The sequence below is a fragment of the Microbacterium sp. NPDC056569 genome (genome assembly GCF_042793475.1).
In the GTDB taxonomy this organism is placed as follows: domain Bacteria; phylum Actinomycetota; class Actinomycetes; order Actinomycetales; family Microbacteriaceae; genus Microbacterium.
In genome coordinates, this window is the sequence record NZ_JBHTUV010000003.1 from 226,585 (window position 1) to 341,214 (window position 114,630).

Annotated in this window: 100 protein-coding genes (2 of these 100 cut by a window edge); 62 read left to right on the top strand and 38 right to left on the bottom strand. The window is 71.1% G+C overall.

Annotated elements, in window-relative coordinates; translation table 11 throughout:
- A protein-coding gene (locus ACFQ7C_RS05350; protein WP_378898480.1) for an EamA family transporter crosses the window boundary here: on the top strand, positions 1-125 show its end. The gene continues 793 nt to the left of window position 1, outside the view; only the last 125 of its 918 coding nucleotides appear in the window; the start codon falls outside the window, past its left edge; the stop codon is at positions 123-125.
- Here ACFQ7C_RS05350 and ACFQ7C_RS05355 read toward each other — a convergent pair.
- Positions 122-1,519, bottom strand: a complete 1,398-nt coding sequence (locus ACFQ7C_RS05355; protein ID WP_378898481.1) for a DUF222 domain-containing protein — start codon at positions 1,517-1,519, stop codon at positions 122-124. The genes ACFQ7C_RS05350 and ACFQ7C_RS05355 overlap by 4 nt on opposite strands.
- A 202-nt stretch (positions 1,520-1,721) precedes the next feature.
- Positions 1,722-2,084 (bottom strand): TetR-like C-terminal domain-containing protein, encoded by a 363-nt coding sequence (locus ACFQ7C_RS05360; RefSeq protein ID WP_378898482.1) that lies wholly within the window; start codon positions 2,082-2,084, stop codon positions 1,722-1,724.
- Between the two features lie 146 nt (positions 2,085-2,230).
- Here ACFQ7C_RS05360 and ACFQ7C_RS05365 point away from each other — a divergent pair, with 146 nt between their 5' ends.
- From ACFQ7C_RS05365 to ACFQ7C_RS05380, 4 genes are all read left to right on the top strand, one after another.
- Entirely contained in the window at positions 2,231-3,751 is a 1,521-nt protein-coding gene (locus tag ACFQ7C_RS05365; RefSeq protein ID WP_378898483.1) for an MATE family efflux transporter, read from the top strand.
- 265 nt (positions 3,752-4,016) lie between these two features.
- Positions 4,017-4,382: an ArsR/SmtB family transcription factor gene (locus ACFQ7C_RS05370; RefSeq protein WP_378898484.1), complete on the top strand. Its 366-nt coding sequence runs from the start codon at positions 4,017-4,019 to the stop codon at positions 4,380-4,382.
- A 260-nt stretch (positions 4,383-4,642) separates the two neighbouring features.
- Positions 4,643-5,572: a cation diffusion facilitator family transporter gene (locus ACFQ7C_RS05375; protein ID WP_378898596.1), complete on the top strand. Its 930-nt coding sequence runs from the start codon at positions 4,643-4,645 to the stop codon at positions 5,570-5,572.
- A gap of 10 nt (positions 5,573-5,582) precedes the next feature.
- Entirely contained in the window at positions 5,583-6,833 is a 1,251-nt protein-coding gene (locus ACFQ7C_RS05380) for an alpha/beta fold hydrolase (protein WP_378898485.1), read from the top strand.
- A gap of 69 nt (positions 6,834-6,902) precedes the next feature.
- Here the strand turns inward: ACFQ7C_RS05380 and ACFQ7C_RS05385 are convergent, their stop codons facing one another.
- From ACFQ7C_RS05385 to ACFQ7C_RS05405, 5 genes are all read right to left on the bottom strand, one after another.
- A complete protein-coding gene (locus tag ACFQ7C_RS05385) occupies positions 6,903-8,228 on the bottom strand; it encodes a DUF1254 domain-containing protein (protein ID WP_378898486.1) in 1,326 nt (441 codons plus the stop codon).
- Positions 8,229-8,233: 5 nt separating this feature from the next.
- Positions 8,234-9,676 (bottom strand): DUF1254 domain-containing protein, encoded by a 1,443-nt coding sequence (locus tag ACFQ7C_RS05390; RefSeq protein WP_378898487.1) that lies wholly within the window; start codon positions 9,674-9,676, stop codon positions 8,234-8,236.
- Between the two features lie 136 nt (positions 9,677-9,812).
- Complete coding sequence (locus tag ACFQ7C_RS05395) at positions 9,813-12,095, bottom strand: esterase-like activity of phytase family protein (protein ID WP_378898488.1); 2,283 nt, start codon at positions 12,093-12,095, stop codon at positions 9,813-9,815.
- 165 nt (positions 12,096-12,260) lie between these two features.
- Positions 12,261-12,737 (bottom strand): ATP-dependent endonuclease, encoded by a 477-nt coding sequence (locus tag ACFQ7C_RS05400; RefSeq protein WP_378898489.1) that lies wholly within the window; start codon positions 12,735-12,737, stop codon positions 12,261-12,263.
- A complete protein-coding gene (locus ACFQ7C_RS05405) occupies positions 12,734-13,663 on the bottom strand; it encodes a LysR family transcriptional regulator (RefSeq protein ID WP_378898490.1) in 930 nt (309 codons plus the stop codon). The genes ACFQ7C_RS05400 and ACFQ7C_RS05405 overlap by 4 nt, the downstream gene beginning before the upstream one ends.
- A gap of 98 nt (positions 13,664-13,761) precedes the next feature.
- Here ACFQ7C_RS05405 and ACFQ7C_RS05410 point away from each other — a divergent pair, with 98 nt between their 5' ends.
- Positions 13,762-14,697, top strand: a complete 936-nt coding sequence (locus ACFQ7C_RS05410) for an aldo/keto reductase family oxidoreductase (protein WP_378898491.1) — start codon at positions 13,762-13,764, stop codon at positions 14,695-14,697.
- Between the two features lie 103 nt (positions 14,698-14,800).
- On the opposite strand, the gene ACFQ7C_RS05415 is transcribed toward ACFQ7C_RS05410, so the two are convergent.
- The gene (locus ACFQ7C_RS05415) at positions 14,801-15,613 is read right to left on the bottom strand and encodes a shikimate 5-dehydrogenase (protein ID WP_378898492.1); all 813 of its coding nucleotides are present in this window, start codon (positions 15,611-15,613) and stop codon (positions 14,801-14,803) included.
- Positions 15,614-15,704: 91 nt separating this feature from the next.
- On the opposite strand from ACFQ7C_RS05415, the gene ACFQ7C_RS05420 reads away from it, so the two are divergent.
- The 4 genes from ACFQ7C_RS05420 to ACFQ7C_RS05435 all read left to right on the top strand — a co-directional run bounded on the left by ACFQ7C_RS05420 (position 15,705) and on the right by ACFQ7C_RS05435 (position 22,197).
- Positions 15,705-16,160: a GyrI-like domain-containing protein gene (locus ACFQ7C_RS05420; RefSeq protein ID WP_378898493.1), complete on the top strand. Its 456-nt coding sequence runs from the start codon at positions 15,705-15,707 to the stop codon at positions 16,158-16,160.
- A gap of 223 nt (positions 16,161-16,383) precedes the next feature.
- Positions 16,384-20,754: an Ig-like domain-containing protein gene (locus tag ACFQ7C_RS05425; protein WP_378898494.1), complete on the top strand. Its 4,371-nt coding sequence runs from the start codon at positions 16,384-16,386 to the stop codon at positions 20,752-20,754.
- Positions 20,755-20,841: 87 nt separating this feature from the next.
- Positions 20,842-21,465: an SGNH/GDSL hydrolase family protein gene (locus ACFQ7C_RS05430; RefSeq protein ID WP_378898495.1), complete on the top strand. Its 624-nt coding sequence runs from the start codon at positions 20,842-20,844 to the stop codon at positions 21,463-21,465.
- 30 nt (positions 21,466-21,495) lie between these two features.
- Complete coding sequence (locus tag ACFQ7C_RS05435; protein WP_378898496.1) at positions 21,496-22,197, top strand: GntR family transcriptional regulator; 702 nt, start codon at positions 21,496-21,498, stop codon at positions 22,195-22,197.
- Here ACFQ7C_RS05435 and ACFQ7C_RS05440 read toward each other — a convergent pair.
- The 8 genes from ACFQ7C_RS05440 to ACFQ7C_RS05475 all read right to left on the bottom strand — a co-directional run bounded on the left by ACFQ7C_RS05440 (position 22,173) and on the right by ACFQ7C_RS05475 (position 31,273).
- Positions 22,173-23,033, bottom strand: coding sequence for an amidohydrolase family protein (locus ACFQ7C_RS05440; RefSeq protein WP_378898497.1), 861 nt, complete (start codon positions 23,031-23,033; stop codon positions 22,173-22,175). The genes ACFQ7C_RS05435 and ACFQ7C_RS05440 overlap by 25 nt on opposite strands.
- On the bottom strand, positions 23,030-23,971 hold the full coding sequence (locus ACFQ7C_RS05445; RefSeq protein WP_378898498.1) for an aldo/keto reductase: 942 nt from the start codon (positions 23,969-23,971) through the stop codon (positions 23,030-23,032). Before ACFQ7C_RS05445 ends, ACFQ7C_RS05440 begins: the two co-directional genes overlap by 4 nt.
- Positions 23,941-24,732 (bottom strand): ribonuclease activity regulator RraA, encoded by a 792-nt coding sequence (locus ACFQ7C_RS05450; RefSeq protein WP_378898499.1) that lies wholly within the window; start codon positions 24,730-24,732, stop codon positions 23,941-23,943. The genes ACFQ7C_RS05445 and ACFQ7C_RS05450 overlap by 31 nt, the downstream gene beginning before the upstream one ends.
- 46 nt (positions 24,733-24,778) lie before the next feature.
- Complete coding sequence (locus tag ACFQ7C_RS05455) at positions 24,779-26,719, bottom strand: hypothetical protein (protein ID WP_378898500.1); 1,941 nt, start codon at positions 26,717-26,719, stop codon at positions 24,779-24,781.
- A 3-nt stretch (positions 26,720-26,722) separates the two neighbouring features.
- Positions 26,723-27,682, bottom strand: a complete 960-nt coding sequence (locus tag ACFQ7C_RS05460; RefSeq protein ID WP_378898501.1) for a carbohydrate ABC transporter permease — start codon at positions 27,680-27,682, stop codon at positions 26,723-26,725.
- A complete protein-coding gene (locus tag ACFQ7C_RS05465; protein WP_378898502.1) occupies positions 27,682-28,620 on the bottom strand; it encodes a carbohydrate ABC transporter permease in 939 nt (312 codons plus the stop codon). The genes ACFQ7C_RS05460 and ACFQ7C_RS05465 overlap by 1 nt, the downstream gene beginning before the upstream one ends.
- A 67-nt stretch (positions 28,621-28,687) precedes the next feature.
- Positions 28,688-29,947 carry an ABC transporter substrate-binding protein gene (locus tag ACFQ7C_RS05470; RefSeq protein WP_378898503.1) on the bottom strand — a complete coding sequence of 420 codons (1,260 nt, stop codon included), beginning with the start codon at positions 29,945-29,947 and terminating at the stop codon, positions 28,688-28,690.
- A gap of 75 nt (positions 29,948-30,022) precedes the next feature.
- Positions 30,023-31,273: an alpha-L-fucosidase gene (locus ACFQ7C_RS05475; protein WP_378898504.1), complete on the bottom strand. Its 1,251-nt coding sequence runs from the start codon at positions 31,271-31,273 to the stop codon at positions 30,023-30,025.
- 111 nt (positions 31,274-31,384) lie between these two features.
- Between ACFQ7C_RS05475 and ACFQ7C_RS05480 the strand changes: the two genes are divergently transcribed.
- Entirely contained in the window at positions 31,385-31,804 is a 420-nt protein-coding gene (locus tag ACFQ7C_RS05480) for an RbsD/FucU family protein (protein ID WP_378898505.1), read from the top strand.
- 110 nt (positions 31,805-31,914) lie between these two features.
- Here ACFQ7C_RS05480 and ACFQ7C_RS05485 read toward each other — a convergent pair whose 3' ends face one another.
- Both ACFQ7C_RS05485 and ACFQ7C_RS05490 read right to left on the bottom strand, forming a co-directional pair.
- Positions 31,915-32,094 carry a CsbD family protein gene (locus ACFQ7C_RS05485; RefSeq protein ID WP_378898506.1) on the bottom strand — a complete coding sequence of 60 codons (180 nt, stop codon included), beginning with the start codon at positions 32,092-32,094 and terminating at the stop codon, positions 31,915-31,917.
- A 39-nt stretch (positions 32,095-32,133) separates the two neighbouring features.
- On the bottom strand, positions 32,134-33,003 hold the full coding sequence (locus ACFQ7C_RS05490) for a YrzE family protein (RefSeq protein ID WP_378898507.1): 870 nt from the start codon (positions 33,001-33,003) through the stop codon (positions 32,134-32,136).
- Positions 33,004-33,163: 160 nt separating this feature from the next.
- On the opposite strand from ACFQ7C_RS05490, the gene ACFQ7C_RS05495 reads away from it, so the two are divergent.
- Together ACFQ7C_RS05495 and ACFQ7C_RS05500 are read left to right on the top strand one after the other, a co-directional pair.
- Positions 33,164-33,976 carry an alpha/beta fold hydrolase gene (locus ACFQ7C_RS05495; protein WP_378898508.1) on the top strand — a complete coding sequence of 271 codons (813 nt, stop codon included), beginning with the start codon at positions 33,164-33,166 and terminating at the stop codon, positions 33,974-33,976.
- Complete coding sequence (locus tag ACFQ7C_RS05500; protein WP_378898509.1) at positions 33,973-34,281, top strand: SelT/SelW/SelH family protein; 309 nt, start codon at positions 33,973-33,975, stop codon at positions 34,279-34,281. Before ACFQ7C_RS05495 ends, ACFQ7C_RS05500 begins: the two co-directional genes overlap by 4 nt.
- A 78-nt stretch (positions 34,282-34,359) precedes the next feature.
- Here ACFQ7C_RS05500 and ACFQ7C_RS05505 read toward each other — a convergent pair whose 3' ends face one another.
- Positions 34,360-34,797 carry a hypothetical protein gene (locus tag ACFQ7C_RS05505; RefSeq protein WP_378898510.1) on the bottom strand — a complete coding sequence of 146 codons (438 nt, stop codon included), beginning with the start codon at positions 34,795-34,797 and terminating at the stop codon, positions 34,360-34,362.
- A 163-nt stretch (positions 34,798-34,960) separates the two neighbouring features.
- Positions 34,961-36,031, bottom strand: coding sequence for an alcohol dehydrogenase AdhP (adhP, locus tag ACFQ7C_RS05510; protein WP_378898511.1), 1,071 nt, complete (start codon positions 36,029-36,031; stop codon positions 34,961-34,963).
- A 338-nt stretch (positions 36,032-36,369) separates the two neighbouring features.
- On the opposite strand from adhP, the gene ACFQ7C_RS05515 reads away from it, so the two are divergent.
- Together ACFQ7C_RS05515 and ACFQ7C_RS05520 are read left to right on the top strand one after the other, a co-directional pair.
- Positions 36,370-39,504 carry a M36 family metallopeptidase gene (locus ACFQ7C_RS05515; RefSeq protein WP_378898512.1) on the top strand — a complete coding sequence of 1,045 codons (3,135 nt, stop codon included), beginning with the start codon at positions 36,370-36,372 and terminating at the stop codon, positions 39,502-39,504.
- A 20-nt stretch (positions 39,505-39,524) separates the two neighbouring features.
- The gene (locus tag ACFQ7C_RS05520; protein ID WP_378898513.1) at positions 39,525-39,932 is read left to right on the top strand and encodes a hypothetical protein; all 408 of its coding nucleotides are present in this window, start codon (positions 39,525-39,527) and stop codon (positions 39,930-39,932) included.
- Between the two features lie 69 nt (positions 39,933-40,001).
- Here the strand turns inward: ACFQ7C_RS05520 and ACFQ7C_RS05525 are convergent, their stop codons facing one another.
- Complete coding sequence (locus ACFQ7C_RS05525) at positions 40,002-41,246, bottom strand: M20 family metallopeptidase (RefSeq protein WP_378898514.1); 1,245 nt, start codon at positions 41,244-41,246, stop codon at positions 40,002-40,004.
- Positions 41,243-42,709: an MFS transporter gene (locus tag ACFQ7C_RS05530; protein WP_378898515.1), complete on the bottom strand. Its 1,467-nt coding sequence runs from the start codon at positions 42,707-42,709 to the stop codon at positions 41,243-41,245. The genes ACFQ7C_RS05525 and ACFQ7C_RS05530 overlap by 4 nt, the downstream gene beginning before the upstream one ends.
- Positions 42,710-42,812: 103 nt before the next feature.
- Here ACFQ7C_RS05530 and ACFQ7C_RS05535 point away from each other — a divergent pair, with 103 nt between their 5' ends.
- Positions 42,813-43,814, top strand: a complete 1,002-nt coding sequence (locus tag ACFQ7C_RS05535; RefSeq protein ID WP_378898516.1) for an Lrp/AsnC family transcriptional regulator — start codon at positions 42,813-42,815, stop codon at positions 43,812-43,814.
- A gap of 2 nt (positions 43,815-43,816) precedes the next feature.
- Here the strand turns inward: ACFQ7C_RS05535 and ACFQ7C_RS05540 are convergent, their stop codons facing one another.
- Positions 43,817-44,251 carry an Lrp/AsnC family transcriptional regulator gene (locus ACFQ7C_RS05540; RefSeq protein ID WP_378898517.1) on the bottom strand — a complete coding sequence of 145 codons (435 nt, stop codon included), beginning with the start codon at positions 44,249-44,251 and terminating at the stop codon, positions 43,817-43,819.
- 125 nt (positions 44,252-44,376) lie between these two features.
- On the opposite strand from ACFQ7C_RS05540, the gene ACFQ7C_RS05545 reads away from it, so the two are divergent.
- From ACFQ7C_RS05545 to ACFQ7C_RS05555, 3 genes are all read left to right on the top strand, one after another.
- Entirely contained in the window at positions 44,377-45,753 is a 1,377-nt protein-coding gene (locus tag ACFQ7C_RS05545) for a pyridoxal phosphate-dependent decarboxylase family protein (RefSeq protein WP_378898518.1), read from the top strand.
- A gap of 234 nt (positions 45,754-45,987) precedes the next feature.
- Entirely contained in the window at positions 45,988-46,716 is a 729-nt protein-coding gene (locus ACFQ7C_RS05550) for an acyl-CoA synthetase (RefSeq protein WP_378898519.1), read from the top strand.
- Positions 46,713-47,057: an amino acid transporter gene (locus ACFQ7C_RS05555; protein WP_378898520.1), complete on the top strand. Its 345-nt coding sequence runs from the start codon at positions 46,713-46,715 to the stop codon at positions 47,055-47,057. Before ACFQ7C_RS05550 ends, ACFQ7C_RS05555 begins: the two co-directional genes overlap by 4 nt.
- Before the next feature lie 266 nt (positions 47,058-47,323).
- Here the strand turns inward: ACFQ7C_RS05555 and purB are convergent, their stop codons facing one another.
- Both purB and ACFQ7C_RS05565 read right to left on the bottom strand, forming a co-directional pair.
- Positions 47,324-48,706 (bottom strand): adenylosuccinate lyase, encoded by a 1,383-nt coding sequence (purB, locus tag ACFQ7C_RS05560; protein WP_378898521.1) that lies wholly within the window; start codon positions 48,704-48,706, stop codon positions 47,324-47,326.
- Positions 48,707-48,753: 47 nt separating this feature from the next.
- Positions 48,754-49,257, bottom strand: coding sequence for a low molecular weight protein-tyrosine-phosphatase (locus tag ACFQ7C_RS05565; protein WP_378898522.1), 504 nt, complete (start codon positions 49,255-49,257; stop codon positions 48,754-48,756).
- A gap of 187 nt (positions 49,258-49,444) precedes the next feature.
- On the opposite strand from ACFQ7C_RS05565, the gene ACFQ7C_RS05570 reads away from it, so the two are divergent.
- The 3 genes from ACFQ7C_RS05570 to ACFQ7C_RS05580 all read left to right on the top strand — a co-directional run bounded on the left by ACFQ7C_RS05570 (position 49,445) and on the right by ACFQ7C_RS05580 (position 53,994).
- Entirely contained in the window at positions 49,445-52,048 is a 2,604-nt protein-coding gene (locus ACFQ7C_RS05570; protein WP_378898523.1) for an ExeM/NucH family extracellular endonuclease, read from the top strand.
- Positions 52,049-52,186: 138 nt separating this feature from the next.
- Entirely contained in the window at positions 52,187-52,489 is a 303-nt protein-coding gene (locus tag ACFQ7C_RS05575; protein WP_378898524.1) for a hypothetical protein, read from the top strand.
- Positions 52,486-53,994, top strand: coding sequence for a hypothetical protein (locus ACFQ7C_RS05580; RefSeq protein WP_378898525.1), 1,509 nt, complete (start codon positions 52,486-52,488; stop codon positions 53,992-53,994). Before ACFQ7C_RS05575 ends, ACFQ7C_RS05580 begins: the two co-directional genes overlap by 4 nt.
- Before the next feature lie 19 nt (positions 53,995-54,013).
- Here ACFQ7C_RS05580 and ACFQ7C_RS05585 read toward each other — a convergent pair whose 3' ends face one another.
- Positions 54,014-54,403: a phage holin family protein gene (locus ACFQ7C_RS05585; RefSeq protein ID WP_378898526.1), complete on the bottom strand. Its 390-nt coding sequence runs from the start codon at positions 54,401-54,403 to the stop codon at positions 54,014-54,016.
- Between the two features lie 47 nt (positions 54,404-54,450).
- Positions 54,451-54,618 (bottom strand): hypothetical protein, encoded by a 168-nt coding sequence (locus tag ACFQ7C_RS05590; RefSeq protein WP_378898527.1) that lies wholly within the window; start codon positions 54,616-54,618, stop codon positions 54,451-54,453.
- 110 nt (positions 54,619-54,728) lie between these two features.
- On the opposite strand from ACFQ7C_RS05590, the gene ACFQ7C_RS05595 reads away from it, so the two are divergent.
- The 11 genes from ACFQ7C_RS05595 to ACFQ7C_RS05645 all read left to right on the top strand — a co-directional run bounded on the left by ACFQ7C_RS05595 (position 54,729) and on the right by ACFQ7C_RS05645 (position 66,383).
- The gene (locus tag ACFQ7C_RS05595) at positions 54,729-55,817 is read left to right on the top strand and encodes a histidinol-phosphate transaminase (RefSeq protein WP_378898528.1); all 1,089 of its coding nucleotides are present in this window, start codon (positions 54,729-54,731) and stop codon (positions 55,815-55,817) included.
- A gap of 96 nt (positions 55,818-55,913) precedes the next feature.
- Entirely contained in the window at positions 55,914-57,044 is a 1,131-nt protein-coding gene (locus ACFQ7C_RS05600) for a thiamine pyrophosphate-dependent enzyme (RefSeq protein WP_378898529.1), read from the top strand.
- A 56-nt stretch (positions 57,045-57,100) separates the two neighbouring features.
- Positions 57,101-58,075 (top strand): alpha-ketoacid dehydrogenase subunit beta, encoded by a 975-nt coding sequence (locus tag ACFQ7C_RS05605; RefSeq protein WP_378898597.1) that lies wholly within the window; start codon positions 57,101-57,103, stop codon positions 58,073-58,075.
- Positions 58,076-58,191: 116 nt separating this feature from the next.
- Positions 58,192-59,556, top strand: coding sequence for a dihydrolipoamide acetyltransferase family protein (locus ACFQ7C_RS05610; RefSeq protein ID WP_378898530.1), 1,365 nt, complete (start codon positions 58,192-58,194; stop codon positions 59,554-59,556).
- Positions 59,557-59,926: 370 nt separating this feature from the next.
- A complete protein-coding gene (locus tag ACFQ7C_RS05615; RefSeq protein ID WP_378898531.1) occupies positions 59,927-60,913 on the top strand; it encodes a metal ABC transporter solute-binding protein, Zn/Mn family in 987 nt (328 codons plus the stop codon).
- Positions 60,910-61,746, top strand: coding sequence for a metal ABC transporter ATP-binding protein (locus ACFQ7C_RS05620; protein ID WP_378898532.1), 837 nt, complete (start codon positions 60,910-60,912; stop codon positions 61,744-61,746). Before ACFQ7C_RS05615 ends, ACFQ7C_RS05620 begins: the two co-directional genes overlap by 4 nt.
- Entirely contained in the window at positions 61,743-62,621 is an 879-nt protein-coding gene (locus tag ACFQ7C_RS05625) for a metal ABC transporter permease (protein ID WP_378898533.1), read from the top strand. Before ACFQ7C_RS05620 ends, ACFQ7C_RS05625 begins: the two co-directional genes overlap by 4 nt.
- 45 nt (positions 62,622-62,666) lie before the next feature.
- Positions 62,667-63,080: a Fur family transcriptional regulator gene (locus ACFQ7C_RS05630; protein ID WP_378898534.1), complete on the top strand. Its 414-nt coding sequence runs from the start codon at positions 62,667-62,669 to the stop codon at positions 63,078-63,080.
- The gene (locus tag ACFQ7C_RS05635; protein ID WP_378898535.1) at positions 63,058-64,131 is read left to right on the top strand and encodes a permease; all 1,074 of its coding nucleotides are present in this window, start codon (positions 63,058-63,060) and stop codon (positions 64,129-64,131) included. Before ACFQ7C_RS05630 ends, ACFQ7C_RS05635 begins: the two co-directional genes overlap by 23 nt.
- Positions 64,124-64,972 (top strand): TIGR03943 family putative permease subunit, encoded by an 849-nt coding sequence (locus ACFQ7C_RS05640; RefSeq protein WP_378898536.1) that lies wholly within the window; start codon positions 64,124-64,126, stop codon positions 64,970-64,972. Before ACFQ7C_RS05635 ends, ACFQ7C_RS05640 begins: the two co-directional genes overlap by 8 nt.
- On the top strand, positions 64,962-66,383 hold the full coding sequence (locus ACFQ7C_RS05645) for a hypothetical protein (protein WP_378898537.1): 1,422 nt from the start codon (positions 64,962-64,964) through the stop codon (positions 66,381-66,383). The genes ACFQ7C_RS05640 and ACFQ7C_RS05645 overlap by 11 nt, the downstream gene beginning before the upstream one ends.
- A gap of 131 nt (positions 66,384-66,514) precedes the next feature.
- Here ACFQ7C_RS05645 and ACFQ7C_RS05650 read toward each other — a convergent pair whose 3' ends face one another.
- The gene (locus ACFQ7C_RS05650; protein ID WP_378898538.1) at positions 66,515-68,161 is read right to left on the bottom strand and encodes an MFS transporter; all 1,647 of its coding nucleotides are present in this window, start codon (positions 68,159-68,161) and stop codon (positions 66,515-66,517) included.
- Positions 68,162-68,234: 73 nt separating this feature from the next.
- On the opposite strand from ACFQ7C_RS05650, the gene ACFQ7C_RS05655 reads away from it, so the two are divergent.
- Positions 68,235-68,912 (top strand): DNA-3-methyladenine glycosylase, encoded by a 678-nt coding sequence (locus ACFQ7C_RS05655; protein WP_378898539.1) that lies wholly within the window; start codon positions 68,235-68,237, stop codon positions 68,910-68,912.
- Here the strand turns inward: ACFQ7C_RS05655 and ACFQ7C_RS05660 are convergent.
- The gene (locus ACFQ7C_RS05660) at positions 68,896-74,106 is read right to left on the bottom strand and encodes an SCO7613 C-terminal domain-containing membrane protein (protein WP_378898540.1); all 5,211 of its coding nucleotides are present in this window, start codon (positions 74,104-74,106) and stop codon (positions 68,896-68,898) included. The two genes, ACFQ7C_RS05655 and ACFQ7C_RS05660, sit on opposite strands and share 17 nt — an antisense overlap.
- 376 nt (positions 74,107-74,482) lie before the next feature.
- Between ACFQ7C_RS05660 and rpmB the strand changes: the two genes are divergently transcribed.
- The 9 genes from rpmB to ACFQ7C_RS05705 all read left to right on the top strand — a co-directional run bounded on the left by rpmB (position 74,483) and on the right by ACFQ7C_RS05705 (position 82,414).
- Positions 74,483-74,719, top strand: coding sequence for a 50S ribosomal protein L28 (gene rpmB / locus ACFQ7C_RS05665; RefSeq protein WP_013584774.1), 237 nt, complete (start codon positions 74,483-74,485; stop codon positions 74,717-74,719).
- Positions 74,719-74,889 (top strand): 50S ribosomal protein L33, encoded by a 171-nt coding sequence (gene rpmG, locus ACFQ7C_RS05670; protein WP_018173550.1) that lies wholly within the window; start codon positions 74,719-74,721, stop codon positions 74,887-74,889. Before rpmB ends, rpmG begins: the two co-directional genes overlap by 1 nt.
- A gap of 3 nt (positions 74,890-74,892) precedes the next feature.
- A complete protein-coding gene (gene rpsN, locus ACFQ7C_RS05675) occupies positions 74,893-75,198 on the top strand; it encodes a 30S ribosomal protein S14 (protein WP_018173549.1) in 306 nt (101 codons plus the stop codon).
- A 152-nt stretch (positions 75,199-75,350) separates the two neighbouring features.
- Positions 75,351-76,877: an alpha-N-arabinofuranosidase gene (locus ACFQ7C_RS05680; protein WP_378898541.1), complete on the top strand. Its 1,527-nt coding sequence runs from the start codon at positions 75,351-75,353 to the stop codon at positions 76,875-76,877.
- Positions 76,878-76,913: 36 nt separating this feature from the next.
- On the top strand, positions 76,914-77,915 hold the full coding sequence (locus ACFQ7C_RS05685) for a LacI family DNA-binding transcriptional regulator (RefSeq protein WP_378898542.1): 1,002 nt from the start codon (positions 76,914-76,916) through the stop codon (positions 77,913-77,915).
- 89 nt (positions 77,916-78,004) lie between these two features.
- Entirely contained in the window at positions 78,005-78,991 is a 987-nt protein-coding gene (locus ACFQ7C_RS05690) for a carbohydrate ABC transporter permease (RefSeq protein ID WP_378898543.1), read from the top strand.
- Positions 78,988-79,869, top strand: a complete 882-nt coding sequence (locus ACFQ7C_RS05695) for a carbohydrate ABC transporter permease (protein ID WP_378898544.1) — start codon at positions 78,988-78,990, stop codon at positions 79,867-79,869. The genes ACFQ7C_RS05690 and ACFQ7C_RS05695 overlap by 4 nt, the downstream gene beginning before the upstream one ends.
- Before the next feature lie 76 nt (positions 79,870-79,945).
- Positions 79,946-81,208, top strand: coding sequence for an ABC transporter substrate-binding protein (locus ACFQ7C_RS05700; RefSeq protein WP_378898545.1), 1,263 nt, complete (start codon positions 79,946-79,948; stop codon positions 81,206-81,208).
- A gap of 96 nt (positions 81,209-81,304) precedes the next feature.
- Entirely contained in the window at positions 81,305-82,414 is a 1,110-nt protein-coding gene (locus tag ACFQ7C_RS05705) for an alpha/beta hydrolase (RefSeq protein WP_378898546.1), read from the top strand.
- Positions 82,415-82,578: 164 nt separating this feature from the next.
- On the opposite strand, the gene ACFQ7C_RS05710 is transcribed toward ACFQ7C_RS05705, so the two are convergent.
- Complete coding sequence (locus tag ACFQ7C_RS05710; RefSeq protein ID WP_378898547.1) at positions 82,579-83,433, bottom strand: alpha/beta hydrolase; 855 nt, start codon at positions 83,431-83,433, stop codon at positions 82,579-82,581.
- A 223-nt stretch (positions 83,434-83,656) separates the two neighbouring features.
- Here ACFQ7C_RS05710 and ACFQ7C_RS05715 point away from each other — a divergent pair, with 223 nt between their 5' ends.
- The 3 genes from ACFQ7C_RS05715 (at position 83,657) to ACFQ7C_RS05725 (ending at position 86,868) form a co-directional block, all read left to right on the top strand.
- The gene (locus ACFQ7C_RS05715; protein WP_378898548.1) at positions 83,657-84,250 is read left to right on the top strand and encodes a TetR/AcrR family transcriptional regulator; all 594 of its coding nucleotides are present in this window, start codon (positions 83,657-83,659) and stop codon (positions 84,248-84,250) included.
- 211 nt (positions 84,251-84,461) lie between these two features.
- Positions 84,462-84,749, top strand: a complete 288-nt coding sequence (locus ACFQ7C_RS05720) for an HU family DNA-binding protein (protein ID WP_045301792.1) — start codon at positions 84,462-84,464, stop codon at positions 84,747-84,749.
- A 139-nt stretch (positions 84,750-84,888) separates the two neighbouring features.
- Positions 84,889-86,868 carry a cytochrome c oxidase assembly protein gene (locus ACFQ7C_RS05725; RefSeq protein WP_378898549.1) on the top strand — a complete coding sequence of 660 codons (1,980 nt, stop codon included), beginning with the start codon at positions 84,889-84,891 and terminating at the stop codon, positions 86,866-86,868.
- Between the two features lie 3 nt (positions 86,869-86,871).
- Here ACFQ7C_RS05725 and ACFQ7C_RS05730 read toward each other — a convergent pair whose 3' ends face one another.
- From ACFQ7C_RS05730 to ACFQ7C_RS05740, 3 genes are all read right to left on the bottom strand, one after another.
- The gene (locus ACFQ7C_RS05730; protein ID WP_378898550.1) at positions 86,872-88,656 is read right to left on the bottom strand and encodes a SulP family inorganic anion transporter; all 1,785 of its coding nucleotides are present in this window, start codon (positions 88,654-88,656) and stop codon (positions 86,872-86,874) included.
- A gap of 97 nt (positions 88,657-88,753) precedes the next feature.
- Positions 88,754-89,920, bottom strand: a complete 1,167-nt coding sequence (locus ACFQ7C_RS05735) for a hypothetical protein (RefSeq protein WP_378898598.1) — start codon at positions 89,918-89,920, stop codon at positions 88,754-88,756.
- A 116-nt stretch (positions 89,921-90,036) separates the two neighbouring features.
- Entirely contained in the window at positions 90,037-90,870 is an 834-nt protein-coding gene (locus ACFQ7C_RS05740) for an NAD(P)/FAD-dependent oxidoreductase (RefSeq protein ID WP_378898551.1), read from the bottom strand.
- A 53-nt stretch (positions 90,871-90,923) separates the two neighbouring features.
- On the opposite strand from ACFQ7C_RS05740, the gene ACFQ7C_RS05745 reads away from it, so the two are divergent.
- Entirely contained in the window at positions 90,924-91,409 is a 486-nt protein-coding gene (locus ACFQ7C_RS05745) for a MerR family transcriptional regulator (RefSeq protein WP_378898552.1), read from the top strand.
- 9 nt (positions 91,410-91,418) lie between these two features.
- Positions 91,419-92,783 carry an ATP-dependent RecD-like DNA helicase gene (locus ACFQ7C_RS05750; protein ID WP_378898553.1) on the top strand — a complete coding sequence of 455 codons (1,365 nt, stop codon included), beginning with the start codon at positions 91,419-91,421 and terminating at the stop codon, positions 92,781-92,783.
- Between the two features lie 24 nt (positions 92,784-92,807).
- Here ACFQ7C_RS05750 and ACFQ7C_RS05755 read toward each other — a convergent pair whose 3' ends face one another.
- Both ACFQ7C_RS05755 and ACFQ7C_RS05760 read right to left on the bottom strand, forming a co-directional pair.
- Positions 92,808-93,470 carry a heme oxygenase (biliverdin-producing) gene (locus ACFQ7C_RS05755; protein ID WP_378898554.1) on the bottom strand — a complete coding sequence of 221 codons (663 nt, stop codon included), beginning with the start codon at positions 93,468-93,470 and terminating at the stop codon, positions 92,808-92,810.
- 44 nt (positions 93,471-93,514) lie between these two features.
- Positions 93,515-93,841, bottom strand: coding sequence for a DUF2470 domain-containing protein (locus ACFQ7C_RS05760; protein ID WP_378898555.1), 327 nt, complete (start codon positions 93,839-93,841; stop codon positions 93,515-93,517).
- A gap of 80 nt (positions 93,842-93,921) precedes the next feature.
- Between ACFQ7C_RS05760 and ACFQ7C_RS05765 the strand changes: the two genes are divergently transcribed.
- Positions 93,922-95,190, top strand: a complete 1,269-nt coding sequence (locus tag ACFQ7C_RS05765; RefSeq protein WP_378898599.1) for a serine hydrolase domain-containing protein — start codon at positions 93,922-93,924, stop codon at positions 95,188-95,190.
- A gap of 41 nt (positions 95,191-95,231) precedes the next feature.
- A complete protein-coding gene (locus ACFQ7C_RS05770) occupies positions 95,232-96,227 on the top strand; it encodes a Gfo/Idh/MocA family protein (protein WP_378898556.1) in 996 nt (331 codons plus the stop codon).
- An 18-nt stretch (positions 96,228-96,245) separates the two neighbouring features.
- Here ACFQ7C_RS05770 and ACFQ7C_RS05775 read toward each other — a convergent pair whose 3' ends face one another.
- The 3 genes from ACFQ7C_RS05775 to ACFQ7C_RS05785 are packed head-to-tail and all read right to left on the bottom strand — an operon-like array spanning position 96,246 to position 101,028.
- On the bottom strand, positions 96,246-97,709 hold the full coding sequence (locus ACFQ7C_RS05775; RefSeq protein ID WP_378898557.1) for a glutamate--cysteine ligase: 1,464 nt from the start codon (positions 97,707-97,709) through the stop codon (positions 96,246-96,248).
- Between the two features lie 35 nt (positions 97,710-97,744).
- Positions 97,745-98,851: a substrate-binding domain-containing protein gene (locus tag ACFQ7C_RS05780; RefSeq protein WP_378898558.1), complete on the bottom strand. Its 1,107-nt coding sequence runs from the start codon at positions 98,849-98,851 to the stop codon at positions 97,745-97,747.
- Positions 98,848-101,028 carry a heparinase II/III family protein gene (locus ACFQ7C_RS05785; protein ID WP_378898559.1) on the bottom strand — a complete coding sequence of 727 codons (2,181 nt, stop codon included), beginning with the start codon at positions 101,026-101,028 and terminating at the stop codon, positions 98,848-98,850. The genes ACFQ7C_RS05780 and ACFQ7C_RS05785 overlap by 4 nt, the downstream gene beginning before the upstream one ends.
- A 195-nt stretch (positions 101,029-101,223) precedes the next feature.
- Between ACFQ7C_RS05785 and ACFQ7C_RS05790 the strand changes: the two genes are divergently transcribed.
- The 12 genes from ACFQ7C_RS05790 to ACFQ7C_RS05845 form a co-directional block, all read left to right on the top strand.
- Complete coding sequence (locus ACFQ7C_RS05790; protein WP_378898560.1) at positions 101,224-103,221, top strand: DUF2264 domain-containing protein; 1,998 nt, start codon at positions 101,224-101,226, stop codon at positions 103,219-103,221.
- Positions 103,222-103,270: 49 nt separating this feature from the next.
- Positions 103,271-104,578 carry an ABC transporter substrate-binding protein gene (locus tag ACFQ7C_RS05795; RefSeq protein WP_378898561.1) on the top strand — a complete coding sequence of 436 codons (1,308 nt, stop codon included), beginning with the start codon at positions 103,271-103,273 and terminating at the stop codon, positions 104,576-104,578.
- A gap of 112 nt (positions 104,579-104,690) precedes the next feature.
- Positions 104,691-105,623, top strand: coding sequence for a carbohydrate ABC transporter permease (locus ACFQ7C_RS05800; protein ID WP_378898562.1), 933 nt, complete (start codon positions 104,691-104,693; stop codon positions 105,621-105,623).
- Entirely contained in the window at positions 105,623-106,588 is a 966-nt protein-coding gene (locus ACFQ7C_RS05805) for a carbohydrate ABC transporter permease (RefSeq protein ID WP_378898563.1), read from the top strand. Before ACFQ7C_RS05800 ends, ACFQ7C_RS05805 begins: the two co-directional genes overlap by 1 nt.
- A 4-nt stretch (positions 106,589-106,592) precedes the next feature.
- Complete coding sequence (locus tag ACFQ7C_RS05810) at positions 106,593-107,282, top strand: ferredoxin-NADPH reductase (RefSeq protein ID WP_378898564.1); 690 nt, start codon at positions 106,593-106,595, stop codon at positions 107,280-107,282.
- A 47-nt stretch (positions 107,283-107,329) separates the two neighbouring features.
- The gene (locus ACFQ7C_RS05815; protein ID WP_378898565.1) at positions 107,330-108,514 is read left to right on the top strand and encodes a glycoside hydrolase family 88 protein; all 1,185 of its coding nucleotides are present in this window, start codon (positions 107,330-107,332) and stop codon (positions 108,512-108,514) included.
- On the top strand, positions 108,511-109,467 hold the full coding sequence (locus tag ACFQ7C_RS05820; protein ID WP_378898566.1) for a fumarylacetoacetate hydrolase family protein: 957 nt from the start codon (positions 108,511-108,513) through the stop codon (positions 109,465-109,467). Before ACFQ7C_RS05815 ends, ACFQ7C_RS05820 begins: the two co-directional genes overlap by 4 nt.
- On the top strand, positions 109,464-110,228 hold the full coding sequence (kduD, locus tag ACFQ7C_RS05825) for a 2-dehydro-3-deoxy-D-gluconate 5-dehydrogenase KduD (protein ID WP_378898567.1): 765 nt from the start codon (positions 109,464-109,466) through the stop codon (positions 110,226-110,228). The genes ACFQ7C_RS05820 and kduD overlap by 4 nt, the downstream gene beginning before the upstream one ends.
- A gap of 41 nt (positions 110,229-110,269) precedes the next feature.
- Positions 110,270-111,115 carry a 5-dehydro-4-deoxy-D-glucuronate isomerase gene (gene kduI / locus ACFQ7C_RS05830; protein WP_378898568.1) on the top strand — a complete coding sequence of 282 codons (846 nt, stop codon included), beginning with the start codon at positions 110,270-110,272 and terminating at the stop codon, positions 111,113-111,115.
- 103 nt (positions 111,116-111,218) lie between these two features.
- Entirely contained in the window at positions 111,219-112,115 is an 897-nt protein-coding gene (locus ACFQ7C_RS05835) for a sugar kinase (protein ID WP_378898569.1), read from the top strand.
- An 87-nt stretch (positions 112,116-112,202) separates the two neighbouring features.
- Positions 112,203-112,865 (top strand): bifunctional 4-hydroxy-2-oxoglutarate aldolase/2-dehydro-3-deoxy-phosphogluconate aldolase, encoded by a 663-nt coding sequence (locus ACFQ7C_RS05840; RefSeq protein WP_378898570.1) that lies wholly within the window; start codon positions 112,203-112,205, stop codon positions 112,863-112,865.
- A gap of 53 nt (positions 112,866-112,918) precedes the next feature.
- A protein-coding gene (locus ACFQ7C_RS05845) for a beta-galactosidase family protein (RefSeq protein ID WP_378898571.1) crosses the window boundary here: on the top strand, positions 112,919-114,630 show its 5' portion. Its footprint extends 34 nt past the window's final position; 1,712 of the gene's 1,746 nt are visible here — the first part of the coding sequence; it begins with the start codon at positions 112,919-112,921; its stop codon lies beyond the right edge, outside the window.

A 114,630-nucleotide genomic window follows, 5' to 3' on the forward strand; every position in this document is an offset into this window, starting at 1 on the left:
TCCCCACGCCCGCCGAGATCCTCGGCGGCACCCTCCTGGTCGGGGGCGTGCTCGTCACGGGCCTGCGCCGTGCATCGATTCACCGGCGTGCGATGACGGATGCTGCCACTCGGCGATTCGGCTAGAAGGGTGGTGCGCCGGGGGATCCCGGTGGGTCGTCGGCGGGGAACAGCCAGGGCTCGCGCATCATGCGGCGGAGCCGGTCGGCGGTGTCGTCGGGGATGAATCTGACGACGGGTTCGGGGTGGTCGGTGTGCTTGCGGCCGGTGGGGCTGGTCCAGACCAGCACTCCGGCCGAGACCTGCTCGACCGTCCACGCGGTGACGCCTTTGACGGTGTGGTGACGACGGCAGAGGTGGGCGAGGTTGGCGTGGTGGGTGGGTCCGCCTTCGGCGGCGGGGATGGTGTGGTCGATGTCGCAGCGCCATACCGGGCGGCGGCAGCCGGGGAACCGGCAGCGTTCGTCGCGGGCGGCGAGGAACCGGTGCAGCGCGGGGCCGGGCCGGTATCGGTCGACGGCGAGCACGCTGCCGGTGGCCGGGGAGGTCATCACGCGTTCCCAGCCGGTGGCGCCTGCGGCGAGGATGCGGGCGGTGTCGGGGTCGATGGGGCCGTGCCCGGCGAGCAGGACGGGTTCGGTGGACGCGCCGGTCATGGTGAGCACCGGGATGGTGACCTGCACGGTGGCGCGGATCGCGTCGAGTCCGGTGCCGGCGACGCAGTCTCGGGGGCCGGCGCCGAGCAGGGTGTCGGTGAGGATGTCGGTGCGCAGTTGGTCCATGGTGCGCTCGTCGACCTCGACCTCCTCGTCGCGGTCTTCGTCGTCACCCTCGCCCTCGCCGGTGGCGCGGGCGGCGATGACGGAGCGGGCCTGCTGGGTGAGTCGGTCCACGATGCCGTGGGCCAGTATCGCGGGCATGATCGCCGTCAGCGCGGCCATGTCGTCGGCGAGGTCGACGACTTCGATGCGACGCCCGGCGACGGCGTCCTGGTGGCGTTCCTCGAGGGTTCGCTCGAGGAACCGTTCGGCGATCACACGCAGTACGGAGGCAAGCCGGGCGGGCGTGAGGGTGGCCGCGCGCTCCAGCGCCAGTCCCAAGAACTCGGCGCGGGCGTCGTCGTCGGAGATCGGGGCGCCGGCGTCGTGGATCACCGCCAGGTGCTGCCGGGTGATCTCTCCGCGCTCCAGCGCGTCCACGCCGGCCGCAAATCGGTCGCATAAGTCGCCGGCTTCGCTGAGCAGCCGGTTCACGGTCCATTCCGAGACCCGGGTCGACGTCGCCAGGTCGGACACCAGGGCCCTGCGGTCCAGCTCCACCCGCCGCGCCCGCTCCGGCGACGCGTGCCCGGGTCGCGCTACGGCGGCGGCCGCAGCCGCCAGCACCCGGATCTCCGCCGCCTCTGCGATCGCACGAGACTTGCGCCCGGCCTCGAACGCGTCGACCAGCCGCCCCAGCCGCAGGAACGCAGCCACGCCCTCATCGCCGGCACCGGCATCGGAGGCGGGGATCGCAGACATCGAGGCTCGCAGTCAGGTGGGAGCGGAGCGAGATTCCGCGCGTTTCACGCTATCCACCTCGACACCTGCCCGCGGCCCAAACCACACTGCCCGACGCCCTCAGAGGGCCACTCGTTCATAGAATCTCTGAGCGATAGTCTATCAATCTGAGCCGCATCGAACAAGTGTGAATAGAACAAAGCTTCGTATCCTTCGACAGCGATCAACCTGGTGAACCGCCCGCATCCACGCGCGCGGCAAGGCTGTCGATGAGCACCTCCCACGCCGCATCGAGGTCGGCGCCGGGCGGAAAGCGCTCGGCGATCTCGAGGGAGACGAGCCCGTGCGCCCACGCCCAGGAGGCTCGCGCGACATCGTGACGCGCGCCGTCCTCGCCGAACAGCTCGAGCACGGGTTCCATCGCCGCGCCCTCAGCCCCTTCCTGCATCGCATCGCGATCCAGCGGGCGGGCCGTCATGAGGCGATAGAGCTGAGGTCGCGCGAGCGCGTGTCGCCGGGACGCGGTGGCGAACGCCGCCAGCCGAGACCGCGGAGTGTCGGGTGCGGAGGTGGCAGCATCCTGCATCTCCCGAGCCTCGCCAGATCCCGAAATCGGGCATCGCTTTCCCGAATCGATTCGATACACTGGGCGTCTGCCACTCGGCACCTCTCCGTCGCCTGCGGGCGCGGCATCCTTCCCCTCCCTCGCCATCTCGTTCGAGAGCCGCCCTCATGACCACCGCCCTGACGACGGGCCGCCCGTGGCGCGTCATCGTCCTGTTCTCCGTCCCGCTGCTGATCGGCAACGTGGTGCAGCAGCTGTACCACTTCGTCGATGCCGTCGTCGTGGGGCGCCAGCTCGGCGTCGACGCGCTCGCCGCGGTGGGTGCGACCGGCAGCATGCTGTTCCTGCTGCTCGGATTCGCGTGGGGTCTCACGTCGGGCTTCGCGATCCCGACGGCGCAGGCGTTCGGGGCGCGCGACTACGCGGCGGTGCGGCGCTCGGTCGCGGCGGGCACGATCCTCACCGGGGTCTGCACGCTGCTGCTGACCGTCGGCGCACCGCCGCTCACGGCGCCCCTGCTCGAGCTGCTGCAGACGCCCGCCGAACTCATGGACGACGCCATCGTCTTCGCGCAGATCAGCTTCCTCGGCGCCGGCGCGATGATGTTCTTCAACTACCTGTCGGCGATCATCCGCGCCATCGGCGACTCGCGCACGCCGCTCGTCTTCCTGACGCTCGCCTGCGCGCTCAACGTGGTGCTCGTCATCGTCATGGTCGGCCCGCTCGGCTGGGGCGTGGGCGGCGCGGCACTCGCGACGGTGGTGTCGCAGGCGATCTCGGTGCTGCTCTGCCTCGAGTTCGTGCGGCGACGGATGCCGGTGCTCCACGTCCGCCGCAGCGACTGGCGTGTGAGCCGGGCCGAGCTCGCGGAGCATCTCCGCCTGGGTCTGCCGATGGGCTTCCAGGCCTCGATCATCGCGATCGGAACGCTGTCGGTGCAGGTCGCGCTGAACGAGCTCGGTGCCGACGCGGTCGCCGCGTACACCGCGGCATCCCGGGTCGACGGTCTGGCGGTCGCCCTGCTGCAGTCGCTCGGCCTCGCCGTGTCGATGTTCGTCGCGCAGAACCACGGTGGCGGCCGGCCCGACCGCATCCGCCGCGGTGTGATCCAGGCGACGTGGATGTCGGTGGGCGCGGCCATCGTGCTCGGTGCCCTGCTCATCGCCTTCGGTGCGATGACGGTGCAGCTGTTCATCGACGAGGGCTCGGCCGAGGTGGTCGACCTCGCCGCGCAGATGCTCGCCATCAACGGCGCGACCTACTGGATCCTCGGGATCCTCTTCGTCCTCCGCGGCGCGCTGCAGGGGCTCGGACACACCCTCATCCCCACGGTCACCGGAGTGATCGAGCTCGTCATGCGCGTCGGCGCGGCGGTCGTGCTCGGCAGCGTCTTCGGCTTCATCGGCGTCGCGGCGAGCAACCCGCTCGCGTGGCTGGGCGCCGTGGTCGTGCTCGTGCCCGCGTACATCGTGGCCCACCGCCGGCTGGCGTCGACCCCCGTCACGCCGATGGTCGCGACCCCGACGACGCCGATCGCGGTCATCGGACCCACCGACGGCTCGATGGTCGTCGATGCGATCGTCACGCAGCCGATCGTGCTGCCGGCCATCGCCCAGGGTGGCGCGACCCGTCGCCCGCGCCGGTTCCGGTTCGCGCCCTCCCGCGACAAGCGCCGCACACGCGGCTGAGCGCCGCGCGCGGCGGCTGAGCGAGCGCGTGTCACGGCGGCGTCCGTCCTTCCCGCGGGCTAGTCGGCCCTTGTGGTCGCTGCGCCCGCGCGGAGCGGCCGTTCGGGCCGACTGGGCACTTTGGTGGCGCGCCCGGAGAGGTGCTTCCGCGGTCAGTCGGCCCTTGTGGTCGCTACGCCCGCGCGGAGCGGCCGTTCGGGCCGACTCGGCACTCGGGTGGCGATGCTCGCGAGCGGGGCGCGGGGGCGTGTCGTAGTATCTGCGTATGAGTGCAGATACGCAGGAACCTGGCTATGCGGTCGACAGTTCGTTCGTCGAGCTCGCGGTCGAGGTGTTCGCGATGCTCGCCGACGCGACCCGCGTGCGGATCGTCCTCGCGCTGCAGGACTCGGGCGAACTGTCGGTGAACCACCTGGCCGACATCGTCGACAAATCCCCGGCCGCCGTGTCGCAGCACCTCGCCAAGCTCCGGCTCGCCCGCATCGTCTCGACGCGCCAGGAGGGTCAGCGGGTGTTCTACCGGCTCGAGAACGAGCACGCCTCGCGCCTGGTCGCCGACGCGATCCACCAGGCCGAGCACTCGCTCGGCGGCACGCCGCGCCACCACCGCATCGAGCAGGCCCCCGAATGAGCGCGCAGACCGCGGGGCGCCACCCGCACGACGAAGACCGGCACCACGCCGAACACGAGCACGAGCACGGCGACCACACCCACGGCGACCACGCCCACGCCCACGGCGACCACCCCCACACCCACAGCCACCCCCACGACGACGCCCATACCCACGGCGACCACGCCCACGCCCACAGCGGCCACACCCGCACCCACCGCGACCACAGCCACCCGCACGACCACACCCACGCCCACTCGCACCCCGGCGGCCTGCGCGGCGTGCTCCACGAGCTGTTCGTGCCGCACTCCCACGACGCGGCCGACTCGATCGACGACGCGATGGAGGCGCACTCCGCCGGCATCCGCGCCCTCAAGATCAGCCTCGTCATCCTGCTCGCGACGACTGTGCTGCAAGCGGTCGTCGTCGCGTTCAGCGGCTCGGTCGCGCTCCTCGCCGACACGGTCCACAACCTCTCCGACGCGCTCACCGCCGTCCCGCTGTGGATCGCGTTCGTGCTCGGCCGGCGCGCGGCCTCCCGTCGCTACACCTACGGACTCGGCCGCGCCGAAGACCTCGCGGGGCTGTTCATCGTGTTCGTCGTGGCGCTGTCGGCGGTCGTCGCGGCGTGGCAGGCCATCGACCGTATCCTGCACCCGCAGCCCCTCGACAACCTGGGATGGGTCATCGCCGCCGGCGTCATCGGGTTCGCGGGCAACGAGGCGGTGGCGATCTACCGCATCCGCGTCGGCAAGCGCATCGGCTCGGCGGCGCTCGTCGCCGACGGCGTGCACGCCCGCACCGACGGCTTCACGTCGCTCGCGGTCGTGCTCGGCGGCATCGGCGTGCTCCTCGGCTTCCCGCTCGCCGACCCCATCGTCGGCCTGGTCATCGCCGCGGCGATCTTCGTGCTCCTCATCGGCACGGTGCGCAGCGTCGGCCGCCGACTCCTCGACGGCGTCGAGCCCGAGCTGGTCGACCGCGCCGAGCACGCGCTCGAGCACGTCGACGGACTCGAGCGGATCGACCGCGTCCGCCTCCGCTGGGTCGGCCACCGCCTTCAGGGCGACGCGCTCGTCATCGCCGCTCCGGAAGCGGATGCTGCGGCCCTGGCGACGGCGGCGGAATCCAGCATCCGTGCCCACTTGAGAAACGTCGACGACTTCACGGTCACCGTCCGCGCCGCCTCCGACGTCGGAGCGGAGACATAGGCTCGGGGTCATGTCCGTGACGACGCGCCGCATGCAGGATCTGACCATCGACGACCACTTCCTGACCGTCCCGCTGGTGTGGGGCGATCCGGCCGACGCGCGCACGATCGACATCCACGCCGCGGTGGTCACGCGCGAGGGCGGCGAGAGCCTGCCGTACCTCGTGTTCCTGCAGGGCGGTCCGGGCCACGAGGCGCCGCGCGCGTTCCACTCGCCGCCGGGCCCGTCGTGGCTCGACGCGGCGCTCGAGCACTACCGCGTCGTCCTGCTGGACCAGCGCGGAACGGGGCTCTCGACGCCGGTCGGCGACGACGATCTTGAACGCGACCCGTCCGAGCTCGCCGAGTACATCACCCACCTGCGCGCCGACGCGATCGTGCGCGACGGCGAGGCCGTGCGCGAGCACCTCGGCGCCGAGCGGTGGAGCGTGCTGGGGCAGTCCTTCGGCGGGTTCACCACCCTGGCGTATCTCTCGACGGATGCTGCGTCCCTCGAGCACGTCTACATCACCGGCGGTCTGAGCGCCGTGGGCCGCCATCCCGACGACGTCTACGCCCTCACCTACGACAAGATGCGCGTGGAATCCGAGCGGTACTACCGCCGATTCCCCGCTCACCGCGACGCGATGCGACGGGTCATCGATCTCGCGGTCGACGGTGAGCTCGTCCTGCCCGGCGGCGAGGTGGCCTCGGTCTCGCGCGTGCGCTCGATGGGCTCGGCGCTCGGGACGAATGACGGCTGGCAGACCGTGTGGGGTCTGCTCGAGCGCGACCCGCGGTCGAACGCGTTCCGCCACGACCTCGCCGCCGCGATGCCCTTCGGCGCGCGCAACCCGCTGTACTACGTGTTCCACGAGTCCAGCTACGCCGACGGCCACGCCACGCGGTGGTCGGCCGAGCGCACCGAGCCCGCCGACTTCCGCGACGACCCGACGCTGTTCACCGGCGAGCATGTGCGCCGGGAGTGGCTCGACACCGTGCCAGGCTTCCAGCAGTGGCGCGACGTGACCCTGGCGCTCGCCGAGTTCGAGTGGCCGTCGCTCTACGACGCGGACGCGATCGCCGCCTCTGACGCGCGGGGCGCCGCCGCCGTCTACGTCAATGACGTCTATGTGCCGTTCGAGTTCTCGATGGAGACCGCCCGCCTTCTCCCCGGCGTCACGCCGTGGATCACGAGCGAGCACGAGCACAACGGCCTGCGCGCCGGCGGCGACGTGCTCTCGCGGCTCATCGACCTCGCCCACGGCCGCCGCGTGCGCTGACCCGCTGACACGGACCTCGACGGAGACGGATGCTGCGGCGCGAGGCCGTGCCGCAGCATCCGTGTCTTCTCAGGAGTCGAGGCGGGTGATCGGGGGTGGTGCGTAGGTGCCGTCGAGCACCGCCTCGCCCGGCATGTACATACGCAGGATCGGGCGGAACGCGCCCTCGGGCGTCGGCAGCCAGTTGGCCGCGGCATCCGTGTCCGAAGGCCGCGTGCGGCTCATGCGGATCGTGAGGCCGCCGTCGGCGTCGGTGATGATCCCGGGGGTGCGGTCGCCGACCGAGTAGCGGTCGATCTCGTTCGCGACGAGGTAGAACTCGGGCAGCGCGTACATCGTGACCGACCAGAAGGCCCCGACCGGCGGGGGTGGCGAGATCCGCAGTTCGTACTCGTGCTCGCCCGTGAGCGGCTGCCCGTCGCCGTCGGAGAACGTCATGACGTATGCGGCCTCGTAACCGTGGTTGCCCCACAGCCCGGCCTTGGCGGCCACCGCGCGCTCGACGATCCGGACCTTCGGGTCGGCGATCTTCCACGTGGGATCGTCTTTCGTGCCGACCTCGAAGAAGTCGAGGTTGTAGTCGAACACGTGCAGGGTGTTCGACCACGCCCCTGGCGCAGCGCCCGTGGCGGCGCCGGCCATCGCCTGGGCGATCATGCCGGTGCCGCCCTCGGCGCCGGCGCGCAGGGCGGCCTGCTGCTCGGCGGTCATGCTGCCGACGGGCACGTCGCCGGTGAGGCCGACGGCCGCGAACGACGCCTGCAGCGCCTCATCGCGCGGTGCGGGCGGGAACGCCTGCGACCAGACACGGTACTTCTCCCAGAAGTCGAGAGTGTCGTCGCCCTGCGACGCCACCTCGGGGATGCCCTGGGGCACGGCGTCCGGATCGACAGGGGTGAGGATGAGCGCGTCCTGCAGCGCGTGCACCGCGGGCAGATCGTCGGCGCCGGCACACGACCACCGGCCCACGATCGAGACGACGCGCGTCGGCGCATGCACGACGGTGAGGCCACCGGCATCCCCTTCCCATCCGGGCGGGACGATGAGGAACTCCCCGGCGTCGTTGCCCGTGCCCCGCGTGCCGATGTAGGCGAAGTTGTCGGTCCAGGCGTCGACGAACTGCAGCACGTAGTAGCGATCGGATGCCGGAACCGTGAGTCGGACCGGTCCCACCCCGAGGTCGAGCGAAGCCATCGAGTACACGGTGTCGTTGTTGATCGACACGAACGTGTCGGCCGCCGTCGCCAGCGTGCGCGCGTGCGAGAACGTGTTGAACGGCGCCCGCGGGTTGGACCCGACGCCGGTCGACGTGTAGCGGATCACCTGCTCGAGGTCGAAGACCAGCGGGAACCCGTAGAGGTACGCCTCGGTGGCGAGGAAGTCGAGGTCGGTCACGGCGCTCAGCCCTCCTTCACGAGTTCGGGCAGCCGCCACGTCTTGTCGAACCAGGGCTCGAGCGGCCCGTAGAGCCGGAGCATGGGGAACCAGGACTTGCCCGGGATCGTCGGGATCCAGTTGGACTCCTTGCCCGTCGGCGCCGTCGGAGAGAACCACAGCACGTACGACCCGTCGTCCTCTGCCTGCACGGTGCCCGAGAGGCTGGCGAGCGCGGGGTACGGCGTCGACTGCAGGAGCGAGCGCGTCTGGGTGTCGTACAGGTCGATCGCCCAGAAGTTCTTCGCCGGCGGGTCCGCCGGGATGCGCAGCGAGTACGTCGCGGAGCCGTCGAGCACGTGGCCGTCGGCGTCTTCGGCGGTGTACGCGTAGGCGGAGCCCGCACCCACCTGCGCGTGCGCCATCGCCGGAGTGATCACGGTGGCGAAATAGTGGAACTCCGTGCGGGCGTCGAGGTTGCGGACGCCGTCGCGGAGGAACTCGTGGCTGCCGCCGACGAACGCGTTCTTCCACGACGAGCCCTCCCAGAAGAAGGCGGCCGGATCCCGCGGCTTGTAGACGAGCGCGCGGGAGATCGCGGCGCCGATGCGGGCGGCGTCGTCGAGGATGCCGCGCCGGCGCTCGTCGGGTGCGAACGGGACGCCGTGCGCCAGCCCGATCGCGGCGAGCGTGCCCGCGCGCTCGGGGTCGAGTGCCGTCGTCGGCTCCTCCGAGATCAGCTGTGCGAGCTCTTCGAAGAACGTGAAGTCGTTCGCGTGCACGGTGTTCTGCAGCGCGCCCGCGATGTTCACGAACGTGCTCTCACGGGGCGACCCCGCCTCGCTCAGGGGGTAGATGCGCGTCTGCTTCATCGCGGGGACACCGCCGAGGGTGCGCAGCACGACCCAGTTCGTGTACGTCGGCGACTCGTACGTGTAGTAGCCGTCGGGGCGCTCGCCGTCGTACCCGGGCGGAAGGAAGAGGTACTTCCCGCCCGCGCCCTTGTCGGGCCCGGCGATGCCCATGTCGGCGACGTAGCGGAACCAGAAGTCGTCGACGACGCACAGCGACTGCGGGGGTGCCTCGATGACCGTCGGCCCCCAGGCCTTCAGATCGAGGAACGTGGTGCCGTACGTGGTCTCGGTGTTCGGCGTGAGGTAGATGCTGCCGGAGTTCGCGCGCGGATCGGTGTAACCGATCTTGTCGGGCGCATCGATGCCGACAGTCCGGAGGCCGCTGCGCATCGCCACGAGCGAGGCGCCCGGCACCGCGGTGAGGAACGCATCGATGCCGCGCAGCAGGTCGAGCGCGTCGAAGATCGACTGCACGGAGTCGGCCTGGGGGACGCCATCGAAGAACTCGAAGTCGCCGAACGGCGTCTTCAGGAGATCGGGCGTCGCGAGACGGGTCACCTCCTCCGCCAGCTGCTCCTTCGTCAGTCCCGCCCCCGGGGCGCCGTCGATGGCCATACTCGTCCCTTCGTCGAAAGCGCCGCCCCCCGGCGGCGCCCATCCTTCGCATTGTGCCAGGTGGCGGTGTCGCGGAATGCGAGGGGCGGGGGATGCCGCAGCATCCCCCGCCCCGATCGGCAGCGGCCGTGCGAGCTCAGCCCGCGAGCGTCACCGTGTCGATGGTCACCGCGGCGATGCCGGGGTGGTCGCTGAAGACGCCGTCCATGCCCGCGGCGACGAACGCGCGGATCTCGCCCGCGAGGTCGCCGTGGGCGGCCGGGTCGGCGCTCGAGCGGAAGTCCACCGGCAGGAACTGGTTCTCGGCGCGGAACGTCCAGCCGTGCACCGTCAGGCCTGCGGCGTGCGCGTCGGCGATGACCGCGGTGGGCGTGCCGAGGCGGCCGTGGGCGGTGCGCGGGATCATCACGGACTTCTCGAGGCCCACGCCGTCGGCGTAGGTCGCGATGTCGGCGAGGCCCGCCGGCGTCACGAGATCCTTGTAGGTGCGCGTGTCGCCCGCAAGGGTGAAGTCGTACGGGCGACCCGACCCGTTGACGAGCTGCGCGAGGGTGACGTCGGTCATCCCGTCGAGGTCGCGGAGGTTCGCGGTCTCGAAGCTCTGCAGGATCACCGGCGCGTGAGCGCGGTCGAGCCCGTTCGCCTTCAGGGCTGCGACGAGGGGCTCCTCGAGCGACAGCCCGATCGAGTCGAAGTACGACGGATGCTTCGTCTCGGGGTAGACGCCGACGGGCCGGCCGTCGCAGCTCACCGAGTGGCGCGCGAGGTCCATGACCTCGTCGAGGGTCGGGATGACGTAGAGCCCGTCGAACGCGGTGTTGGCCGGACGCGTCTGCGGCAGGCGCTCCTTGGCGCGCAGGGTGCGCAGCTCGGCGAACGTGAAGTCCTCCGTGAACCAGCCGGTGATCGAGGCGCCGTCGATGACCTTCGTGGTCTTGCGCGCCGCGAACTCGGGCCGGGCCGCGACATCCGTGGTGCCGCCGATCTCGTTCTCGTGACGGGCGACGAGCACGCCGTCCTTCGTGGAGACCACGTCGGGCTCGATGTAGTCGGCGCACTGCACGATCGCCGTCTCGTACGCGGCGAGCGTGTGCTCGGGGCGCGAGCCGCTCGCGCCGCGGTGCCCGATGAGGCTGACCGTCGACGGCTCGATCTTCGTCTTGTCGAGGTCGATGATCGCGAACTCCGTGTCATCCGGCGTGCCCGGGATGCGCGCGTCGTTGCCCGGGTAGTTGTTGTCGTTGCCGATGAGGAGGCTGCCGTCCTTCAGCTGCACGACGGTCTCGAACGACTGCACCGGCAGCGAGTAGATCTCGCCGGTGCCGTACCCGTCGCCCGCGCCGATCCCGTGCGGGTTGGCGATCCGCAGCGCGTCGAGCACGAGCGTCTTCTCGAGGTAGCCCTCGGCGTCGGTGCGGCGCAGGTCCACCTGGTAAACGCGCTTGGTCACCGACTGCTCGCCCTCGAAGTCGTCGCGCTCGATGAGCAGCAGCACGTCGTTGCGCACGGTGAACGCGTCGCCGATGACGTTCGGCTCCTGGTCCGTCTGGTAGCTCCACGTGCGACCGGTGTAGGCGCCGGCGCGGGTGTCGAACTCGAGGATCTCGCGGCGACGCAGATCGCTGTCGTCCGCGTACGAGCCCTCGACGACCGGGTACAGGTACCGCCCGTTCACCGAGGCGGCGAGGGCCTCGAAGCCACGGCTCGCGCGCACGCGCGGCGTCTCATCCGGCTGCAGGTAGGGGTTCTGCGGCGACTTGGCGCCGTCGAGCGCGTACGGCTTCTCGAGCAGCGTGCCCTCGGCGTCGAAGTGCAGCAGGAACGGGCCGAACTCCTCGCCGACCCAGAACGTGCCGTCCTTGGCCTTGACGACCGACTCGATGTCGAAGTCGGCGCCGGTGAGGAGCCGGTCGGCCGTCCCGTCGTTCACGATCGGGAAGTCGAGCACGTTGTTGCGGTCGTTGTACGACACGAACCGCTCGATCCGGATCTCGCCGGCGCCGCCGTCGGCGGTCTGCCAGGCCGGGCGCACGACGTAGTTGCGCAGCAGGAAGTCGGCGGAGTTGGCCTTGGCGCCGAACCCGTTGTCGGGCTGCGCCCAGAACGTGCCGTCGCCGTTGTCGATCGCGGCCGAGAAGCCGGGGATGACCTGGCCGTCCCAGGGGCCGGTGCGGCCGTTGGCCGAGCCGGCGAGGGCGCCCGACGCCGGGCCCGGCTCGAGGTGATCGGCCGACAGCGTGGCGCGCGCGACCAGCGTCGGCACGTGCGTCTGCACGTAGGGCGACGGCGAGTTCGCGGACGCTGTGGCGACCGGCTGGGCGGAGGCGGCGGTGGCGGGGAGCAGGGCGACGGCGGTGGCCGTCGCTGCTGCCGCGGCGAGAAGGCGCGGCAGGACGCGTCGTGTGGGGAATCGGCTCATGCCCTCGACGCAACCGGGCTCGTCCAGCCACGCGCTGACGAGGGGGCGACCGACCCGCGACCGCTCGGTGAACGGGCGGCGAGGGGCTCGTGAGAACGGTCTCACACACGGCGGGACGACGGATGCTGCGGCACCCGCCCTGATCAGGGCCCGGCGCGGTCCTTCTCAGAGTGCAGCGAGCAGCGCCGCGAGCGGCGGCGGCACCCGTTCGAGCGGGACCGCCTCGGCGAGCAGTCGCGCGTAGCGTGCCTTGTTGCCGCTACGGCCGCCGAAGAAGCGCGCGAGCTGCGCCTCCACGGGGCGGTCGCGCTGGAACGGCTGCCGCTGCAGACCGCGGAACGAGTCGAGCTCGCCCTGCTCGGCGATCACCGCCTCGACCGCCGCGACGCCGAGAGCGCGCACGAACTCGGCCTCGAGGTCGGGGTCGCACACGAACACCGTGTCGAGCACGCGCTCGAAGTCGGCGCGCTCGCCGCGGTCGACGAGTCCGAGCAGACGCGTACCCGAGAGCTCGGCCGCCGCGCGGCGGGCGCCCTTGGAGCCGCCCACGACGCGGATCCGCGGCATCCGCATCCCCAGCCGGGCCGCCAGCGTCTCGACGGCGATCCGGTCGCTCTCCCCCTCGACCAGCACGACGCTCATGCGGCCTCTGCTTCGGCACGCTCCTCGTCGAGGATCTCCCGCAGGCGGGGGGCCAGCGACGCGGTTCCCGTGACGAGGGTCGACACGATCCACTCCGGCGCGCCGGAAGGGACCGGCATGGTGAGCAGGCCTTTCGCCTGGGGCTTGTTCGCGACGTGCTGCGGCACGATCGCGACGCCGAGCCCGCGTACGACCAGGTCGAGGAGGGTGTGGACGTCGTCGACGCTGCAGCGGACCCGCCGCTCTACGCCGTGCCGGCGGAACGCGTCGTCGTTGATGGTGCGCAGGGCCCACGCCGGCCGGAAGTCCACGAAGTCGGCGTCGCGGAGATCCTTCCAGCGCGAGACCGGCCGCTCGGCGAGCGGGTGGCCGGGCGGGATGAGGAGGACGAGCGGGATCCGCGCGAGCTCTTCGACAGCCAGTGCCGGCGCGGGGTCGGCGCTCGCGACGAAGGCGACATCGAGCTCGCCGGCCTCGACGTGCTCGACCAGCTGATGCGACCCCGCCTGCACGAACTGGATGTCGACCGCGGGGTGGCGGCGGTGGAAGCGCTCGAGGAGCAGATTCACGTCCACGGCGCCCAGGCACTGTTCGGCCCCGACGCGCAGCGAGCCCGCGAGCTGGTGCGACGCGCGGATGACGGCGTCCCTCCCGGCCGCCGTCTGGGCGAGGATCTCGCGGGCGTGCGGCAGGAGCGCGAGGGCGGCGGGCGTCGGCTCGACCGACCGCGTGGTCCGCTCGAACAGCCTCGCGTCGAGCTCCTGCTCGAGGCGGCGGATCGCCGCCGACAGTCCGGACTGCGAGACGCGGCACCGCTCGGCCGCGCGCGTGAAGTGCCGCTCCTCGGCGAGGGTGACCAGGTACTCGAGCTGGCGGTGCTCCATGACGCCTCCTGCCGTGACGACACCGCGGGACGCGGCATCCATTCACAAGACTTCTCAATCGCAGAATATACAGTTGTTGGACTTCTTTGTGGACTGTGCCTAGCGTGGACCGCGCAGGACACCCGACCCGAGAGCGGACCATGAAGACCATCGAACTCACCGGCATCGGCCGACCGGCACCCAATGTGGTGCTCGGCCTCATGCGCATCCAGGACCTCGACGACGACGCCGTGCGCACGCTCGTCCGCACCGCGCGCGACGCAGGGATCGACTTCTTCGACCACGCCGACATCTACGGCCGCGACCTGCACGGCTGCGAGGTGCGCTTCGCCGAGGCCATGCGGCTCTCGCCTTCCGAGCGCGCGCAGGTCACGATCCAGACGAAGGCCGGCATCGTGCGCGAAGGTCCGTACTTCGACTTCTCGTACGAGCACATCGTCGAGTCGGTCGAGGGATCGCTGCGCGCCCTCGACACCGACTACATCGACATCCTGCTGCTGCACCGGCCCGACGCCCTCGTCGAGCCCGATGAGGTCGCCCGGGCGTTCGACGAGCTCGAGGCGGCGGGCAAGGTGCGGGCGTTCGGCGTCTCGAACCACACGCCGCGCCAGATCGATCTGCTCAAGAAGTCGGTGCGCCAGCCGATCGTCGCGAACCAGATCCAGCTGTCGATCACCCACTCCCCGACCATCGCGCAGGGCGTGGCCGCGAACATGCAGGGTGAGGAGCAGTCGCTCACGCTCGACGGCGGCGGCATCATCGACTACTGCCGTCTGCACGACATCGCGGTGCAGGCGTGGTCGCCGTTCCAGGCCGGCTTCTTCACCGGCGTGTTCCTCGACTCGCCGGACCACCCCGAGCTCAACGCCGTGATCGACCGGCTGGCCACCACCTACGACGTGCCGCCGATCGCGATCGCGGTCGCGTGGATCACCCGCCACCCGGCGCTCATGCAGGTGGTGCTCGGCACGACCAACCCCGAGCGGGTGAGCGGTGCGGCCGAGGGCTCCGACATCCCCCTCACGCGCGCCGAGTGGTACGAGCTGTTCCGGGCCGCCGGCTACCGTGTGCCCTGACGCGTCCCCGGTCTCGTCGAGCCGAGGCGTTTCCGCCGAGACCGGGGAGCTCCCCCTCGGTCTCGGCGGAAGTCCCCTGGTTCGCCGTCGAAAGCGGGCAGGCTCACTGTCGGGAGAACTCCGATGCGCGCTGGATCTGGTCGGGCGTCGGGGTGACGCCGGTGTACCGCTCGAACTGCCGGGCCGCCTGCAGCGCGATCACCTCGCCACCGGTGATGACCGGGATGCCGCCACTGCGCGCCGCCTGGATCAGCGGTGTCTCGGCGGGGTAGGCGACGACATCGAACACGGTCTGCGCCGCGTCGATGTGCTCCTGCGAGAACGACAGGACGTCGGCGTCGGCTCCGGTCATGCCGAGCGGGGTGACGTTCACCAGCACCGCGTGCCCGGGCGCCGGGTCTGCCGCGGTGCTGCGGTAGCCGTACTTCGCGGCGATCTGCTCGCCGGCCTCGATGTTGCGGGCGACCACGGTCACGTCGTCGAAGCCCGCACCGCGGAACGCCGCCACGACCGCCTTGCCCATGCCGCCCGATCCGCGGACGAGCACCGGAAGGGCGGGGTCGACCGCGTGTCGCTCGAGCAGCTCCGCGACGGCCTCGTAGTCGGTGTTCGAGGCGATGAGCCGCCCGCCGTCGTTGACGATCGTGTTCACGGACTCGATCGCCGCGGCGGAAGGCTCGATCTCGTCGACGAGCGGGATCGCCGCCTCCTTGAACGGCATCGACACCGAGCAGCCGCGGATGCCGAGCGCCCTCACCCCGCCGATCGCCGCCTCGATGTCGTCGGTCGTGAACGCCTTGTAGATGAAGTTCAGTCCGAGCTCGTCGTAGAGGAAGTTGTGGAACCTCGTGCCGATATTCGACGGGCGAGCGGCAAGGGAGATGCAGAGGACCATGTCCTTGTTCAGAATGGGCACACTGCCATTGTGCCGCGCCGCCGTTGTCCGACCCCCGGACGACGATGCATGAGGCGACGCACGCGTCGCCCCCCTCGAAGGAGAGCACACGATGACTGCGATCGAATACCGCCGGCTCGAGCCCGTCACCGTCTATGCGGCATCGGGCGTTGCACCCGGCGGAGAGGATGTGCCCGCCGTGATCGACCGCGTCCTGCCGCCGCTGCACGACGCGCTCGAAGCAGCCGGCGTCGAGTACCGCGAGCCCGGCACGTTCTGGTACGAGTCGCTCGACGGCGGCGACCTACGCGTGTGGGTCTCGTGGACCGCCGGCGCCGAGCCGGTCGACGGCGAGGGCTGGCAGGTCGTGGAGCTGCCCGCCGCCGAGCGGGCGGCCGTCACGACCTACCGCGGCGAGATGAGCGGCATCGGCGAGGCATGGGGCGCATTCATGCAGGCAGTGGCGGCCGACGGCGGCGAGTTCGACGGCCCGTGCCGCGAGGTGTACCTGCAGGCCGACGGCCCGCAGTCCACGTGGGTGACCGAGCTGCAGCAGCCCCTCGCCTGAGGCCGCCTGCACCGCGCAGGAAGACGGATGCCGCGCGTCGCGGCATCCGTCTTCGTTCGCGGTCGCGCGCCGCCCAGCCGCCAGCATTGAATCGACTCTTGATAGGCGATTATCGATTAGTGTAGCGTCGCGATCGTTCCGTCTCCGTCGCCTGCGCGGGACGGACCATCCCCGTCAGAGACCGCGCCGTCGCGGTCGCACACGAAAGGGCTGGAACATCGCGATGAAGCGATTCTTGTCAGTACTCGCGTTTGTCGGCACGATGGTCGCCGCCACCGCGACCGCCGCGCACGCCGCGCCCGACCCGGCCGCTCATGCCGAGATCTTCGTCGCCCCCGACGGCGATGACGGTGCAAGCGGCGCCATCGACTCTCCCCTGCGCACGCTCGAGGGCGCGCGCGACGCCATCCGCGAGCTCAAGTCGTCGGCCGGACTGCCCGAGGGCGGGGTGACCGTCTCGCTGCGCGAGGGCAGCTACCCCCGCACCGAGGCTTTCGAGCTCGATGCAGGGGACTCCGGCTCGGCGGAGTCGCCCATCACCTACCGCTCCTACCCCGGCGAGACCGTCACCCTGACGGGCGGCATCACCCTCGACTCCGCCGCCTTCGAACATGTCGCCGACGAGGCGGTGCTCGGCCGCATCGTGGACGAGTCCGCGCGCAGCAAGGTGATCGCGATCGACCTCGCCGCGGCGGGCATCACCGACTACGGCCGGCTCAGCAGGCACGGCTACTGGAAGGCCAACGACGTGAGCACCGTGCCGCCGATGGAGCTCTACATCGGCGGCGAGGGCATGACCCTCGCGCGATGGCCCAACGAGGGCGCGACCGTGCAGATGGACGAGATCCTCGATCCCGGTCCCACCCGCAAGGACGCCGACCTGCAGGAGCGCGGCGGCACGTTCAGCTACACCTACGACCGCCCGCAGCACTGGACCCAGGCCGACGACGTATGGCTCGACGGCATCTTCGGCTACAGCTGGGAGTGGTCGTACAACAAGATCGCCGCGATCGACCCTGAGGCGAAGACCATCACCCTCCGCTACGGCGAGATGTCGGGCCTCATGAAGACCTGGTTCGAGGACTTCCACTTCGCCGAGAACCTCCTCGAAGAGCTCGATGCGCCCGGCGAGTACTACATCGACCGCGAGAGCGGACAACTGTACCTCGTGCCCAACCAGGCGTTCCTGGGCGGCGCGCGAGCGACCGTCACCATGCTCGGCGAGCCGATGCTGCGCACCGACGGAACGTCGCACGTGTCGTTCGAGGAGCTCATCCTCGAGTACGGGCGCGCGAACGCGGCGGTGATCCTCGGGGGCAGCCACGTGAGCATCGAGCGCAGCGACATCCGCAACTTCGCCGACGGAGGCGTGCTGATCAACTCGCCCGGCCGGTACACGTACGACGGCATCCCGGTGAACCGGGGCGGGCGCGACCACGCGGTCGTCGACTCGCACCTGCGTCACATCGGCGGCGTGCCGGTGGTGCTGCAGGGCGGCGACAAGACCACGCTCGAGCCCGGCCGTAACCGGGTCGAGAACTCGCACATCCACGACTTCGCGTACTACCACAAGGCCTACAACCCGGGCATCATGTTCGACGGCGTCGGCAACATCGGCCGCAACAACGAGATCCACGATGCGCCGCATCCGGGGATCATCGTGCACGGCAACGACCACCTCATCGAGCGCAACGACATCTACGACGTCTGCAAGACATTCCAGGACCTCGGCGCGATCTACATGAACGCCGGCGCCACGCCGCAGCAGCGGGGCACGGTGATCCGGCAGAACTACTTCCACGACACCGGCATCGGCCGGCTCGGCGTGGAGGGCATCTACCCCGACAACCTCACGATGGGGCTCACCATCGAGGAGAACGTCTTCTACCGGATGGGCAACGACGCGATCAAGAGCGGGTCGGGCGACTACATCACCGCCCGCAACAACGTGTTCGTCGACACCCACGTGCCGTACGACAACTACGAGATGTGGATGGGCGATCAGCCCGGCAACACCGTCGACACCTCCTACATGCCGGGATGGATCGAGCTGTTCGAGGCGAACAACGGCTTCGTGGGCACGCCGTACGGCGAGAAGTACCCCGAGCTGCTGACGTTCTTCGACGAGAACCACTACTTCCCCGCGAACAACGTGTTCGAGAAGAACGTGACCTGGAACCCGACGCTCACCCGTTCCGGCCAGGTCAACGAGCACGGCGCGCGCGACGTGAAGAACCTGATGAACTACGCCGACAACTGGGTCGCGGGTGAGGACCCGGGCTTCGTCGACTGGCAGACGGGCGACTTCCGTCTCCGCGAGGACGCCGCCGTCTTCGACCAGATCCCCGGGTTCGCCGCGATCCCGTTCGAGCTGATCGGCCCGCAGGGCAAGATCGGCGTGCCGCACGGACCCGACTCGGTGGCGCTGCAGAGCGTGCACCTGCCCGCCGAGCAGCTCACGGTCGACCTCGGCAAGACGACCAGTCTGCGCGCCGAGATCGTTCCGTGGAACGCCTCGAACCCGGCGGTCGACTACGCGTCGAGCGACCCGTCGGTCGCGACCGTCGACGCGTCGGGACTCTTGACCGCGCTGCTGCCGGGCGAGACCGTCATCACCGTCGCCTCGAAGGCCGATCCCGCCATCACCGACCAGATGGTGGTCGTCGTGGCCGACGGAGACGGTGTCATGCACGCGACCGACTTCGAGGCGGGCGCGAACGGCTGGCCGGTCGACCCCAACCGCGCGATCGTGGAGGACGCGGACGGCGAGCACTGGTACCGGATCAAGGGCGGTGCGAACTCGCAGCTGCCCCGCAACTTCACGGACTACGTGCTCGACTTCCAGGTGCGCACGCCCGCGGTCGTCCCGGAGGGCGGCATCATGCTGATCTACGACCGCACCGGAACGAACCCGGGCGGCTATGTGCGCTACCGTCACGCGGAGACCGGTCCGACCTGGACGATCTACGGCGCTCACTGGCAGACGCTCAAGGAGGTGAAGCTGCCCGCCGGTGCGGGGCTCGCACCCGACACCGCGTACGACGTGCGCATGGTCGTGAAGGGCTCCGGCGTGCAGGTGACTGTCGACGGCGAGCAGATGATCGAGGGACCCAACCCCTCGCCGACGGCCTCGGGCAAGGTCGGGTTCTACGTGGAGAAGTTCACGGCGCTCGATTTCGACGACGTCACCTTCTCGATCGTCCCGACCGCCGTCACCGGGATCGACGTCTCGCCCGACCAGGCGACGCTCGAGCCCGGCGAGCGCCTCACGCTCGACCTGTCGGTGACCCCGTCCGACGCGACCAACCCGCGCGTCGAGTGGACCTCCGACGCGCCCGAGGTCGCGACCGTCGACGAGACGGGGCGCGTGACCGCACTCGCCGCAGGGCGGGCGACCATCACGGCGACCTCGCTGGCGGATGCCTCGATCACCGCGACCTCGACGGTGGAGGTGCAGGCGGCCGAGCATCCGGTCATAGACGTGGTGACCCCGCTGCTCGATCCCGCGGGGTGGCCGGTCTCCGACGCCGTCGATTTCGACGAGGGCAGCCTCCGGATCGACGCTGAGGGTGTGTACGGCTACGGCGCCGAGACGTTCGGCAGCGGACTGCTGCGGCTCCGTGCGGCCGTGGACGCCTTCGACGGCGGATGGTACGGCTTCGCCGTGCGCTCCGACCGCGCGGGCGACCCCACGTGGGTGAACGGGAACAAGGGCTACCTGGTGGTGATCAAGGAGGACACGATCGAATTCCAGAGCTGGAAGCCCCAGCAGACGATGCTCGACGTCATCCCCAACACCGTCATCCGGGCCGGCGAGGAGCACGAGCTGGAGTTCGGCGCGGTCGAGGTCGACGCGGGGGCCCGTCTCGTCCTGCGCGTCGACGGCGAGACGGTCTGGAGCCACCTGGACGCCGGCGCGTCGAACCCGATCGCCGACGACGGGTACCTGAACGTGTACCACTACGTCGAGCAGAACGCGCTGCGGCTGCAGCCGGCCGTGCTCGATGACGGTGCGACGTCCGCGCCGGGTACGGGCAGCCTCTCGAACACGAGCGGGTGGGAGCACGGCCTGCACGACGGAGACTACGACGTGGTCATGAACCTGTGGTGGGGCACGCCGGGCACTCTGTTCCGCCTGTACGAGAACGGCGAGCTCGTGGCCACCAAGGTGCTCACGGCGACCGAGGGCATGTCGCAGACGACGGGCGTGAGCTTCGCGGGCAAGCCGAACGGCACCTACGTGTACACAGGCGAGCTGGTGAACTCGAAGGGCGCGACGGCGACGACTTCGACGACGGTGAAGGTCATCCACGCCGCGCCGGGCGCACCGAAGGCGTCGCACGACAACCGCGATCGTGACGGCGCCTTCACGGCGACGGCCGACCTGTGGTGGGGCACCAACGCGACGTCGTACCGGTTCGAGCTCGACGGCGTCGTCGTCGGTTCGGGCGAGCTGGTCGCCGCGACGCCCGGCGCCCAGCACGCCTCGGTCGAGCTCACCGGCGTGGCGCCCGGCGACCACACCCTGGTCGCCGTGTTCGCCAACGGGAACGGCGAGACGGCGTCCAAGCCGGTGAAGGTCACCGTGAGGTAGCCTCCGCGCATGGGGGAGGGCGCCCACGCGCCCTCCCCCATGCGCCTGCCTAGGATGGCGCCAGACCCGCGAAGGAGCGATTTCGACATGACCTCAGCTGCATCCACCCTCGTCTTCGTCGGCGATTCGATCACCGATGCCGGGCGCGACCGCAGCGACGTCGGCTCGCTCGGCGACGGGTTCGTGCGCCTCGTGGCCGACGAACTCGGCCGGGAGGAGGCATCCGTCCGCGTCGTCAACGTCGGCATCGCGGGCAACAGGGCCGTCGACCTCGCACGGCGGTGGGATCAGGATGTCGCGCCGCACGGCGCCGACGTGCTGACGCTCTTCGTCGGGGTCAACGACATGTGGCGGCGCTTCGACCAGGACGATCCGACGAGCGCCGAGGATTTCGAGGCGACCTACCGGCGGATGATCGCCGCGGCCGATGCCGCGCGCGGGCTCGTCCTGATGGAGCCGTTCTTCCTGCCGGCCCGGGAGGAGCAGCGCGAGTGGCTCGGCGACCTCGACCCCAAGCGCGACGTCGTGCGCCGGCTTGCCGAGGAGGCGGGGGCGGTGCTGGTGCCACTCCACGGCATCCTGTCCGCCGTGGCGGAGCGGGAGGGTGTCGCGGCGGTCGCGCCGGACGGCGTCCATCCCACGGCGAGGGGGTCGCGCCTGATCGCCGACGCCTGGCTGGACGCGTACGAATCGCTCTCGCGAAGGGATTAACGATTGTCGATTATGAAGTACCCTGGGCAGATGACCGACCCGCTCACCTCGCTCACCGGGCTCAAGCGCGGGCTGCTCTCCGACCAGATCTACGACCTGATCAAGGCGATGATCAAGGACACCACGCTCGCTCCCGGCGAGCAGCTCGTGGAGTCGCAGCTGGCGCGTCGCCTGCAGGTCAGTCAAGCGCCCGTCCGCGACGCGCTCAAGCGTCTCTCGCATGAGGGCCTGGTCACCCACATCCGCCACCAGGGCAACTTCGTCGCGAGCTACACGTCCGAAGAGGCCGAGCAGGCGAAGGTCGCGCGTGCCGCCCTCGAGGAGCTCGCCGGAGCGCTCGCGTGGCGCCGCCTCGACGACGAGTCGCATGCGCACCTCGTCGCCCTGATCGAGGGGATGCACGCCGCCGCCGCCGAGCGCGATCTCACCGAGTTCCGCGAGCTGGACTTCACCTTCCACCGCGCCGTCATCGAGGCCAGCGGCAACGTCTACCTCCCGCGCATGTGGGACATCATCGAGCCGAGTCTGCGCTCCATGCACGTGCTGGGCGATCCGGAGTTCGCCGGAGACTGGCACGAGGTCGCCGAGTGGCACCGCAGCCTCCTCGATCAGCTCTCGGGCGACGACCGTGACGCGTGCGCAGCGCTGTTCCGCGCTCACGCGGCGGGCACGCTCCTGGAGGGTGAGCCCGGGGCCGGGCCGGCGGCTCAGTCCGAGCAGGCGACCGCGTAGCAGCGCTGCGCCGTGCCCGCCCAGAACGCGGTCGCCTCGTCGGCGCCGAGCGCGGGCAGGGCGGCGGAGGTGCGCTCGACCACCTCGGTGTAACGCGCGAATCGCGTACTCACCGGCCAGTCGCTGCCGAACATCAGGCGCTCGGGACCGAGCGTGTCCAACGCGTGGGCGACGGCGGTGCGTACCCGAGTGTCGTCGCCGTCCCCGCCCCGGACCAGCCCCGAGACCTTGGCCATCGCGTTCGGCCGGCACGCGAAGGCGGCGAGGCCCGCGCGCCAGTCGGCCTCGGGCGCCTCGCCGCTCAGCGCGAGATGGCACACGACGATGGGCAGCGCAGCATGTCGCGCCGCCAGGGCGGCAGCGGCGGGGAGCTGCTCGGAGCGGATGAGCAGCTCGAGCGCCCGGCCGCTCTCGGCCAGTCCGCGCGCCAGCGCATCCAGCCCCGGCACGTCGCCGAAGTCGGGAGCGCCGGAGGGCGTGGCGAGGCGGATGCCGGCGACCCGCGCGCCGACGGCGCCGGCATCGGTCCGATCGATGACCGACTGAGCCATGCCGGCCCATGCGGCGGCATCCGTCCTCGCGTCGTACTGGAGGACGAGGGCGCCGAGGAACGGCGACGCCGCCGCCGTGCGCGCGAGCCAGTCCGCCTCCTCGAGCGTGTCGGCCGCCTGCACGGCGATCGCCCCGGCCACCGGGGACGATGCGCTGCGGGCGAGCGCGGCGAGCTGGTCGACGAGGGCTGCGCGGGGCAGGCCGAGGTCGGGACGCCACCACGACAGCGGGACGGCGTCGACGTCCCACAGGTGGACGTGGGCGTCGATGATCGCGGGGCTCACGCCCGCTCCAGCTCTTCCCACAGCTCGTCGGGGATCGCGGCGGCCGCCCCGTCGACGAAGTCGTCGACCTCGGCGGGGGTGCGCGCGCCGATGACCACGGCCTCGACCGGTGGACGCCGGAGGGGGAAGCGCGCCGCTGCGTGACGCAGCGCGACGCCGTGCGCGGCGCACGCGGTGTCGAGCCGGCGGGCGCGCGTGACGAGCTCGGGGTCGGCCGGCTTGTAGTCGAAGTACGCCGCGCCATCCGGATCGGCGAGGATGCCCGAGTTGAAGACGCCGGCGGCGATGACCCCCACCCCGTGCTCGCGCGCGGCGGGCAGCAGGTCGGCCTCGCCCGTTCTGTCCAGGAGGGTGGTGCGGCCCGCGATCATGACGACGTCGACGGGGGCCTCGCGCACGAACCGCGCGAGCGGCTCGTTCCACACCATCCCCACGCCGATCGCCCGCACGACACCCTCGTCGCGCAGCTCGACGAGCGCCGGGATCGCGGTGCGCAGCGCCTGGTCGACGTCCTCCGGGTCGTGCAGGTGGAGCAGGTCGATGCGGTCGGTGCCGAGCCGCGCCAGACTGCCCTCGAGGCTGCGCAGCACGCCGTCGCGCGAGAGGTCGCCGACCGTGCTCGCGCCGATCCCTCCCACGGCCGTGTCGCGCCCTTCGGCGTCGACGATGCGGCGGCCGACCTTGGTGGCGATGACCACGGAGTCGCGCCGCACTCCCGCCAGTGCCCGTCCCAGTCGCCGTTCGCTCGCCCCCGCACCGTAGTGCGGGGCGGTGTCGACGAAGCGGATGCCGCGGGACAGCGCCCGCTCGACGGTCGCGACCGCGTCATCCTCACCGACGGCGGTGTACAGGTTGCCGATCGGCGCGCAGCCGAGGCCCAGCACGTCGGACGCGCCGGCCGCCGGGTTCAGCGGGCGAAGGCCCGGGCGGAACGCCACGATTCGTACTCCTCGCGGGTATCGGGCGTCAGGGGGTAGTAGTCGCTGAGTCGCGCGCCTTCGTCGAGGCGGTGGCGGCTGAAGACCTCCCACTCCTCGTGGTCGCGGGCGGAGTCGACGACCTCGCCCGCCATGGCCTGCGGGATGATGACGGGGCCGTCGTCATCTGCGACGACGAGATCGCCGGGCAGGCACAGTGCGCCGCCGACCGCCACCGGCACGTCGTACGCCCACGGGAACAGCTCGGACTGCGACGCGTAGTGCGGCGTGACACCCGTCGACCAGACGGGCAGCCCGAGGTTGCGGATGCGTCCGGAGTCTCGGATCCGCCCGTCGACGACGATGCCGACGCCGCCCTTGCGCTGGAAGTAGCGGGCGAGGATGTCGCCGATGCAACCGGAGAACTGGCTGCCGTACGCCTGGATGACGAGGACGTCGCCGGGCTGCACGGTCTCCATGACGGCCCACAGTGCGGTGTGGCGCTCGACGTACTCCTGGCCGAGCCCCGAAGCGAGGTCCTCACGCTGCGGCATGAACTGCAGCGTGATCGCCGACCCGACGATGCGCTGACCGGGCTGCAGCGGGCGAGGGCCCTCCACGAACGACCGGGTGACCCCGAGCCCGTGCAGCTTCGCGCAGGCGGTCGCCGACGAGACGCGGTCGAGCCCGCTGATCGCGTCGAGGCTCGCGCGCTCGAAGCCGTCGCCGCGGACGGGCAGGCGCAGCGAGGGCCGCGGCAGTGGGGCGGTGGTGTCGGTCATGTGGTCCTCCTCGTGAGGGTCGTTCGATCGGCGTCCGGCGGCGGGGTCACCCGGCCGCCCCGATCGAGGCGTCGGCGACGACGCCGGCGTGGCGGGGCCGCCCCGTGGCGGGGGCGGTGATGAGCGTGAGCGCGGCGCGGTGCGACGGCGGAAGCTCGACGATCACGTCTTCGGCATCGACGTCGGCGGTGTGCGCGACCGGGCTGCCGGCGGTGGCCAGGTACGCCGTGGAGCGCCCCGGCCAGTCGGCATCGCGCTCGCCGCGCGACACCACGGCGGCCACCTGCTGCTGCCCGAAGCGCGAGGGACGCACGCGCACGCGCCGCGCGCTCGTGGACGACAGGTTCACCAGCTCGAGCTCGATGCGGTCGCCGTCGAGCCCGGTGACGAGGGCCGCGACATCCGGTGGCAGGCCCGGGCGGCGTCGATCGGCGTCTTCGTACGCCACTGCGGCGAACGGCAGCCCGCCGTTGTAGAGCACCTGCGGCGTGCCGGTGATCAGCTGGCCGAGCACCTCGGTGACGACCGGATTGACGCGCTGCCAGAAGTGCAGGTGCACGGTCGCCGGGTCGAGCAGCTCGGTCTGCATCACCGCCATGCGGCGGGCCACCTGGCCCAGCGCCATCGAGAGGGCGCTCACCGGGTAGTCGTCGAGCTCGCCGTCGAGGAAGGCGAGCCACGGCGCCTCGTGCCCGGCCTCGACCTTGTCACGGAAGGGCTTCACGGGCTCGTCGGTGGCGGGAAGGCCCTCGACCGCCCGCCGCAGCCGCGCGCGGTCGGCTGGGTCGCGCGTCCACCACCAGAGCCATGTCGGCAGCTCCATCGGCACGGGACCGTAGTCGAACCAGCCGTGGCGGCCGAACCGGTAGGGCACCAGCAGCATCGGAGTGTCGGCATCCGTTCCGAGGCGTGCCATCGCGCCGCCGCGCAGGCTGAAGGGCGTCTCGGCAACCGACGCGACGACGCCCTGCTCCATCACGGTGTCGAGCATCGTGCGGGTGAGGTCGAGCGCGCCGTCGTCGCCCGAGACCAGGGCGGCGTTGAGGCCGCCGATGAGCGTGCTCATGCCCACCGAGTGCAGCCCGTGCGGCCATGTCCAGCCGTAGTGGCCGCCATGCCAACGGCCGTCGTGCAGCCCGCCGACGGTGCCGTCGGGGGCGACGTTGTCCGGGAGCAGGCCTCCGTTGAGGGCGGCGCGCTCCCGCCACCCGTCCACGTAGCGCACGATCCACTCCGCCGACGCCGCGTCGCCGTCGTAGAGCCACCGGTTGGCGGCGAGGCTCGTGGCGGCGAGATTCACGGGCACGTCGCCCGCAGCGAGGCGCTGCATGGCGCGGCCCATCGCCTCGGCGTTCGCCGGATCCTCCAGGTCGTCCCAGCTCTCGATGCCCGGGAGGTACTCCAGCGGCAGGCCGTAGGGCCGCATCTCGCGCTGCGCGGCGGTGTACGCCTGCCACTCCGGCCCGAGGCCCGACAGCGGCCCGCGCGCACCGGTGTGCGGCGCCCGGATGATGTTGCGCTCCGGGTCCCAGTTGCCGTGCGCGGGATCGGTGTAGAGCTCCGCGAACCGGCGGGCGCGCTCGGCGAACGCCTGATCGGCGGGGTCGGCCGCGCACAGCCCGTAGAAGAAGAGGAGCGACTCGCCCTGGTGGAACCAGTCATAGCCGTTCTCGTACTCGCCGGTCAGCATTCCGGACTCGGTGAGCTGACGCGTCACGCCCTCCCAGTGGTGCTTCGCGCGACCGAGGATGTCGTCGCTGCCGCCGAGGGCATAGAAGGCCGGCCAGTTGAAGAACGGCTCGTAGAGGTCGTCGACGCCGTCGCGGGAGTCGAACCCGCCCGCGCCGCGGATGCGGCCGTCGGGCTCGCAGTATCGGTCGGAGAACGCGCGCCAGGCGATTTCGATCTCGTCGAACAGGCGTCGCTCGAGCACGGCCCACGCGGGCACCTCGCGCAGCGGAGTGGTGAGGATCCGGGTTGCGGGCACGGCTCAGCCCTTCGTCGCGCCGGCCACGAGGCCGCCGATGATGTGGCGCTGCATGATGACGAAGAAGATCACCGCGGGCGCGATGGCGAGCAGGAGCGTCGGGAAGACGGTGGTGTAGTCGGTCGAGAACTCGCCGACAGCTGCGTAGACGCCGGTCGTCACGGTGTAGATGCCCGAGCTCGGGCCGAGGATGACCTGCGGGCTGACGAAGTCGTTCCAGACGCCGATCGAGTTCAGCACGATGACCGTGGCGACGATCGGCCGCATGATCGGGAAGACGCACGACCAGAAGGCGCGGATGCGGCCGGCGCCGTCGAGCGCCGCCGCCTCGTCGATGTCGCGCGGCACGGTGCGCAGGTAGGCGGCGAACAGGAAGATCGTGACGGGAAGGGTCGCCGCCGTCTCGAACAGGATGAAGCCGGGGATCGTGTTGATCAGGCCGAGCAGGCGCAGCACGAACACCACCGGGATCAGCGTGACCTGCCCCGGGATGAACAAGCCTGACACGAACAGCAGCAGCAGGGCCAGGTGCCATTTCGACCGCCCGCGGGCGATGACGTAAGCGACCGGGGCGGCCAGCGCGATGCAGCACACGTTCACCAGAGCGACGAACAGCAGTGTGATGCCGTAGGCGCCGATGACGTTGAACTTCTCGCTGGTGATCGCCTGCAGCAGATACTCGAGCGTGAACATCTCCGGGCTGATCGCGAGCGGATGCCGCAGGATGTCCTCCTGCGTCTTGAAGGCGCTGATCACCATGATGTACAGCGGCACGAGCATGACGAGCGCGCCGGCGCCGAGCAGCACCCACTTCACGGTGGCGGCGAGGGCGGAGGTGCGCATGCTCTGCGGGCCGGTGCGCGCGCCGCGGCGGCGGCGGCGCCGGCCGCCCGCGACGTCGCGCGGGTCGGCGAGCATGAGCTCGGCGGCCGGGTTGACCGAGGTCTGCGTCGTGAGGGTCATCAGTCGGTCACCTTCTTCTCCGCGCCGCGGCGGGCGAGTGTCACGGACAGGCCGAGCACGGCCGTCACGATGAGGAGGATCACCGACTGCGCGGCGCCGAAGCCGAGGTTCGCCTGGGCGAACGAGTCCTTCAGCACCTGGTAGACGATGGTCTGCGTCGACCCGGCCGGCCCCCCGTCGGTGAGCGCCAGCACGATGTCGTAGGTCTTGAGGAGGCCCACCAGCGTCAGCACGAGGTTCACGGTCAGCACCGGGGCGATGAGGGGCAGCGTGACGCTGCGGAACTGCTGCCAGCGGGTCGCGCCGTCGACGGTCGCCGCCTCGTAGTACTCGGCGGGCACGGACTTGATCCCGGCGAGGAACAGGATCATGTTGAAGCCGAAGTGCGACCACACGATCGTGAGGATGACGCTCGCCTTGGCGAACGTGACATCGGTGAGGAACGGCAGGGCGGGGATGCCGGCCTGTGCGAGGAGGCTGTTCACCACGCCCTGCGGCGCGAGCATCGCCGACCACAGGAAGCCGATGATGAGGGCGCTGATGATGTACGGGTAGAAGAACACCGTGCGCATGAGGGTGTTCGGCCTGCCGGGGCCGGCGATGAGCACCGCCGTCGCGAGTCCGATCACGTTGCACAGGACCGTCCCGATGAGCGCCACCACGAAGGTGAAGATGGCGGCGTTGACGGTGCGGGGATTCTGGAACGCGTGCAGATAGTTCTCAAACCCGATGAAGTTCAGGTTGACGCTGTAGCCGTTCCAGTCGGTCAGGCTGAGCACGAACGCGAGGATCATCGGCACGATGAACATCGCGAGGAAGACGACGACCGCCGGCGCGGCCATGAGGAAGCCGGGGAAGCGGCGCCGCCAGGTCGCGAGGGTGCGGGAGCGGGGCGCGGCCGGGCGGATGCGCGGGGCGCGGAGCGCGGTGTCTGCCATCGTCGGTGGACCTCCGGTGAGTGGTGCCCGGGGCGCGGCGTCGCGCCCCGGGCGGGTGGGGGACGGCTCAGCCGGCGTTGGCTGCGAACCAGCCGTCCATGGCCTGCAGGACGACGTCCGCCGGGGTGCCTCCGAGCAGCGCCTGCGTCTGGGCGTTGAGCTCGGTGGAGTAGCCGTTGGGGACGGTGCGCTCACCATAGCCCTGACCGGTGGGCGTGTAGTCGGCCGCCGGCGTGTCGGCGACGATCGCCAGCAGCTCGTCGCCGAGCGGCGTCGTCTCATACGCGTAGCCGTCGCGGAAGTTGCCGTCCACCTCGAGCTGGGCGACCACGGCGTCCTGGTCGGTCACGAGGAACTCGACGAGCTCCGCTGCCGCCTCCTGGTGCGCAGAGGACCTCATGATCGAGTACGGGCTCGCGATGTTGGCACCCATCGCGGGGTTGTCGACGCCCTCGACGGCCGGTCCGCGGAAGACGCCGATCTCCGGGGCGTCCGGGGTCTTCGCCTCGGTGCCGGCGAACCAGCTCCCCATCGGATAGATCGCGGTGTTGCCCGCGAGGAAGTTCTGCTCGGCGTCCGGGTACTTCACGCCGAGGGCGTCGGGGTTGAGGTAGCCCTCCGCGACCCAGTCCGCGTAGCGCTCGACGGTGTCGCCATAGGTCTCGCTGAAGGTGAGGTCGCCCGCGGTCATGCCGGCGAACCAGTCCGGGTGCTCGGCGATGATCGTGGGCAGGCCGAGCGCCTGCAGCGCGTGGCTCGACATCCAGTCGCCGCCGGTCTGGATCGGCGTCCAGCCCGCGTCCTTGAGCTTGGCCAGTGCCTCGTCGAGCTCCTCGACCGTGGCGGGCGGCTCGGTGATGCCGGCCTCTTCGAACGCCTGCTTGTTGTAGAACCAGAGGCTCTGCAGCTGCACCCCGATGCCCGCCATGTAGAGCTTGCCGTCGATGGAGTACTGGTCGGCGAGCGGCGCCTCGGCCGCCCACTCGTACTCCGTGAGGTCGACGAGTTCGGGCGCCAGCTCGACCGACGGCGGCAGCGACTGCACGATGTCGGGCACGTCGCCGGCGGCCAGCAGCCGCGGCACGGCGGCCGCGACGCCTTCGGCCCCCGGGTTCTGGATCACGACGTCGATGTCGGGGTTGGCCTCTTCGAACGGCGCGACGAGCTCGTTCCAGAACTCCTCGGTGAGGTTCGGGGTGACGTTCACCAGCATGCGGAGCTCGATCGGGCCCCCGGCTTCCGAGGTGGGGGCCGTGGAGCATCCTGCCAGCACGAGCGTGGTCAAGCTCACCGCCCCCAGCGCGGTGATGGTACGTCTTCTGATCATCATCGATCCTTTCGTGTGCACGACCCTGGTGTCTGCGGCACGACATTACACTAATCGATAATCGCTTGCCTACCGTCAATCATCTTCCGGCAGCCCCAGTGTCGTCACCGGCCGACCGTCGCGGGCGACGGCGACCGCCCGCGGCCCGTCGGCGACGACCACGAGGCCCGCCGGCGTCGACCACGACCGCCACCACGCGGCATCCGTCACCTCCACGAGATCGGGCGGCACCGGGCCCCGCGCTCGGGTGTGCGGTTTGACCTCCGACATCCAGGACGCGATCGTCTCGAGCGTGGCGCGCTGCCTCGCCGGGATCTCGCCCCCGGCGTCGGGACCCACGTTCAGCAGCAGACGTCCGCCGCGCGCGACGACGTCGGCATAGAGGCGCGCGAGCGCGCGCGGCGTCAGGGTGACCGACGCGTCCTCGACCCGGTTGTAGCCGAATGAGAGTCCCAGACCGCGGCAGTGCTCCCACCCGGGCAGCGCCTCGTTGGCGCGGTGGGTGTCGTACTCGCTCGTGCGGAAGTCCCAGTCGTCGATGCCCCAGCGATCGTTGACCGCGCCGTCGGGCACGCGGTCGCGGTACCAGGCCAGCAGGGCCCCGATCGAGTCCGGCCCCGCGGACTTGCCGGCGTCGGGCCAGTCGATGTCGTTCCACAGCACGTCTGGCCGGAAGCGCTCCACCAGGTCCGTCACCTGCGCTCGCGCGTAGGCGTGGTACGCCTGATCGCGCGGGCGGAAGCGCTGGAGGTCCTCGTCGGACCGGTGCGGGGGGAAGTCGGTGAACGCCCAGTCGAGGCCGCCCGAGTAGTAGACCCCGAATCTCATCCCCTCCGCCCGCACGGCCGCGGCGAGGGGGGCGATGAGGTCGCGCCGTGGTCCCCGCGCGACGGTGGTGAGATCGCCGGCGCCCGGCGCGTCCCAGAGTGCGATGCCATCGTGGTGTCTGGTGGTCGGCACGACGTAGTCAGCCCCGACGGATCGGAAGAGGCGGGCCCAGTCCGCCGGGTCGTAGCGCTCGGCCCGCCAATCGTCGAGGAAGTCCGCATAGGGGCGGCCGGCGTGCACGCGGGCGTGGTGGCCGGCGGCCGGCGACCCTGGGATCCGGATGGTGTTGGCGTACCACTCCGCGTACGCGTTGTGGTCATACCACTGCGTGTCGGGCAGCGTCCCGAGCGCTCCGCTCGGCTCGGCCCATGCGGGCACCGAATACGCGCCCCAGTGCACGAAGATCCCGAGTGTGGCCTCGCGCAGCCATGCCGGAAGCGGGTGCCCGGATGCACCGACCGGGAGCCAGGGGCGGTGTTCGAGCCACTCGGACGTCATGGTTCTCCTTTTGCGCGGATCGCGCACGCGGGGGATGAGGCGATTGACACTATAGACATCCGATGTTTACCGTGGCACGGGCGGGAGTGAGGCTCTCGCGGAAAGGAAGCCATGCTGCAAGGCATCCATCCGCTCCTCAGCGGCGAACTCCTGTGGCACCTCGACGCCATGGGTCACTCCGACACGGTGGTCGTCGCCGACGCCCACTTCCCCGCCGCGGCGCTCGGGAGGCGGCTCGTCGTCCTGCCGGGGACCACCAGCGTCGAGGTGCTGGCCGCGATCCGCACCGTGATCCCGCTCGACGACGACCCGGCGCTCGACCTGATGGCGTCCGCCGACGGCGGTGTTCGCGAGGTGCAGCGCCAGCTCATGGCGGCGGCGGGGGTGGATGCCGCGTCCACGCGGTTCATCGACCGCTTCGACTACTACGACCGGGCGCGCGAGGCGTTCGTGATCGTCCGCACGGGCGAGACGCGATCGTACGGCAACGCGCTGCTGCGCAAGGGGCTGGTCGCGCCCTCCGCGCGCTGAGACGGACCATCCGCCGCGGCATCATCTTCTCCCGCTGTGGAGACCGCGCCGGTCCCGGGCACGACGATGCCCCGGGTCCGCCGGGAGCCCGGGGCATCGTCGCCGGCAGATCACCGGTCGTCGGTGAATGCGTCCTTGATGTCGTCGCCGGCCTTCTTCATCTTGGCGCTGGCCTGATCCGCCACGCCCTCGGCCTGCAGCTTCTCGTTGTCGGTCGCGTCGCCGACCTTCTCCTTCACCTTGCCCTTCATGTCTTCTGCGTTGTGCTTGATGTCGTCATCCAGACCCATGGGTGGATCCCCTTCTCTTCGTGGTCATCAAGGCGAGGCTCAGTACCGGACGCGATCGGCGCGGTCCACGCCGTCGAGGCCGACCCGGTCGACGCGGCGGTGATAGCTCATGCCCGTCATGCCGCCCAGGACCGCGGCGACGAGCGTGATCACCGCGGCGCCGATGGCGGTGAGGATGCCGGTGAGCGTGGCCGTGTCGGCGGTCACCGGGATGCGCGGGAAGATGTCGACATTCGCGAGGATGTCCCACTGGCTGCCGGCGACCAGCGTGATCACCGCGACGACGATCGCGATGAGGATCGCCCACAGCCATACGGCGAAGCCCTGCTTGGCGCCGCTGAACCGCGCCATGCGGCCGGCGACGTATCCCCCCGCGAAGTAGGCGACGAACAGCACGAGCGCGATCGCGATGGCGCCGATGATCGTCGCGGCGCCGATGTTCTGGCTGGCGGCCTCGGCGGCGTCGTCGACGGTCTGGGGCGAGGTGAGGCCTGTGGCGGCGCCGATCGCGGCGACCACGGCGGTGAGGGCGACGAGCGCGCCCAGCGCAGTGAGCCAGCCGAAGAAGGCGCTGCCGAACTTGATCCCGCCGAAGCGCTCCCTCTCGCGCGCGACGACGACGTCGCGCAGGGATGCCTCGCGGTGCTCTGCGACGCTGTCGATGTCACGCGCACGGCGCGTCTCCTGCGCGTCCGGCACGCCGTCGCCGTCGCGGTCGCGAACCGTATCGGCGTCGCGCACGACTGCGGGATCGCGGTGGATGTGCTCGGTGTCGGCGGTGCGGGGATCCGTGTCGACAGGACGTGTGCGGTCGGCATCGGCGTCGCGGGTGAGGTCGCGGTCACGATCCAGGGCCGCGTCGGTCCTCCGCGGGTCCGTCGTGCGGTAGTCGCGGTTGTCGGTGCTCATGCCCCGAACGTAGGCGGCAGGCCGGTGGTTGCTCAGCCGGTTGCCAATCGGCGCGTGGCGGCGTAATCTTTGCAGCTTTCCACCCCGCCGGAAGGGATCGACGGCGGTCTTCCGTCGTCGCTGTGCCGCCCGCGTGAGCGTCCGGGAGCAGAATGGCGATGTGGATGCCGTCGCCCCGATCCTGCGCACCGAGATGCCGTCGCCGAGCTACATCATGTCGGTGGAGGGATATCAGCTCGCCACGTACGCGTGGGGCGAGCCGGACGCCGAGACCGTGCTGTGTGTGCACGGCTTCGCGTCGAGCTGCCGCGACAACTGGGTCGAGACCGGCTGGGTGCGCATGCTCACGGCCGCCGGGTACCGCGTGATCGGCGTCGACCAGCGCGGTCATGGCGCGAGCGACAAGCCCGACGACCCGCTCGCGTACTCGATGGGCGCGTTCGTCGACGACCTCATCGCCGTGCTCGACACGTACCTGGTCGACGACGTCCGCTACGTCGGCTACTCGCTCGGAGCTCGCGTCGGCTGGCAGCTCGCGGTCGACGCCCCGGAGCACGTGCGCCGCGCCGTGCTGGGCGGCATCCCCGACGGCCGACCGCTCGGGAGACTCCGCATCGAACAGGCGCGCGCGTATGCCGAGCAGGGCATACCCGTCGATGACCCGGTCACCCAGAACTACGTGAGGCTCGCCGAGCGCGTCCCCGACAACGATCTGAGGGCCCTCATCGCGCTCGCCGAAGGCATGCGTTTCGGCGACGCCGACCCGGATCCCGAGCGGCCGCCGCGGCAGCCCGTGCTGTTCGCGACGGGATCGGAGGACGCGATCCTCGAGCGCTCCCGAACTCTGGCCGCAACCGCGCCGAACGGCACGTTCCTCGAGATACCGGGGCGGCACCACTTCAACGCTCCGGGATCGCGCGCGTTCCGTGAGGCGGCCCAGGAGTTCCTCGCGGACGACGGGAGCGCCGCATGACGCACACGATCCGCGTCGTCTACTGCACGCAGTGCGCGTGGATGCTGCGCGCGGCATGGGTCGCGCAGGAGCTCCTCACCACCTTCCAGGACGAGCTCATGGGCGGCGGTGCGACGCTCGAGCCCGGCACCGGCGGGATCTTCGAGGTCTACGCCGACGACGAGCTCGTGTGGTCGCGCAAGGCCGACGGCGGCTTCCCCGACATCGTCGCGCTCAAGCGCCGCGTGCGCGACCGCATCGCCCCCGGGCGCACCCTCGGCCACGCCGACCGCGCGGCCGCCGCGCCGGCCGACCCCGACCGCTGACCTCGCGCACGACGGCGGGGCGCAGCATCCGTGTCGATGACGGATGCTGCGCCCCGCGGTGTGCTGTCGGTACCGCGTTCACGCCACAGCGGTGGCCACGAGTCCGCTGATCTTCTTCTCGACTGCGGGCGTCCAGGCGAGCACCGCGAAGCCGGTCGCCCACATGTCGCCGTCGTCGAGGCGGGCGGGCTCGTCGAAGTTGATGGTCGCGTAGCGCGTCTTGAACTTCGAGGCCGGCTGGGTGAAGACGACCACCTTGCCGGCCGCGTTCGCGTAGGCGGGGAAGCCGTAGAACGTCTTCGGCACGAGGTCGGGGGCGACCTCGCCCACTACCTTGTGCAGGCCTTCGGCGATCTCCTTGTCGGTGCCGTCGAGCTTCGCGATCGCCTCGAGCACCTGCTTGGTGCCCGCCTCGCGGCTCTTGCCCGCCTTCGCCTGGTCGCGCAGCTCCTTCGCGCGATTCTTGACCGCCTCGCGCTCCTCCTGCGACAGCCCGTCCGATGCCGTCTTCGCCATGATGCTCCTCCTCACGCTCGTGGGCGCCTTCGCGTCCCGTGATCCTCACGCTACCCACGCGGTTTCGGCGGCGCTTCTCCATTCCTGCTTGATCGTGAACAGGGGCACGACGCAGGGGCGAGGCACCCGCCCCGCCCCTGCGCACCCGCTCACCGCGCCGGCGTCACTCGAACTGCATCACGATGCGGCCGTCGATCCTGCCGTGCTCCATGCGCTCGAAGATGTCGTTGATGTCGTCGATCGACTCCACCGCCACGGTCGGGTGGATCTGGCCTCGCGCGTAGAAATCGAGCGCCTCGACCATGTCCTGGCGCGTGCCGACGATCGACCCGCGGATCGTGATCGCGCGCAGCACGATGTCGAAGATGTCGGCGGGGAAGTCCCCCGGGGGGAGGCCGTTGAAGACGATGGTCGCGCCGCGGCGGGCGACGCCCAGCGCCTGGCCGAAGGCCTTCGGGTGCACGGCCGTGACGAGCACGCCGTGCGCGCCGCCGGTGCGTTCCTGGACGACCGCGCCCGGGTCCTGCGTGAGCGCGTTCACGGTGACCTCGGCGCCGTGCCGGCGGGCGAGCTCGAGCTTGGCGTCGTCGATGTCGACGGCTGCCACCCGCAGTCCCATGGCGCGCGCGTACTGCACCGCGATGTGGCCGAGGCCGCCGATGCCCGAGATCACCACCCACTCACCGGGGCGGGCCTCGGTCATCTTGAGGCCCTTGTAGACGGTGACGCCCGCGCAGAGGATCGGGGCGACCTCGACCGGGTCCGCACCCGCGGGGATGCGGGCGGCGAAGCGCTCGTCGACGAGCATGTACTCGCCGAAGCTGCCGTCGACGGAGTACCCGCCGTTCTGCTGGTCGGGGCACAGCGTCTCCCACCCGGTGCGGCAGAACTCGCAGACGCCGCAGGCGCTCCAGAGCCACGCGTTGCCGACGAGGTCGCCGACCGCAAGCGACGTCACGCCGTCGCCGATGGCGACGACGCGGCCGTAGCCCTCGTGCCCGGGGATGAGGTCGGACTTCGGCGCGACCGGCCAGTCGCCCCGGGCCGCGTGGAGGTCGGTGTGGCACACACCCGTGGTCAGGACCTTCACGAGTGCCTGCCCAGGGCCGGGCGTGGGGATCGGCACATCGCGCACCTCGAGAGGCCGGTCGGGCGCGGTCACGACGGCGGCGCGCATCGTTCCCGTGGGGGTCGCGGCGGCGTGTGCGGCGTGCGAGTCGGTCAGGATCGTCATCGATATCACTTCCCTGGGGCGGGCGTTCGCCGCCCTCTGATCCGACGGTAGGCGCGCGGACGTTGCACGACGTTGCGTCCGCCGACCGGCGTCGATGTCGGTGTCCGGCTACGGGATGCCTTGTGGCGGCCGCGCTCGAGGACTAACGTGACGGGCGCTAGGACCGGCTTCAGCACCGTTCGGGGGTGCGCCGGCCCGCCGGGGGGCGAATCGGCATGTCTATGCGGCAGCGCGTTTTTTCTGCGGGGATCGGGACTCTTCTGGTCGGGGGGCTGTTCGCATCGGGGCTCTCCCCCGCCGCGGCAGCGCCCGACGACGACACCGGCCAGCCGCCATCGGTGGCGGTCGATCCGGCGAGCGGCCGGGTGGTCGCAGACCCGTCGGCGGCGGCGTTCTCGGGACCGAGCGATGCGTCGCCGGCCGACGTGGCCCTCGGCTACGTGAAAGCGCACGCCGCCGATTTCGGACTCGCCGGGGACGCGGCATCCGGGATCTACGTGCACAAGGAGCTCGCCCTCTCCAACGGGTCCACCGCGGTCCACCTGGGCCAGCGCATCGACGGCCTCCGCGTGCGCGATGCCGTCATGACCTTCGTGGTCGCCGCGGACGGCCGGGTGCTGTCGGTCGCGGGGTTCCTCGCGGCCGGTGACGGCACCGGCACACGCGCGGCGCTCACCGCACAGGCGGCGATCGACGTCGCCGCCGACGCGCAGGACGCCGACGCGAGCCGGCCGCTGCGCGAGGCCGCGACGACCTCGCCCGCGCCGCAGGAGTACCCCAACGTGTACGCCGAGGGGGTGACGGACCCGGCGCCGGTCACCTCCGAGCTCGTCTGGCACCCGGGCGCGGACGGCACCGCCCTGCGCCTCGCGTGGCTCACCGACATCGAGTCGTCGGGCCAGGCCTGGTTCGAGACGGTCGTCGACGCGCATACCGGCGAGGTCATCGACCAGCGCAGCCGCTACGCGCACGCCGCCCCGGAGGGCGACGTGTTCCGCGAGGAGCACCCCGAGGCGGCGGGCGCGACGCGCCAGACCACGTCGTTCTCGGGCATCAACGGCACGTGGGTCGACGACCGCACGACCAACGGCAACAACGTCAACGCGTACCTCGATCGCAACGACGACGACGCGAACAACGAGTACCAGCCGCAGACGCCCGCGAACGGCGACCCGGGGTACCAGCAGTTCTTCTACCCCTGGACGGACGCGTGGCGCACGACGGCCGACGTGAACTCGCTGGCAGCCCTCGACGCCGACCGCGACGCGATCATCACGCAGCTCTTCTACTACACGAACGTGATGCACGACTGGCTCTACGACCACGGTTTCGACGAGGCGAGCGGCAACTTCCAGGTCGACAACTTCGGCAACGGCGGCAGCGGGGGCGATCCGGTGCTGGCCGAGGCGCAGGACGGCTGGGACTTCGGCTGCATCGACGACCAGGACACACCGGCGCCCGGTGACGACGTGCCGGTGCGCTGCCTCAACAACGCCAACTTCGGCACGCCGGGCGAGGGCACCAGCCCGCGCATGCAGATGTACATGTGGGCGCCGGGCCGCCCGTTCCGGGACGGTGACATGGACGGCGACGTCATCGCGCACGAGTACGGGCACGGCGTCTCGAGCCGCCTGGTCGGCGGCGGCGCCCTCGGCTACAACGACTTCGACCAGCGCGGTGCGCTCGGCGAGGGCTGGAGCGACGTCGTCTCGTTCCTGAAGTGGGACGACGCCGTGGTCGGCGAGTACGTGACCGGCGACGCCGTGAACGGCATCCGCTCGGTCGGCTACGACATCTCGACCCGCACCTACCAGTCGTACAACACGACGTCGGACAGCGGCCACGGCAACGGCGAGATCTGGGCGGCGACGATATACGACATCCGCGAGCTCTTCCCGGGCGGGGCCGAGGCTCTCGCCACGCTCGTGCTCGACGGCATGAAGGCGACGCCGGCGAGCCCGAACTACATCGATGCGCGCAACGCCCTGCTCACCGCCGACGGCGGTGCGAACCGCTGCCTCATCTGGTCGGCGTTCGCGGGCCGCGGGCTCGGCACGGGCTCGGCCACAGGGCTCGACACGGTGCCGACGGCGAGCTCGGCCGTGCCGGCGGAGTGCGAGCCGACCGCCGACGCCGACGGGCCGTACGTCACGCCGGAGGGCACGGATGCCCCGCTCGACGGCACCGGTTCCGCCGCGGGCAGCGACCCCAGCGCCGGGGCGATCGCCGCGTACGCGTGGGATCTCGACAACGACGGTCAGTACGACGACGCGACGGGCGCGACGCCGTCGTTCACCTCTGTCGGCCAGGACGGGGTGGTCCCGATCGGGCTGCAGGTGACGGACGAGTTCGGAAGGACCGCCACCGACACGAGCACCGTCACCGTCACCAACGTGGCGCCGACGGTGTCGATCGATGCGATCACGCCGATCGACGAGTTCGGCACGGTGACCGTCTCGGGCACCGTGACCGATCCGGGCTGGCTCGACGACCTGTCGGCGACGATCGCCTATGACGACGGGGTGGCGCCGGTGGCGCTCACCGGCGTCGAGGAGAACATGCGTCCCGACGCCACGCTGACCTTCTCGGTGCAGCACCAGTACGGCGACGACGGCGCCTACACGGTCGAGGTGTGCGCGGCCGACGACGACACGACCGGCAACTGCGACACCGCGGTGGCCGCTGTGGCCAACGTCGATCCCACGGCGACGATCGACTCTTCGGGCGAGGAGGTCTACGACGGCAAGAGCGCGTTCGTCGTCGAGGCGGGCGAGGAGCTCACGGTGCCCGCCGGGTCGACCGATCTCGGCAGCGACGACCTTACGCTCACGTGGGAGTGGGGCGACGGGGCGACCGACAGCGAGACGTCGCTCGTGAACCCGCCGCTCGCCGACCCGCTGAAGTCGCCCAGCGTGCAGCCGCGCGACATCACGCTCGAAGCGAGCCACACCTACACGGACGCGTGCCTGTACGAGCTCGGGGTGACCGCCGAGGACGACGACGGAGGCGTCTCGCCGACCGACACCGCGGCCGTCATCATCACGGGGAACGCGACCGTCTCGAAGGGGCACGGCTGGTGGCTCAACCAGTACCGGGTGAAGAAGTCGAACGACTTCGCGCCTGCCGAGCTGCAGTGCTACCTCGACATCGTGGGGTACTTCAGCCTGGTGTTCGACGAGGGGAAGGATGCCTCGACCCGGGCCGCGGCGACGCTGGTGCTGAACAACCCGGCCAAGGCACCCGCGGACGTGATCTTCGACCAGCACGCGCTCGGAGCGTGGCTGAACTTCGCGAACGGCTCGGTCAGCCTCGACACGCCCGTCGACTCCGACGGCAACGGCACCCTCGACAGCACGTTCGGGGCGGTCATGCTGGCGGCGGAGACGGTGCGGATGAACCCGGCATCGACCTCCGCGCAGATCAAGGCGCAGAAGGACATCGTCGAGCGGATCGCCACGCAGAGCGGCGACTGAGGCGAGGAGGCGAGGGTGCGGTGGCGGTGAGACCATGGCTGCCCACCCTCGTCCTGGTCGCCGCCCTGACGGGGTGCGCGGGCGGCGGTCCGCCGCCGGGAACGACCACGCCGGTGCCTGAGCCGGCTCCCTCGGAGCCGTCGCCGGCGGCGACGGTCGCGGCGCCTGTGCCCTGGTTCATCGGGCCGACCGAGGACGGGCGCGCGTTCGAGATGACGATCGGGCAGACGACGACGCTGCGGCTCACCGACCCGCAGGCCGCCGAGCCCGAGGCGATCGGCACCGCCGTCCTGCTCATCCCGGTGACGAACGTCACCGCCGCCGGTGTCCGCGAGTGGGAGGTCCGCGGGGTCGAGCCGGGCACCGCGGTCGTCCGGTCGACGGGCGAGCCGCCATGGGAGGTCACGCTGACGGTCGCGGCGGAGTGACGCGGAGCCCGCGAGCGACCGAGGGGCGCAGCATCCGCCATCGCGGGAACGGATGCCGCGCCCGCCGGCTCAGCCGAGGTCGTCCTCGGGCGACGGCGCGTACGGCGGCCGGATTCGCTGGGCCTCGAGCAGTCGCGTGCGCACCTCGGCGTCGGACGCCGCGCGCGCCGCCGCGAGCGCGAGCGCCAGCGCTCCGTCGACGGCTGCGGCGTCGCCGGCGGGAGAGATCGCGGCGTCGGCGAAGCTCTGGTGGTGCGGGACCGCCTCGACACCGCGCAGCGCGATCATGGGATGGATGGACGGCAGGTACTGCGACACGTTGCCCATATCCGTCGAGCCGCCGCCCATGCCCGCCGGCGCCGGCACGAGGGTGTAGCCCAGGGCCTGCATCGCCTCGTCGAAGAAGGCGGAGATGTCGGCATCCGGGTCCAGCGGCGCATACGGCTTCTCGGGCCGCTCGATCTCGAGGCGGCATCCGCTCGCGAGCGCGGCGCCCGCGAGCACGTCGCGCACGCGCCGCCGGGCGTCGCGCCACTCCTCGGCGGTGTTGCCGCGGATCTCGACCTCCAGCACGCCGCGCTCCGGGATGACGTTGGTCGCGCCGCCCGCCTCCACGACGAAGGAGCCGACGACGACGGTGCGGCGTAGCTGCTGCCGCAGCAGCCCGAGCCCCACCTGCGCGAGGGTCACCGCATCGCCGGCGTTGACGCCCTCGTGCGGCATCGCGGCCGCGTGCGCCGCGCGGCCGTGGAACGTCGCGATGATGCGCTCGTACGCCTGGGTGACGAAGCCGCTGCTCGCGATCTGGGCGAACGGCCCGCCGTGCACCATCAGGGAGAACGTCGCGTCGTCCCACGCGCCGGCCTCCAGCATCAGGATCTTCCCCCCGCCGAGCTCCTCGGCGGGGGTTCCGAGGAACTTGACCCGCAGTCCCAGCCGGTCGGCGACCGCCGCGAGGCCGATCGCCGCGCCCGCGCCGGCCGCCGCGATCACGTTGTGACCGCACGCGTGCCCCACGCCGGGGAGGGCGTCGTACTCGCCGACGACGGCGACGGTCAGCTCGCCGGATCCGTAGGTCGCCTCCACCGCGGTGTCGAGGCCGTAGACGCCGGTCGTCACGGCGAAGCCGGCGTCCCGCAGGGTGGCGGCGACGCGGGCGGCCGCACGGTGCTCCTGGAACGCGAGCTCAGGATCGCGCCCGATCTCCTGGTTGAGGCGCACGATGCGCTCGCTCGCGCCGTCGATGGCGTCACGGATCGCCGACTCGACCCCCTGGGGGTCGACCTGGGCTCGGGTGCCGGTGAGGAGGGTCATGACGCGGCTCCGATCGTTGCGGGGTCTTCGGCGGCGGGAGCCGCGCAGGGTGCGCGGCGTCCGCCGAGCGTGAGGGCGAGGCCGGCGGCGACCACGAGGATCGCGGCGAAGACGATCCAGACGACCTGGAACGCGGCGAACGTCGTCGTCGGCACGCCGTCGGATGCCGGGTGGGTGAAGGCGGTGATGATCGCCGCGACCAGGGCGCCCGCGAGCGAGCCGCCGAGGGTGCGACCGGTGTTGTACAGACCGGACACCGTCGCTGATGCCTCCTCCGGCGCCCGGTCGATGACGACGGCCGGCAGTGCCGCGAGCACGACGCCGGTGCCCAGCGCCGTCACGCCGAAGAGCGCGGCGACGATGACGACGTTCGTCGGAGCGGTGATGAGGACGACCATGCCCGCCGCCATCACGATGCAGGACGCCGAGATCGTCGCGGGCACCCCGAGGCGCCGCACGACGAGGGGCGACAGGAAGGCGCCGGCGCTCGAGCACAGCGCGGTGAGGGCGAACACGACGCCGACGACGGCGACCGTGGCGCCGGTGCCGTAGCCGTCGACAGCCGGGTCGGCGCTGAGGTACAGCACGGTCGGCGTCTGCGAGCCGAACATCGTCATGGCCACCAGCACGCCGAGCACCAGCGGCACCCCGAGCCGCGCGGTGCGCAGCACGCGCACGTCGAACAGCGGGTTCGCGGCGCGCGCCTCGACGACGCAGAAGATGATGAGCCCGACGGCGCCGACGGCGAGGCATCCGATCGTGACCGCGGCGGTCCATCCTTCGCTCGTGCCCGAGGACAGGCCGTACATGATCCCGACGAGCGCGATCGCGAAGGTGGTGGCGCCCGCCCAGTCGGTCGTGCGCGCGGGGTCGCCGGGCGTCGGCGGCACGGTGAAGCCCACGGCGATCGCGAGGACGATGAGCGGCACGGCGCCGATGAACTGCGTGACGACGAGGCTGCCGACGGCCTCCATGACGAATCCGGCCGTGAGGGAGCCGATCGCCACGCCCAGGGTGAGGGTGCCGACGAGGATGCCGACGACACGGTTCGCCGACGCGGGCCGGTGACGCTTCAGCAGCGCCATCTCCAGCGGGAGGAGCGCGGCCACCGGGCCCTGCACGACCGCGCCGAGGATGAGGAGGGGGAAGGTCGGAGCCAGCGCGATCAGCGCGGAGCCGGCCGCGGTGAGGGCCGCTGCGACGACGAGCAGCCGCCGGGCGCCGAAGCGGTCGGCGAGCATCGTCATGAACGGCACCGACACCGCCGACGACAGGAGGCCGACGGTGAGGATCCAGCTGAGGGCGCCGTCGGGAACGGTGTAGTGCGTGCCGATCTCGCCGAGGAGCGGGGTGATCCAGCCCTGGATCAGGCCGCCGAACAGCTCGAGCGCGATGAGGGTGGGGATGAACAGGATGGCGGGGCCGCGCGCCGTGCGCGTTCCCGCGGAGGTGGGCGTCGTCATCGGCGACCTCCTTCGAGTCAGTGGTCAAGGAACGCATGCGATCGTCGTTCGACTTGCTCGAACCCGGTCAGATCGCAGGAAAACGGTTCAGAATGATGGACTGATGCAGGAAACCTCGCTGGGCGACCTCGATCTGCAGATCATCCACGCCCTGCAGATCGAGCCGAGGGTGGCGTGGACGGCCCTCGCGCCGATCCTCGGCATCGACGCCGTCACGCTCGCACGTCGGTGGGAGCGCATCTCGTCGGAGGGGACGGCCTGGCTCTCCGCGGTGCGCGGGGCAGGTGAGATGCCGGCCGCGGCTCTGGTGGAGTTCTCGTGCGAACCGGGGAGCGTGCTGGACGTCGCCGACGCCGCCGCGCTGATCCCCGAGATCTACTCGATCGATGTCACCGCCGGTGGCCGTGACCTCATCGCGACGGTCGTCTCGCGCACCGACGGCGACCTGGCGGAGCTTCTGCTGGGACGCCTGGGGCGGATCCACGGCGTGCGCACGGTACGCACCGACATCGTCACGGATGTCGTGCGCCTGGGGTCCGACTGGACGGTCCGCGCCCTCACGCCGGCGCAGCAGGACCGCATCCCCGCCGCGCGTCCGCCGCGCCCGGGTGCCGCGAAGTCGGTCCCCGCAGATCTCGCTGACGCGATCCGTCGAGCGCTGGAACCCCACGCGAGAGCGCCCTTCCGGGACATCGGCGAGCGGGTGGGCGTCAGCGCGCAGCGCGCGGCGGATGCGGTCGCGCTTCTGCGCCGCACGGGCCGGCTCGTCCTGCGTGCCGACGGCGCCGCCCCGTTCTCCAACTGGCCCATCGCCGCGTGGTACTTCCTGCAGGTCCCCTCGGCTGAGCTGGCATCCGCGCGCCGCGCCCTGGCGTCCCTGCCTGCCGTCCAGTACGCGGCGATCGCCACCGGGGCGAGCAACATGATCGTCGCGGCCGGGGCGAGGCGGAAGAGCGAGGTCGTCCGGTTCGAGATGGAGCTCGCCCAGCGCATCCCCGGGATCCACGTGCAGGACCGCTCGATGGTGCTTCGCGTGCACAAGCATCTCGGCCGACTGCTCGAGCCCTCCGGCCGCGCGTCGGGTGCGGTCGTCCCGCTGCCCTGAGATCAGGACACGGCGGAGCTCAGCAGGATGCTCGTCTCGCTGTCGCGCACGCCCGCGGTGCTGCGGATGGCCGCCAGCGCCCCGTCCAGGTCGCCCAGGCTCTCGCAGCTGAGTTCGGCGACGAGGTCCCACCGGCCGTTGGTGGTGTGCAGCGCCGCGATCTGGGCGATGCCGCGCAGCTGGCGGATCGCGTCGCGTGCGTCGTGGCCCTCCACGGCGACCATCGTGATGGCGCGCACCGCCGAGTCGCTCGCGACATCGTGCAGCCTCACGGAGAAGCCCGCGATCACGCCGGACTCGACGAGGCGCTCGATCCGCTTGTTCACGGTCGTGCGCGTCACCCCGAGCCGCGCGGAGAGCCGCACCACGGATTCCCGCCCGTTCGCCCGCAAGAGGGAGATCAGACGACGGTCGAGATCATCGAGTTGCGCCACCATGAGCACAATGTATGCCAGACCTGAACAGAGTGGCGAGTCGGTGGCCGAATTGATGCGACCTGCTGATTGAAAGGTGCACTGCCCCGCGCATAGCCTGGCCACGCCCCCTCCAGGAAGGACCCACGATGCCCGCTCCCGACGACATGCACGGCATCTCGGCCGACACGCGTCACACGGTCGAAGACGTGCTCGAGTACGCGCGACGTCGAGCCCTGTACGAGGACGTGCCGCTCGACAAGCCGATGACGCCGCGCGACCTCGAGCGTCTCGCCTCCGGCTCGATCACGCCCGAGGGCATCGGCTCGCGGCGCGCCATCAGCCTCTTCGAGAACGTCCTCGCCCCGGCCTGCGTGTCGACCGATCACCCCGGGTACCTGTCCTTCATCCCCTCGGCCCCGAGCAAGGCCTCGCTCGCGTTCGACGTCGTGGTCTCCGCATCCGCCATCTACGGAGGCTCGTGGGTCGAGGGCGCCGGTGCCGTGTACGCCGAGAACGAGGTCCTGCACTGGCTCGCGAGGGAGTTCGGCCTGCCCGCGGGCGCCGGCGGCGTCTTCGTGCAGGGCGGCACCATCGGCAACCTCTCGGCGCTCGTGACGGCACGGGATGCTGCGCGCCGCCGCGCGCGCGAAGAGGGGCGACCGACGCCGCCGCGGTGGGTGGTCGTGTGCAGCGCCGAGGCGCACTCGTCGATCGCGTCGGCCGCGGCGGTCATGGACGTCGACGTCGCGACGGCCCCCGTCGACGCGAACGGGCGCCTGCGCGGCGATGCCGTCGCGCGGGTGCTCGACGAGCACTGCGACGCCGTGTTCGCGGTGGTCGCCACCGGGGGAACCACCAACTTCGGAATCGTGGACGACATCGCGAGCGTCGGGGCCGTCGCACGCGAGCGCGGCGTCTGGTTCCACGTCGACGGCGCCTACGGCCTCGCGGCGATGCTCGTCGAGCGCATGCAGCCCGTCTTCGCGGGTGTCGAGCTCGCCGACTCGCTCATCGTCGACCCGCACAAGTGGCTCTTCGCTCCGTTCGACGCGTGCGCGCTGCTCTACCGCGAGCCCGCCCTCGCGCTGGCGGCCCACACCCAGAAGGCGGAGTACCTCGACACCCTCACCGACAAGCCGGACTGGAACCCGTCCGACCTCGCGATCCAGCTCACACGCCGCGCGCGCGGCCTGCCGCTGTGGTTCTCGCTCGCCACCCACGGCACCGATCAGTACCGCGCGACGATCGAGTACGGGATCGACCTCGCCCGCCGCGTCGCCGACGAGATCGAGTCCCGCGACGGCCTGTCGCTCGTGCGCGACCCGCAGCTGTCGGTGGTGGTGTTCCGCCGCGAGGGCTGGACCCTCGCCGACTACCAGGCGTGGTCGGATCGCCTGCTCGAGGAGCAGCACGCGTTCGTCGTGCCGAGCTCCCACGCGGGCGAGCCCGTGCTCCGGTTCGCGATCATCTCGCCCCTCACGACGTTCGAGCTGCTGACGGGGATCCTCGACACCCTGGACTGAGTCCACCGCGTTGCCGGTGTGCCCACCCCCGCCTCACGATTCAGCGAGACTTCATTCGAGCGCCGAGACGCCGACCACGCGTTGCAGTCTCGGCGCCCCGATGAAGTCTCGCGGGGTGTGAGCGAGGGGTGTGAGCCAGGCGGGTGAGGGTGCCCGGGAGCTCTCAGCCGCGACGCACGTAGACTGGACGTGTCCGTTCTCACATCTGAGAACCCTCCGCTCCGCAGGAACACCGTGACCTCAGCCGCTTCCCGCACGTTCGACGTGCGCCATGTGCAGCTCGCGCGCGCCGCGTTCGCTGCGCTCGCGGCACTCATGATCACGTTCTCGCCCGACCACTCCGCCCTGGTCGGCAGCGCGGTGTTCAGCGGCTTCGCCATCGCGACCGGGCTCGTGCTGCTGCTCGCGGTGTGGCTGGTGTACCCGCGGGGACTCCGCTGGCCTGCCGCCGCGCTCGGCGGCGTCGCGATCGCCGCGGGCATGGCGAGCGGCCTTCAGCCGCTGCGCACCGTCACCGGGTACTTGGTCATCGTGATCGCGTGGGCGTTCGTGAGCGGCGTCATCGAGCTCGTCGCCGGTTGGCGGGGTCTCCTCGGCCGCCGCGACCGGCGCGAGATCGCCCCCGGCGTCGCCGATGCACGCCCCGCCGCGCTCGTCGGACCGCGCTCGGAGAGCCGCGATGCGGTCGTCGTCGGCGCGCTGACGATCCTCCTCGGCATCGCGCTGCTGTTCGTGCAGCCCGCGTACGCGCTGGACTACACGATCGAAGAAGCGCACGCGACGTTCACCCTGACCGGCATCACGATCGGCGTCGGCCTGTTCGGCGGGTACGCCGCGATCGTCGCGGTCTACCTCGGCATCGCCGGCTTCTCACCGCGCTCGACAGAGGCCGCCGACACCCCTGACATCACGGCGGGGGCGCCCGCGTCCGCCGATCCCACCCCGCAGAAGGACTCCGCGTGAGCCACGAAAGCCCCACCCGCCGCGACCTCATGAAGCCCCTGCAGCTGCTCGGGCTGGCGTTCGCCGCCGCTCTGTTCGCGGGCATCGTGACGCTCGTCTCGATGGGCTTCTTCCAGCAGCGCACCGCCGAAGAGGCCCAGGCCGCCGTCGTCACCGCCCTCGTCATCGCCGGCATCAGCTTCATCGCGGTGCTGCTCATCGTGTCGCTCCTGCTCCTGGCGGTCGACCCCGCCCAGGTGACGAAGCAGATCGACAAGCCGGTGCTCTTCGACGACGGTTCGGAACAACCTGAGCAGGGCCAGAAGCCGGATGCCGCAGCATCCGGCGACCCGAAGGCCTGACCCCGCACCACCCGGCGCGGGAATCGCGAAAGGGTAGATCTCCGCACGCGCGGGCGTAAAAAACCTTGGTGGATGGCGGGGGAGCGGGGGCGGGGTCGGCGCGGGGCGGGGGCCCCCGGGCGGGGGGGGGGGTGGGCGGGGGCGGCACCCCCGGGCGACCCGAAGCCCTGCCCCCCCCACCCCGGCCGCGCTAATCGCCAATGGTTATACCTCCCCCCGGGGGGTAGAACTACCCTTTCGCGATTCCCGGGGAAGCCGGGACGAGGTCAGCGGAGCTCGTCGACCAGCTGCGAGGCGAGGCCGTCGTAGGTCGCGGGCGTCAGGGCGAGGAGGCGCTCCTTGGCCTCGTCGCCGATGTCGAGCCCGCGCACGAACTCGGCGAGCTCGGGGGCGCCGACGCGGCGGCCGCGGGTGAGGTCCTTCAGCAGCGCGTAGGGGTCGCTGATCTGCGAGCGGCCGGCGGCGATCTCGGCGCGCACGACCGTCTGGATCGCCTCGGCGAGCACCTCCCAGTTCGCGTCGAGGTCGGCCCGCAGCACGTCCTCGGCGAGGGAGATCTCCTTGAGCCCGCGCTCGAGGTTGTCGAGCGCGAGCAGCGAGTGCCCGAACGCGACGCCGATGTTGCGCTGCGTGGTGGAGTCGGTGAGATCGCGCTGCAGGCGGCTCGTGACCAGGGTCTGCGAGAGGGTCGCGAGCAGTCCGCCCGAGATCTCGAGATTGGCCTCGGCGTTCTCGAACCGGATCGGGTTGATCTTGTGCGGCATCGTCGACGAGCCCGTGGCGCCGGCCACCGGGATCTGGGTGAAGTAGCCGATCGAGATGTACGTCCAGATGTCGGTGGCGAGGTTGTGCAGGATGCCGCCGGCGTGCCGCACGCGGTCGTACAGCTCGACCTGCCAGTCGTGCGACTCGATCTGGGTGGTCAGGATGTTGAAGTCGAGACCCAGGCCCTCGATGAACGCGCGTGAGACCTCGGGCCAGTCCACGTCGGGAGCGGCCGACAGGTGTGCCGACCACGTGCCGGTCGCACCCGAGAACTTCGCGAGGTACTCGCCGCCGTCGATCTGGTCGGCGACCCGGGCGAGGCGCCACGCGAACACGCCCAGCTCCTTGCCCATCGTCGACGGCGTCGCGGGCTGGCCGTGCGTGCGCGACAGCATCGCGGCGTCGCGGTGGTCCACGGCGAGCCGGGTGAGCGCGCCGGCGACGGAGCGCAGCTTCGGCAGCCACACGCGCTGCACCGCGCGCTGCACGGTGAGCGCGTATGACGTGGAGTTGATGTCCTCGCTGGTGCACGCGAAGTGGGTCAGCTCGGCGATCGCGTCGAGACCCAGCGTGGAGAGGCGGTCGCGCACCAGGTACTCGACGGCCTTCACGTCGTGGCGCGTCACCGACTCCTTCTCGGCCAGCCAGTCGATCTCGGCCTGCCCGAACTCGAGGTACAGCGCGCGCAGGCGCTCCTTGTCGGCGTCGGCGAGGGGCGACGTGCCGAACAGCGAGCGGTCCGTGAGCGCGATGAGCCACTCCACCTCGACCTCGACGCGGGCGCGGTTCAGGCCCGCCTCCGAGAGGTACTCGCCGAGCTCGCCGACCGCGGGGCGGTAGCGCCCGTCGAGGGGACTCAGGGGCTGAGGGGGAAGAGAGGTCACGGTGGCTCCCGTCGGTACCGTCGAAGACGCCGTCGACCCCGGTGTCTTCACACCGGGCGGATGGCGGGTTCGAGCTGCCGGAAGAGCGCCCGGCTCGCGCTCTCGATCATACCGAGCACCTCGTCGAACATTCCGGGCCCGGCATAGTACGGGTCGGGCACGTCCATGGTGCGGGCCGCCGGATCGAACGACAGCAGCAGCGCGATCTTGTCGGCGTCGCCCTCCGTCCGGGCCCATCCGCGCAGGATGCGCTCGTGGCTGCGGTCGAGCGCGACGACCAGATCGCTGCGCGCGAAGTCGGAGTGCGTGAACTGGCGCGCGCGGTGGTGCGTCCCGTCGTAGCCGGCGCGCTCGAGCGCCTCGATCGTGCGGAGATCGGCCTGCTCGCCGACGTGCCAGTCGCCCGTGCCGGCGCTCGTCGACGCGACGCGCGCACCCAGGCCGGAGGCATCCGCGAACTCGCGGAACACCACCTCCGCCATCGGTGATCGGCAGATGTTCCCTGTGCACACGAACACGACGCGGAAGGGAGCGCCGTCGGTCGCGGTCATGGCCTCCATTCTGGACCGAGCGGACACCGAACGTTAAGGAGTTCTCCTCCGGGGGTCTTCCGATGACGGATGCTGCTCCCCTAGCTTGTGACGAACGGGCGGCGACCCCTGCCTGCCCGGGTCCCCAATAGGCGATCCACCGATCGCTGTCGTTCGTGGAGGTTCCGTGTCCCATTCACCCCGCAGAGTGACAGCCGCGATAGCGGCTCTCTCCCTAGCCGCCACCGGAGTCGTGGCGTTCGCCGCGCCGGCGGCCGCAGCATCCGGCGATCCGTTCATCAGCGAGTACGTCGAGGGCCTGTCGAACAACAAGGCCATCGAGATCTACAACCCGTCGACGCAGACGGTCGACCTCGCCGCCGGCGGCTACAAGCTGCAGCAGTACTCGAACGGCAGCCTGTCGGTCGGGCTCACGATCAACCTCACCGGAACCGTGGCCGCCGGCGACGTGTACGTTTTCGCGCACTCGTCGGCCAACGCTGCGATCCTGGCGCAGGCCGACCAGTCCGCGAACCTCGGCCTGTTCAACGGCGACGACGCCGTCGTGCTGGTCAAGGGGACCGACATCATCGACGTCATCGGCCAGATCGGCGTCGACCCCGGCAGCGAGTGGGGCACGGGCCTCACTTCCACCGCCGACAACACGCTGCGCCGCAACGCGAACGTCGTGGAAGGCGACACCGACGGGACGAACGTGTTCGACCCCGCCGTCGAGTGGACCGGCTTCCCGACCGACACGTTCGACGGCATCGGCTGGCACCTGACGCCGCCCGACCCGGATCCCGAACCTGAGGCTGACTGCACCGCCACCCCGGTCACGATCGGATCCGTCCAGGGCTCCGGCACCGCGTCGCCGATCCTGGGGCAGGACGTGCTGGTCGAGGGCGTCGTCGTGGGCGACTTCCAGAGCGGCGGGTTCGACGGGTACTACGTGCAGGACCCCGGCGACAGCAGCCCCGCCACCTCCGACGGCATCTTCGTCTTTGCGCCCGGCGGCGCGGACGTCGCTGTCGGTGACGTGGTCAGCGTCGCGGGCGAGGTGAGGGAGTTCTTCGGCCTCACCCAGATCGCGGCCGCCGACGTCGAGGTATGCGCGACCGGGCAGGCGCTGCCCGCGGCGACGCCGCTCACCCTGCCGGCGACGACCGAGCAGCGGGAGGCGCTCGAGGGCATGTCCGTGACGCTCCCGCAGAACCTCGCGATCGGCGAGACGTTCGAGTACGGCCGCTTCGGCACGATCACGCTCACCAACGGGCGCCTCGACCAGCCGACCGCGGTCGTCGAGCCCGGGGCTGCGGCGAACGCACTCGCCGCGGCGAACCTCGACAACAGCATCACGCTGGACGACGGACGCGGCAGCCAGAACCCCGACCCTGCGATCCACCCGGACGGCGCGGTCTTCACGCTCGACCACTCGTTCCGCAGCGGCGACCTCGTCCAGAACGCGACCGGCATCCTCGACTACCGCTTCGACGTGTGGGGTGTGCAGCCGACCGAGGGCGCCGACTTCACGGTGGCCAACGCGCGGCCCGAGGTGCCCGACGTGGGCGGCGACCTGAAGATCTCGAGCTTCAACGTGCTGAACTACTTCACCTCGATCGACCCGACGCCGAACATCTCGAGCGACGACGACTACTACCGAGGTGCGGACACCGAGGAGGAGTTCCTGCGCCAGCAGACCAAGATCGTCGAGGCGCTCGCCGCGATCGACGCGGACGTGTTCGGCCTCCTCGAGATCGAGAACAACGCCGACAGCGAGGCCGTCACGCGGCTCGCCGCGGCGCTGAACGCGAAGGTCGGCGCCGGCACGTACGTCCCCGTCGTCACGGGCGTGATCGGCACCGACGCGATCACCACGGCGATCATCTACAAGCCGTCGACGGTCACCCCGGTGGGTGGCCATCAGCTGATGACGAGCGCCGTCGACCCGGCCTGGTCGGACTCGCGCAACCGCCCTGCGCTCACGCAGCGGTTCGCCTCGACCGAGACGGGTGAGGAGTTCGTCGTGTCGGTCAACCACCTGAAGTCGAAGGGCTCGGCGTGCCCCGAGGACCCGGATGCGAACGACGGTCAGGGCAACTGCGCCGACGTGCGCAAGGACGCCGCGACGGCACTCACGAAGTGGCTGAACACGACGGTCGCCCCCGACGGTCGCGCGATCGTCATCGGCGACCTCAACTCGTACGACCACGAGGACTCGATCGACGCGTTCGTCGCGGGTGGCTTCACCGACCTGGAGAAGCAGTTCAACGGCGAGCACGCGTACTCGTACGTGTTCGACGGCCAGCTCGGCTACCTCGACTACGCGCTGGCGCAGCCCGCGCTCACGGCGGACGTGTCGGGTGTGGAGACGTGGCACATCAACGCCGACGAGCCGAGCCTGATCGACTACGACATGTCGTTCAAGCTGCCGGCGCAGGACGCGCTGTACGCGCCCGACGCCTACCGCTCGAGCGACCACGACCCGGTGATCGTCGGGCTGAACCTGACGCCGCCCGACACGACGGAGCCCACCATGGAGGTGACCGCGGACCCGTCGTTGGTGTGGCCGCCCAACAACAAGATGCGCACGATCGAGTTCACGATCGACGCGGCGGACGACCGCGGCGACGTGACCGTCGAGCTCACGGATGCGAGCTCCGCGGGCGCGCGGGCGTCGTGGACCCAGGTCGACGACGACACCTTCGAGGTGAAGGCCGCGATCGGTGCCGTCTACCGCTTCACCTGGACGGCGACGGATGCTGCGGGCAACACCGCGACCGACACGGTCGAGGTGGTCGTGGGCCGGTAATCCCGGGCTCCGTGCGGAGGAGGGGCGCCGTTCCGAGAGGAGCGGCGCCCCTCCTCCACATCCGGGACGGGGCGTTCCGGTGTGAACAGATCGCCGCGGGCCGCCCTGTGGCCGCGCCCGCCCCGCGACGATCGACGGGTGACCCTGCTTGGACCGACCGTCGACCCGACATCCCACCAGCTCGCCCAGGTGGCGCGCGAGCTCGCGCGGCTCATCGACCGGATCACGGATGCTGCGCTCGTCGCCCGCGGACTCGCCGACGCCGTCCACTGGCAGGCGAAGGCCGCGACCGCGTTCCACGAGCGGGCGACGCTGTGGGCCGGCGACGTGTCGGGGCTCGCGTGCCTCGCCGAGTCGGCCCGGCACGACGTGGCCCGGGCGCAGGACCGCGCCGCGTTCGCGGAGTCCTTCCCCGGTCTGTTCCCGGGGACGCAGCGATGAGCGACACGACGCCCGGACCGACCCTCCACAATCCTGACCTCGCACCGGAGGTGGGGCGGCTCGGCCCGAACGAGGGCGCCATCGGCCCGCTCGCCGAGCACTGGCCGCGCGTCGACGACGGCCTGCAGATCCGGGGCGGGGGCGCTGTCGCCGTCGACACCGCGACGCTCTCGGCCGCAGCCGTCCGCTTCGATGCCGCCCGGGAGGAGCTCGCCGCGATGGGCGAGCGGCTCGCCGGCGTGCGTGCCGAGCTGCGGGCGCTCTCCGAGCACACCGCCGATGCCCGGGCCGCGGCATCCGTCCTCGCCCTGAAGCTCGACGCGGTGCAGGCCGAAGCCGACGAGATCGCCGCCGCGCTGCGCGAAGCGGCGTACGCGTACGAGATGGTCGAGATCGAGGCCGAGCACCGCGCGGCCGTGCTCGCCGGTGACGCCGCCCGTGCGCAGCGCCTCGACGCCCGCATGACCGCTCTGGTCGACGCCCACCCCGATGCGTGGCGCCTTGCGGTGGGCGCGCAGTTCGAGCGGGCGGTCATGTGGCCGTCCGAGCTCGTGCGCCAGGCGACCCACTGGGGCGTTGCGGTGGGCGGCGAGGTCAGCGACCCCGCTTCGATCGTGGTCGGCGCCGCCGCCGGGCTGCTCACCCTGGGCGGAGCGGCCGTCGTCGGCCTCGCGGGCGCGGGGCGGCTGGCGAGGGACGCGCGGCTCTCGGGCACGGCAGGCCCGGTCACGGTGACGCCCGTCGCGCCCGCGTCGACCGTCGTGGGTGCGGCCGGGGCCGCGGTCGGTGCGGGGACGCCGCCGTCGCGGTCGCCCGCGGCGGTGGCGCCACGGAGCCTGGCCGCGGTGACGGAACGGATGCCGGGGGGCGGTGACTCGCGAGTGCGTGTCGAGCGGTACACGATGCCCGACGGGTCGCGGCAGTACGCGGTGTACCTCGCCGGCATGCAGTCGTTCGACGTCGGCGGTGACGAGGCGTGGGACAACGCGTCCAACGTCGAGCTGTACGCCGGGAAGGCGTCGGACTCGTACGCGGCGACCGAGCTCGCCCTCGCGCAGGCGGGCGTGCGGGCGGGCGACGCCGTGCACGTGTTCGGGTTCTCGCAGGGGGCGATGATCGGCGCGCACCTGGCTCTCGAGGGCGGCTACGACGCGCGGACGCTGGTGTCCATCGGGTCGCCCGTCGACGCCGACGTCGGGCCGGACACGCTCGCCGTGACAGTGCGGCACACCGACGACCCGGTCGCCGGACTCGCCGGGGGTGGCCACTCCGCAGCCGTCGGCGCACCCGGGAGCTTCGTGGCCGAGCGGGTCTTCCACCCCGACGTGGGCTGGGACGAGCCGAGACTGCCGGCGCACCGGCTCACCGCGTACGCCGAGACGGCGGCGCTCGTCGACGACTCGACGGACCCGCGGGTCGACGCCCTCCGCGGCGTGTTCGCCGACCTCGCGCGCGCCGATTCGGTGGAGGTCAGCGAGTACGCCGTTCGCCGTGGTGAGCGGTGAGCCGGGTGGTCCGGATCGGTCAGTCCTTGCGCGGGCGGATGATGATGCCGACGACCCAGTTGATGAGGGTGATGATGATCGCCGCGAGGACACCCCACCAGAAGTCCTCGACTCGCAGGCCCCAGTTCCAGAAGCTCGTGAGCCAGGCCGTCAGCCACAGCAGGAACGCATTGATGAGGAGGCCGATGAGACCGAGCGTGAGGATGTAGAGCGGGAAGGCCAGCACCTTGATGACCGTGCCGATGATCGTGTTCACGAGCGCGAAGATCGCGGCGACGATCAGGAGGGTCAGGATCAGCTGGAGGGTCTCGCCCGGCGGGAACGGGATGACCGAGACCTGGAGCGCCGGGATCAGGGTCACGACCCAGATCGCGAAGGCGTTGATGACCACGCGGATGAGGAAGCCCATAGTGGGCCCAGTCTTCCACGGCGCCGCGGCCCCGCCAATGACCGGATCTAGGGTGTCGACGCCTCGCGCAGGATCCCGGCGATCTCGGGGATCCCGATCCTGCTCCGCGCCACGTTCAGCACGAAGCCGAACGCATCATCTGTGGTCAGGTCCGCGACGGCACCGTTCACCTCGAGGCGCTTCAGCAGCTCGGAGTAACGCTCACGCACTCCCATCGCGACTCGTGTCGCGCGTTCGACGGCGCTCTCCGCACTGACGAGTTGAGCCCGAATCGGTATCGATCGCTTCCCAAGACACCGATTGCATCCGCTCGTAGACTCGGGGCGTGACCGACGCCCCCGAGATCCCCGTCCGCGTGCGCCCCGAGGTCGCCGCCCTGCCGCCGTACAAGCAGGGCCGGCAGGCCGGCGCCGACGCGTTCAAGCTGTCGAGCAATGAGAACCCGTTCGACCCGCTGCCCGGGGTGCTCGAGCGCGTGCAGTCCGCGACGGCGCTCAACCGCTACCCGGATGCCACGGCCGCACGCCTGCGCGAGCGGCTGGCCGAGAGGTTCGGCGTCGGCACCGACTCGATCCACATCGGGGCGGGGAGCGTCTCGATCCTCGCGCAGCTCGTGCTCGCGACCTCGGGTCCGGGTGACGAGGTCATCTACGCGTGGCGGTCGTTCGAGGCGTACCCGTGGCTGGCCGTCGTCGCCGGCGCCACCGCCGTGCAGGTGCCGCTCGCCGAGGGCGCCCGCCATGACCTCGACGCGATGGCCGCCGCCATCACGGACCGCACGCGCGCGATCATCGTGTGCAGCCCCAACAACCCGACCGGCCCGATCGTGACGCAGGCCGAGTTCGACGCGTTCGTCGAGAAGGTGCCGGCCGACGTGCTCGTCATCCTCGACGAGGCGTACGCCGAGTTCGTCACCGACCCCGACTCCGTCGACGGGCTTCGCGTGCTCGGCGGCTCCGGTCGCCCCAACGTGGTCGTGCTCCGCACGTTCTCGAAGGCCTACGGGCTCGCCGCGCTCCGCGTCGGCTACGCGATCGGGCACCCGCGCGTGCTCGACGCCGCCCGCAGCACCGCGATCCCGCTGTCGGTCACGGCCCACGGCGAGGAGGCGGCGCTCGCGAGCCTCGATGCCGAGGACGAGCTGCTCGAGCGCGTGCGGGTGATCGCCGACCGTCGCGACCGTCTCGCGGACGGCCTCCGCGAGGCCGGCTGGGACATCCCGGCGGCGCAGGGCAACTTCGTGTGGCTGCCGACCGGCGACGACACGACGGCGTTCGCGGCGACGTTCGAGGAGGCCGGCCTGATCGTGCGGCCGTTCGCCGGGGACGGGATCCGGATCTCGGTCGGCGAGGAGGAATCCGTCGAGAAGGTGCTGCGGATCGCGGCAGCGGTCGCCGCCCGCCGCCAGGGATGAGTGGCGCGTGCGGTTGTCGATCGCGTGCGGTGGATCTCAGCATCCCTTGTCGAACGCATGCAGAAACGCGCATGCACGGAGAGATAGCGTGAAATCATGATCCCGGTCGACGACCCCGCCCTGGTGCGGTTCCTGGAGGCGGACGGAACGTTCGCACCGAGCCCCGCCGCCGAACCGTATCGGGACGCCGTCGAGAGTATCGGCGACGCCGACCTCGAGACGTTCTACCGCGACATGGCCGTCATCCGCGCGTTCGACGTTCAGGCGACGAACCTCCAGCGGCAGGGGCAGCTCGCCCTGTGGCCGCCGAGCTACGGGCAGGAGGCCGCACAGGTCGGATCGGCCCGCGCCGCGCGCGCCCAGGACCACATCTTCCCGTCGTACCGCGAGCACGTGGTCACGAAGATCCGCGGCGTCGACCCGATCGACATCATCCGCGTGATGCGCGGTCTGACGCACGGCGGATGGGACCCGACCGACCCGAAGAACGGCAACACCCACATCTACACGCTCGTGCTCGGCTCGCAGACGCTGCACGCCACCGGTTTCGGCATGGGGCTCGTCTTCGACGGACGCAGCGGCACCGGCGACGCCGACCGCGATGAGGCCGTCATCGTCTACTACGGCGACGGTGCGTCGAGCCAGGGCGACGTGCACGAGGCGATGGTCTTCGCGAACAGCTACCGCACTCCCGAGGTCTTCTTCCTGCAGAACAACCAGTGGGCCATCTCGGTGCCCGTCTCGACGCAGTCGCGCTCGCCGCTGTACAAGCGCGGCGAGGGATACGGCATGCCCAGCACCCTCATCGACGGCAACGACGTGCTCGCGAGCTGGGCCGTCACGCGCACCGCGCTCGACGAGGCACGCAGCGGCGAAGGGCCGCAGGCGATCGAGGCGATGACGTACCGCCTCGGTGCGCACACCACGAGCGACGACCCGACCAAGTACCGCACCTCTGCGGAGGAGGAGTCGTGGCGTCGCCGCGACCCGATCGCGCGCATGAAGGCGTTCCTCGTCGGTCGCGGGGCGTCGGAGGCGTTCTTCGCCGATGTCGACGCCGAGGCCCAGGCGCTCGCCGACGACGTGCGCACGCGCACCAACGCCCTCGGAGGGCTCGAGCGCGACGACATCTTCGCCCACGTGTACTCGGAGCAGCACCCGCTCATCGCCGAGCAGCGGCAGTGGCTCGCCGACTACGAGGCATCCTTCGAAGGAGGCGCATCGTGAGCACTTCGACCGCCGACGCGACGGCCACCGGCGTGGCCGGGACCGCGCCGCCCGCCGTGCAGACCCTGCCGTTCAGCCGCGCGATCAACGCGGGCCTGCGTGCCGCGCTCGCCGGCAGTGACCGGGTCCTCCTCATGGGCGAGGACATCGGCAAGCTCGGCGGCGTCTTCCGCGTGACGGAGGGCCTGCAGGCCGAGTTCGGCGAGCGGCGCGTGCTCGACACCCCGCTCGCGGAGTCGGGCCTCGTCGGCACCGCGATCGGGCTCGCGATGGCGGGCTTCCGGCCCGTCGTCGAGATCCAGTTCGACGGATTCGTCTTCCCCGCGTTCGACCAGATCACGACGCAGCTGGCCAAGCTCACGAACCGCCACGAGGGCGCGCTGCAGATGCCCGTCGTCATCCGCATCCCGTACGGCGGGCACATCGGCGCGGTCGAGCACCACCAGGAGAGCCCTGAGGCGTACTTCACGCACACCGCGGGCCTGCGGGTCGTGAGCCCGTCGACGCCGAACGACGGCTACTGGATGATCCAGGACGCCATCACCTCGCCCGACCCGGTGATCTTCCTCGAGCCGAAGAGCAAGTACTGGCAGAAGGGCGAGGTCGACACGTCGGCGCGCGCCCTGCCGCTGCACGCGTCCCGCGTCGTCCGCCGCGGTACCGACGTCACCCTGGTCGGCCACGGCGCCATGGTGACGACGATGCTGCAGGCCGCCGCGCTCGCCGAGGCCGAGGGCACGAGCATCGAGGTCGTCGACCTCCGCTCGCTGTCGCCGATCGACTACGGCCCCATCCTCGACTCGGTGCGCCGCACCGGGCGCATGGTCTACGCGCAGGAGGCGCCGGGCTTCACGTCGCTCGGCTCCGAGGTGGCCGCGACCGTCATGGAGCGCGCGTTCTACGCGCTGGAGGCCCCCGTGCTGCGCGTGTCGGGCTTCGACACCCCGTTCCCCCCGGCCAAGCTCGAGGGGGTCTATCTCCCCGACGCCGACCGCATCCTCGAGGCCGTCGACCGGTCCCTCGCCTACTGACCCCCCTCCCTTGACCGCGAGAGTGCACCTGGTGGACGAGATGCGGGTTGCTTCCCTCCCTCTCGGCGACCAGCTGTACTCTCGCGAAAAAGGGCGCTAGCCGTAAGGAGCTCCGCATGAGCACCCAGACGTTCGTCCTCCCCGATGTCGGCGAAGGCCTCACCGAGGCCGAGATCGTCCAGTGGCGCGTCGGCCCCGGCGACAGCGTCGCCGTCAACGACGTGCTCGTCGAGATCGAGACCGCGAAGTCGCTCGTCGAGCTCCCCTCGCCGTTCTCCGGCACCGTGGGCGAGCTGCTCGCGGCGGAAGGCACGACCGTGAACGTCGGCGCGGCGATCATCACGATCGCATCGGAGACGGATGCTGCACCCCCCGCGACCGTCGGACAGTCCGAGCACGGCGAGCCGGCCGAGGCCGCCGGCGAGGGTGCGGTGCTCGTCGGGTACGGCACGGGCGGACACGTGCAGTCGCGGCGGCGCAAGCCCGCGGCTCCGGCGGAGGAGCGGGTCGCAGCATCCGTCGGGGTCATCGCGAAGCCGCCGATCCGCAAGCTCGCGCGCGACCTCGGCGTGGAGCTGTCGGCCGTCGCGCCGAGCGGCCCCGCCGGCGAGGTGACCCGTGAGGACGTCGTGCGGCATGCGTCGCAGGCGAGCGTGTTCCGCAACATCGAGACTCCGGAGTGGGGCGACGTGCGCGAGGAGACGATCCCGGTCGCGGCTCCGGCTCCCGCACCCGGCCCGGCGGCCGTCGCCCCGTCGACGCCCGCACCGGACGCCGCCGGCCGCGAGGAGACCATCGCGGTCCGGGGCGTGCGCAAGGCCACATCGTCGGCCATGGTGCAGTCGGCCTACTCGGCCCCGCACGTGTCGGTGTGGACCGACGTCGACGCCAGCCGCACGATGGAGCTCGTCAAGCGACTGAAGACCTCGCCGGACTTCGCCGACATCAAGGTGTCGCCGCTGCTCATCATGGCGCGCGCCGTCATCTGGGCGGCCCGGCGCACCCCGATGGTGAACGCCGCGTGGGTGGACGCCGAGAACGGCGCCGAGATCCGCGTACGTCGCTACGTGAACCTCGGGATCGCCGCCGCGACCCCGCGCGGTCTGCTCGTGCCCAACATCAAGGACGCGCAGGACCTGTCGATGCGCGAGCTCGCCCGCGCCCTCGAGAAGCTCACGCTCACGGCACGCGAGGGCAAGACGACTCCGGCCGACCAGCACGGCGGCACCATCACGATCACGAACATCGGCGTGTTCGGCATGGACGCGGGCACCCCGATCATCAACCCCGGCGAGGCCGGGATCGTGGCGCTCGGCACGATCCGCCAGAAGCCGTGGGTCGTCGACGGCGAGGTGCGCCCGCGCTGGGTCACGACGGTCGCCGGCTCGTTCGACCACCGCGTGGTCGACGGCGACGGCATGTCGCGCTTCATCGCCGACGTCGCGTCGATCCTCGAGGAGCCTGCACTGCTGCTCGACTGAGGGGCCAGGGGCGGCCGAGGTGATCGCGCCCCCGCGGGGCCGATCCTCCGCCGTGCCCGCCCTCGTCGCGCCGACCTCTGTTCAGAACGTCGATGAACTTCCGGCTCACACCGGCTGTGGGTCTGCGGAGCGTCGATGAACTTCCGGCTCACACGAGTTGTGTGTGTCCGGAACGTCGATGAACTTCCGGCTCACACCGGCTGTGGGTCTGCGGAGCGTCGATGAACTTCCGGCTCACACGAGTTGTGGGTGTCCGGAACGTCGATGAACCTGCGGCGGTGGGGGACGTGTGAGTTGGAAGTTCATCGAGCTCTGAGGGATGTTCGTTCCCGATTTGAGAACGATTCTCATTAGCGTTAGGGTCGGATGCATGACCTCGTTGCGACGTTCCCTGCCCCTGCTCGGCCTGGCGGCGGCATCCGCCCTCGTCCTCGCCGGATGCGCGGGCACGGCCGCCGGTGACGACGACACCAGCGACGGGCGGATCGCGGTCGTCGCGTCGACCAACGTGTACGGGCAGATCGCGGAGGAGATCGGCGGCGACCTCGTCGACGTGACGTCGATCGTGACGAACGAGTCGCAGGACCCGCACTCCTTCGAGCCCAGCGCGCGCGACCAGCTCGCGGTGTCGAAGGCCGACCTCATCATCGAGAACGGCGGCGGCTACGACGCGTTCATCGACGCGCTCATCGAGTCGAGCGGCACCGAGGCGCCCGTCGTCACCGCCGTCGAGTACTCGCACGACTGGCCGGAGAACGCCGGCCACGACGACGAGAGCGCCGAAGACGCCGAGGACCACGCGCACGACCACGGCGACCACGAGCACGTCGAGGGCTTCAACGAGCACGTCTGGTACGACCCGCACACGATCGCGCACGTCGCCGAGGCCATCGCGATCGAGCTCGGCGAGCTCAGCCCCGACGACGCCGAGACCTTCACCGCCAACGCCGAGGCGTTCTCCGGCGAGATCGAGGGGCTCGAGGCCTCGCTCGATGAGATCGGCGCGGCGCACGCGGACGAGAAGGTTTTCGTCACCGAGCCGGTGCCGGTCTACCTCGTCGAGGCGGCCGGGCTCGAGAACGCGACGCCCGCGAAGTTCAGCGAGGCGGTGGAGGAGGGGCAGGATGTCGCGCCCGCGACGCTGCTCGAGTCCCTCGCGCTCGTGCAGGGCGGCGACGTGCGCGTGGTCATCACGAACACGCAGACGGGCGGCGCCGAGACGCAGGAGATCGTCGGCGAGGCGGACGGGCTCGGCATCTCCGTGATCGCGTTCTCGGAAACGCTGCCGGAGGGGCAGACTTACATCTCGTGGATGCAGGCGAACATCGAGGCGCTGAACGGGGCCCTTCGGGCGTGACCCCGGCATCCCGCGGCGCGGAGCGTCCGGTCATCCTCAGCATCCGGGATGCCGCGCTCCAGCGCGGCGACCGGGAGTTGTGGGCGGGACTCGACCTCGACGTGCACGCGGGCGAGCTCGTCGCGGTGCTCGGCCCGAGCGGATCGGGCAAGACGACGCTGCTGCGCGCGATCCTCGGGCTCGAGCCGCTCTCGCGTGGCGAGATCACGGTGGGCGGCGCGACGGTCGAGCGGCGCGGCAGCCGGAGCATCGGCTACATCCCGCAGGCCCGCCCGCTGCCGCGCGACACGTCGCTGCGCGGTCGTGACCTGGTGACGCTCGGCGTCGACGGCCATCGCTTCGGCTTCCCGATCCCGCGCCGCGGCGACCGGGCACGCGTGGACGCCCTCATCGACGCCGTCGGCGCCCGCGACTTCGCGGACCGGCCCGTCGGCCTCCTCTCGGGAGGTGAGCAGCAGCGCCTGCGCGCGGGCCAGGCGCTCGCCGACGACCCGCGACTGCTGCTCTGCGACGAGCCGCTCACCAGCCTCGACCTCGCCAACCAGCAGGCGGTCATCGGTCTCATCGACCGGCATCGCCGGGAGAAGGATGCTGCGGTCCTCCTCGTCACGCACGACATCAACCCGCTGCTGGGCAAGGTCGACCGCATCCTCTACATCGCGAACGGGCGCTTCACCCTCGGCACGCCCCAGGAGGTGCTCCGCTCGGACGTGCTCACGGCGCTGTACGGCGCGCACGTCTTCGTGCTGCGTGCGGGCGACCGGCTGGTGGTCGTCGGCGCGCCCGATGCCGAGGCATCCCATCACCATCACGACCACGGGGTCGACGCATGAACTGGAACGACATCGCGGACGCGATGTTCGGCGGGCTGCCCTTCTACGGCGAGATCCTCGCGCTCGTGTCGAACTCGGTGTGGGCGGGCGCCGTGCTCGGCCTCGTCGGCGGCCTGGTCGGCGTGTTCGTCATGCAGCGCGACATGGCGTTCGCGGTGCACGGCATCAGCGAGCTGTCGTTCGCGGGCGCCGCGGCGGCGCTCCTCATCGGCTGGGACGTCGTCACCGGATCCATCGTCGGCTCGCTCATCGCGGCCGCGATCATCGGCGTGCTCGGGGCGAAGGCGCGCGACCGCAACTCGATCATCGGTGTGCTGATGCCGTTCGGGCTGGGTCTCGGCATCCTGTTCCTCTCGCTCTACGACGGCCGCAGCGCCAACCGGTTCAGCCTGCTCACCGGGCAGATCGTGTCGGTGCAGACCGGGCAGCTCGGCTGGCTGATCGGCATCGGCGCCGTCGTGCTGCTCGGCCTGCTGCTGATCTGGCGCCCGCTGCGGTTCGACTCGCTCGACCCGCAGTCCGCCGCGGCGCGCGGAGTGCCGACCACCGCGGTCTCGCTCGGATTCATGCTGCTGCTCGGCCTCATCGTCGCGGTCGCGGTGCACATCATCGGCGCGCTGCTCGTGATGGCCCTGCTCGTGACGCCGGCTGCCGCAGCGATGCGCATCGTGTCGGGGCCGCTGTCGGTGCCGCTGCTGTCGGCCCTGTTCGGCTTCGTGTCGGCGGTGGGCGGCATCCTGCTCGCGATCATGGGCACCCTCCCGGTCAGCCCCTACATCACGACGATCTCGTTCCTGATCTACGTCGTGTGCCGCCTCGTCGGGGCGCGCCGGGATCGGGTGACCCGCGTCGCCGTCCCCGCGGCCGCCCGGTGACCCGCGTCCGGGAGACGTCCAGGACCCCTCGGTAGACTCGCCCCCATGGCCCAGCGCAACACGTGGCAGCGCGAACGCGTGCGCGAAGCGCTGTCGGACGCCCGCGGATTTGTCAGCGCGCAGTCGCTGCACGCCACCCTCCGCGACGAGAACACCGGCATCGGACTCGCCACCGTGTACCGCGCGCTCGCCGGGCTCGCTGCCCAGGGCGAGGCCGATTCGCTGCAGAGCCCCGAGGGCGAGGCGCTCTACCGCGCCTGCTCCAGCGCCGGCCATCACCACCATCTGATCTGCCGCTCCTGCGGACTCACCGTCGAGATCGAGGCGACGGACGTCGAGCAGTGGGCGAAGCGCACCGCCGAGCGCCACGGATTCCGCGACGCCGAGCACGTCGTGGACATCTTCGGGCTCTGCGCGAACTGCGCGGCCGCCCGGGATGCCCAGCGTGACGCGCACTGACCCCGGAACGCGGGCGCGTTCTGCCGAGCACCGCCACGGATCGACGGATGCTGCGCCGCAGCCGTCCGCGCAGGCTCGCACGCTGCTCTGGCTCGGGGTGGGCGTGGCCGTCGTCGCCGGCCTCTTCCTCATCGACTGGCTCGCGCCGACACTGTTCCCGGCGTCCCTTCCCACCCGCGCGCAGGATGGACTGACGCTCGCGATCAGCGTGCTCATCGAGTCGCTGCCGTTCGTGGCGCTCGGCGTGGTGCTGTCGATCGTCGTGCAGGTGTGGGTGCCGCCGGGCGTCATCGAGCGGTGGATGCCGCGGCGCGGGTGGGCCAGGCGCGCGGTGCTGTCGCTGCTCGGCATGATCGTGCCGGTCTGCGAGTGCGGCAACGTGCCGTTCGCGCGCGGCCTCCTCATGCGCGGATTCTCGGTGCCCGAGACGCTGACCTTCCTCATCGCGGCGCCGATCGTGAACCCCATCGTCATCATCACGACGCACCAGGCGTTCGGCTTCAGCGACGGCATCCTCATCGCGCGCCTCGTCGGCGGGTACGCGATCGCCAACCTCATCGGATGGCTGTATTCGCGGCATCCGTCTCCCGACGCGCTGCTCACGGACCGCTTCCGCGACACGTGCGAGCTCGTGGTGCACGAGCCGGGCGGCAAGGGGCGGCGCACGCTCGCGCAGTTCGTGATCGAGCTGCGCGCGGTGATGCCGGCGCTCATCATCGGCTCGGCGCTCGCCGGCGCGGTGCAGGTGCTCATCCCGCGCGAGGCGCTGCTCGCGATCGGCGCCAACCCGGCCCTGTCGATCGTCGCGATGATGGCGCTGGCGATGGTGGTGTCGATCTGCTCGAACGTCGACGCGTTCTTCGCGCTGTCGTTCGCCTCGACGTTCACGCCGGGCTCGATCGTCGCGTTCCTGCTGGTCGGACCCCTCGTCGACGTCAAGATGCTCGCCCTCATGCGCACGACGTTCACGTGGCGCACGCTCGGCGGCATCGTCGTGGTGGTCGTGCTGTCGGCCTTCGCGATCGGGACGGCGGTGAACCTCCTTGCGTAACGCCGGATTCGTCGGCACGCGGTGGCTCGGGGTCGGGCTCGCCGCGGCGCTCGCCGTCGCCACGATCTCCCTCGCGGTGACGGGACGACTCGGGCTCTACATCAACCCGGACTCGACCTGGTTCGCGGTGTCGATGGCGGTGCTCGTGCTCGTCGGCGCGGTGGCGTCGTTCGCGCTCCCGCTCGGCGCCGAGGCCGACCACGGCCACGACCATGGGGACACCTCTGCCAGCGGCGGTCACGAACTCCTCAGAACCGCGCCGAGCACGCGAGACTCGGCCGGCTCCTCGCCGAGTCGACGCGGATCCGAGGAGTTCGACCACGACCACCACACCCCGCACCCGCTCGCGGTCGCGGCGACCGTCGTGGGCGGGGTGGCGGCATCCGGGGTCGTCGTGCTCACCCTCGCGCTGCCGCCCGCGTCCCTCAGTGCCGAGCTGGCGATGTCGCGCGACGTCGGGGCGACACCGCTCTTCGGCGGCGCTGACACCGTCCAGCTGGCCTCGACCGGCGACACGGAGTCCTTCGGGGTCGGCGAGTGGGCGACGGTGTTCGCGACGGCGACCAACCCCGACGCGTTCGACGGCGACACGGTCGAGCTCACGGGGTTCGTGACGCCCGGCGGCGAAGGCGCCTTCGACCTCACCCGCCTCGTCATCACGCACTGCGTCATCGACGCGCAGCCCGCGAGCCTGCCGGTCATGAGCGGCACGGCGATCCCCGACACGGGACAGTGGGTCACCATCACCGGCACGGTGCGGTCCTCGTCCGACGGTCGCCTCGTCGTCGACGCCGCCGCGGTCGAGGAGATCCCCGAGCCCGAGGACCCGTATGAGTACTGAGGCCGGTTCGCGGCGCGCGAGGTCACGGCGCCGTCGGGGCCGCGCCTTCGCCGGGGCGTTCGCGATCGTCGTGGGCGTCCTCGCCGTGGTCGGGCTCGCCGGAGCAGCCGCGAGCGTCGCCCAGGGGCCGCGGGTGACGGAGGCGTATGTGGATCCGGAGGCGGCGGCCGCAGCATCCGGTGCCCGTCTTATCGTGACCACGACGCAGTCGCTCGCCGAGGTCGACCCGTCGCAGGTGACGATCACGCCCGCGACGCCGTTCGCTGTCGACACGTCGGGCCGCAGCGTCGGCGTGCGGTTCACGCTGCCGCTGTGGGACGACACCGAGTACACCGTCACCATCGATGACGTGGCGTCGCTCGGCGGCGGGCCGACCGCGACGATCACCCAGACGTTCCGCACGCCCGCGACCGAGGTGTTCCTCATGCAGCGCGGGACGAACGCCGGCGACCTCATCTACCGCACCGACCTCACGGGGCAGAATGCGGTGCCGGTGTTCCGGCACACCCACATCGAGGACTTCCGGGCCACGGCCCAGCACCTCGTCGTCTCGGTGCGCACCGACGACGACCAGGCCGGGCTCATCGTCACCGACCTCGACGGCGAGAACGCGCACGAGCTGGCCCTCCCCGGCGACGGGTTCGTGTCGAACCTGCAGACCGCCGACCGCGGCGAACGCATCGGCTACACCTTCTCCGACGCCGAGCTCACCGCCGATTCCGGCCGCGAGAGCCGGCTCTACACCGCGTCGCTCAGCGAGCCCGACGCCGACCCCGTGCCCATCGAGGTCGAGGGCGCGGACCCGCGCGTCGCGGAGTGGCGGTTCGTGCCCGACACCGACAGCATCCTGCTGCTGTCGTTCGACGGCTCGCTGCTGCTCACCGGGTCCGAGTCCGGCGCCGGCGCCCCGACGGCGCTCGGCGACGCGCTGACGATCGAGGGCATCGCCCGCGGGTCGAGCGAGGCCGTGATCGACCGGCTCGACCATGCCGCGGTCGTCGACCTCACCGACGCGAGCGAGGAGCCCCTCGTCGCGCCCGGCATCGACCTCGGGGGCACGACCTCGGTCACGCCCCTTCCCGACGGCTCGACGATCCGCACGGCCGCCGTGCTCGAGGCCGACGGCGTGCCCACCGGGCGCACGTCGGTCGCGCACGTCGACGCGGACGGCGCCACGCGCATGCTCACCGAGATCCCCGACACGGATGCCGTCATCCAGGTGTGCGTGTCGCCCAGCGCCCGCTACCTCGCGGTGCTGGTCGCGCCCGACGCCGTCACGAACTCGTACGACACCTACCAGCACCCGCTGCCGGAGCGCCCCGAGACGCGCATCCTCGAGGTGGCAGACGGCGACCCCGTCGTTGCACTCAACGGCGCGTCGGTCTCGTGGTGTCAGGTGCCGCCGCGCTGAGCCGGCGGACGAACGTGAGGACGCAGCATCCGTTACATGTCCTGGACTGAGGACGAGAGCCGAGATGCGGACGGTGCGCACCGGGTCGATCCGCATCTCGGCGCAGATCCTCAGCTGAGGACGCGAGCAGCTCAGGAGGAGCGGGCGGATGCGGCGTCCTCGGCATCCTCTTCGGTCTTGCGCGCAGCGGGCTCGGGCAGCTTCGAGGGCAGACCGCTCGACAGCAGGAGCCCGAGCACTGTGAGGGCGAACACGAAGAACAGCGACTGGCGGAGCGACTCGACCTGCGTGTCGGCGTAGAGCTGCGCGATCTCGGTCGCCGAGGCCGGGTCGGCTCCGGCATCCGTCAAGAGGTCTTCGGCCTGCTGCTGGGAGATGATCGGCGCGCCCTTCGACGCTGTGGCGACGACCTGCTGCTGGATGTCGGCGGGGATCGTCGTGCTCTGCTCGACCGCCGTGCTGAAGCCCGAGGTGAGCAGCAGGACGAACACCGACCCGACGATCGCCGTGCCGAACGACGAGCCGAGGTTCTGGAATGTGCCCTGGAGGCCGCCGACCTCGGAGGTGTCGGACTGCTCGACGGCCGACATGTTGACGTTGCCCAGCTGCGAGGCCAGCAGGCCGAAGCCGGCGCCGACCACGAACATGCCCGCCGCGAACGCGAAGTCGGCGAGCTCGGGCTGCACCGCGAGGAACACGATCAGCACCCCGAGGCCGAGCGTGAGCTGCCCGATCCGGCCGATGTTCTGGGCGGACCGCACCGTCGACAGCCGCGACCCGAGGATCGAGAAGAGGATGAGCCCGACCGACAGCGGGAGGATCTTCAGGCCCGTCTGCAGCGCGTCGTAGCCGAGGATCGTCTGCAGGTACACCGGCACCACGAAGAACAGCGCGGCGATCGCGAAGTACTGCGCCATGAACATCGTGAGGCCGCTGCGCAGCGCCGTGATGCGCAGCAGACTGACCTTCAGCAGCGGCACGCGCCCCGTGCGCTCGAGGCGCTGCTGCCGCTTCACGAACAGCCACAGCACCACGACCGACAGCAGGATCAGGTACGCGACGGGCGAGATGCCGAGCGGCGCGAACGGCTGGCCGTTGATCACCGGCGGGTCCAGCGGCTGGAACCACCCCCACGTCTTGGACTGCAGGATGCCGTACACGCCCAGACCCAGGCCGAGGGCCGACAGCACGACGCTCAGCAGGTCGATGCGGAGGGTGCGGTCGCCCGGCACGTCCTTGATGCGCCCCGACACGATGAGCACGAGGGTCATGACGACCGCCTCAGCGACGAAGACGTACCGCCACGACGAGTACGTGGTGACGAGACCGCCGATGAGCGGGCCGGCGGCGGCCGCTCCGCCGGTGACCGCGCCGAGCACCGCGAAGGCGACAACTCGCTCGCGGCCGGTGTAGTTGATGGCGGCCAGGGCTGCGATCGCCGGGATGACGAGCACCGCGCCGAGGCCCTCGACGAGGGACCAGCCGAGCATGAGGACCGTCAGGTTCGGGGCGAGTGCGGTGGTCAGTGAGCCGATGCCGTAGACGACCGACCCTATACGGAAGGCCATGCTGCGGCCCCAGCGGTCGCCGAGCTTGCCGCCGGTGAGCATGAACGCCGCCATCGTCAGTGCATAGAACGTGATGGCGGCCTGCATGCCCGAGATATCGGTGCCGAGGTCATGCGCGACGGTCGAGATCGAGACGTTCATCACTGTGCTGTCGAGCACCATGATGAACTGCGAGACGCTCAGCAGGATGAGCACGAACCATTTCCCCATGCGCGAACAGTAGCGCTCGCCGCGGCGGCCCGACGCGCGATCCGGAGTCGGCGCGCGGACGTAGACTCGGCGCATGGCGCGGGACCTCTGGCGTAGGGCGACCCGAGCCGACCTGCGGGGCCTTCCGGCCGACGTGGCGCCGCGTCTGCTCGGCGCGCGCCTCACGACCGTGGTCGGCGGCGAGACCGTGGCCGTGCGGCTCACCGAGGTCGAGGCGTACCACGGCCGCGGCACCGGGCCCAGGCCCGATCCGGGCTCGCACGCGCGCATGGGGCCGACCGCGCGCAACGCCACGATGTGGGGTGAACCCGGCCACCTGTACGTCTACCTCAGCCACGGGATCCACTCCTGCGTGAACGTCGTGTGCGGTCCGGAGGGAGTCGCCGGCGGTGTGCTGCTGCGCGCCGGGAGGGTGCTGGAGGGGACGGATGCTGCGACCCGCCGTCGACCGGCGGCCCGCACACCGCGCGACCTGGCCCGCGGACCGGGCCGGTTCGGCGACGCGGTGGGGCTGCGGCATCCGGTGCACGACGGCATCGACGCGATCACCGGTGCGCCCCTGCACGGGGCCGTGGCCCGGCTCGAGCTGCTCGCCGACTCGCTCGCCGAGGTGGCGTCGGGGCCGCGTGTCGGGGTCGCAGGGGTCGCCGGCACCGCCGAGTTCCCGTGGCGCTACTGGATCCCCGGCGACGAGACCGTGTCGCCCTTCCGGTGGGGGCGCGGCGCGCGCGAGGTCAGCGAAGCGACGTGACCGCGGTGATCGCCGCGCGCAGCTGCTTCACCCGGCGCTCGTAGCGCGCCGCGATGAAGATCAGCACGGCGCCGCCGATCCCGAGCCACAGCCACCACGGAACGGCGACGTAGGACGTCGAGATCCACGGCCACAGCTGCGCCACGCCGTGGATGAGCACCACCGCCGAGCCGAGGACCAGCGGCGCCTGCAGCCTGAGGAAGGCTCCGGCGACCACCAGCCCGACCGCCACGACGCCGAGGGCCACGATGCGCCACAGCTCGGTGTCGCCGACGAAGTCGTAGACGAGCGAGGGCAGCAGCAGGAGGGCGAGCCAGGGGCCGAGCGACGGCCACGAGCGCGACCCGGGCCGTCGCACCAGCGTCCGCGATCCGTAGGCGATGCCGCCGAGCGCGGCGGGCACCGTGACGAGCTCGACGGGCTCGACGCCGAAGCCGAAGAAGGCGAGCAGACCGAAGGCAGCGGCGGTGACGACGGCGACGACGGCGAGTCCCGCTCCGAGTCGTCCGCGCCACACGGCTCCGACGTACGCCGCCGCGGAGAGCGCGGTCATGGCCACGGCGGTCCGCAGCTCGTCGAAGCCGACCGCCGCCGCGAGCAGATACGCCTCGGCCGCCGCGAACAGCACCGTGGCCACACTGAGCCCCGCGCCCGCCGACAGGGCCACCGGTCGCGACGGGGTGGCGCGCAGCGCCGCGAGGGCGATCGCCACGGCGATCCCGGCTCCGCCGACCACCCACAGGTCGGCTTCGAATCCCGCATCCCCCGCGACCGCGAGGAAGCGCACCCCGCAGCCCACCGCCGCGACGACGAGGCCGCCGACGGCCAGCACAGCGCCGAGCGCCGCCCAGCGCCGGAGCCCGAGCGCGGCCGCTCCCGCCACACCGGCGGCGCCCGCGATCGCCACGATCACCGTCACGGTGGCCGCGTCGTCCCCCGCGCGCAGCAGGGTCGTGGTCGCCAGTAGTGCCACGCCGACCGCGGCGAGGATCGCGGCCCGTCGTGCCTCGCCGAACGTCACGGCGGTCGCGGTCAGGACCACCGCCACGACCACGGCGCCCGCGGCTGCGGTGATCGCCGCCGCGTCGCCGAGGTCGAACCAGGGATCGATCAGCACCCGAGCGCCCATCGCGAGCGCCGCCGCGGAGAGGATCAGCGACGACGGGACCCGCACGCGCCACGCATCGGGGATCGGGGTCAGAGCGATCGCGGCCGCGGTGATCAGGGAGATGCCGATGAGCAGCCACACGCGTGCGGGCTCGGCGGGTCCGAGCAGGCTCGGCAGCGTGGCCAGGACGAGTGCCCCGCCCCACACGAACTCCTCGCCGGCCGGCCAGGCCGCTCCGGTGCGGCGCCGCCGCAGCACGGCGAGCACCGCGCCGGCACCGCACGCGGCGGCGATCGGCAGGGTGGCGAACTCGACCTCGCGGGTGCCGCCGACGATCACCGACCAGGCTGCGATCGCGACGGCGCCGGCGAGGGCGGTCCAGCGGGTCGCTCGCGCGAACGGGGGCACGCCGATCGCGGCCGCGGCGAGGTGTGCCGCGATGAGCAGGGCGAGGGCCGCCGCCACGACCCACCCGTGATCCACGGCGCCGAGCGACAGCAGGGCGGCGACCGAGAGGGCGATCGGAGGCACCGCCACCGCGTAGCCGCGCGACGACGCCCGTTCCGGCCGAGCACCGGCGATCCCGAGACCAGAGGCGTAGGCGACGCCCGCGAAGAGCACGAGCCAGGCCGTCGGCCACGGCCAGGCCTCCGCCGGCCACGCCGTCAGCAGATCGGCGGCTGCGAGCCCGAGCGCTGCGAGGGCGGCCGTCGCGCCCACGACGGACGGGGGACGGATGCTGCGCACCGGCGTCAGCGAGAACGCCAGGCACACGGCCGCGGCGACGAGAGCGACCACCGTGCCGTGGACCGGCTCGTCGACCGCGGACTGCACGCCGATCAGGCCCAGCGGCCACCAGTCTGCGAGGGCGGGCCACACGAGCCCGACTGTCAGCGCCGCCGCGACCGCGACGCTCGCCTCGCCGCGGCGCCGCAATCGCACCAGCACGGCGGCGAATCCCATCACGACGACCGTCACCGGCACCGCGTACGACTCGAGGGTGAAGTCGACCCCCGGCGTGCCCGCGCCGAGCCATGCCCACCACGCAGCGCACGCGGCGGCGACGGCCGGCCAGACGAGAAGACGGCGCGGGGCCGCGCCCAGCGCGGCGCCGGCCCGGCGGGTGGCGAAGCGGTCGTCGGCGGGGTCGGCCGCTGCGGCGGCGACCCAGCCGCGGGTGACGGATGCTGCCGCGCACGCGATCGCCACCAGCACGAGCAGAGCCCACTCGAGGTCCGGCGCGATTCCCCACACGACGCACAGTCCGGTGAGGAGAGCGCCGAGGTCGGCGGCCGTGCGTGCGCGGGCGGGAGCCAGAGGCGTCGGGGATGCGTCGACCGCGGCAAGGGCGGCCGGCGGAGCCCCGGTGGTCGTCTCGACAGGGCCGGACGGCGCCTGGGTCCGAGGATCGGGGCCGTTTCGCAGGCCGGGAACGGCCGCGGTCACGACGATCACGAGCACCGGCCCGGCCGCGAGGACGAGCGCCGCCCATCCCGCGTCGCTCGCACCTGCCATGTCGAGCGCGGCGTGGGCGAGGGCGGCGACGGCGGGCGCCGCGAGCAGAGCCGCGCCGGCGACGGCGTGGCCGCGCAGGCGCGTGAGTCCGAGGGCGATGAGCCCGAGCAGGCCGAGGAGGGCGATGCCGCGAGCGAGGGCGAGCAGCGGCTCGCCGATCGCGGCGACGGTGGCGACGGTGGCGGCATCCGTGGCGATGTCGTCGGCTCCGGCGATCAGGGTCCAGACCAGGGTGACGGCGGTGAGCGCGTACCCGACGACTGCGAGGGCGACTCGGCTGGCTCCATCCATCCGCGCGAACGCGGCGACGGCGAGGGTCGCGAGGGCGACCCACTGCAGTAGGACCAAAGTCACCGCCGGTCCCGAGCCGGTCACACCCGCCGCGGCCCCGAGCGCTGCGGGAGCGATGATCGCCGCGACGACTCCGACCGCCACGGGCGCCAGGGCGAGCACGACGGCGAGCGGTCCGGCCGCACGACGCACGGCGCGCAGCACCACGGGGTAGGCGGCGGCGACGGCGACTCCCACGAGCCACAGCCAGGGCACGGCCGTCCCCGCGATGAACGCGGTGACGGCGGCGACGGCGCCGGCCGCGCTCGAGCCCTCGAGCGAGCGCGCGCGGCCGAAGCCGACGTGCGAACGATCGAGCACCGGCGCAGCGACCGCGGCGGGGGGCGCCGCACCCGGCGCTGCGCCGTCGGCGAGCGAACGGGCCCGAGTCGCCGACGCGCGACTCGCCCCGACGACGGCCGCGACGGCGATGAGGAGTGCCATGCCCACGAGCACCGCCGGCACCGCCGTGCGCGCGGCAGCCGTCAGCAGCAGCACCGCGACCACGACCGCGCGGACATCGCAGAGCGTCCGCCGCCGGAGCGTCGGCGCGGCGAACATCAGCCCGCCGATCGCGACCGCCGCCGCCACGGCGATGAGGGGCGCCTCGGGTGCCGACGCGGGGAGGGTGAAGGCATCCGTGTGCCACAGCGTCCATCCCGCAGCGATGGCGGCCTGCGCGTCCCGCAGCCACAGCCCCGTCGTCGCCAGGATAGACACCGTGCCGATGACCGCGGCGGTGACCGCGGCCGGGAGCAGCATGTGGCGCGCGCGACCGCTGCGCATCAGATCCAGCGCCACGGCGACGGCTGTCGCGAGCACCGGAGCGACGAGAACCAGCAAAACCGGCTCGTCGACGATGCGGAACGCGAGCTGCCAGCCCGTGAGGCCGACGGTCGCCGTCGCGAGGCTCGAGGCCACGCCCGAGACGACGCGGGCGCCGGGCAGGGGCTCCACGCCGGCGCGCGGACGCACGACCCACGTGTGCGCGGCACCGAGCACGGCGACGGAGGCGCTCGACCACACCATGACCGGTGCGGCATCGCCGGTCGCGACCGCGGCGGTCACCGCCGCGCCGACGAGCGCGCCGACGCCCGACAGCGCCAGAACGAGGCGCTCCGGGACACCTGCCGCGCCGCTCCGGGCCGCCGACCAGGGCGCCGGCAGCGCGTGCGCGAGGCCTCCCGCGGCGGCGCCGAGGAATCCCGCCGTCACCGCCTCAGCGGGCGGAAGATCGACGAAGCCGCCCACGAGGAACGCGATCCCCGCCGGCAGGGCGAGCGAGGCTGCGAGGTCAGGACCGCGCAGTCCCGAGACCCGTGCCCAGACGCGGCAGGCCACGGCGACGACGAGCGCCGAGATGCCGGTGTACACGGCCGCGTCGGTCGACCCCGTGCCGAAGAGGTCGTTCGCTCTCACCGCCCAGGCGTCCAGAGCCAGGAACCCGACGCCCAGCGCCCCGATCCCTTCCGCGGTGGCGCCGAGGTCGCGACGCCGCAGCCACGACGCGAGGACGATCGTGGTCAGGGTGATGCCGCCGATGATGAGGGCGCGCACCTCGATCCCGGCGACGAACCACGCCAGCAGCAGGAAGAACACCGCCGCGACCCCCACGAGCGCGACCCCGACGATCAGCAGCAGCACGGGGACGGTGAGACGGCGGCGGGGTGCGGATGCCGTCACCGCGACGGGCGTCGAGGGTCCGTCGCCTCCGGGCGACGGCGCGGAGGGCAGCGGCGCGGCCGGCGCGGTCGGTGCGGTGGACGCGAAGTCCGTCGTGGACTCGGACGAGATCATCGGATCGAGCGCCGCGGTGGAGGCGGACGCAGCGTCCGCGGGTCCGGCGACCGTGGCTTCGGAGCCCGTCACCACGGCCGACCGGCTGAGCACGTCTTCAGCCGGGGCCACGTGCACGGCGGCCCGGGGGTCGAGGGCGGCCTCCGCCGCGACGAGCTCGGGCGACGGCGCGAGCGTGATGGCGGCAGCATCCGTCTCGGCGACCGCTGCCGTCGCGTAGGCCAGGCGGATCTTGTCCATCAGCTGCTGGCGCGACAGCTCGAGCGTCAGCATCTGGCGACCGATCTCGAGTACGCGCGGCGCGCGCGGGTCGCTCAGGGCGAAGCCGCACGAGGGGCACACGGGTGCCGAGACGAGGGCGAAGCACGACGGGCACCGGTGCGCGTCGGCGAGGTCGAAGGGAGACGCAGGCCACAGGCGGGCGTCGTCGTGCGATTCGGTCATGTCCAGCCCCTCTCCCGGATTGACGAACATGGTCCACCCGGATCGGCCGCGTGCGCGGGAATTTGTAGACACACACAGGGGTCTCGGCCGTGCGGGCGGGCCGGCTTGGACCACCTCTCAGGAGAGATTCCTGCCCCGGAATATAGCGGCGGGCCCGCGGATCGCGCGTCGGAACGCCGTGAGGACCTCGAACCCGGCCCGCGTCAAGTGCGACACGCCGTCCGTGCTAGACTGACTCTTCGTCTGCGCGCACTCCAGCACGCAGTACGTATCCCACTCCAGATCGCGGGCCTTCATCGGCCGGGTCGGGCGCGGGGTGCAGACAAGGGATCTTGGGTGGGGCCGTCCGGCCTCACGGTACTAAGGAGACATCACTATGGCAGCAGTGTGCCAGGTGACTGGAGCAGTTCCCGGCTTCGGTCACAACATCTCGCACTCGCACCGCCGGACGAAGCGCCGCTTCGACCCGAACGTGCAGAAGAAGACCTACTTCGTTCCGTCGCTGGGTCGCAACATCAAGCTCAACGTCTCGGCCAAGGGCATCAAGGTCATCGACGCTCGCGGCATCGAGGCGGTCGTGCGTGACCTCCAGGCGAAGGGTGTGAAGCTCTAATGGCCAAGAAGGCACAGGACGTCCGTCCGATCATCAAGCTGCGTTCGACCGCCGGCACGGGGTACACCTACGTCACGCGCAAGAACCGCCGCAACAACCCCGACCGCATCGTGCTCAAGAAGTACGACCCGGTCATCCGCAAGCACGTCGATTTCCGAGAGGAGCGTTGATCCATGGCTAAGAAGAGCAAGATCGCGCGCAACAAGCAGCGCCAGGAGGTCGTCGACCGCTACGCCGCCAAGCGCCTTGAGCTGAAGAAGGCGCTCGTTTCGCCGACGTCGACCGACGAGGAGCGCGAGGCCGCTCGCGTGGGCCTGCAGAAGCTGCCCCGCAACGCGTCGCCGGTCCGCCTGCGTTCGCGCGACGTCATCGACGGCCGCCCCCGCGGTGTCCTCACGAAGTTCGGCATCTCGCGTGTCCGCTTCCGTGACATGGCGCACCGCGGCGAGCTGCCCGGCGTGACCAAGTCGAGCTGGTGAGACTTCGACAGGCTCAGTGACCGCTGAGCCCGTCCAGAAAGGCCCGGAGTTCCTCGGAACTCCGGGCCTTCTGCATTTCCGCTCGACATCGGCGCTGGCGATGTGTATCGTTACAAATCGCTTCGCCACCCGACGTTTCGAAGGAGAAACCCGTGCCCGACCTCCGCGCCCGCGCCGTCGTCGACCTGGACGTCCCCGGTCCGGTCATCAGCCGCCACCTCTACGGCCACTTCGCCGAGCACCTGGGGCGCTGCATCTACGGCGGCTTTTACGTCGGCGAGGACTCGTCGATCCCGCACGAGCGCGGCATCCGCCTCGACGTGGTGGAGGCGCTGAAGGGCATCGGCATCCCCAACCTGCGCTGGCCGGGCGGCTGCTTCGCCGACGAGTACCACTGGCGCGACGGGATCGGCCCGAAGGAGTCGCGCCCGCGGATGGTGAACACCCACTGGGGCGACGTCGTCGAGAACAACCACTTCGGCACGCACGAGTTCATGGACTTGTGCGAGATGCTCGGCGCCGACGCGTACGTCAGTGGCAACGTCGGCTCGGGCAGCGTGCAGGAGATGAGCGACTGGGTCGAGTACCTCACCCGCGACGGCGACAGCCCGATGGCGAGCCTGCGCCGTGAGAACGGGCGCGACGAGCCGTGGAAGGTGCCGTTCTGGGGCATCGGCAACGAGGCCTGGGGTTGCGGCGGCAACTTCACCGCCCCGCAGTTCGCCTCCGAGGCGCGGCGCTATGCGACCTTCTGCCGCGACCACGGCGACAACAAGCTCTACCGCATCGCCGCCGGCGCGTCCGACGACGATGTGACCTGGACGACGGCGCTCATGGAGGCGCTCAACTGCCTGGGCTGCCAGCGCGACCCGAAGAACATCTTCCAGGCGATCTCGTTCCACTACTACACGCTCGCCGGCACGTGGGAGGACAAGGGCAGCGCGACGTCGTTCTCCACCGACGACTACTACGCGACGATGTCGAAGGCGCAGGACATCGACCGGATCATCGCGGCGCACTCCCGGATCATGGACGCGTACGACCCGGGCCGCAAGGTGGGGCTCGTGCTCGATGAGTGGGGCACGTGGTGGAACGTCGAGGAGGGCACCAACCCCGGCTTCCTGTATCAGCAGAACACGGTGCGCGACGCTCTCGTGGCCGCCGTCCACTTCGACGCGTTCCACCGCAACGCCGATCGTCTGGTGATGGCCAACATCGCCCAGACGGTCAACGTGCTGCAGGCGATGCTGCTGACGGACGCCGAGACCGGCGCGCTGGTGCTCACGCCGACGTATCACGTCTTCGAGATGAACCGGGGCCACCACGACGCGACTTCGCTCGCCGTCCACATCCTGGACGCCCCCGACGCCCGCGAGGCGGACGGGCGACCGCTGCAAATCGTGTCGGCATCGGCCAGCACCACAGGGTCGACGGCGCTGCTGTCGCTGAGCAACCTCGACGCCGAGGCATCCCTCACCATCGACGTCGACCTCCGCGGCCGTGCCGTGGCGGCCGCGACCGCCCGCGTGCTCACCGGCGATTCGGCCGCCGCGCACAACACGGCGGAGGTTCCGGATGCCGTCGCCCCGGTCGCGCTGGAGACCGAGCTCGTGGGCGGCACGCTGCGGGTCACCCTTCCGGCGCATTCGTTCGCGACGGTGTCGCTCGAGCTGGCCTGACGGCCGGGTCCGACGGCCCACGGATAGAGTTCAGCAATGGCCACCCTGCACGACGTCGCCAAGGCCGCCGGCGTCTCGCCGATGACCGTGTCGAACGTGCTCAACAAGCACCCGCATGTTCGGGCGGAGACGCGTGAGCGCGTCCTCAAGGCGATCGACGACCTCGGCTACCGCGTGAACGTCGCCGCGCGCAACCTGCGCGCGGGGCGGACCAACACGATCGGGTTCGCGGTGCCGGAGGTCGACCGACCGTACTTCGCCCAGCTCGCGGCACGCGTCATCGCGAAGGCCCACGACGCGGGGTACCGCGTGGTCATCGAGCAGACCGGCGCCGACCGCGAGAACGAGCTGTCGGCCATCGTCTCGTCGCGGACGCGCATGTACGACGGGCTCATCCTGTCGGCCGTCGGGCTCGGCTCCGCCGATCGCGACCTGCTGACGACCGACGTGCCGATGGTGATCCTGGGCGAGAGCGTCTTCGGCTCCCCGGTCGATCACATCGCGCTGCCCAACGAGGACGGCACGTACGCGGCGACGATGCACCTGATCGACCGGGGATGCCGGCGCATCGCGATGATCGAGGGCGATGACGTCAGCCGCCTCAGCGTCACGTCGCTGCGTCACGCGGGCTACCGCCGCGCCCTGGCCGAGCGCGGCATCGCGCCCGACCCGGCGCTCGTCGTCGAGCTGCACGAGCTGTCGTCCGAGGGCGGACGCCTGGCCGCGCACCGACTGGTGGACGGCGGCCGAGGCGTCGACGGCGTGGTGTGCATCACCGACACCGTCGCGCTCGGCGTCATCCGCGGACTCGTCGATCGCGGGGTCTCGGTCCCCGGCGACGTGCGGGTCGTCGGCTTCGACGACATCCTCGAGGCCCGCTACAGCGTGCCGAGCCTGACCACCATCGACCCCGATCACGAGGAGGTCGCCCGGCTCGCGGTGGACCTCCTGCTCGCACGCCTGGCGGACTCGCCGGAGTGGCAGCCCAAGGAGCACGTCACCGGGTTCCGGGTGGTCGCCCGTGAGTCGACCGGCTGAGCCCGGCATGAGGGTTCAGGACCGGCTCTAGACCGGTTGTAACGATACAGGTAGCATTCAGTCCACTTCCGCTGGTCGAAGGAGATCACGTGACACTCATCGAAGAGAGGCCCCAGACCGACACTCGGGTGCTGGTGACGGCGGGCAGGCGCATGTCGCGCTGGCTGCGTCAGCCGGTCGGCAGCCACGGCCCCGTCTACCGCGCCGATCGGGTGCGGATCAGCCTGTTCCTCGTCCCGATGATCATCGTGTTCATCGTCCTGTTCGCGATCCCGCTGGCGCAGTCGCTGTGGTGGAGCTTCACCGACTTCAACGGCTACTCGTCCGACGCCCAGTTCGTCGGGTTCCGCAACTACGCGAACGTCTTCACCGACCCGTCGATGCTGGCGGGCCTGAGCTTCACCATCCTGTTCACGCTCGCCACGACGATCATCATCACCGCGCTCGCGATCCCGCTCGCCGTGGTGCTCGACCGAGCCTTCTTCGGACGCAACGCGGTGCGCGCGATCTTCTTCTTCCCCGCGATCCCCTCGGTCGCGATCCTCGGACTGGTGTGGGGGTTCATCCTGAACCCGCTCGGGTCGGGGGCGCTCAATTCCCTGCTCATGTCGATCGCCGGCATCGGGCCGATCCCGTGGCTGTCCAACAGCACGCTCGCTCAGATCAGCGTGATCGCCGTGGCGGTCTGGACCTCGACCGGCTGGCACGCGATCCTCTACCTCGCCTACCTGCAGTCGATCCCCGGCGACTACTACGAGGTCGCACGGATCGACGGCGCGTCGGGGCTCCAGCGCTTCTTCTACATCACGCTCCCGCTGCTGCTGCCGGCGATGACGGTCAGCTGGCTGCTGCTCATGACCGGCGGGCTCAAGGTCTACGACCTGCCGATCACCCTCACCAAGGGCGGCCCCGGCTTCTCGACCTTCACGATCACCCAGACGATCATCCAGAACGGCGTCTCACAGGCCAAGTACGGCCAGGCGTCCGCGCTCGCGGTGATCTTCATGATCGCGGTCGGGGCGATCGTCGCGCTGCAGCTGTTCCTGTCCCGCCGCCTCGAGGGGAGGTTCTCATGAGCGTCCGCGAAGCCGCCGTGCCCGCAGCATCCGTCCCCGCCGTCAAGGTGCGCCGTCGCGAACGGGTGCTGTCGCGCCCCGGTGCGATCGTCACGAGCGTCGTCATGATCCCCCTCGCGGTGCTCGTGGGGCTGCCGTTCTACTACCTCGTGATCAACACGCTCAAGACGCAGGCCGAGACGACGGCGTCGCCGCTGGCGCTGCCGACCACCTTCAACCTCGACAACTACGTCCGCGTCTTCTCGGAAGTGCCGGTGGCCCAGGCGTTCCTCAACACGCTGTACGTCACGGTCGCGTCGATCCTGCTCATGCTGCTGATCGGCTCGATGGCGGCGTTCTCGGTCATCATGCGCACCTCGCGCCTCATGGTCGTGCTGCTCGTGATCGCCTTCCTCGTGCCGGGGCAGGTCACCCTCATCCCGCTGTACCGGCTGCTGAGCGATGCGCGGCTCGTCGACACGCTCGAGGGGCTCATCATCCTGTACTCGGCGGGAGCGGTGTTCTGCTACTTCCTCATTGTCGGCTACATGCGGACGCTCCCCGGCGAGGTCATCGAGGCCGCGCGCATCGACGGCGCGGGCCCGTGGCAGATCTACTGGCGGATCGCCCTCCCGCTCATCCGCCCGATCCTCGTGACGGTCGGCGTCTTCCAGACGATGTGGGTCTGGAACGACTTCCTGCTGCCGGTCGTGTTCATCAGCTCGACCGAGAAGCAGACCCTCGTCCTGCAGACCTACAAGGCGGTCGGCGAGTTCACGACCGACTGGCCGATGTTCCTGACGCTCAGCGTCATCGTCCTGATCCCGATGGTGATCTTCTTCATCGCGATGCAGCGCCACATCGTGCGCGGCCTCATCGCGGGAAGCGTCAAGGGCTGAGATGCACCGCTCGCACGGCGGTCCACGCGGATGCTTCCGCAACCTGTAACGATCCAAACAACCGAAAGGCACAGCAATGACGCATACCTTCCCCTCTGCTCGCGCGACCGTCCGGCTGGCCGCGGGCGCCGCCGCAGTCGCCACGGCCGTGGCGCTGGCCGGCTGCTCCGGCGCGCCCGCCGACGACAGGACCGTGCTCACCTTCTTCTCGTGGTCGAACGAGGAGACCATGACGCCCGTGATCGAGGCCTTCGAGGAGGAGAACCCCGACATCCGCATCGAGTTCTCGTCGGCGCCGCCGGTCGCCGAGTACATCTCCACGCTGCAGAACCGCCTCGGCTCCAACACCGCCGCCGATGTGTTCCTCATCGCCGCCGAGAACAAGACGAACCTCATCGAGGGAGGCTTCGTCGAGGACCTCAGCGACGAGCCGTTCATGGACGTCGCGTCGGAGTTCAACACGGCGACGTACGCGGGTCCCGACGGCGAGGCGTACGGGCTGTCGATCTCGTCGTGGGCATCGGGCATCCTCTACAACGAGGACATCCTCGCCGAGCACGGCTACGACGAGTTCCCCACCGACTGGGACTCCTTCGTCGAGATGCTCACCACGCTCAAGAGCGCCGGCGTCGTGCCGTTCCTCGAGTCGTGGCAGGGCTTCCCGACGTCGCTCGGCTCCGCCGTCGGCCTCGCGAACTACGAGCAGGGCGGCGACGTCGACGCGCAGATCTTCGCGGGCGAGTCGACCTTCGAGGACCTCTGGACCGACCCGCTCACCCCGTGGGACGAGCTGATCGCCGAGGGCGTGCTCAGCCCGGACATGGTCGGCCTCACCGGTGACCAGGTGCGTGACGAGTTCGTCGGCGGGCGCGTGGCGATGATCACGACCGGTCCGTGGGACGTCGGCACGATCCGTGAAGCCAACCCCGACATGAACTTCACCTTCGCCGGGGTGCCGCAGGAAGGCGGCGAGCCCTTCTTCACGGGCGCCGCCTCGCCGGGCTACGCGATCAACACCGCCGCGAAGGAGCCGGAGGCGGCGAAGACCTTCCTCGAGTTCCTGGCCAGCGAGGAGGGCGTGCGCATCTTCCAGGAGCAGACGAACGACATGACGACCACCTCGAACTACACCCCGACGATCGACGAGACGCTCGAGGTGCCGTTCCAGGCCCTGCTCGACGGCAAGTTCTACCTGCCGATGATCTCGTGGCCGAAGTACCAGGACGCGCTGTACACCGAGCTGGTCGCGCAGATCCAGCTCATGGCGCAGGGGCAGGCGACTCCGGCGGACGTCGGCGCGGCGCTCGACGCCAAGCTCGCCCAGGAGTCCGGCGAGTAGCGGACGGCTCGAGGGCCCGGGGTTCTTCGGAACCCCGGGCCCTCGGCATTGTCAAGCGCGGTGCATCGCGCGGCCGGCGAGCGAGAGGATGGGTGCATGCCGCTGGACCCGTTCTTCGAAGAGCGCCTGCGCGTGCACCGCAAGTACATGTTCGACCAGGCGATGGGCGCCGTGCGCACACGGCTGACCGCGCTCTGGCCGTTCAGCCGCGGGCCGGTGGTCCCCGCCGCGGCGCCGGCCGCTGCTGCGCCGGCCGCCGACGCGAAGGCGAAGCCGGCTGGGAAGGCGAAGGCCGCGCTCGGCCCGCACGCGCGGGCGCGGGCGCGCCACCGCCGCGCGGCGCTCGCGTGGGACCGCACCGAGCTGAGCACCGTCGGAACCCCCGGACCCGACGTGCGGATCACCGAGCACCAGGTCGCCGTCGCGGGGCTCCCGTCGGTGCGTGTGCGCATCTATCATCCGTCCGTGGCGGGCGACGCGCCGGTGCCCGCCGTGCTGGCGTTCTTCGGCGGGGCCTTCCGCATCGGGGGCATCGACTATCCGACGACGGATGCTGCCTACCGCCGTCGCTGCGTCGACGCCCACGTCGCGATCGCCGCCGTCGACTACGCCCTCGCGCCTGAGCACCGCTACCCCACACAGGTGGAGCAGGGGTACGCCGCGCTGGACTGGCTGTTCGCGTCGGCCGGCGAGGTCGGCGTGGACCCGAGTCGCATCGGCGTGCTGGGCATCTCGGCGGGCGGCAGCCTGGCCGCCGCGGTCACCCTCGTCAACCGCGACCGCGCGAGGCACCCGCTCGCTGTGCAGGTGCTCGAGGTGCCGGTCGTCGACCTCACCGGAGCCCACATGGACCTCGGCGCGATGCGCGCGCTGCGCATCCCCCGCTTCCTCACCGTGCGCGAACTGCGCTCGGTCGCCCGGACATACCTCGCCCGGCCGACCGATGCCCGCGAGCCTTACGCGTCGCCGCTGCGCGCCGCGTCACACGAGGACCTGCCGCCGGCGGTGATCCTCACCGCGGAGTACGACCCCCTCCGCGGCGACGGCGACGCCTACGGCGCCGCGCTGCGTCGCGCCGGGGTCGACGCGAGCGTCGTGCGCTACATGGGCGTGACGCACGACACCCCGATCTTCACGGGGGCACTGCCCGCGGCCCGCCGCTGGCACGACGACGTCGTCGCCGCGCTGCGGAGGCTGCACGCCTGACCTCACGCACCACGGCGCGGGAAAGGCCCGGGGTTCGAAGAACCCCGGGCCCCTGCGTCCCACCGCGGACACCGGCCGGGACACCACCCGACCACCGAACCACCAGACGGGCTGGGAGCTCGGCGGCCGGGTGCTGTCCCGCGGCGCGGGGGCGCAGCATCCGTCTACTGCGCAGCCTCCGTCTCGGGAGCCGCCTCCGTCTCGCGCACCTGGTGGGTGGTCGCCCACTGCAGGGCGTAGTCGGCGATCTCCTCCCAGCCGTCCTGGCTGACGAGGCGGTGGGTGCGGCCCGCGTACTCCTTGTACTCGACGATCGCGGGGCTGCCGGTCTTCTGGTACTTCTTCACGATGGCCTTCCCGATGGCCGGCGGCACGACGTGGTCGATCTCACCGGTGATGATGAGGAGCGGCGCGCGGTCGGTGCGGGCGTAGTCGACGTGGGTGACGCCGCCCTTCTCGTTGAGCACCGACGAGACGCCCTCGAAGAACACCTTGTTGTACGAGTTGACCGCGTACTCCTCCCAGAGCTTGTCGGACTCCTCACGCGGCAGGTCGTTGCCGAACGTGAAGTGGAAGTGGCGCTTGCTCAGCGGCTTCGCGCCGTTGATGCCGAACGGGTTCGAGAGGATCGGCGTGCCGGTCCAGAGGGTCGACAGCGGCAACGAGGTCACGCCGGCGGTCTGCCCGGGGGCGACGCCGACGTAGGCGACGCCGAGGCCGCGGTCGGCGAGCATCTGGGTGAGGACTCCCCCGAAGGAGTGGCCGATGATGATCGGCTTCTCGGGGAGCTGGCGGATGATGCGCTCGTAGTTGTCGGCGATCTGCTTGAGGCCGATGCCCTTGAGCGCCTCGGGGTTGTTGCGGATGTCTTCGACCGTGCGGTCGTCGATGCCGGGCCATCCCGGGACGATCACCTGGTGGCCGGCGGCCCGGAAGCGCTCCGCCCAGGTGTCCCAGCTCTTCGGGGTCATCCAGAGGCCGTGGATGAGGACGATGGGGGTCTTGGTCGTGGTGTTCATTTCCTGCTCCTTGCTCGGTGTTGCGGTGGTTTCGGCTGTGGTCTCAGGTTCCGGATCCTGGTGTGTCTCCGGCTGATGCATCCGATGGTAGACCGAACGTTCTATCTACGCAAGACTATTCCCAGAGAATCTTGAAAAGATTCCGGAGCACGATTCGCGCCACGCTTCGGAGCCGGTCAGGGGCCAGAAACGGTGGCACGATGGAAGGACCTGAGGGGGATCCATGAGCACCACCACTGCCGCGTCCGACGCGGCAACCCACCCGTCGCCCGCGCGCCAGCGCCTGCTGGAGGCCGCGACGCAGCTGTTCTACAACGAGGGCATCCACTCGGTCGGGGTCGACCGGATCATCGACGAAGCGGGCGTCACGCGCGCCACGATGTACAAGCAGTTCGCGGGCAAGGAGGGTCTCGTCCTCGCCTATCTCGAAGGCGAGGACCAGGGCCTCAGGGCGCTGTTCGCACAGGCGGCGCAGGCGTCGGACGACCCCGACGTGCTGCTCGATCTCGTGGTCTCCGGCATCGAGCAGGACATCCGCGACCGCCACACCCGCGGGTGCCCCTTCATCAACGCCGCCGCCGAGTACCCCGACGGGGGACCGGTGCGCGACCTCATCGCCGACCACCGCGAGTGGTTCCGCGAGACCCTGCGAAAGCTGGCCGAAGGGGCCGGGCTGCGCGATCCCGAGGGGGTCGCGGCATCCCTCGTCCTGCTGCGCGATGCGGCCCTCGTCGGCGGCTATCTCGACGGCCAGGACCGGGTCGGCCCGGCGTTCGCGCGCACCGCTCGCGACCTCATCGCGGCGCACAAGGGCTGAACGCTGTCGGCGTAATCGAGGCTCAGGAGTCACTTCCGTCACTCTTTTCACACGACACGCAGCCGTAATCGGCAGAAATCCGCAGAAATACGCGGATCTGTCGGCCAGGTCAGGTACATTCGGGACCGGTCGATAGGACCAGCCGGGGGGCGCAGCCATCCGGTCCGAGCAATGACAAGACGGCACTCGTCGTCTTTGGAGGACATACCAAATGGCCGACAAGACCATCACCAAGACCGAGCTCGTCGCGAGCATCGCGAGCGCGACCGGCCAGAGCCAGTCCGCCGTCTCTGGCGTGCTCGACTCCCTCTTCTCCACCGTCTCCGACGCGGTCGCCGCCGGCAGCAAGGTCTCGATCCCCGGCTGGATCGCCTTCGAGCAGGTCGCCACGTCGGCCCGCACGGGCCGTAACCCGCAGACCGGCGAGGAGATCAAGATCCCCGCGGGCAAGCGCGTCAAGGTCACCGCGGGCTCGAAGCTGAAGGCCGCCGTCAAGTAATCCCGACGAAGACCTCCGGAGAGGGGATGCCGCACTTCGCGGCATCCCCTCTCCTGCTCTGCGGGCGCGCTTCGACGAGCTCAGCGACCGGCACCTCTCCCGGTCGCTGAGCCTGTCGAAGCGAACGTAGGCTTGAGGGGTGAACCCCCGCGCCCTGCGGGCCGTCGGGCCCGTGATCCTCGTCGTGGCCGCGCTCGCGGTGATGGTGTGGGCGCTGGCGTTCGGCGGCGGCGCCGCGCCGCTCGCGATCGCGGACCCCGGACCGTTCGTGCGCTGGGGACTCCCGACGGCGAAGCTCCTGGTCAACCTCTCCGCGGCGGGCATGGTCGGCGTGCTGGTGACGGCGCTGTTCACGCTCCGGGCCGGCGACCGGGAATTCGACATCGCCCTCGACACCGCCTCGATCTCGGCCGCGGTGTTCACGATGGCCGCGGCCGCCACCGGGTTCCTCACCTTCGTCGACGCGTTCAACCCCGTCATCAGCATGGGTCCCGAGTTCGGCGCCCAGCTCGGCCGCTTCATCGTCGAGACCGAGGTCGGCCGCACGTGGCTCATCACCACGATCGCGGGCGCCGCGCTGACGGTGCTCACCTTCGCCGTGCGCTCGTGGACCGCGACCTTCTTCGTCGCGCTGCTGGCCGCAGCATCCCTCGTTCCGATGGGCACGCAGGGGCACTCCGGTGAGGAGGCGTTCCACCACGAGGCGATGACCGCGCTGATCCTGCACATCATCGCCGCCGCGGTGTGGCTCGGCGGGCTGCTGCTGATCGTGATCGTGCGGCCGCTGCAGTCCCCGGACGACAACGTCGCGACCGTCGCGCGCTACTCGAGCATCGCGCTCGCCGCCTTCGTCGTCGTGGCGGTGTCGGGCACGGTGCGCGCGGCGATCGGCCTGCAGGACTGGTCGGCGCTCGTCTCGCCATACGGCGTGATCCTCGGCGTGAAGGTGCTGGCGCTCATCGCACTCGGGCTCTTCGGCGCCTGGTACCGCACGCGCCTCATCGGGCGCATGCGCGATACGGATGCCGCCGCCCGCGCCTTCTGGACCCTCATCGCCTTCGAGCTCGTGCTGATGGGCGTCGCGAGCGGCGCCGCCGCGGCTCTCGCGCGCACGCCCCCGCCGGTGGCCCCGCTGATCCCGGCGACGCCCACGCCGGCGGAGCGCCTCACCGGTGCCCCCCTGCCGCCCGAGCTGACGATCGACCGCTGGTTCACGGCGTGGAACGTCGACCTGCTGTGGGCGGTGATCGCCGGCTTCGCGATCTTCTTCTATCTCGTGGGCGTGTGGCGCCTGCGCCGCCGCGGCGACGCGTGGCCGGTGTACCGCACGATCATGTGGGTCGTCGGCTGGCTGCTGCTGGTGTGGGTCACCGGGGGCGTCATCAACGTCTACCAGGACTACCTGTTCAGCATGCACATGGTCGGGCACATGCTGCTGACCATGGCGATCCCGCTGCTGCTCGTGCCGGGCGCGCCGATCACGCTCGCCGCGCGCGCGATCCACAAGCGCGACGACGGCACGCGCGGCGGCCGCGAGTGGCTGCTGTGGGCCGTGCACTCCCCGGTGGCCCGCGTGCTCACGAACCCGTTCGTCGCGGCCGGCCTCTTCATCGGCTCGCTCTGGGTCTTCTACTACACCGACCTGTTCCGCTGGTCGCTGTACGACCACCTCGGGCACGAGTGGATGATCGCGCACTTCCTCATCACGGGATACCTCTTCGTGATGAGCCTCATCGGCATCGACCCCGTGCCCTACCGCCTGCCGTACCCGGGCCGCCTGCTCCTGCTCATCGGCGTGATGGCGATGCACGCCTTCTTCGGCATCGCGATCATGATGCAGGAGGGCCTCATGATCGCCGAGTGGTTCGGCTCGATGGGCCGCACGTGGGGCGCGACGCCCCTCGAGGACCAGTACACCGGCGGCGGCATCGCGTGGTCGATCGGCGAGATCCCCACGCTCATCCTCGCGATCACGGTGGCGATCCAGTGGAGCCGCAGCGACGACCGCGAGACCAAGCGCCGCGACCGCCACGCGGACCGTACGGGGGACGCCGAGCTCGAGGCCTACAACGCCCGCCTGGCCGCGCTCGCCGAGCGCGACGCGCGCACCGGCGGCTGAGACCTACCCTTTCGCGCCTCTGTGCGGCTCGTCGCCGGGCGCGTGCTCAGGGCCTTCGGGCGCAGCATCCCATTTCGTGCCGCTGATGTCGCCCCGCAGCGTGCCCGTGAGCTCGTCGACGGCGGCGCCGACGGTCGGCGCGAAGCGGTCGGGAGCGAACCGGTCGGTGAGGCCGTAGCGGGCGAGGGCGTCCACGACCGGCGACTTCATCTCGGCGATGATGAGACGGATGCCGCGTGCCTCGAGGTACTCGTCGAGCTCGACCAGTTCGTCGGCCGCGGTGGTGTCGATGTCGGTGATCGGCTCGGCCGCGAGGATCACGGTGCGGACGTCGGGGCCGGCGGCGCGGACCCGCGAGCGCACCCAGTCGTCGAAGATCGCTCCGTTCGCGAAGAACAGCGGCGCGTCGAACCGCACGATCACGACGCCGGGGATCCTCTTCGCATCGGGGTTGCGCGACAGGTCGTGGTAGCCCCGCAGGCCCTCGACGCGGCCGAGCTCGGCCTTGTACGGCCGCCACGAGCGGTTGACGAAGGCGATGAACGAGAGGCCGATCGTGATGACGATGCCCTGGAGCACGCCGAAGACGAGCACGCCGAGGAACGCGGCGGCCGAGAGCACCGCGTCGACGACGTTGATGCGCACCAGCCGCACGACGCCGCGCACGTCGATGAGGCTGATCGCGGCGCTGATGACGACGGCGGCGAGCGTCGCCGACGGGAGGAAGCGGGTGAGGTCGGGGAGCACGAGGATGAACACGATCAGCAGGACCGCGCCGACGACACCGGTCAGCTGCGTGCGGGCTCCGGCCTGTTCCGCGACCGGGGTGCGCGACGACGACCCCGAGACCGGGAAGCCGCCCAGTGCGCCGCCGGCCACGTTCGCGATGCCGAGCGCCGCCATCTCCTGGCTGCCGCTGACGCTGTCGCCCCGGCGGGCGGCGAAGGTGCGGGACAGCACGGCGGTGTCGGTGAACGCGATGAGGGCGATGCCGGCCGCCGGAAGCGCCAGGGCGGCGACGTCCCCCCACTCCAGGCCGCCGAGGGCGGGCGCAGGAAGACCTTGCGGCAGGGCGCCTACGACGGGGATCGCTGTCGCGAACCCCAGGATGGCAACGAGCACCATCGACAGCACGACCACGACGAGCGTGCCGGGTATGCGTACGCGGGAGTGCAGCATCCGGAGCGCGAAGATCACGACGAGGGATCCGACGCCGAACGCCGCCGCGACCGGGTCGACCTCTCCCGCCGCGATCGCGTCGACGATGCCGACGGCGCCCTGCCACAGCGTCGGCGCGTCGACGGAGAACCCCAGCAGCTTCGGCAGCTGCGACAGGATGACGATGACCGCGATCGCGTTCAGGTAGCCGACGCGGATCGGCTTCGACAGCAGGTCGGTCACGAAGCCCAGGCGCACGAGCCCGCCGATCAGCAGCAGCGCGCCGACCATGATCGCGAGCAGGCCCGCGAGCGCGACGGCCCGGGCCTCGTCGCCGAGCGCGAGGGGCAGGATCGCCGCGGCGATGATGGGTGCGAGCGACGAATCCGGCCCGAGCACCAGAATGCGGGACGGCCCGAAGACGGCGTAGGCGAGCAGCGGCACGATCGTGGCGTACAGGCCGGTCACCGGAGGCAGGCCCGCGACCTCGGCGTACCCCATTCCGGCGGGGATGAGCAGTGCGGTCACGACGATGCCCGCGCGCACGTCGGGCCACAGCCACGCGCGTTCGTACTGGCGTACGGTCGCGACGGCGGGAATCCACCGCGCGATGCCTTCCTTCGACCTCATCATCGACCCCGGCACCCATCTTGGCGGAAAGGCCGGTCCGCGGGGTCACGCATGTCCGGGTGTTCGTGACGCCCCGACGACCCGGGCGCCGCCGGCGCTACCTCGTGTCGGGGCCGGTGACCACGATCGTCGCGGTGCCGTCGGGGCGCACGGAGATCGTGCCCTTGACGATGAAGGGGACGTCCTCGCTGACGGCGCGCACGCGGCCGTCGAACAGCGAGCGGATGTCGACCTCGATGTGGGCGACCGCCTCGGCGGCCAGGATCGCCCAGCCCGCGCCGTCGGGCTCGACGGCGACGGTCGGCTGCGTCGTGATCGACCACTCCGGGGCCGAGGTGATGCGGTCCTCCACGAAGAAGCCGAACGGGCAGGCCGTCGGCTGCAGCACCTGCTGCGTCGCGCACGAGGTGAGGAACTCCTCGACCTTCTCCTGCACGACGCTGAGGAAGTTCTCGGTGGGCTGGGCGACCACGTTCACCGGGATCGCGCGGAAGGGGCTGTCGGAGAGCACCGCCACGCCGGGAGTGCTCGAGATCGCCGTGTCGACGGACACCGAGTACAGGCCGGGCGAGAAGACCAGCAGCGACACCGGTGCCGAAGGATCGGCATCCGCTCCGTCGGGCGACACCTGCCGTTTGTCGATCTCGAAGCCGTTCACGTCGAAGACCATCGAGCCGCTGACGCCGAGGTTCATCACCGCGAGCGGGCTCTTCGCGAAGCGCCACGTCGGGGCGAGTCCGATGGAGCCGTCCCGCTCCACCGAGAAGGTCGTGCGGCCGTCGTGGCCGCGAGCCGTGTACTCGACGGTGACGCGCGTGATGTCGCCGTCCTGCTCTTCCGACACGACGTGCGCGTCCTGGATGGGGGCCAGGGCCGCGCCGCGCAGCAGCGCCTCCGACGCCGTGGGCGGGAGTCCGGCCTCTTCGAGCTCGGCCGAGGTCACCGCGACGCCGGGCACCGCGAGGGCATCGGCCGCGCGGCGCTCGGCGAGCAGACCGACGTATCGTTCGACGAACGCCTTGGGGCTGTAGAACTCGTGCGAGATCACCCCCCACGCGGCGACCACGGCGCCGGCCAGGACGACACCCACGACACCGAGGAGGGTGAGATCGAGGGCGAGACGGCGGCGCGGGCGTCCCTTGACAGGCGGCTGGATGATCTGCTGCTCGGGAGTCGCGGATGCCTCGGGCCCGGCGTCAGCGGTGACTCCGGGGGTCGCGTCAGCGGCCGGGCGCGCACTCGCGCGACCGGACGACGTGTCCATCACCCCCTGGTCCACGCGCCCAGTCTAGGAAAGCGTGGCCGGGAGGCCCCTGTGGACCGCAAAGTTCGGACTCGCATTCCCTCGCGCCCCAACCCGCACCCGCACCCCACGGGGCGTCAGGGCATGATCGCGTCACGCACCGCGCTCGCGCCGGCGAGCTGGCCGGAGGCGATCGCGGCGGCCAGCGACACCATCGGGCCGGGAACGGCCGCCAGATGCGCCATGTCTCCGCCCGCGTAGATGCCGGGCACGGTCGTGCGCCCCATCGGGTCGATCTCCACGCCGCCGCCGGGAAGCATGCCGCAGCCGAGCTGCTCGGCGAACGGTGCGCGCTGCGTCGCGGTGGCGGCGGTGAACACGCCGGCGACGTGCTCCACCGACCCGTCGGCGAGCGACAGCTCGAGCCCGTCGTCGACCTCGGTCACCAGCGCGACGTCGGCGGGGCGGGCGATGAAGGCGGACGCGACGACGGGGCGCAGCATCCGTTCGATCATCTCGGCGTGCTCGCCGTCGATGAGGATGCCGACGCGCCGGCCGGCGAACTCGTGGCCGTGGCAGAACGGGCACTGGGCGACGAGGCGGCCCCACTGCTCGGCGAGACCGCGTACCGGAGGCAGCTCGTCGCGCATGCCGGTCGCCAGCACGAGGCGCGCGGCGCGCTCGACGCCGTCGGCAGTGGTCACCTCGAAGGCGCCGAGGGATCCCGACACGGAGGCGACGGCGGTTGTGCGCACCTCGACGGTGTCGTACGCCGCGAGCTCCTCGCGCGCGATGCGGCGCAGCTCGGCGGGGCTCCGGCCGTCGTTCGTCAGGAGATTGTGGGCGTGCTCGACGGTGGCGTTGCGGTACTCGCCCGAGTCGAGCAGGAGCATGGAGCGGTGCATGCGGCCGATGGTGAGCGCGGCCTGGAGGCCGGCCGGGCCGCCGCCGATCACGATGACGTCGTACATGGGGATCCTCTCGTCGGGTTGCGTCTGCCTCGATCCTGTGACTTCATGTCGACATGAAGTCAAGTCTGCCGATCGGCGACGCCGCCGCCAGGTTCTCGCTGCCCACGCACGTGCTGCGGCACTGGGAGGACGTGGGGCTCCTGCGCCCCGAGCGCGACGGCGGCGGGCGCCGCCGCTTCGGCGACGACGACCTCGTGCGCATCGGGGTGATCGTGCGGAGCAAGAACGCCGGCATGAGCCTCGAGCAGATCGGCGTGCTGCTCGACGAGCAGGCGCCCGAGCGGCACCGCGTGCTCGAGGAGCACCTCGCCGACCTCAAGCGCCGCATGGCCGACATGGAGCGCTCGCGTCGGATGACCGAGCACGCCCTGCGCTGCCGCTCCCACGACATCACGACGTGCCCGCGGTTCCGGGCCATCATGGATGAGGTCGTGGCGGGCACCGGGCGGTGGCGGGAGGCCGACGAGCCGCCTGTGGACAGCGCGCGGGTGTCCACCGATCGCGGTGTGCAGGGCCGAGGCGCAGCATCCGCTCGTTAACATGAGTCGGTGAACACTCCGCCTCTGTCTCCCGAGCAGGAGGCGCTGTTCCGGCTCATCGAAGACACGCGCGAGCACGTGTTCGTGACCGGGCGCGCGGGCACCGGCAAGTCGACGCTGCTGCAGCACCTCGCGTGGAACACGAACAAGCAGATCGCGGTGTGCGCACCGACGGGCGTCGCCGCGCTCAACGTCGAGGGCCAGACGATCCACTCCCTGTTCAAGCTGCCGCTCGGCATCATCGGCGCGCACGACGAGGACCAGTCCGACGCGACGCGCAAGCTGCTGAACGCCATCGACACCCTCGTGATCGACGAGATCTCGATGGTCAACGCCGACCTCATGGACGCGATGGACCGGGCTCTGCGCAAGGCGCGAGGGCGCCGCGGCGAGCCGTTCGGGGGCACGCAGATCGTGATGTTCGGCGATCCGTACCAGCTCGCCCCCGTGCCGCCGCGCGGCGACGAGCTGCGGTACGTGCGCGACCACTACCGGTCGTTCTGGTTCTTCGATGCGAAGGTGTGGGTCGGCGAGGCCGCGACCGACGGCATCCTCGACGTCGGGTCGTACGGGGCCGACCTCAACATCCGCGAGCTGGTCGACATCCACCGGCAGTCCGACCCCGCGTTCAAGGCGATGCTCAACGCGGTGCGCTACGGCCGGGTCACGGCCGACATCGCCGAGGTGCTCAACACGACCGGCGCCCGCACTCCCCCGGATCCGCTCGACGGCGAGCACCCGATCATCACGCTCGCGACCCGCAACGACATCGTCAACAACATCAACCGGCGCCACCTGAACGAACTCGTCGGGCGGGAGCAGACGGCGATGGCGGAGGTCAACGGCGACTTCGGAAGGGGGGATGCCGCGTACCCGGCCGATCTCGAGCTCAAGCTGAAGGTCGGCGCCCAGGTGATGTTCCTGCGCAACGACACCGCCGCGTTCGGCGAGCCGCCGCGGTGGGTCAACGGCACGATCGGCACCGTCACCCGCATCGCGGGCGAGACCGTGCGCGTCGACGTCGAGGGCGAGGAGTTCGACGTCGAGCCCTCGGTGTGGGAGAAGTACCGCTACTCGTACGACCCGGGATCCAAGCAGCTCACGCGCGACATCGTCGCCGAGTTCACGCAGTTCCCGCTGCGGCTGGCGTGGGCCGTCACGATCCACAAGTCGCAGGGCAAGACCTACGACCGCGCGATCATCGACCTCGGCTCGGGGGCGTTCGCCCCGGGGCAGACGTACGTCGCGCTGTCACGCCTGACCTCGCTCGACGGCCTGTACCTCTCGCGACCCCTGCGTCCGCGGGACATCCAGGTCGACCCCGACGTGCGGCGGTTCATGGCGTCGGCGGTACGCGGCACGCCGGTCGCCTGACGCTCGACAGGCGCAGCGACCGATTCAGGCGACCTGGGCGGTCTGGGCGGCCTTCGCGCTCGCCAGGTCCTCGAAGAGCTCGGTGTTGAAGCGGTAGGCGAGCAGGACCTCCTCGATCACGCGCTCCTGCTCCGCAGCATCCCACGGCGCCGCGTCGAGCTGCTCGCGGTAGACGTCCTTGAAGGCCTTCGGGTCGGCGATGTCGTCGAAGAGGTAGAAGCCGATGCCGTTCGTGTCGAACCCGAAGCGGCGTGCCATCAGGCGCCCGATGAACTGGCCGCCGGAGAGGTCGCCGAGGTAGCGCGTGTAGTGGTGGGCGACGAAGCCGCCCGCCCAGGTGGCCCCGACCTCGTTGATGCGGTCGACGTAGCGACGCGTGGTCGGCAGCGGCTCGATGCGGTCGCGCCAATCCGGTCCGACGAGGAACTCGAGGTCGGCCTCGAGCGCGGGAAGACGCGTGAGCTTGTCGGAGATGAACACCGACGCCACGGGATCGTTGCGCATCTGGCCGGCCGTTCGCTCGAGCGCCTCGTAGATGAACCAGTGCTGCACGACGAGGGCGATGTAGTCCTCGCGCGTGCCCTCTCCCTTCATGAGGTCGGCCATGAAGCCGGAGTGCTCGCTCGACGAGTGCGAGCTGCTGGAGCGCTCGCGCAGGGCGGTGGAGAACGGGATCGGGTCGCTCATACCTTCATGCTAACTGAAGATAAGGCGAACCTAACAAACTATTTCTATGCATGCGGTCGGGGCTCGACTCCGAGGCGACGGCACGCCTCGTCGTAGAGCGCGACGATCTCGCGTCGCACCTCCCGGCGCTCGGTGATCGGACCGGTGGGCCACGACACGGCGATCTCGACGGTGGAATCGTCGGCGAGCGTCGCCTCCCACACCCCCTGGTCTCCGTCGAACCCGGTCATCGTCGCGGCGGTGATGTCGACCTCCGCCACACCTGCGTCTGCGGCGAAAGCCCGCGAGATCAGAAGGTTGTCGTCGCCGTGGTCGCCGTTCATGTGGCCGAGCACGCCCGACAGGGCGGCGTCGTCGAAAAGGTGGGTCATGCCTTCACCCTACGGACCGCCGTGCAACGCAAGCGACGCTGGTGTGTTTGAATTCATTGCACGATCATCGGGGGGTGAGAATGCGGATCCACTCCACACGACGCCGCGCCATCGCGGTGATCGCCGGCGCCGTGGTGTCCGCTCTCGCGCTGGCCGGCTGCTCGTTCGGCGGAGCCATCGAGCCCGACGTGCCCCCGCAGTCGACCGCGGCCTTCGCCGACGAGACGGTGCAGCAGCTGACCGACGCCGTGACCCACGCGATGGGCGTGACCGGGTCTTCGGGGGCGATCGTGGGCGTGTGGGCGCCGTGGAGCGGCAGCTGGATCGCCGGGCTCGGCACGCAGCGCCCGGACGGCGGCGGCGATGTCGACGCCGACCTGGTGTTCCGTGCGGGCAAGGTCACGCGCGCGATGACGTGCGATGTGCTCTTCGAGGCCGCCGCCGCGGGCAAGGTCGAGTTCGACGACAGCATCACCGAGTACGTCTCGGGCGTGCCGGACCTCGCCGACGTCACGCTGCAGCAGCTGTGCGACGGCACCTCGGGCATCGGCTCGTACTCCACCCAGCTCTCCTCGTCGTGGCTCACGAACCCGGATCGGGTGTGGGACCCGCGCTATCTCGCGAGCTTCGGGCTGGGCCAGCCGCGTGCGGGTGAACCGGGCGCGGCCTATCGCGACTCCGATGCCGGGTACGTGCTGCTCGGGCTCGCCCTTGAGCGTGCCCTCGACGCGACGGCCGCCGATCTCATCCAGACCCACGTGGCGGATCCGCTCGGGCTCGATGCCACCGCGCTGGGCGAGCTGCCCGAGTCGGGCGTCCTCCAGGGTGGCCAGTCGATCAACAACGCCGAGGGCGCGCTCGACTGCGCGCAGCCGCTCGACCTCACCGCGGCCTCGTCCAGCAGCGGCTTCACCGACGCCGGTGTGGTCACCGACATCCACGACCTCGGCCGGTACGTGCAGGCCCTCGCGTCGGGCGCACTGGTGGACGACGACGACCGGTTCAACGCGCCGGTCCCGGTCGCCGCCGACGCGCCCTCGTGGTACGCCGCGGACGGCGGGGCTCTCATCGCCGGTTCTCTCATCGGCCAGTACGGCAAGGTGCCGGGCTACATCACCGCGGCTTTCGCCGATCCCACGACCGGGCTGACCGTGGCGGTCGTGCTCAACAACTCCGCCGCCGACGCCCTCGTGGGCGAGTACCTGGCGTGGGAGCTCGCGGCGCTCGCGTCGAAGACCCCCGCGTCGGCGGGCGAGACCGCGCCGGAGGCGGGGCTCCCCTGGACCGCCGAGCAGTACCGCACGGCGATCGACACGCTCGCCGTGTGCACGCCGCCGCCCGCCGAGTGACGCAGGCGCGGACGAGCACGACGGCTCGATAACATCGGGGCGTGACTCAGGCGAAGACGAGATGGGCGGTCCTCGGGCCGGGGCAGATCAGCCGGGACTTCGTGGTCGGGCTGCGGGCGTCGGAACACGGGATGCTGCACGCCGTGGGCAGCTCGTCGGCCGAGCGCGCGTCGGCGTTCGCGACGGAGCACGGGGCCGCAGCATCCGGAACCTACGACGAGATCCTGGCGCGCGACGACGTGGACGCGGTGTACGTCGGGACGGTTCACACCACCCACGCCGAGCTTGCGATCCGCGCGCTCGAGGCGGGCAAGGCCGTGCTGTGCGAGAAGCCGGCGAGCCCGACCCTGGATGAGGTCGAGCGGATCCTCGAGGCCGCCCAGCGGACGCAGCGGCCGTTCCTCGAAGCGTTCAAGACCCGGTTCGGCCCGTTCGCCGATGCGCTGCGCGAACTCGCCGCAGGCGGCGACCTCGGCCCGCTGCATCGGTTCGAGGGGGCGTTCGGCTTCGACGCCGGTACGCGCGAGGGGCGCCTGTTCGACCCGGCGGTGGGTGGCGGGGCGATCCTCGACGTGGGCTGCTACCCGCTCGCGCTCGCGCTCGACCTGGCGGCCGCGGCGGGGCAGCCGATCGACGCGCCGGAGTACCGGAGCTTGCAGGCGGAGCTGGTGAACGGCGTCGACGGCTGGGCGACCGCCGAGATCGGGTTCGGCACGGTGACGGCGCAGATGGCGACGGCGGTGGTCGAGGACCTCTCCGACCTGGCCCTGCTGCGGTTCGACGACGCCGATGCCGACGTGCTCCTGCCCAACGTGTGGGGCAGCCGCACCGAGAGCCCGTCGACGCTGATCGTGCGCCGCGGCGCCGACGAGCGGGTCGTCGAGCTCCCGGTCGTGCAGCCGATGGCCGCAGAGGCCGATGCGGTCTCGCTCGCGCTCGCCGAGGGGCGCGTCGAGGTGCCGCAGATGCCCTGGTCGCACACGCGCGCCGCCGCTCGCGTGCTCACCGACTGGCGCGCGGCCGCCCTGGCCGGCTGAGCGGGCTGCACCGGCGACTCACGCCCAGGTGTGCACGGGCTCGTTCGTGTGCATCGCCTCGCGGTACTCCAGCAGGGTGGCGCGAAGTGCGTCGTAGCGCTCCATGCCGGTGCGGCGCCGTATGCGGTCGGCGAACCAGCCGGCGCCCGTCACCCCGGCGAGGCAGCGGCCCTCGATGATGCCGAGCAGGCGATCGCGGACGGATGCCTCGACCCCCCACGCCTCGAGCCCTTGATGTGCCAGGGGCAGCAGGCGCCGCAGCACCAGCTCGGTGGCGGGAACCTGCCCGACGCCCGGCCAGTACAGCTGGGCGTCGATGCCGTCGCGGGCGGCCGTGTGGAAGTTCTCCTCGGCCGCGGTGAAGGAGAGCTGCGACCACAGCGGCCGGTCGTTCTCGGCGATCGCCCGGACGAGCCCGAAATAGAACGCCGCGTTGGCGACGGTGTCGACGACGGTGGGCCCGGCGGCGAGCAGCCGGTTCTCGACGCGCAGGTGCGGCACTCCGCCCGCGACGTCGTAGATCGGGCGGTTCCATCGGTAGATCGTGCCGTTGTGGAGGCGCAGCTCTGCCAGCGCGGGGATGCCGCCGGCCTCGAGCTCGGCCATCGGGTCGTCGTCGTGGACGATCGGCAGGAGCGCCGGGAAGTAGCGGACGTTCTCCTCGAAGAGGTCGAACACCGAGGTGATCCAGCGCTCGCCGAACCACACGCGCGGCCGCACCCCCTGCACCTTCAGCTCCTCGCTGCGCGTGTCGGTGGCCTGTTCGAACAGCGGGATCCTCGTCTCGCGCCACAGCTCCTTGCCCAGCAGGTACGGCGAGTTGGCCGACACCGCGAGCTGGACGCCCGCGATCGCCTGCGAGGCGTTCCAGTACCCCGCGAAGGAGTCGGGCGAGGTCTGGACGTGCAGCTGCGTGCTGGTGCACGCCGCCTCGGGAAGGATCGAGTCCGCGGTCGTGACGAGCCGTTCCGGTCCGTCGATCTTGATCACGATGTCCTCGCCGCGCGCATCGAGGATCTGCTCGCTCAGCAGCCGGTAGCGCGGATTCGCGCTGATGCTGTCGGGCCGCAGGTGCCCTTCGGCGAGGGTCGGCAGGATGCCGATCATCACCAGGTGCGCACCGACGGTGGATGAGCGGGCCTCGGCATGGTTGAGGCTCTTGCGCAGGCCTTCTTCGAAGGTCGTGAGACCGCCCTCGCGCAGGCGGGCGGGCGGCACGTTGATCTCGATGTTGAACTGTCCGAGCTCGGTCTGGAACGCGGCATCCGCGATCGCTTCCAGAGCCTCCGCGTTGCGCAGCGCCGGGTCTCCCGCGTCGTCGACGAGGTTCAGCTCGACCTCGAGTCCCGTCAGCGGGTCGTCGGTGTCGAAATGCGCTTCGCGCAGCATGCGCGCGAACACGTCGAGGTTGCGCCGGACCTTCTCGCGGTGGCGAGTCCGATCGGCGCGGGTGAACTCCTGAGCCGGGACGTCCTCCCCCATGGCGGCACTCTAGCGAGCCGCGGACGTTTCCGCGCCTACGCGCCCCGCGGCGGGGCGGTCGAGCCGCGGACGTTCAGCGTGGGGTTCAGCACGACGCGGTGCACGGGGCGCGTCGGGTCCTCGATGCGCCGTGCCAGCAGATCGACGGCGGCGCGGCCGACCGAGCTGCGCGGCGGGCTCACCGCGGTGAGGGCCGGGGTGAACAGCTCGGCGACCTCGTCGTCGTAAGCGACGACCGAGAGGTCGCCGGGCACCGAGATGCCGCGGTTCAGGGCGAGGTCGACGAACGCCATCGCCTCCGGGTCGGAGTGCACGAGGATCGCCGTGACCGAGTTCGACAGCGCCGCGTCGAGCGTGGCGTCGACGACGGCCGAGAAGTCGGGGCTGGTGCGCGGCGGCAGGCTCGTCTCGAAGTGGTCCGACGGGGTGAGGCCGAGCTCGAGGCACGCGGCCTGCCAGCCCGCGGCGATCTTGCGCGACGTCGGCGAGTCCCGCGCGATGATGAGCCCGACGCGGCGATGGCCGAGCGAGGCGAGGTGCCGGGCCGCGAGCACCGCGCCGAGGGCGTGGTCGGTCGTGACGTTCTCCACCGGGCTGCCGGACGGGAGCACGACCGCATCGCGCTCGACGAGCACGTTGGGAACGCCGCACTCCGCGAGCCACTGCACGACGTCCTGTGCGTGCGGGGTGTCGGTGTTGGGCGCGACGACGAGGCCGCGCACGCCCTCGGTGTGCACGAGCCGCTCGAGCACGGGCCGCTCGTCCTGGAGCTCGTACGACGCGCCGCGCAGCACGACCCGCAGGCCGTGGCGGGTGGCCTCGGTCTCGGCGCCGCGCACGACGCTCGGCCAGTAGAAGCTCAGCGACGGCACGAGCATCGCGATCGATCCGGTGCGAGTGGCGGAGATCGCATGCCCCGCATCGAGCTCGTCGAGTGAGCCCGCCGCGGGCACGGCACCGCCGTGGACGCGCACGAGCAGCCCCTCGCGCTCCATCTGCGCGAGGTCGCGGCGCAGCGTCACCGGGGCGACGCCGAGCTCGTCCATGAGCTGCGCGACGCGCACGGCGCCCTCGCGCTCGAGCGTGGCCATCACGTGCGCCCGCCGCTCCGCGGCCAGCAGCGCCGGTGTCTGGTCGGTCATCGGGCGTCCTCCGCGTTCGTCAGGTCCAGTTCTACCGTGACGGCGACCGCGTCGAGCGTCGTCACGTCCAGATCGAGCCGGGTGAGTCGTGGCCCCCACACGTCGGAGAGCATCGGGTCGTCGAGTTCGCGCACGACGAGCGACGCCTCCACCCCCTCGGGCCACGAGATCCGCACAGGCGTCGCGCCGTCGAGGGGCGTGACGGTGATGGATGCTGCGTCCCGCCGCACCTCGCCGGCCAGCAGCATCCGCACCTGTGTCGGCTCGTCGGTGCCGGGCGTTTCGACTCGCTCGTTCCTCGCTCGCTCACCGACCGGTTCCTCGGCTCCCGGTCGTTGAGCGGAGGGCGCTCCAGCGCCCGAGGACGAAACGCCTTGAGCATGACGGATTGTCCAAGAGTCCTCGATGACCACGCGGCGCGACTCGCGCTCCAGGCGCACCGTACGCCGCCAGGGGGCCGCACCGGCGTAGGCACCCGAGAGCTCGAGCGAGATCGACGCGCCGTCCACCTCGACGTCGGAGGCGGCGAACTCGGCGCCCGGGCTCTGCTCGACGCCGCCGATCACCGGCACGTTGTGCCAGCCGCTCTGCATCGTCCAGATGTCGTAGCGGCCGGGGCCGAAGGTCTGCAGCGTGTAGGTCGGCCGGCCGGCGTCGACGATGACGGGCACGCCGTCCGACGCGACCACGAACGAGCCGACGTCGTTGTGGTTGTGGTGCTCGCCGTTGTGCCCGCCCTTGACCGCGACCGTGAGACCGCGCGCCGTGCCGCCCTGCTCGCGGGCGAGCAGCACCTGGGTCGAGGGCAGCCACACGTCGCGCGGGAAGGGCGATGTCTCCTGTGCCGCGCCGACCCAGGCAGGGTCCGTGATGCCGCGCAGCAGACGGCCGAAGCCCTCGTGCTCCGTGGTAGCGGGCTCTCCGGCCGTGCGGTGCGCCGCGGCGTGGGCGGCAGCATCCGTGTCTCCCGCCATCCGCGCGGCGCGATGCAGGGCGTGCCACGGCTGCGCCGCCGGCGGGCGGGCCTGACCGTCGGCGAGGTTCAGGTACCAGTCCCCGCCGAGGTGCGAGCGGTGCGGGAACGCGACGGTCTCGCGCAGCGCCGGGATGCCCGAGGCGTCGAGCACTCCCCCGGTCGCGTGGCGCACGACGTCGAGGGCTTCGAGCGCGCGGCACGCGCCGTTCCACCAGTACGCGTAGCCCTCGTCGATGGCGCCGTCGGCGGGGAGGACCGACACGTACCGGTCGATCCCCTCGATGGCCAGCGCCACGATGCGCGCCCGCTCGCAGGCCTCGGACGGGTCGTCGAGCAGCCGCAGTGCGGCGGTGATCACGTTGCCGTGGATCCACGGGTTCCAGTTGTGCACGTCGCCGTCGAGCCCGAGCCAGTGCCAGTCGCGACGCTCCGTGAACGGCCGGAACACGCGCACGCGCGCCTCGTGGCGGATGCGGGAACGGATGCCGGGGTACCGGGCCTCGAGCCGTGCGCCGAGCAGCTGGTCGACCCAGGTGAGCAGGGCGACCGCCTCCCCGGCACCGAGGTCGAGGTACGGCGCGGTCACCGTCGGGAGCACCGACCCGCGCTCGCGGAGCGCGTCGTCGTGGGCCGGCCAGCACCACGAGCTCTGCTCGCAGATGAGCCAGACCCCGTCGAGTACCTCGGCGAGGAACCGCGCGCCGAGCTCGTTCTCGCCTTGTTCGTTCGTCACAGATGTACGCCGATCGGCGGTTTTCGCGTGCATTCGTGACGAACGAACATCGGAAGCGGGGGCGGTGGTGGGAGGGGCGCCGTCGTGGGCGGTGGCGTAGTGGGCGGCGGCGATCGCCGCGCGGGCCAGGCGGCGCTGGCGCTCGAAGACCACGGTCTCCCAGCCGACACGATCGCCGTCGTCGTGGATGCGTGCGGCGGCCGTGGCGAGCGGCATGCCCCAGGGGCGGCCGAGGTCTTCGCGGGCGCGGGCGAGCAGATCCGCGATGGCGACAGGATCAGCGCTTCCGTCCGGACCCCAGACTGCGCGGTCGTCGGCGGCGGCGACCGGCAGCGCGCTCTCGGGCGCGGCGAGGAGGGAGGCGAGGGCCGCACCGAACGCGGCGCCGTCGACGCCGGCCTGCCGGTGGTAGACGGCGGCCAGCTCGCCCTCGAACGTCGCGGTCGAGGCATCCGTCGCGGTCGTCAAGGTTCCTCCTCGTTGATTCACCGTGGGTGGGGATCACCGTCGCAGTGGGTTCGGTCTGAACCCAAACCGATCATAAACGATCATAACGAATCTCAAACAACCTTGCAATGAACGAATTGGGTTGCTACAGTCCCAAACGTTCGCTTTCCGCAGATCGAATCCAGCGGCGAGAAGAAGGCATCAAGGGAGATCCCAGTGACGGTCCAGCAGTCCACCACGTCGGCGCACATCGCGACGAGCTTCGACTGGACACGCGACCAGTGGCTCGCCTTCGCCGACCGCCTGCTCGACACCGCACGCACCCACGCGTCGCCGGGTGCCGGCCGCATCCACTTCCCGGGCGCCGAGGGCGGCTACGGCCACGCCGTCGACGGTCTCGAGGGCTTCGCCCGCACGTTCCTCCTCGCCGGCTTCCGCATCGCCGGCGCGCGCGGCGAGGGCACCGAGGAGCTCGCCGACTTCTACCGACGCGGCATCGTCACGGGCGTGGACCCGGAGGCCGACGACCGCTGGGTGCGCCTCGACGAGCACGCCCAGGCCAAGGTGGAGGCCGCATCGCTCGCGCTCGTGCTCGACATGACGCGCCCCTGGATCTGGGACCGTCTCGACGAGCTGACCCAGCAGCGCGTCATCGACTACCTCGCGCCGGTCGTGGGCGACGCGACCTACCCGAAGACAAACTGGCTGTGGTTCCGCGTCGTGGTGCAGACGTTCCTCCGCTCGGTCGGCGGACCGTGGTCGCCCCAGGACATCGCCGATGACCTCGCCCTCCATGACGTGCTCGTGCGCGGGGACGGCTGGATCTCGGACGGCTTCGAGCGCTCGTACGACCACTACGTCGGCTGGGCCCTCCACACCTACCCCGTGCTGTGGTCGCGCATGCAAGGCGCCGACGAGCTCGCCGCGGGCCGCACGCCCGGCGACATCGCCCGCCTGGACCGCTTCCTGCAGGACGCCGTCGCCCTCGTCGGCGCCGACGGCTCCCCGCTGGTGCAGGGTCGCAGCCTCATCTACCGCTTCGCCGCCGCGGCCCCGTTCTGGGTCGGCGCGATCGCCGAGGTCCCGTCGGTGCCGCTCGGGCAGCTGCGCCGCGCGGCGAACGCCGTCGTCGCGCACTTCGCCGCCGCCGATGTTCCCGGCGCGGACGGCGTGCTCACCATGGGCTGGCACCACGAGTGGCGCGAGCTCGCCCAGTCGTACTCCGGCCCCGGTTCGCCGTACTGGGCCGTGAAGGGTCTCCTCGGCATCGCACTCTCCGCTGACCACCCGGTGTGGGCCGCCGAGAGCGAGCCGCTCCCGATCGAGTCGGGCGACGACCTGCGCGCGGTGCGCCCCGCCGGCTGGGTGATCTCGGGCACGCAGGCCGACGGCATCGTGCGCATCGTCAACCACGGCACCGATCACGCCGCCGACGGCAGCCTCGTCGGCGACTCCCCGCTGTACGCGCGGATCGGCTATTCGACCGCGGCAGGCCCGCTCGCCAACCAGCGCGCGTTCGAGGAGCCCCTCGAGCAGTCCGTCGCCCTCGTCGACGCCGCCGGACGCGCCACGCACCGTGCCGCCATGGAGCTCATCGATGTCGGCGTGCAGGACGACGAGGACGGTCGCGTCGGCATCGCCGCCTCGGTGTCGCGCGCCCACTGGATCGACGTGCGCCCCTCGGCGCAGCGCCACGGCTCGGGGGTCGACGGCGACATCGAGATCGTCGGTCTCGTCGAGGTGCACTCGCTCGTGCGCGGCCCGTGGGAGGTGCGCCTCGCGCGCGTGGCCTCGCTCGAGCCCGGCATCGACGCCGCCGCGCTCCGCGTCCGTGTGGGCGGCTGGGCGCTGGCGGCCGAGTCGTTCGGCGATGGATCGACGGATGCTGCCGCCTCGGTGCTCGCGAAGGGGCTGAGCAGCAGCATCCGCCCCCTCCTCGGCGACGGCGCGACGAGCGTCGAGACGCGCGAGGACGCCAGCCCGCTGGGCCCGGTCGCCGCCGTGCCGCTCGCGACCTACCCGGTCGAGCCGGGCACGTGGAGCGCGACGCTCGTCGAGCTCACCACCGAAGACCTCGCATCGCCCGCCGATGCAGGAAGCGTCGCCCTCGAGGAGGACGGCGACCAGACCACCGTCACGGTCACCTGGCCGGACGGGACGGCGACCACGAGTCGCCTCGCACACCCCGGAACAGCGCCCGGCGCGAACCGGTAACCCGATGGGCCCGAGGACGGGTCCGCAATCACAAAGGAGTACCCCCAGAATGAAGCGCTCATACGCTGCCGCGGCCGGCATCGCCGTGGTCGCAACGCTCGCTCTCGCCGGCTGCAGCGGCGGCGGCGACGACGCGGCCGCGCCCGAGGAGTCGTCGGGTCCGGTCACGCTCACCCTCTCGGGCTGGAGCCTCGACACGACGCCCGAGTTCCAGGCGCTCGCCGACGCGTTCCACGAGGAGAACCCCGACGTCACGATCGAGCTCAAGGGCTACGACGCCGCCGAGTACAACACCCTTCTGACCGCCGACCTCGCCGCTGGCTCCGGGCCCGACATCATCACGCAGAAGGAGGTCAAGTTCGTCCCGACGTTCGTCGAGGGCGGCCAGCTCCTCGACGTGTCGGACGTCGAGCTGCCCGAGGGCATCAGCGGCGCGGCCTCGTACGAGGTCGACGGCACGGCGTACGCGGTGCCCTACCGCAACGACTCGTGGGTGCTGTACTACAACAAGGCGCTGTTCGACCAGGCCGGTGTCGAGTACCCCGACGGCTCGTGGACGTGGGACGACTACAGCGACGCGGCCGCCGCTCTGACCGACGGCCTCTCGGCCGCGGGCAGCGCCGCCAAGGGCACCTACCTGCACCGCTGGCAGTCGACCGTCCAGGGCTTCGCCAACGCGCAGGCCGACGGCGACATCCTCGCGGGCAAGTACGACTACATGGAGCCCTTCTACGAGAACGTCCTCGCGCTCCAGGACGGCGGCGACCAGGTCGACTACAACACCAGCGCCGCCAACCAGCTCACCTACCAGGGAGAGTTCGGCAAGCAGAACGCCGCCATGCTGCCCATGGGCACGTGGTTCGTCGCGACGCTGATCGCGCAGCAGGCGTCGGGTGACGCAGACGACTTCGAGTGGGGCATCGCGCCGATCCCGCAGGAGTCCTCGAAGACCGCCGGTCTCGACAACACCCCGGTGACCTTCGGCGACCCGACCGGCTTCGGCATCAACGCGGGCATCGACGAGGCCAAGGTCGCGGCCGCCAAGAAGTTCCTCGCCTTCACCGCCGGCGAAGAGGGCGCGCAGATCCTCGCCGGCATCGGCATCACGCCGGCGCTGCTGACCGACCCGGTCGTCGAGACGTACTTCTCGGTCGACGGTGCTCCCACCGACGACCTGTCGAAGTTCGCGTACTCGACCCACGAGGTCTTCCCCGAGAACCCGACGTCGAACAAGACGGCGGCGATCCAGGGCATCCTCAACGACATGCACACCGCGATCATGTCCGGCTCGAAGAGCGTCGCCGACGCGATCGCCGAGGCCGAGGACCGCGTGGCCAACGAGGTCGGTCTCGACTGATCCACTCCCCCTTCGACAGGCTCAGGGACCAGTTCCGAGTCCCTGCCCGGAACCCGGTTCCTGAGCCCGTCGAAGGACCCCCCGACTTCACCACCCCCACTGGAGGTCCGCCATGGCGACCATCACCGCCACAGAGGCCGGCACCGCGCCGCCGCCCGTGCGCCGCCGGCGCTCGAAGCTGCGGCTGCGCAACACCCTGATCGGGTGGAGCTTCATCCTTCCGAACTTCCTCGGCTTCGGGCTGCTCACCCTCATCCCGATCGTCGTGCTGTTCTACATGTCGTTCACGAACTGGAACGTGTTCGGCACGGCGAACTGGGTCGGCCTCGCGAACTTCGAGCGCCTCCTCGGCGACGGCAGCTTCCGCATCTCGGTCGTCAACACCCTGTACTACTCGGTGCTGCACATCCCGCTGACGATCGCGGTCTCGCTCGGTCTCGCCCTGCTGCTGAACAACAAGCTCCGCGGCGTCGCCTTCTTCCGCACCGCCGCGTTCTTCCCCTACATCACCTCGATCGTCGCGATCGCGGTCGTGTGGAACCTGCTCTTCAGCCCCGAGTACGGCCCGATCAACGAGTTCCTCCGGTTCATCGGCATCCAGAACCCGCCCGGATGGCTCACCTCCCCCGAGTGGGCGATGCCCGCCGTCGTCATCGTCGGCACGTGGCGCGACATGGGCTACTACATGATCCTCTTCCTCGCGGGCCTGCAGACGGTCCCTCGCGAGCTGCACGAGGCCGCCCGCGTCGACGGCGCCAACGTGTGGCAGCGGTTCGTCAACGTGACGCTGCCGTGCCTGCGCCCCACCATGTTCTTCGTCACCGTGATGCTGACGATCAACTCGTTCAAGATCTTCGACCTGATCCTCGTCATGACCGACGGCGGCCCGGGTCAGTCCACCCTCGTGATGTCGCAGTTCATCTACCGCAAGGGCTTCGAAGAGAGCCAGTTCGGCTACGCGTCGGCCGCCGCCGTGGCGCTGTTCTTCATGTGCATCCTCGTCACGATCGTGCAGTTCCTCTGGAACAAGAAGCGGAGCAACTGATGGCTGCCACTGAGATCCAGCGGGAGGCCGACGAGATCATCGCCGACTTCACCCCGCCCAAGGGCGCCCGTCGGGGCCTGCGCAAGCTCGCCGAGGAGGCACCCGAGCCTCGGCTCGAGATTCCGACCGAGCGGATGACGCCCGGCCGCCGCATCGCGCGCATCGCGATGTACGTCGGACTCGTCATCTTCGCCATCGGCCTCCTGACGCCGTTCGTGTGGATGGTGCTGAGCTCTTTCAAGTCGGCCAACGAGGTGTTCTCGGTGCCGGTGAAGTGGCTCCCCGAGACGTGGGTGTGGCAGAACTACATCGACATCTGGACCGAGTCGAACATGCTCGTCTGGATCCGCAACACGCTGTTCCTGGCCGTGGTCGTCACGTTCCTGCAGGTGCTGACCGGCTCGTTCGCCGCGTACGGCTTCGCGCGCATGCGCTTCCGCGGCCGCGACGTACTGTTCCTGCTCTACGTCGGCACGATCGCCGTCCCGTGGCAGTCGTACATGATCCCGCAGTTCATCCTGCTGTCGAACTTCAAGGTGTCGAACACGCTGTGGGCGATCATCCTGCTGCAGGCGTTCGGCGCGTTCGGCGTGTTCCTGATGAAGCAGTTCTACGAGACCATCCCCGAGGAGCTCTCCGAGGCGGCACGACTCGACGGCCTCAGCGAGTACGCGATCTGGCGCAAGATCATGCTGCCGCTGTCGATCCCGGCCCTCGCCTCGCTGACGCTGCTCACGTTCGTCAACACCTGGAACGACTACCTCGGACCGCTCATCTACCTGCGCAACCCCGACCTCTGGACGATCCAGCTCGGCCTCAAGAGCTTCGTCTCGAACCTGTTCGACACGAACTATGCGCTGCTGTTCGCGGGCCTGACGATCTCGGTCATCCCGATCGCGATCATCTTCCTGCTCGGCCAGAAGTACTTCGTCGAGGGCATCGCGACGAGCGGTCTGAAGGGCTGACGCCATGAAGAAGCTCAACGGGCTGGTGTCGCACGACACGTGGGCGTCCCTCATCGGGATGATCTACCTCGGGCTCATCGTGAACCTGCTGCTGGTGGTCTCGTCGCTGCCGCTGGTCGTGCTGCTGGTGACGACCGACCCGCTGTACTCGTGGCCGCTGCTCGCGCTCGCGGCCCCGCTCGCCGCCCCCGGTCTCGCCGCCGCGTTCCGCGCGTTCCGCGAGCACGGGGACGGCGGGCTCGGCCCGATCCGCGCGTTCGTCGCGGGGCTGCGCGCCACGTGGCGCCGGGCGCTGCTGGTGGGCGCGGCGGTGACCGCGGTCGTCATGGTGCTGCTCGTGGACGTGCGGATGCTGTCGAACACGGCCGCCGCCGTGTTCACGGTGCCGCTGCTCGCGGTGCTGGCGCTGCTGGCGATCTCGGTGGGGCTCGTCGCCCTGGTCGCGATCTCGGAGGTGCCGACCGCGCGGCTCCGCGACGCACTGCGGGCGAGCCTCTATCTGAGCCTGCGCCGCTGGTACCTCACCGCGGCATCGCTCGCAGCCCTGGCGGCCCAGATCGCCGTGTTCGCCACCGCGCCCGCGCTCGGGCTCGGGCTCACGGCATCCGCCGCGCTCTTCTTCGCGTGGACCAACTCGCGCTTCACGCTTCGCCCCGTGCTCGATCTCGACGAGAAGGCGCCCGCGCAGGCCTGAGCCCGCGGCATCCGTTTCTCCGTATATACCTCAGAAGGAATTTCTCCATGACGTCCACCTCGCCCGCTGCGGGCACCACCGAGACCACGACCGACGCGGCGATCGCCGCCGCGCTGTCGACGATCCGGCGCAACATCGCGAAGTTCGGAGGCTCCTACCCCGACGACACGACGGTGGACGACCGCTACGAGCTGCGCCCCGCCGAGGGGAGCATCCCGCTGGGCGGGAACCGCGGCTGGACCACCAGCTTCCGCACGGGACTGCTGTGGCTCGCGTGGGAGCTCACGGGCGACGAGGACTACCGCGACGCGGCGCGCGCCGACGCGGCCGACTTCGAGCGTCGCGTGCGGGCCGAGGAGGACCTCGACACCCACGACCTCGGCTTCCTCTACACGCTGTCGACCGTCGCCGCCTGGCGTCTGGTCGGCGACCCGAGGGCGCGTGATGCGTCGCTGCTCGCCGCCGACCACCTGATGCGCCGCTTCCTGGAGCCCGCCGGCATCATCCAGGCGTGGGGCGACCTCTCCGACCCTGCCCAGCGCGGCCGCACGATCATCGACAGTCTCATGAATATGCCGCTGCTGACATGGGCCCACGAGCAGACGGGCGAGGAGCGCTACGCCGACGCCGTCGTGCGTCACACGGCGCAGCTGCGCGAGCACATCCTCCGCGAGGACGACTCCACGTTCCACACGTTCTACTGGGACGCCGAGACCGGCGCGGCCCTCCGCGGCGGCACCGAGCAGGGCGCCGCCGATGAGTCGTGCTGGGCCCGCGGCCAGGCGTGGGGCATCTACGGCTTCGCGATGAACTACGCGGTGACCGGCGACGAGCGCCTGCTCGAGGCATCCCGTCGCTGCACGGAGTACTTCCTGCGTCACCTGCCGGCCGACGAGGTGCCGTTCTGGGACCTCGTCTACACCGACGGCAGCGATGCCCCGCGCGACAGCTCCGCCGCCGCGATCGCGGTGTGCGGCCTGCTTGAGCTCGCGAAGGTCGAGACGGATGCTGAGGCCGCCGCCGAGTGGACCGCCCGTGCCCACTCGATCCTGGCGTCGCTCATCGCGAACTACACGCCGGTGAACGCCGAGGACTCGGACGCGCTGATCCTGCACTCGGTGTACGACCTGCCGAAGGACAACGGCGTCGACGAGGGCACCCTCTGGGGCGACTACTTCTACTTCGAGGCTCTGATGCGCGTGGTGCGTCCGGAGTGGAGGAAGTACTGGTGAGGCTCGTCACGTACGAGTCGCCCTCGGGTGCGCGGCCGGGAGCCGTTCTCGCGACGTCGCTCGGCGATCGCGTGGTCGATCTCGGCGCGATCGCCGGCACGGTGACGGAACTGCTGTCGTCGGACGCCGCTCTGGACGCGGCGCGGGCGACGGTGGCGGCGGCCGATCCGGAATCGCTGGCGGGACTGGACGCGTCGGCGCTGCAGGCACCGGTCGTGCCCGGCAAGATCCTGTGCCTCGGCTACAACTACCGCGGGCACGTACCTGACGGCGTCGACCCCACCGCGAACGACCCGGAGTACCCCGACGTGTTCGTCAAGACGTCGAACACGCTGGCGGGCCCGAACGACGCGGTCGTGATCCCGCCGGGGGCGACCGACGTCGACTACGAGGGCGAGGTCGCGGTCGTTATCGGCCGCCGCGCGCAGCGGGTCTCGCTCGAGGACGCCCTCGACCACGTCGGCGGCTACACGATCCTCAACGACGTCTCCGATCGCGCATGGCAGCGCCGGCAGAGCCAGTGGGCCCTCGGCAAGTGCTCCGACGGCTTCGCGCCGCTCGGGCCGTGGGTCGTCACGCCCGACGAGGCGCCGGACCCGCAGGATCTCCTCGTCGAGGTCGTGCGCGACGGGATCGTGACGGTGTCGCAGTCGACGTCGACCACGATCTTCTCGGTCGCGTATGTGATCCACCACCTCAGCCAGGTGCTGACTCTCGAGCCGGGAGACATCGTCTCGACCGGCACGCCGCAGAAGCTCCCCGCCGCCCAGGAGGCGCACCGCCCGCTCGCCGACGGCGACGCGGTCACCGTGCGCATCTCGGGGCTCGGCGAGCTGACCACCCGTTTCGTCGCCGCTCCACCTCCGTTCGCTGAGCGGGCGAGGAACGAGCGGGACGAAGCGCCCTCGAACCACTCGCAGAACCTCGGCGTCCACACGGGAGCACACGCATGATCCTCGATTCGTTCCGCCTCGACGGCAAGGTCGCACTCGTCACGGGCTCCAGCCGTGGGCTCGGCCAGGGCGCCGCGCTCGCGCTCGCGGAGGCCGGCGCGGATGTCGCGCTTGTCGACCGGGGCGACGCGTCAGCCACCGCCGAGCTGATCGAGGCGACGGGCCGCCGCGTGCACCGCGTGCAGCGCGACCTCGTCTCCGCCACGGCCGAGGAGCTGGCGTCGGCGGTCGACGAGGTCATCGCCGAGCTCGGCGGGCTCGACATCCTCGTGAACAACGCGGGAACCATCCGCCGCGCGCCCGCCGCCGAGTACCCGGCCGCGGACTGGGACGACGTGCTCTCGATCAACCTCGACGCGGTGTTCCACCTGTCGCAGGCGGCGGGTCGCCACATGCTCGCGCAGGGGAGCGGCCGCATCATCAACGTCGCGTCGATGCTGTCGTTCCAGGGTGGCATTCTGGTTCCGGCATACACCGCGTCCAAGCACGCGGTCGCCGGGCTCACCAAGGCCCTTGCGAACGAGTGGGCGGCGGCCGGGGTCACCGTGAACGCCGTCGCCCCCGGCTACATGGCGACCGACAACACCGCCCCGCTGCGGGCCGACGAGGACCGCGCCGCGTCGATCCTGTCGCGCATCCCCGCAGGACGGTGGGGCGCAGCATCCGATCTCCAAGGCGTCTTCGTCTTCCTCGCCTCGGACGCCGCCGCCTACGTGACGGGTGCCGTCATCCCCGTCGACGGCGGCTGGCTCGTCCGCTGACCCCTACGCACCGAGACACACGCAGAACCAGGAGAGAACCCGTGACCGAGACGCACATCCCGCAGCGCTACGCGACCAACCCCGCCCAGATCCCGGGCATGACGACGCAGGACCTGCGCGACACGTATCTCATCCCCGATGTCTTCGTGCCGGGCGAGATCCGCCTGACCTACACGCACCACGACCGCATCGTGCTCGGCGGTGCCGTGCCCGCGGGCTCGGTGCTCGAGCTCGGCGGATACCCCGAGATCCGCAGCGACTACTTCCTCGAGCACCGCGAGGTCGGCATCATCAACGTCGGCGGCACCGGCACGGTCACGGCCGACGGCGAGGTCTACACCCTCGTCAAGGGCGCGTGCCTGTACCTCGGCCGGGGCATCCGCTCCGTGTCGTTCGGCGATGCGGACGGCGAGACGGGCGCGCAGTTCTACCTGTTCTCGGCGCCGGCCCACACCGCCTACCCGTCGGCGCTCGTCTCGCCCGGCGAGGGCACGGTCCGCGAGCTCGGCGACCAGCTCACATCGAACCGCCGCACGCTCAACCAGTACATCCACGAGAACGGCGTCAAGAGCTGCCAGATCGTGATGGGCGTCACCGAGCTGCACCCGGGCTCGATGTGGAACACCATGCCGGCGCACACCCACGACCGCCGCACCGAGTGCTACCTGTACTTCGACCTGCCCGAGGACGCCCGTGTCATCCACCTCATGGGGGAGCGCGAAGAGACGCGTCACCTGGTCGTCGCCGACCGCCAGGCCGTCATCTCGCCGTCGTGGTCGCTGCACTCGGGTGTCGGAACGGCCGCGTACACGTTCATCTGGGCGATGGCTGGCGAGAACCAGGCGTTCGACGACATGGACGCCGCCCCCGTCACCGACCTGCGATGATCGCGGCGTCGATCCGCACGACGCGGTCCGCTGCTCACCTGTCGCGAAGTGCTGACGAAGCCGGCACATCGTGACAGGCGAGCATCCTGACTACGCTGGCGGGGTGCCCCGGACTCTGCTCACGATCGGCGAGACCATGGCGATGGTGACGCCCGTCGTCGCGACGCCCGTCGCCGACGCCGACGCGTTCCTGCTGGACGCCGGGGGAGCGGAGTCGAACGTCGCCTCGCACGTGGCCGCGCTCGGGCACCGCGCCGTGTGGTTCAGCCGACTGGGCGAGGACGCGCTCGGGCGCCGCATCGCGCGCCAGCTGACCGCGCGCGGCGTCGACGTCTCGCGCGTCGTGTTCGATGACGCGCACCCGACCGGCCTGTACGTGAAGGATCCGGGCAACGGCGTCCTCTACTACCGCCGGGGCTCGGCCGCCGCGCACCTGTCGGACGCCGACGCGGACGACGTGTCGTTCGACGCCGTCGACCTGCTGCACGTCTCGGGCATCACGGCCGCGATCTCGGCATCCGCCGCGTCGTTCCTCTCGCGCGTGATCGCCCGCGCCCGGGAGCACGACGTGCGGGTCTCGTTCGACGTCAACCACCGCGCGCCGCTGTGGGACGCCGCGACCGCGGCGCCCGCGCTGCTCGAGCTCGCGCGCGGTGCCGACATCGTGCTCGTCGGCCGCGACGAGGCCGAGACGCTCTGGGGCACCCCGACCGCGACAGACGTCCGCGCCCTCCTGCCGGACGTCGCCGAGCTCGTCGTCAAGGACGGCGACATCGGTGCGACCGCCTTCGTCGGCGATGACGTGGTGTTCGAGCCCGCGCTCGTCGTCGACGTGGTCGAGCCCGTCGGCGCCGGTGATGCGTTCGCCGGCGGCTACCTCGCCGGCAGCCTCTCGGGCGACAGCGTGTCCGACCGCCTGCGGGCGGGGCATGCGCGCGCCGCCCGCACCCTGCAGACCACCACCGACTCGATCGACGAGCCCGCCGGCACTCCCACCTGACAGGTTCGGGGCGACGTACGCTTCGAACGCGCGCGGCGCGCCCGAACCCGAGAAGATGACCGAACCCGACGCACGAAGGACCTCCGCATGACCTCCCACACTCCCGAGACGGCTGGAACGGATGCTGCGGCCCAGGCCGCCTGGTTCGACGACGCGTTCGCCGGCGCGCCGCTCATGGCGATCCTCCGCGGCATGGGAGTCGAGCGCTCGGTGCGCCTCTCCGAGACGGCGTGGGACCTCGGAATCGACTCCGTCGAGGTGCCGCTGCAGACCGACGAGGACGAGCGGGCTCTGCGTGCTGTCGTCGAGGCCGCGAACGCCCGCGGCAAGAGCGTCGGCGCCGGCACCATCGTCACGCCCGACCAGGTGGCGCGCGCCGCGGACGCCGGTGCGGTGTATCTCGTGTCGCCGGGCCTCGATCCGGTCGTCGTGCGGGCGGCACAGGGCGCCGGCATCCCGATCCTCCCCGGTGTCGCCACTCCCAGCGAGGTGCAGCTCGCGGTCTCGCTCGGGCTGACGTGGCTGAAGGCGTTCCCCGCGACGTGGCTCGGCAGCGGCTGGTTCAAGCACATCCGCGGGCCGTTCCCGCAGGTGAAGTTCGTCGCCACCGGCGGACTGGACGCGTCGAACGTCGAGGAGTTCCTCGATGCCGGTGTGCGCGTCGCCGCCGTCGGCTCCGCCCTCGAGGACGCCTCGCAGCTCGAGCGCCTCGCCGCGGTGCTGCACGCCCGCACGGGCACGGCTCGATGACCTCCGCCGAAGACCGCTCACCTGTCGTTAACGGCCGTGCGGACGCGCAGAACGTGACAGGTGACCAGCGGTTCGCGATCGGCGAGACCGACTTCCTGCTCGACGGCGAGCCCTTCCGGGTGCTCGCCGGGGCGCTGCACTACTTCCGGGTCCACCCGGGGCAGTGGGCGGATCGCATCCGCAAGGCGAAGCTCATGGGTCTCAACACCATCGAGACCTACGTCGCGTGGAACGCCCACGAGCCGGTACGCGGAGAGTGGGACGCGACCGGCTGGAACGACCTCGGCGCGTTCCTCGACCTGGTCGCCGCACAGGGGATGCACGCGATCGTGCGGCCCGGGCCCTATATATGCGCCGAATGGCATAACGGCGGCTTGCCCGTGTGGCTGACCGCCCTCGAGGGCGTCGGCCTCCGCCGCTCGGAGCCGAAGTACCTCGCCGCGGTGACGGCGTACCTCGAGCGCGTCTACGAGATCGTCGCTCCGCGGCAGATCGATCGCGGGGGACCCGTCATCCTCGTGCAGATCGAGAACGAGTACGGCGCCTACCGCGATGACACCGCCTACCTCGAACACCTCGTGCAGGTGACGAAGGACGCCGGCGTCACGGTGCCGCTCACCACGATCGACCAGCCGACGGACCAGATGCTCCGCGACGGGAGCGTCGCGGGCGTGCACCTCACGGGTTCGTTCGGCTCGCGAGCCTCCGAGCGCCTCGAGACCCTGCGCCGCCACCAGCCGACCGGCCCGCTCATGTGCGCCGAGTTCTGGGACGGCTGGTTCGACTGGTGGGGCAACACGCACCACACGACGCCGGCCGCCGCATCAGCTGCGGAGCTCGACGCGCTGCTCGCCGCCGGGGCATCGGTGAACTTCTACATGTTCCACGGCGGCACGAACTTCGGCCTCACGAACGGCGCGAACGACAAGGGTCGCTACCTGCCGATCGTGACGTCGTACGACTACGACGCTCCGCTCGACGAGCGCGGCGATCCGACCGCGAAGTACTTCGCCTTCCGCGACGTCATCGCGAAGTACGCGCCTGTGCCCGACGAGGTGCCTGCGGCGAGTGGCCCCGCGCCCACGTTCTCCGTGGCCGTGGAGGAGGTCGAGGCGCGGGCGGCAGCGTCCGTTTCCCGTCACGATGTGCCGCCGACGTTCGAGGAACTCGGGCACCTCAGCGCCCTCGTCTCGTACGAGACCGACCTCGACGGCCGCGGGGGAGTGCTCCGCTTCGGCGAGGTGCGCGACCACGCGTGGGTGTCGGTCGACGGGGTGTCCGTCGGCACGCTGTCGCGCACGCGTCACGAGGACGCCCTCGTGGTGCCCGCCGGCCACCGAGTCCGCGTGCTCGTGGAGGAGCAGGGCCGCGTCAACTACGACGTGCGCCTCGGCGAGTCCAAAGGCCTGATCGGTCCGGTGACGCTCGCGGGTGAGCCCCTCACCGGGTGGACCGCGACGCCCATCGATGTCGCTGCCCTCGGTGCTTCGGCGGCGGATGCTGCGACCCCGGCATCCGCGGAGTCCGGCGTCGCCCCGTTCGTGCTGCGTGGTTCGTTCCCGCTCGATGAGCCGGCCGACCTCTTCCTCGACACGAAGGGCTGGGGCAAGGGCTTCGCGCTCGTGAACGGCTTCCTGCTCGGCCGCTACTGGTCGAGCGGACCGCAGCGCACGCTCTACGTGCCGGCCGCGGCGCTGAACACGGGCGAGAACGTGGTGGTGGTGGTCGAACTGGATCGCGTGACCGAGTCCGAGGTGCGCTTCGT

Coding starts and splice junctions, on each gene's coding strand:
- ACFQ7C_RS05660 (WP_378898540.1), bottom strand. CDS start 74,106: ATGACCGAATCGCACGACGACGCCCGCCTGTGGCCTGCGTCTCCCTTC.
- ACFQ7C_RS05710 (WP_378898547.1), bottom strand. CDS start 83,433: ATGAACACCACGACCAAGACCCCCATCGTCCTCATCCACGGCCTCTGG.
- ACFQ7C_RS05390 (WP_378898487.1), bottom strand. CDS start 9,676: ATGGCCATCGACGGCGCCCCGGGGGCGGGACTGACGAAGGAGCAGCTG.
- ACFQ7C_RS05760 (WP_378898555.1), bottom strand. CDS start 93,841: ATGACCCACCTTTTCGACGACGCCGCCCTGTCGGGCGTGCTCGGCCAC.
- ACFQ7C_RS05545 (WP_378898518.1), top strand. CDS start 44,377: ATGCCCGCTCCCGACGACATGCACGGCATCTCGGCCGACACGCGTCAC.
- ACFQ7C_RS05435 (WP_378898496.1), top strand. CDS start 21,496: ATGACCGACCCGCTCACCTCGCTCACCGGGCTCAAGCGCGGGCTGCTC.
- ACFQ7C_RS05700 (WP_378898545.1), top strand. CDS start 79,946: ATGACGCATACCTTCCCCTCTGCTCGCGCGACCGTCCGGCTGGCCGCG.
- ACFQ7C_RS05775 (WP_378898557.1), bottom strand. CDS start 97,709: ATGGGGGAGGACGTCCCGGCTCAGGAGTTCACCCGCGCCGATCGGACT.
- ACFQ7C_RS05590 (WP_378898527.1), bottom strand. CDS start 54,618: ATGGGAGTGCGTGAGCGTTACTCCGAGCTGCTGAAGCGCCTCGAGGTG.
- ACFQ7C_RS05630 (WP_378898534.1), top strand. CDS start 62,667: ATGGCCCAGCGCAACACGTGGCAGCGCGAACGCGTGCGCGAAGCGCTG.
- ACFQ7C_RS05535 (WP_378898516.1), top strand. CDS start 42,813: ATGCAGGAAACCTCGCTGGGCGACCTCGATCTGCAGATCATCCACGCC.
- ACFQ7C_RS05840 (WP_378898570.1), top strand. CDS start 112,203: ATGACCTCCCACACTCCCGAGACGGCTGGAACGGATGCTGCGGCCCAG.
- ACFQ7C_RS05480 (WP_378898505.1), top strand. CDS start 31,385: ATGCTGCAAGGCATCCATCCGCTCCTCAGCGGCGAACTCCTGTGGCAC.
- ACFQ7C_RS05730 (WP_378898550.1), bottom strand. CDS start 88,656: ATGAGGTCGAAGGAAGGCATCGCGCGGTGGATTCCCGCCGTCGCGACC.
- rpmB (WP_013584774.1), top strand. CDS start 74,483: ATGGCAGCAGTGTGCCAGGTGACTGGAGCAGTTCCCGGCTTCGGTCAC.
- adhP (WP_378898511.1), bottom strand. CDS start 36,031: ATGACGATCCTGACCGACTCGCACGCCGCACACGCCGCCGCGACCCCC.
- ACFQ7C_RS05365 (WP_378898483.1), top strand. CDS start 2,231: ATGACCACCGCCCTGACGACGGGCCGCCCGTGGCGCGTCATCGTCCTG.
- ACFQ7C_RS05485 (WP_378898506.1), bottom strand. CDS start 32,094: ATGGGTCTGGATGACGACATCAAGCACAACGCAGAAGACATGAAGGGC.
- ACFQ7C_RS05460 (WP_378898501.1), bottom strand. CDS start 27,682: ATGACCCTCACGACGCAGACCTCGGTCAACCCGGCCGCCGAGCTCATG.
- ACFQ7C_RS05380 (WP_378898485.1), top strand. CDS start 5,583: ATGTCCGTGACGACGCGCCGCATGCAGGATCTGACCATCGACGACCAC.
- ACFQ7C_RS05645 (WP_378898537.1), top strand. CDS start 64,962: ATGAGTACTGAGGCCGGTTCGCGGCGCGCGAGGTCACGGCGCCGTCGG.
- ACFQ7C_RS05420 (WP_378898493.1), top strand. CDS start 15,705: ATGACTGCGATCGAATACCGCCGGCTCGAGCCCGTCACCGTCTATGCG.
- ACFQ7C_RS05695 (WP_378898544.1), top strand. CDS start 78,988: ATGAGCGTCCGCGAAGCCGCCGTGCCCGCAGCATCCGTCCCCGCCGTC.
- ACFQ7C_RS05530 (WP_378898515.1), bottom strand. CDS start 42,709: ATGACGACGCCCACCTCCGCGGGAACGCGCACGGCGCGCGGCCCCGCC.
- ACFQ7C_RS05635 (WP_378898535.1), top strand. CDS start 63,058: ATGCCCAGCGTGACGCGCACTGACCCCGGAACGCGGGCGCGTTCTGCC.
- ACFQ7C_RS05580 (WP_378898525.1), top strand. CDS start 52,486: ATGAGCGACACGACGCCCGGACCGACCCTCCACAATCCTGACCTCGCA.
- ACFQ7C_RS05410 (WP_378898491.1), top strand. CDS start 13,762: ATGAAGACCATCGAACTCACCGGCATCGGCCGACCGGCACCCAATGTG.
- ACFQ7C_RS05450 (WP_378898499.1), bottom strand. CDS start 24,732: ATGACCGACACCACCGCCCCACTGCCGCGGCCCTCGCTGCGCCTGCCC.
- ACFQ7C_RS05615 (WP_378898531.1), top strand. CDS start 59,927: ATGACCTCGTTGCGACGTTCCCTGCCCCTGCTCGGCCTGGCGGCGGCA.
- ACFQ7C_RS05705 (WP_378898546.1), top strand. CDS start 81,305: ATGCCGCTGGACCCGTTCTTCGAAGAGCGCCTGCGCGTGCACCGCAAG.
- ACFQ7C_RS05465 (WP_378898502.1), bottom strand. CDS start 28,620: ATGGCAGACACCGCGCTCCGCGCCCCGCGCATCCGCCCGGCCGCGCCC.
- ACFQ7C_RS05610 (WP_378898530.1), top strand. CDS start 58,192: ATGAGCACCCAGACGTTCGTCCTCCCCGATGTCGGCGAAGGCCTCACC.
- ACFQ7C_RS05800 (WP_378898562.1), top strand. CDS start 104,691: ATGGCGACCATCACCGCCACAGAGGCCGGCACCGCGCCGCCGCCCGTG.
- ACFQ7C_RS05470 (WP_378898503.1), bottom strand. CDS start 29,947: ATGATCAGAAGACGTACCATCACCGCGCTGGGGGCGGTGAGCTTGACC.
- ACFQ7C_RS05715 (WP_378898548.1), top strand. CDS start 83,657: ATGAGCACCACCACTGCCGCGTCCGACGCGGCAACCCACCCGTCGCCC.
- ACFQ7C_RS05360 (WP_378898482.1), bottom strand. CDS start 2,084: ATGCAGGATGCTGCCACCTCCGCACCCGACACTCCGCGGTCTCGGCTG.
- kduD (WP_378898567.1), top strand. CDS start 109,464: ATGATCCTCGATTCGTTCCGCCTCGACGGCAAGGTCGCACTCGTCACG.
- ACFQ7C_RS05425 (WP_378898494.1), top strand. CDS start 16,384: ATGAAGCGATTCTTGTCAGTACTCGCGTTTGTCGGCACGATGGTCGCC.
- ACFQ7C_RS05430 (WP_378898495.1), top strand. CDS start 20,842: ATGACCTCAGCTGCATCCACCCTCGTCTTCGTCGGCGATTCGATCACC.
- ACFQ7C_RS05650 (WP_378898538.1), bottom strand. CDS start 68,161: ATGGGGAAATGGTTCGTGCTCATCCTGCTGAGCGTCTCGCAGTTCATC.
- ACFQ7C_RS05355 (WP_378898481.1), bottom strand. CDS start 1,519: ATGTCTGCGATCCCCGCCTCCGATGCCGGTGCCGGCGATGAGGGCGTG.
- rpsN (WP_018173549.1), top strand. CDS start 74,893: ATGGCTAAGAAGAGCAAGATCGCGCGCAACAAGCAGCGCCAGGAGGTC.
- ACFQ7C_RS05745 (WP_378898552.1), top strand. CDS start 90,924: ATGAAGTCAAGTCTGCCGATCGGCGACGCCGCCGCCAGGTTCTCGCTG.
- ACFQ7C_RS05405 (WP_378898490.1), bottom strand. CDS start 13,663: ATGGATGCCGCGTCCCGCGGTGTCGTCACGGCAGGAGGCGTCATGGAG.
- ACFQ7C_RS05805 (WP_378898563.1), top strand. CDS start 105,623: ATGGCTGCCACTGAGATCCAGCGGGAGGCCGACGAGATCATCGCCGAC.
- ACFQ7C_RS05490 (WP_378898507.1), bottom strand. CDS start 33,003: ATGAGCACCGACAACCGCGACTACCGCACGACGGACCCGCGGAGGACC.
- ACFQ7C_RS05625 (WP_378898533.1), top strand. CDS start 61,743: ATGAACTGGAACGACATCGCGGACGCGATGTTCGGCGGGCTGCCCTTC.
- ACFQ7C_RS05525 (WP_378898514.1), bottom strand. CDS start 41,246: ATGACCCTCCTCACCGGCACCCGAGCCCAGGTCGACCCCCAGGGGGTC.
- ACFQ7C_RS05400 (WP_378898489.1), bottom strand. CDS start 12,737: ATGAGCGTCGTGCTGGTCGAGGGGGAGAGCGACCGGATCGCCGTCGAG.
- ACFQ7C_RS05565 (WP_378898522.1), bottom strand. CDS start 49,257: ATGACCGCGACCGACGGCGCTCCCTTCCGCGTCGTGTTCGTGTGCACA.
- ACFQ7C_RS05685 (WP_378898542.1), top strand. CDS start 76,914: ATGGCCACCCTGCACGACGTCGCCAAGGCCGCCGGCGTCTCGCCGATG.
- ACFQ7C_RS05810 (WP_378898564.1), top strand. CDS start 106,593: ATGAAGAAGCTCAACGGGCTGGTGTCGCACGACACGTGGGCGTCCCTC.
- ACFQ7C_RS05720 (WP_045301792.1), top strand. CDS start 84,462: ATGGCCGACAAGACCATCACCAAGACCGAGCTCGTCGCGAGCATCGCG.
- ACFQ7C_RS05500 (WP_378898509.1), top strand. CDS start 33,973: ATGACGCACACGATCCGCGTCGTCTACTGCACGCAGTGCGCGTGGATG.
- ACFQ7C_RS05505 (WP_378898510.1), bottom strand. CDS start 34,797: ATGGCGAAGACGGCATCGGACGGGCTGTCGCAGGAGGAGCGCGAGGCG.
- ACFQ7C_RS05755 (WP_378898554.1), bottom strand. CDS start 93,470: ATGAGCGACCCGATCCCGTTCTCCACCGCCCTGCGCGAGCGCTCCAGC.
- ACFQ7C_RS05795 (WP_378898561.1), top strand. CDS start 103,271: ATGAAGCGCTCATACGCTGCCGCGGCCGGCATCGCCGTGGTCGCAACG.
- ACFQ7C_RS05815 (WP_378898565.1), top strand. CDS start 107,330: ATGACGTCCACCTCGCCCGCTGCGGGCACCACCGAGACCACGACCGAC.
- ACFQ7C_RS05585 (WP_378898526.1), bottom strand. CDS start 54,403: ATGGGCTTCCTCATCCGCGTGGTCATCAACGCCTTCGCGATCTGGGTC.
- ACFQ7C_RS05740 (WP_378898551.1), bottom strand. CDS start 90,870: ATGTACGACGTCATCGTGATCGGCGGCGGCCCGGCCGGCCTCCAGGCC.
- ACFQ7C_RS05735 (WP_378898598.1), bottom strand. CDS start 89,920: ATGGACACGTCGTCCGGTCGCGCGAGTGCGCGCCCGGCCGCTGACGCG.
- ACFQ7C_RS05370 (WP_378898484.1), top strand. CDS start 4,017: ATGAGTGCAGATACGCAGGAACCTGGCTATGCGGTCGACAGTTCGTTC.
- ACFQ7C_RS05780 (WP_378898558.1), bottom strand. CDS start 98,851: ATGACCGACCAGACACCGGCGCTGCTGGCCGCGGAGCGGCGGGCGCAC.
- ACFQ7C_RS05395 (WP_378898488.1), bottom strand. CDS start 12,095: ATGAGCCGATTCCCCACACGACGCGTCCTGCCGCGCCTTCTCGCCGCG.
- ACFQ7C_RS05655 (WP_378898539.1), top strand. CDS start 68,235: ATGGCGCGGGACCTCTGGCGTAGGGCGACCCGAGCCGACCTGCGGGGC.
- ACFQ7C_RS05475 (WP_378898504.1), bottom strand. CDS start 31,273: ATGACGTCCGAGTGGCTCGAACACCGCCCCTGGCTCCCGGTCGGTGCA.
- ACFQ7C_RS05765 (WP_378898599.1), top strand. CDS start 93,922: ATGCGGATCCACTCCACACGACGCCGCGCCATCGCGGTGATCGCCGGC.
- ACFQ7C_RS05600 (WP_378898529.1), top strand. CDS start 55,914: ATGATCCCGGTCGACGACCCCGCCCTGGTGCGGTTCCTGGAGGCGGAC.
- rpmG (WP_018173550.1), top strand. CDS start 74,719: ATGGCCAAGAAGGCACAGGACGTCCGTCCGATCATCAAGCTGCGTTCG.
- ACFQ7C_RS05540 (WP_378898517.1), bottom strand. CDS start 44,251: ATGGTGGCGCAACTCGATGATCTCGACCGTCGTCTGATCTCCCTCTTG.